Below are 111,619 nucleotides of genomic sequence, written 5' to 3'. Positions count from 1 at the left end.
CGAAAAACCGCCGCGATTTGTCCGCCTTCAGCGACCGGGCCAGCGACCAGATCGCGCGGTTGCGATCGTTGTAGAACTCGAAGCCTGCATGAGCGCGCAAAGCGGCGGCCGCTTCGGCGCTGACGTCGTAGACGACGAAATTTTCTGCCTGATTGTTCAGGTCATCCAGATAGCTGCGGTCGAAGACGTGATAGATGAAACCCGGCAAGCCCATGAATGCCTGTCTGCCGCTGGCCGCGGCGGCGGTAGCCAGACCGTCATGGGTAAAGCGGCCGGCCGAGGTGCCCAGCAAGATGCTGCGGCTGGAGCGCAATCGATGGAAGGTGCCGATGACGATTTCATCGACGCCGAACTCGGTATCGAAGCCCTGCATGCCATAGAGTTCGGCCTGGGTCGCATATTGGGCGATCTGCCGGCCAACACCGCATTCGCCGCGCACCTGGCCGGCGTAGAAGGCTTCAATCGCCCGAGAATTTCTGCCGCTTGGCCGATAGCCGCGTCCGAACAGCGCGATCGGCCGCCAGCCATCGCGCGCCGATCCGGTCGGTCCAAAGCCGATCCATCCCAGTTGCAGCGACGAGAAACGGAAGCCGCGGTTGGCCACCAATTGGTCGATCGCCCGCCGCGCCGACGTACCCAGGGCGAAGCTGTAGGCACATGAGGTGGCGGGGTGGCGCAGCAGTTGATCGAGCAGCCGACGGCGTTCGAGCGGTGTAACGTCAGGGGGAATGTCCGCGATCAGGTCGCCGGCGGCTTGCGCCTGGGCCAGATCGGCGCGATCGCAAGGCCGACCCGGATGAATCCTAATCGCTCCGCCGGCGGCGGGAGCGAATCGCCAGCCGAAGTCTTGCAGCAGGCGCTGCTTGCACTCCAGCGTAGCCACCGGGGCCGCCGCGTAGACGTTGTCGGCAAACAACAGCGCGGCCGCGATCACGGCGGCGAGATAAATGCCGATGCGCTGCGGGCGAATATGCTCCATCTGCGTGACGAGGCGAGAGACTGCTACGAAGCGTACGGGCGACCGGTGAAGGCGGCATCAAGCGGTGAAGCCCGCGCATGGCCAGATGCCGCCGATCGATTCGAATATCGCGATGATCGAGGTCGCGACGCCCTTCAGTCCGCGATGAGCGAGATCTCGTTCATCGGCGCCACGGGCCGCTGTCCTTGCCTCTGCTGCCGAGGCGCGGATCGCGCAAATCCACCATGGCGGGCGACATGCGGCCACAGGTCGGTTTTAGGTTCCCTGACGGCAAACGGCGGGTATCGACACAAGCGACGCCATGCGGACTCGACCACGGTCACCGCATCCGACCAATCCAATCTCGTGCCGCCGCGTGTACGCGCGTAACGCACCAGCAGTTCTTCCTGCAATTCCTGGAAATCACGGCCATTGCCGCGAACATAAGCGTCCAGGCCCAGTTTGATCGCCGGCTCGTAATCCGCGAAACGAAGGCCGGTGCCGCAGCCCAGGCGACGATAGTGCGCGCGCCAGAAGGCCAGCTCGGATTCCATATTGACGAATTGGGTCGTGGAACCCTGTTGGAGAGGGGTGATCATCGGGATTTCCTTAGGGTCGATATCGGAAAATCGGATCCGCTGCGACCGCAGGCCTCGGGCCTTGGGCGGAAATCAATCCGTCAGAGCCAATGCAGTCGAAAAACAGAGGCGAGGTGCTTCACGAATGCACGGCGACATTGCGTCGCGTAGCTACAGTGCGCCGCGGACTGTGACACAGCCGTGTACATGGCTCGCAGGCTCGATTGGAAACAGGTTGCGACCGATCCTGGCCGGACGTCTCCGTGCGATGCCGGGTAAGTCTGGATCACTCGCCCTGCATGCAGCTAGATAATCAGATAGGCACCGCCCAACAGGCACCCCGCGCCGAACATCAAGCTTCTGAGCCTGCGGTTCGACAATCGCGTACCGCTCCAAATCGATGCCGCGGCGCCTACGGCGCGCTGATGGGCGTAGGAATAGGCGCCGTGCAGAAGCAGGTATACCCCGGCCATGATCGTGAGCAAACCAAGATAGGTGGCCATGTACGTGCCTCCTTGAAACGAGCGATGCGAAAATCGATAGCGACGGCGCGGCCAGTCGGTGACGATGCTCAACTCGGCATTGTCCGTAGGCGTCGTAACGGTTAGTGGCGAATTCGGCGCGACTTGGCCCGGAAGGTCGCCGGCAGCACGGTCATTTCGTCATCGGAGCAAGGCTTCAGGGCGATTGCATCAGTCCGAAGCGATCGAAGTATTCCTCAGGCACGCTGGCATCTCCGCGGCCCGCGTACAGAAAGGACGTCACCAGATCGTCCGACTCGGATCGATCGATTCTGGCATCGGTAGCGCCCGGCACGCCGTTCATCGCCGTCACGACAAGCTCGGCCAGCGGCGTCGCATGAGCGGGGCTGCGTGGGTTGCGTTTCAGTTTAATGGTCTGGCGTTGCATGTCGCTTCTGCCTGCAGGGCCAGTCATCAGCCTGGACCTGGGTTTGCGAGGTCAGTGTGACGAGTTCGCCGCAAGCGCGTGCCGCGGTAAGTTGATCGTAAAAATGCAGCCCGATCCCGGCACGTCGCGGACGCTGAGGACACCGCCGTTGGCCTCGACGCTGCGCCTTGCGATCGACAACCCCAGTCCCAGTCCGCTGCGGTCCTCGGCGCCCTGAACGAACGGGCGGAACATGTCTTCGACGAATCCTGCCGGCAAACCCCCGCAATGATCCTGCACGTCGATCAGAATGCGATCGGCCAAGGCGTAGGCATTGAGGGTTACCTCGCTGCGCGGATGGGTGAACTTGAATGCGTTCTGCAACAGGTTGCCGGCGGCCGACAGCAACAGATCGCGATCCACGTCCACGGCCAGCAAAGGATCAACCTCCGACACGGTCAGTCTGCATTCGGACACCTGCGCTTCCAGCGACGCCGACAGCTTGAGTTCGGCGATGAAATCGGCCAACGAAAACAAATGGTGCTGCACAGGCAGCCCGGCGGTCATCCGGACCTCCGCCAGCGAGCGGTCGATCAAATTGCCCAATCCCAGCAGCGCGCGATCGAGTACTCCGCCGGTGGCGCCGGACAAACCGACATTGCCTTGCTTGATGATCGAAAGCGCCAAGGTGGCGGTGCAAAGTTGATTGCGCAGCTCATGAGCGAAAAAGCCCAGTCGTTCATTGAGGTGCATGGCCTGCTGGTCGGCGACGACGAAATCGCGCTGATAACCGAATTCGGTCACCGCGCTGGCGATCGCGTTGTCCAGACAACGGTTTAGCGTGCGGAATTCGTCCACCTCGATGGCCTGCCCGCGTTCGACGGCCAAATCTGAAATGGCCTGGCAAAGATCGCCATAGTCGTGCACGACCTGCTCCGCGGTGAATCCGTGATACTGCAACTCCCGGCCGTGTTGGCTCGCCGATTCGCCGATCTCGGAAAGATTCGGCCGGCCGCCGCCGGAGGGGCCGGAAACCTGTCGGCTTTGCATCGGCGAGGCCGTCGTCTCCACGATCAGCGTCTTGATCAGCTGGTCGAGGAAGGTACTGATCCCATGCGCCAATTCGTCTTCGGATGCCGCGGGCGTACCGCGCAGGGCGACCTTCTCACGGCAGCGTGCGATCAACTCGATGCGATTGGCGGTGAGGAATTGATGCATCATCCAACGACGATACGCTAAACCCAGCGACGCCCTGTGCCGTTGGTCGCCTCGCTGCGCGCTTGGTACAGGATCACAATTCGCTCACCGGCGGGCGTTTCGACGCTCGCCTAGTCGCCCAGAGTCAGGCTCAGCATGATCCTGCGCTCGGGCTCGTAAATCTGAATGCCGCTGGTGCCGGCGATCCAGGCGTAGCGGTCGGTCGCGTTGTTGATACGCAACCGCACGGCCGCGGGCGTGCCGGCCCAGTCGAAGCGGTAGCGCGCGCCCAGGTTGAGCACGGCATAGCCCGGCGTGTGGAAGCGATTGAGCGCATCGGCCGGACGCGGGCCGTAGTAGTTGGCGTCGGCGTCGATCGACAGCCCCGGCACGCTGGCGAGATGGTAGTTGAGGTTGAGCAGCGCCTGCCGCGCCGAGCGCCCGACTGGACGCTTGCCCATCGATCCGTCCGCGACCGGTTCGCCGCGCAGACGCAGTTGCATCTGGGTAATGCCGGCGACGATGCTCAGGCGTTCGCCGAGGTCGCCGGCCAGCGACAGTTCGACGCCGCGATGCGAAACATCGGTGAGGTAGCGATAGACCGCGTTGTCGTCGAACCCGGGCGAGGGCTTTTCGATTGCGAACGCCGTCGCCAGCAGCGCCAGATCCGGCCGCGCCTGCCATTTGACGCCCAGTTCGTGCTGGCGGGCGAGAATCGGCGGCAGCACTTCATAGGCATTGATCGCGTTCTCCGGCGCGCTCACGCCTTCTTCGATGCCGCGCGCGGTCGCGGCGAATATCGTCGTGCGCCGGCCGAGGGGAGCTACCAGCGCGGCGTTGTGCAACCACGCGGCCGAGGCGCGCGAGTGCCTGGGGCCCGTCAGCGGATGCGAGCGCTGTTCGATGTTGGCGCGACGCGCGCTGAGGTTGAGGGCGAAGCCGTCCTGATGCTGGTACTGCCATCCCAGGCCGAATTCGTACTGATCGATCGCGGCGGTGGAGTAGGGCGCGCCCTTCGCCGCGTCGGGGCCGTCGATACGCGTCGTGCCTTCCAGGATCGACGCCGGCCCGATCCGCACATGGTCCACGTGCGGATTGCGGTAATCGGATCGGCGCAGTCGCGCCAGCCCGGTGAGTTCGTGACGCTGGCACGCGCCGGTCCAGTCGTAACTGGCGACGGCTTCATGGCCCCAGGCTTCGATCCTGCGTCCGCGCGCGACCACGGTCGCCGCTTCGGCGCGGCCGTCGGTTTGCACGGCGTCGAACAGGTTGAAGTCCGAACGCGGGCGATTGACTCCGGAGTACAGGCTCGACCAGCGATAGTCCCAGGCGTTGTCGCGCGCGGTCGTGGCGGCGATCAAACCGTAGGTGCTGTTGCGGGTGTCGTAACGCGACCACGGCTGGCCGAGGTAACGCAGCCGCTCGGGCCTGGGCAACGGCTGCGTGCCGGCGGGGGTGAATCCCACATCGGCCTGGTACTGATGTTCGTAACGGGTCAGCACGCCGGTGATTTGCCAGCGCTCGCCCAGGCGCGCGCGCGGCACCAGGCCGATGCCGTAGTACTCGGCCTCGTTGCCGAAGATGTAGCGCGCGCTGTGCGAACCGATGAAGCCCGCGGCCAGCGACAGGTTTCCGTCGTTCGATCGGCGCGCGGCGTGAGCGCGCAGATACGGCCGCGGGTTGTTGTCGCTCAGGTGCTGGAAGCCGAGTTCGAGTTTGCTGCGTTCCCGGTCGCCGGCGATCAATCGGTAATCGACCAACCCGGACGGCGCGGGGAAATCCAGATCCAGGGCCTGCGAGCCGACGCGCACGCGCACGGCTTCGACCACCGCGTCGGAGGGATTTGCGGCGCGCACGAAGTAGGCGTCCTCAAGCCGGTAATTGCCCGATTCCTGCAGATTGAATCCGCGCACCAGCGATTCGGAATACAGGCCGATGCTTTCCTGGCCGATGCGATGGCCGAACGCGTCGCCGGCCTTGTGCGTGGGGTCTTCCTGCGCATGCGCGCCGCAGGCCAGGCCCAGCGAAGTCAGCAAGGTCGAACCGACCCGCGTGGGTGTGCTTCGATGCAACGGCGGTGTTGAGCGCATGGCCTGCGGCTTCAATGGGCAGGAGCCTATTGAAGCGACGCCGACGCGGTTGACATAGCGCGACGATCGGTGATGAGCTGTGCGTCATATGCACAGCTCGAAGCCGCTGCCGCCGCTGGAAGGCCTCAACGCCGTCATCGCCGCGGCCGCCACCGGCTCGTTCACCGCCGCCGCCGAGCGCCTGGGGCTGACCCACGGCGCGGTGAGCCGGCGCGTGCACGCGGTCGAGCACTGGCTGGGCACGGCGGTGTTCGAGCGCCACGGCCGCGGCGTCCGCGTGACCCCGGCCGGGCAGCGCTTCATCGCCCAGGTAGAGCAGGCGCTGAGCTCGATCAGCGAGTCCGCCGACCGCTGGCGTCCGCGTCGCGAGGTGCCGGTGATCCGGCTCAGCGTGGTGCCGTCGTTCGCGCGCCTGTGGTTGTTGCCGCGGATGCGCGCGCTGCAGGATTTTCCCGCGCGGCGGCGGGTCGAGTTGATCATCGAACATCGCCTGGCCGATCTGGCCGGCGGCGAAGTGGATCTGGCGGTGCGTTACGGCAAAGGCCAATGGCGTGATGTTTCCTCACAGCTGCTGTTCAAGGAGCAACTGATTCCGGTGGCCTCGCCGGAACTGGCCGGCGAATGGGGCGGCCACGCGACGGCGAGCCGTCTGGCCGATGCGCCGCTGTTGCACGATTCCGATACCAGCCAGTGGAAGGCGTGGTTGAAAAGCCAGGGTGCCGGTTTTCGCAGCAAGGCCGCGGATCGGCGTTTCGAGGATTACGACCTGGTGCTCGCGGCGGCGAAGGCGGGGCTCGGAATCGCGCTGCTGCGCACGCCGCTGGCGCAGGAGGCGATGGAATCCGCGGCGCTGGTGCGCGTATCGAAGGCGGCCATCGCCAATCCGTTCTCGCATTACCTGGTCATGCGCGCCGGCGAGGCGCGCGGCATGGTGCTGGAGGCCGCCGGCCGCCTGCTGGCGTTGTCGGCGCCGATGCGGCGTTGACTGCGCCGTTCGCCGCGGCAAACCTCAGCCCAGCAGATCGTTCGGCAGCCGCTTGAGCACGCGCCGGAACGGCGCCGGATCGCCCAGGCCGCGGGCGACGATCAGCGCGCCCTGGATGCGCACCACCGCGTCTTCGCCGCGTTGCTGCGCTTCGCGCTCGGATACGCCTTTTTCCTTCGCCAGCCGCGCGAATCCTTCGATCAGCTTGCGCAGCGATGCGCTGAGCCGGTCCTTGAACAGTACGCCAGCGTCGCCCACGACCAGATTGCCGTAGAAGCAGGCTTTCGCGCCGCCGTCGTAGAACTCGTCGAGCACGCCGATCACTTGCCGCAGCCGCTGCTCGGGCGGGCCGGAGGCGTGTATCGGCGCGAAGATCGCATCGCGCGCCCAATCATCGACGTGATCGAAGACGGCGCGCGCCATGTCTTCCTTCCCGCCGGGGAAGTAGTGGTAAAGGCTGGAGCGGCCCAGGCCGGTGGCGCTGGACAACTGGCCCAGGGAGGCGGCGTCGTAACCGTAGCGGCGGAAGGCGCCGAGCAGGCGGTCGACGACGGTTTCGCGCGTGAACTGAGGGGCGGGCATAGGAGGGCCTGTCTGTACCGTTCGGTTTAGTGGAGGCGGCCGGCGGGGTCGCCGGCGGAACAATGAAGTGTCGAATTTGGCTGCGATGCCATGGTTGACGGGAATCATACCTGAGTCTATTGTACCGATCGTTCGGTTCATAACTCACTCAAGGAGTCCCGCCATGTCCACCCCGTCCCCTGTGCTGCGTCCCGCCTCGCGCCTGCGCCGTGCCGCCGCGTCCGTACTCGTGATCGCTATCGCTCTGGCGCTGCCCGGCCTCGCCTCGGCGCAGCAAGCCGAAACCCCCGCGCCCGTCGCGCAGCAGGATCAGGCCAGCGTCGTCCACTATCGGAAAGCCGTAGTCGATGGCGTGGAGATCGCCTATCGCGAAGCCGGCCCGCGCGATGCGCCGGTGCTGCTGCTCCTGCACGGATTCCCGAGTTCGAGCCACATGTATCGCGACCTGATGCCGCGTCTGGCCGACCGCTATCGCGTCATCGCGCCGGACTATCCCGGCTTCGGCCAGAGCGCGGCGCCGCCGATGGATAAGTTCGAATACAGCTTCGACCACTACGCCACCTTGATGGACGGCTTCACCCGGCAACTGGGGCTCAAGCGCTATGCGCTGTACCTGATGGACTACGGCGCGCCGGTGGGCTTCCGTCTGGCCAGCGCGCATCCCGAGCGCGTGACCGCGCTGGTCATTCAGAACGGCAACGCCTACGAGGAAGGCATCGGCAAGTTCTGGGACCCGATCAAGGCCTATTGGAAGGACAACAACGTCGCCAATCGCGAGCTGCTGCTGAAGGCCGGCTTGTCGGCGGAGGCCACGCGCTGGCAGTACCTGGACGGCGTGCGCGATGAGAGTCTGGTCAGCCCGGATGCGTATGCGCTGGATCAGGCCTATCTGGAGCGCCCCGGCAACAAGGACATCCAGCTGGCGCTGTTCTTCGATTACCAGCACAACCTGAGCAAGTATCCGCAGTGGCATGCCTACTTTCGCAAGCACCGCCCGCCGACCCTGGTGATCTGGGGCAAGAACGACCAGATCTTCCTGGTCGCTGGCGCGGAGCCGTACCGTCGCGACAATCCCGATGCGCAGGTGCATCTGTTCGACACCGGCCATTTCGCGCTGGAAACGCACGCGCCGCAGATCGCCGGCCTGATCCGCGATTTCCTCAAGGACCGCTGATGCGTTGAAAGCGGCGGCATGCAAGCCGGGCAAGCCGCCGCGGAACGAGCCCGCATGGCCATCGCCATGCGGGCTCGCGTCAGTCCTCGGCCGCCGCGGCTTCGCGCCCCTGCTGGCGGATCAAGGCTTCTTCGCGCGCGTCGTTGATCGCGTGGCGCACGCTGTCGAGATCGACCACCGACTCATCGTGGACGAAGGTCCCGGTGAGTTCGCTGTCCGGATGCAGATCGCCGGCCTCGAACAAGGCCCACATTTCCTCCGCGTACCAGGTGTCGAGCAGTTCCGGCGCCCAGGCGCCCAGGCTGGCGGTGAGGTTGTTGACGTCGCGCAACAGCATCGTGCGCGCGGCGTTATTGCCGGCGGCGCTGACGACCTGCGGGAAGTCGATGATGACCGGGCCGTCGGGCGCGACCAGCACGTTGTATTCGGACAGATCGCCGTGGATCAGTCCGACGCACAGCATCTTCACCACCTGCCGCACCAGGAAGCGGTGAAAGCCGCGCGCCTGATCCGGCGCCAGTTCGACCTCGCCCAGGCGCGGCGCGGAATGGCCGTCGGCGTCGGTCACCAGCTCCATCACCAGCACGCCGTGGAAATAGCCGTAGGGCTCGGGCACGCGCACGCCGGCCTCGCGCAACTGGTACAGCGCATCCACCTCGGTGTTCTTCCAGGCGGTTTCCTGCTGCTTGCGCCCGTACTTGGTGGCCTTGCCGATCGCGCGCGCCTCGCGGCTGCCGCGCACCTTGCGCCCTTCCTGGTACTGCACACGCTGCTGGAAGCTGCGCTGGGCCATGTCCTTGTAGACCTTGGCGCAGCGCACCTCCTCGCCGCAGCGCACCACGTACACCGCCGCCTCTTTGCCGCTCTTGAGCGGGCGCATCACTTCATCGATGACGCCGTCGTCGATCAGCGCCTGCAAGCCTGTGGGAGTCTTCATCTAGTCCTAATGAATGAAATCGGTCCGGCGGCGGGGGATTTACCGCCGGGCACCCGCATATCTTTACACTTAGCGCCTTTCCCGCCGACTTTTTCCATGTCCGAGCCTCTCCGTCTAGATAAACGCGTCGCAGAACTGGCGGGCTGTTCGCGCGCGCAAGCCCAGCAATACATCGAGGGCGGCTGGGTCCGGGTGGACGGCGAGGTGGTGGAAGAGCCGCAGGCGCCAGTCTCCACCGAGCAGGTCGAACTGGACCCGCAGGCGCGGCTGGAGCCGGCCGAACCGGCCACCGTGCTGCTGCACAAGCCGGCCGGCGTGGATTTCATGGACATTCCCGGCCTGGTCGTGCCGGCTACCCGTGCCGAGGGCGATGTCTCCGGAGTGCGCCTGCTCAAGCGCCATTTCCACCGTTTGACCCCATTGATGCCGATCGACGCGGAGGCCTCCGGCCTGGTCGTGCTGAGCCAGGACGGCCGCATCTGGCGCCGCCTGACCGAGGATTACGCGCAGATCGAGCAGGAATTCGTGGTCGAGGTCAGCGGCGAACTGGGGCCGTACGGCCTCAAGCGGTTGGCCCACGGCCTGGAGTACCGCGGCCGCCCGCTGGCGCCGTGCAAGGTCAGCTGGCAGAACGAAACCCGCCTGCGTTTCGCGATCAAGAACCCACAGGGCGGGCAATTGCGGCATATGTGCGCCCAGGTCGGCCTGCAGGTGGTGTCGAGCAAGCGTCTGCGCATCGGCCGGATTTCGCTGAGCAAGATGCCGGTCGGGCAGTGGCGCTACCTGCCGGTCGGCGAACGGTTCTGATTCGCGCCGGCATCGCGGCTTTGCGGGGCCAGCGCCGTCAATCCGCCAGCAGCGACCAGTCCGCTGCGTTCAGGCCGAAGCGCAAGGGCTTTCCGCCCTTGCCCTCGCTGCTGTCCCACTGCCCGTCGCATTCCACCGCGCCGCTGTCGCGGTCGAGCTGACACGAATTCAGCGCAGTCATGCTCAGGCCAGCGGCGAATCGGCGAAATTCCTCCGCCTTTTTGCGGTCGGGGTTCTGCGCGGCCAGTGCGTTCAAATGCTCGCGTATCAGCTCCTGCGCCCGCGCCAATGTCGGCTGCGGCGCCGGGGTGTCGGCGTCCTGCACGATGCGCCAATCCTTGCCGTCGGCGCGGAAGCGATAGGCCTGATAGCCCTCGCGCATCGGCGCGTCGAGTTTGACGATGCAGGCGGTCTGCTCCGCATCGACCCGCTGGCAGCCTTGCACGGCGGCGATCTTCATCGAGTCGAGCATGCTGCGCATCAGCGGCGAGGTCGTGCCGGCCTGCTCGCGCGTTTGCGCATCCAGGGCGCGGCGGTAAGCCGCGTTCGCCTGCTCGGTGTCCGGCGCCGCGTCGGACGCGAGCGCATTGGCGGAGACAAACGACAACAGCAGCCACAAGGTGCGGCGTGTAAGCGCGATGGAAAGCATCCGTACCGACTCGGCGACGCGGGCGTGCGCCGCGGGGCCGCCATTCTACGCAGCCGCGCGGCCCGATCCGTGGCCTGCGCCGGTTGACGGCCGATTACGCACAGGTCGAACATGCGCCGGTGCCGGCTTCGCTTTGCGCGGTCAAACGGGAGATGGCTTCGATGGAGGTATTTATCGCTGGCGGTTCCGGCGCGATCGGACGCTGCCTGGTGCCGATGCTCGTGGCGCAAGGGCACCGCGTCACCGCCATGACGCGTTCGCCGGATAACGCATCGGCGTTGCGGGCGATGGGCGCCGATGCGGTGATCGCGGATGTGTTCGATGCGGCGAAGCTCATCGACGTGGTGACGCAGGTCAAGCCGCGGATCGTGATCCACCAGCTGACGGCCTTCGGCGAGACCCAGGCCGATCCGCTCGCGCAGACCATCCGCGTCCGCGGCGAAGGCACGCGCAATCTTGTCGAAGCCGCGCGCGCGGCCGGGGCGGCGCGTTTGATCACGCAAAGCATCTCTTTCGTCTGCTCGCCGCGCGGCACAGGCCTCAGCGACGAAAGTACGCCCTTGTACCTCGACGCGCCCGAGGCGGTCCTGCCGCTGGTGCAAGCCGTCGAACAGATGGAACGGCTGACGCTGAACACCGACGGCATCGAAGGCGTGGTGCTGCGTTACGGCTGGTTCTATGGGCCCGGCACCAATTACGATCCCGCCAACTCGATCCCGCGCTCGGTGCGAAAAGGCCGTGCGCCCATCGTCGGCGAGGGCGCCGGAACCTATTCGTTCATTCACCTGCGCGACGCCGCGCGGGCGACGATGCAAGCGCTGACCGGCGCTGCGCCCGGCATCTACAACATCGTGGACGACGAGCCGGCGCGCCTGAGCGAATGGCTGCCGGTCATGGCGGAGCTTCTGCAGGCGCCGCCACCGGCGCATCTGCCGGTAAGCGACGCTCGGCGCGCGCTCGGCGACATGCTGGTCTACATCATGAACGAGCAGCGCGGCGCGTCCAACGCGAAGGCCAGGCGCGAGCTGGGTTGGGAACCCGAGATCCGTTCGTGGCGCGAGGGATTTAAAGCGCTGTATTGCTCCGCATCGCCGTAACGAGGCGGCGATGGCAATGCGCGTCGTTCGGGCGCGCTGAATTGCCTGAATCGAAATTCGATTCTTTCCGCGTTCGCGGCATGCCCTGCGCGTTCGGGTTTTACGGTCGGCCGCGTCTGTACTCAAGAGCCATCGCAATCGCCGCGATCGCCGACACCGCGATCGCGCTGCTGCGTAGCTGAACGTTCGAAGACATGTTCATCTGCATGGTGCATTGCGGCTTGATCGAACCACGCGCGCTGGCGACCTTCGCCGCGTTACCGTCCGCGCCGATGCCGGCACGGCGTCCTGTCGATACCCCCAATCCGGGAGCACGAAATGTCCGAGACGAAACACACGAACCGCCGCCGCGCCGCCCTGATGGCTGCATCGCTGGCGATCGCGGGCGCGGCCGGTTCGGCGCAAGCCAGGCTGGCGCCGGGCGACGATCCGTTCTATCAGTACACCGGCGACACGCCGCTGGAGAACATCGCGCCCGGCACGGTGTTGAAGACGCGCACCGTTCCGTACCACGTGGTCGGTTTCGCGCTGCCGATCAAGACCACGCAGCTGTTGTATCGCTCGACCGGACAACTCGGGCAGCCGACCGTCAACGTCACCTCGGTGATCCAGCCGGTGTTCGCGCTCGGCCGGCAGAAACTGATTTCGTACCAATCCTTCTACGACTCGCTCAATCCCGACGACGAGCCGTCGTATGCGATCTCCGGCGGATTGACCCTGGGCGGGTTGATTCTGAATGTCGAGACGGCGCTGATCGCGCCGTTCCTGTCGCAGGGCTACAGCATCGTGATCTCCGACACCCAGGGCCAGCGCGCGAATTTCGCCGCCGGGCGCGAGTACGGCATGAACACGTTGGACTCGGTGCGCGCCACCTTCAATTCGCCCGCGGTAGGCCTGGCCGGCGACACCAAGGTCGCGCTGGTCGGTTACTCCGGCGGCGCGATCGCCACCGAGTGGGCGGCCGAGCTGGCGCCGTCCTACGCGCCCGACATCGACCGGCGCATCGTTGGCTCGTCGATGGGCGGGGTGCTGGTGCATCCGGCGCACAACCTGCATTACGTCGACGGCAGCGCAGTGTGGGCGGGGATCATGCCGATGGCCATCGTCGGCGTGTCGCGTTCGTTCCAGGTCGATCTCACGCCCTACCTCAACGACTACGGCAAACAGCTCAGCGAACGCTTGCAGAAGGCCTCGATCATCAACGTGCTGGCGCAATACCCGGGACTGACCTGGGCCTCGATCGCCAAGCCCGAATACGCCACGCCAGAGCGCATCCCGGTGTTCGTGGAACTGGCGAACGACTTGATCATGGGCACGGGCGGCACGCCGTCGGCGCCGTTGCTGATCCGCCAGGGCGCCGGCGGCGAACTCGAGGGAACCCTCGGCAACAAGCCGGGCATCGGCCGCGGCGACGGCGTCATGATCGCCGGCGACGTGCGCACGCTGGCTCGCGACTACTGTGCGCGCGGCGTCAAGGTGCAGTACGGCCAGAGCGAACTGCTGAGCCATGTCGGCGCCGCCGCGGCATGGATTCCCGAGACGCTGGTGTGGGTCAACGACCGTTTCGCCGGTCGCGCCGCGCCGCAGAACTGCGCGAACATCGCGCCGGGCAATCCGCTGGACCCGATTCCCGCGCCTTGAGGCGACCGGTTGCGATCGCGCTGGGTTCGCGGGAATCCAGCGTGATCGTCCTGCATCGGCGCGCCGCTAGTGGCCGCGTGAATCGCCGCGGCTGCGATCGACCGCGTCCGGCGCTGCGTCGTGCCCGGCGCAACTGTCCGGCCGCGTCGAACCTGCGGATATCTCGGCCCGCTGCGCGTCGTGGTGTTCCCGGACCAAACGGGCGATGCGTCCGCGCGCCGACGGATGCATGCCGTATTGCTCCGCGGCGATGGGGAACTGCTCGGCCAGCGCCTGCCGCACCTGACACGGCGTGATGCCGGCATCGCTGGCGATATCCTCCACGATGCGCCGATCGGACATCGACGACGGCGCGGCCTGCGCCGGCATTGCCAACAGCGTCGCGGCGAGCGCGAGTACGAATCTTCTGTGCATTGGACTGTCCCGGTAGGCGTAGCGAGTCGGGCGCGAATTCGAGGCGAGCGCATCCGCCCCGCATGCCGGCGGCGACAGCCGGCGACGATGCAGGTGGCGCAGCGCCCGTATGAGGTCGCGCTTGAAGAACTGCGTACACAACGGATACCGCCGGGCCGCGTGCGGCCGCAATGCGCACGCGACGAAGCCGGGGTGAGGGCGACGAAAGCGGGGTTCGTTGGTGCGAACGCAGGCGATCGTGTCGAACCAGGCGCTGTACTATCGGCGTCGTGGCGCGACAGGACATCGCAAGCCTCGGTGCTTGTCGGTCTTGCCGCGACGGCTGCGGCGGAAAACGCGAACGAGCGGCGGCGGGGCTTTCAAAGCCCCGTCATTCCCGCGTTCGCGGGAATGACGAGACAAACAAGACGCTCCGCACCCAAGCACAGGCTTCGAACAAGCTCTTATGAAATCGACTGTCCCGCGAAACCCCATGCGCCTGATCCTGCGCTCGCTGCTGGCGATGGTCGCGGCGGCGGCCGTGCTGGTGCTGGTCAATCTGGCCGGCGGCGAGGTGGCGCGTTGGCTGGGACTGGCGCCGGGAGGCAATGCGCGCCTGGGCTGGGATCTGGCCTGGACGATCGCCGGCGGTATCGCCGCGATCGCGACGGCGGCGCGTTGCGCTGCGGCGGCTGCGCGCGGGCATGCGCTGGCGTGCCTGGGGTTGGTAGCGCTCGTCACCGTCTACGCGGTGGTGCAGCTAGGCGGTGATTTCCCGCGCTGGTTCAATGCCGGCCTGGTGCTGGGCCTGCCGCTGCAAGGCTGGCTCGGCATGCGCTGGGGCGTGCGGCGGGCCAGCGCCTGACGATGCGCGCGACCGCGGAGGGCATTCGGCGCCCTCCACGGCGCTCAAACGAAGTTCGAAGCGCGATCTGCGCCGGGCTTACTCGGAATCTTCTTCCTCTTCCTCGTCGCCTTCTTCTTCATCCTCTTCGTCCTCGTCTTCTTCGTCCTCGTACTGCTCGCCCAGCGAGTACAGGATCCACGGCTGGCCGTCGGCGCGCGTACCGGTGGCGACCGCGATGATCACCCAGCTGTCTTCCAGGCGCTTGTTGACTTCCTGCACGTCGTCGGTTTGAAAAACCGCTCCAATCGTTTCCAGATCCACGGTGCTCGCTCCTTTGGGGTGGGGCGGAAGCATAGAGCAGGCCGATGTCGCCGGTAAGTACGTTGACAGGCGCGCCCAGGGCGCATCCATGTCCGCGCCGCGCGCCCGGGCGGCGCGCGCACGAAGGAAAAACCGGCCTGGAACCGTGACCGAAATCGCCAAGGAACACACTCGCCCAGCGAAATTTATCGAAACTGCATGAGCGGCCGCGGTTCCGAAAGTTGCTCGCAACTTGCGCCGCGGCGCGCGTGCACCATGGCCGCCGCGATTGTCGCGATGGGAGAACCGCTGTGAGAAGAATCATCGATGTATCGCTGCGCGAGTCAGGCCCGGGCATGCGCCCGCTGCTGACGCGCGCGGCCTTGTTGATGGGCGTGCTGGCGCTGGCCGGGTGCCCGAAGTGGGAGCTCGACTCCGCCGCGGTTCCGTCTTCGTCCGAGCGGGCCGCGTCCGCCTCGGCGCAGACCGCCGTCGCCACGCCCGCGGCCGCATCGGCGGGCGCTGTCGGCGCCGCGCCGGTCCAGGCCGGCACCGCGCGCGCCGTAGCGGTGGCCACCTGTTCGCAAGTGCAGCAATACGGCGTCACCTTCACCCTGGACCGCGCGTATCCCTGCGGCCAGTTCGCCAACGGCGACTATTGGGTCACCCCGGTCGATGGCAGCGCGGGCAAGGTCAAGGTGACCTCGATCAGCCCGGCCTTCGCCAGCGGCCACAACGGCTTCGAGGTCAATCCGTCCAGGATCGACCGCCACGGCTTCGACAAGGACGCCGGCGGTTACGACGCCGCGCGCGTGCCGGCGCTGCCGTATTCGGCCGCGCCCGATCAATCCATCGTCAAGGCGGTTTCGCTTGCCGGCAACGACAAGACCGCGCTGCAGACCGCGGTGGTGCTGACAGTGCTGGCCGCGGTTCCGCCCGGTGGCGGCCGCGATGTGTTCCGTCCGCCGTACTTCGGCCGCATCAAGCCGCTGTATCCGGTCAGCCGCCTGCGCATGGACCGGTTGCCGGCGTTGACCGGCCTGCCCGACATGCCCAGCCTGCGTTCGCTGTCCGATCGCTTCGCCCGCGTGCAGCTGGATCATCAGCTGGGCTGGCAGGCCGATCAGATCCATCCCACGCTCAACATGCCCGACTACGGGGCGGCGATCGCGATGGACACCTCGGTGGCCTCGCTGCGCCTGATGATCGACGGCGATCCGCTGGAACGCCGGCAGCTGGCGATCAATCTGGTCCAGTACGGCATCGACCTCGAAGCCGCCATGCAGGGCGGGTTGCACTTCAACGCCGACGGCGGTCATCGCCATGGCCGCAAGCTGGTGCTGGCGATGTCGGCGCTGCTGCTCGACGACGCGGCGCTGAGCAAGCGCGTGCGCGATTTCCAGGGCGGGACGTATCAGGAAGACGATCAGCTGTCGGTCGGCGCCGGTTCCGGCGTCGTGCTGTTCGGCAGCCCGTGTTCGGCGGAGGATTACTGGGAAAACCAGATCCACGGCACCAACTCGCGCGATTGCCGCGACCCCTACGGCTATATCGACGGCGGCCAGCAGCCGGGCGACTACTACCAGTTCTGCTGCACGGCCAAGGCCTACAAGGCCACCGCGCTGGCGCTGCGGCTGCTGCCGGCCTTGCGCTGCATCTGGACCGACGACCGCATCCTGCGCTACGCCGATCGCTGGGTGCAGCACGGCGTGTGGACCCAGCCCGATCCGTACCAGCCTGGCGGCAGCGGCGCGGCCGACAATAATCCGGCCGACGGAATCGGACGCTGGCCGGCCGCACACGGCACCGGTCGCGACGGCGGTTACTACGCCAACGACTTCGCCGACGCGATGTGGACCGCGTATCGACCCCAGGCCAGCGACACCTACACCTGTCCCTGATCGTTGCGCCAGCGTCGTCCCGGGCTCGCTGCATGAGTGCAGCGACGCCCGCCGAGCCGGCGCAGCGCCGGCCGTGTGTGCGGGCTTTGGCGGCTGGCCATCGCCCGTCTTGCAGCGCCGCCGCATCCGGCGGCGCTCGCCGGATGCGAGTGAGCGGGCCGGCCATCGTCGCCCCTTCGCTGCTCATCTCGCTCAAAGCCTTCGCCGGCGCGGATTCGCGTGTTTTTACCAGCACAGCGCCTCCGCCCCCGGAGCCGCCATCGCCCGCGCGCAGCGACAGCGAGCGCGCCGTCGCAGACGCGCCGATATGCAACCGGCGTGCAACACTTGTGACATACCGTGCCGCGACGCGGAAACGTCCGCCACGCTGCCATCGGCCCTGCGCGAGCCGAACGCATTGCACCTCAGCGCCAGCCAAGGATTTCCCACGATGTATCTGCATGAAGTACGCCTGCCGCCGCGCAGCCGCGTTGACGACTCCCGCCGGCTGCTGGCGCTTTCGCGCAGGAGCGTGCTGGCCCGGGCCTGCGCCGGCCTGTTGCTGGTCTGTGCCGCGACCGCCGCCTCGGCCCAGCAGGACGCCGCACCGGCTCCGGCCGCCGCCGCGCCGGCGGCGCACGAATCGGCGACTTCGCTCGACGCGGTTACCGTGACCGCCGAGCGCCGCGAGCAGAACCTGCAGGACGTGCCGGTCTCGGTCGGCGTAATGCAGGGCGATGCGATGCGCGCGCTGACCGCCGGCGGCGACGACACGCTGCTGGCCCTGTCCGGCCGCGTTCCCAGCCTGTACGCGGAAACCACCACCGGGCGCATCTTCCCGCGCTTCTACATCCGCGGCCTGGGCAATATCGATTTCTACCTCGGCGCCTCGCAGCCGGTGTCGATCATCCAGGACGATGTCGTGCTCGAACATGTCGTGCTGAAATCCAATCCGGTCTTCGACCTGGATCAGGTCGAAGTGCTGCGCGGCCCGCAGGGCTCGCTGTTCGGCCGCAACACCACCGCCGGCATCATCAAGTTCGACAGCATCAAGCCGAGCCAGGACTACAGCGGCCGCATGCAGGCCAGCTACGGCAGCTACAACACCGTGTCCTTCGACGGCGGCATCGGCGGCCCGATCAACGACATCCTGTCGTTCCGCGTGTCGGCGCTGTACCAGCACCGCGACGACTGGGTCGACAACACCTTCACCGGCGCCAGCGCCGACGGCACGGTCACGCCGAAGAAGGACGCGATGGGCGGCTTCGACGACCGCAATCTGCGCCTGCAACTGCTGCTGACGCCGAGCGAGAATTTCTCCGTCCTGGCCTCGGCGCACGCGCGCGACTACGCCGGCACCTCGACGCTGTTCCTGCGCAATGCCATCGTCAAGGGCTCGAATGAAGTCGATGTGCCGCGCGACAAGGTCGCTTTTGACGAAGCCGGCAACAACCCGCAGGCGTACAAGACCTACGGCGGCTCGATCAAGGCCACGTACAACTTCGGCGAAGCTTCGCTGACCTCGATCAGCGCCTACGAAACCACCTCCGGCTACAGCCGCGGCGACACCGACGGCGGCGCCGCGGCGAATTATCCGGTGCGCGGCGTGCCCAACGGCTTCGGCCAGTCGATGGGGCAAGTCCGCGATCTGGACCAGTTCACGCAGGAATTCCGCCTGGCCAGCGAAGGCGACGACGCCCTGCAATGGCAGGTCGGCGCGTTCTATTTCGACGGCCGCGACACCACCGATTTCTATCAGCGCGCCTGGTTCCTGCAGGGCGCGGCGCGCAATCCCAACAACTGGGTGCGTCTGCGCAACAGCAATACCTCGTGGGCCGCGTTCGGCCAGCTCAGCTACAAGGTCACCGATGCGCTGACCTTGACCGCCGGCCTGCGCGAGACCAAGGACAGCAAGCGCACGCGCCTGCTCAAGACCGCCGACACCGTGGCCGGCGTGTCTACCTACACCGGCCGCCGCGATGTGCGCATGTCCGACACCCAGCCCAGCTGGGACCTGAGCGCGATGTACGAAATCAACCCGAATCTCAGCGTCTACGCCAAGGTGGCGCGCGGCTTCCGCGGCCCGACCATCCAGGGCCGCTCGGCGGTGTTCAACGCCGATTTCACCACCGCCGATTCGGAAACCATCCTGTCGTGGGAGGCGGGCATCAAGAGCAGCCTGTTCGACAACCGCCTGCGCTTGAACGTCACCGGCTTCACCTACACCGTCGATGACATCCAGCTCAACGGCAACGACTCCAACGGCAACGGCGTGCTGTTCAACGCCGACAAGGCGCGCGCCTACGGCGTCGAGGCCGACCTGGACTGGCGCCCGATCCCGAACCTGTCGCTGACCGCCGGCGTGAGCCTGCTGCGCAGCAAGATCGAGGACGACCGCGTCTACGCCCAGGTATGCGCGCTCAACGGCACGGTGGTGTGCACCGTCAACGATCCGACCATCAAGGTCGGCGCGAACACCTTCGCGCAGATCAACGGCAACCCGCTGCCGAACGCGCCCAAGTACAGCGTCAACCTGGGCGCGCGCTACGACATCCCGGTCAGCGACAGCGGCGCCTTGTTCGTGTCCACCGACTGGAACAAGCAGGGCTACACGAGCTTCGTGCTGTACGACTCGACCGAATTCAACGCCAGCGGCAACTTCGAGGGCGGCCTGAAGGTGGGCTACACCGGCGGTTACGGCGCGTACGAAGTCGCCTTGTTCGCGCGCAACATCACCAACGAGAAGAACCTCAAGGGCGTGATCGAGAACTACATGGCCGCGGTCTACAACGAGCCGCGCGTGGTCGGCGTGTCGCTCAACCTCAACTGGCACTGATCCGGGCCGCGTAGGCCTCGCACGGGCAGCGCCGATGAAATCCTCATCGGCGTTGCCGCTTCAATCGCGCGGTTGCAGGAACCGCAGGATCCGCGCGTTGACCTCATCGGGCTGCGCCATCGCCGCGACGTGATCGGCATCGGCCACGACCGCCGTTTCCAGCGCGGGCATGCGCTTGCGTGCCAATCGCGCCATCGCCGCCGGTTCGTACAGCCGCTCCGCGTCGCCGATCAGCAACAAGGCCGGCGCGCGGATCGCGCGCAGTTCGCGCCGGCTCAGCACCGCCGGGTTGATGACGCCGACCGCGGAGAACGCCGGCATCATCGTCGTCGCCATCAGCGCGGCCCATAGCGTGTCGCGCGGCGGCCGCACGCCCAGGTCGGTCATGCCCGGCGCGCGCTTGCTGCCGCTCAGGCGGCGCCAGAGTTTGACCAGCGGCCGCTTGATCCGCGCCGAGTAAGTGAGCTTCCACAATTGCGAAGCGAAGCTGCCGACCGGGCTGATCATCACCACGCGCTCGACCCGCTGCGGCGTCAGCGAGGCTTGATTCAAGGCGAGGAAACCGCCGAACGAACAGCCGACGATCGATACGCGCGACAGGCCCAGGCCATCGAGCACTTCGCCGAGCCAGTCGGCGTACTCGCGGCGATCGCGCAAACGCCGATGCGACCAGCCCTTGCCCGGCTGCGCGATCACATCGATCGCGTAAGTGCGGTAGTGCGCGCTCAGCCCGGCGACATTGAGGCGCCAGGCGGTGGCGGTGCCGGCGAAACTGGGCAGCAACACCAGCGGCGGCGCGTCGACCGGGCCGCTGACGATGACGTGGGTCGATCCCCAACGGCTTGGGATATCGAGTTCTTCGCAGGCGATCGGCCAGTCGCGCACGGCCGCGTCGTAAGCGGCCAGATAGCGGTCGCGCGCAGCGTCGTTCTTGAACGTGGGCAAGGCGTCCGGCGGACGCGAGGGCGTGCTTTGAGCGGAGGTGTCGAAGTCGTTCATAGGTCGCCCGCGGGAGCTGAGAGAACGACGCAACTATATGAATTTCCTGGAATTATAAAAGTCTTGAAGGGAATTCCGCCGGCCCCATATCTATAACGAGAGAGGACGACTCGATTGCGGCGACGCAGCCGCCAGGGCTTCAGGTCGGCGACGGCACCGCGCCCAGCGGCGCGCGCTTGCTGCCCAGGCGCTGGACGATCCGCTTGCCCATGCGGATGCCGGGCTCCTCGACGTACAGATACGTCGCCAATGCGCTCAGGCACAGCACCAGGCCGCAGCCGATGTTGACGATCCAGAACGGTACCGTGCCGCTGAGCGCATACGCCTTGACGTCGGGGATCGCGAACACCGCCACCATCGCCAATCCCTGCGACAGGTAGATGCTGTAGCTCATATTGCTCAGCCGCCGCGCCGGCGCCAGCGACAGCACGCCGAACAGGCGATTGCCCGAGCACACGATGAAGAAGAACGCGCCGGTCAGCGGGCACAGCGCCAACAACTGCAGCATGCCGATGCTGCGCGTGCTCAGCATCGCCGCGAACACCAGCACGATGCACGCCAGCGCGACCGCGGCCCACTGCGGTTTGTGCAGCTGCAGCCTGGCGCCGAACCCAGCGTGCAGCAGCGAGGCGACGAACATGCCCGAAGCCAGCATCAGGATCAGTTCGGCCAATACCGCCAGCAGCAGGATCGGGCGCGGCTTGACTCCGGGTTCGAAGCCGCCGCCCCAGGTCGCGGCGAGGATGGTCAGCAGACACAGCACGACGACGCTGGCGGTGAACATCAGATGGCGACGGCGGCGCACGAAGAACGCCAGCAGCGGCAGCGAGAAATAGAACAGCCATTCGAAGAACAAGGTCCAGGTCACGCCGGCGAGAATCGTGCCGGTGCCGGTGTAACCGTTGATGGTCGGCGGCGGCGGAACGATGCCCAGCGCCAGCCACGCCAGCGCCGAGGCGATGGCCTGCAGCGGCGGCACCCGCCATTGAAATCCGGTGCGGTACGCGACCACGCCGATCATCACCAGCACCGCGACCACGTACATCGGCCCCAGGCGGAACACGCGGCCGATATACAGATCCTTCCAGCCCGGACGGCCGTCGGCCTTGAGCAGTTTGTTCCAGAACAGGAAGCCGGTGAGCATGAAGAACACGCAGACCGACACCACCCCGGCGGTGTTGTAGAACTGCGCCGAGGACGGCTTCCACACCCCGGTGAGCAGGTAGTCGTAGTGGACGATCACGTGCGTGGCGAACACGCTCATCGCCAGGAAGCCGCGCAGGCCGTCCAGGGTGTCGGTGCGCTTGTCCAGTTGCGGTCCGATCAGGTCCGCGCGCCGGAACAGCGGCAGCCAGGCGAAGGCGAAGGTCGCCAGCATCATGACGAAGTACGGCCAGACCTGATGGATATCGACCATACGGTTCACGAATTGCGAGAGGGGATTGGGCGAGACTAGCCGGGCCGCGCGCGGGCTTCTGGCGGCTGGATCACGCTTCGCCGCGCACCCGGCGGCGCCTGCGATTCGCGTCCGCGCGACTGTGATCGCCGACGCGCTCGGGCCCGCCGCGGCGCCGGCGTGAGGCGGGATTTCGCGCCGGCATGAGCCGTTCGCCGCGCCGATTACGAGCTATGGATCACACCACCCGCGACCGCGCCGGCGGCGGCGCGCGGCGGCGATGATGTCTGGCGGGCGCGCGGGCTGCGTGCGCGACACCTACCCGGTTGCGGTCTGCGCGAGCCGCAAGCGTTGTTACCCACGCGCAAGGATCGCAGCCGGCCCGATCCGCGGCGCGGACGGCGCCGCACCGGCGGTTGCGAACATCGTTTTTACAAGGAGATCCGAATGAACAGGTTGTGCTATCCCATCTTGGCGTCGTTGTTGCTGTTGAGCGGGCAGGCGATGGCGGGGAACGATTTTTGCGATAACGCGCTCGGGACCGACCCGGTTCCGCCCGATCCGAACGGCGGCGGCTGCGAAGTCAAACTGATGGCGCCGAGTCCGAGCGCGGGTGTGGACGGATGGGGAACCGATCCGCACCTGCTGCGGCTGCGCGACATGCCGTTCAATCAAAGTCTGTATGCGGCGCTCAGCAGCAGCGGCGTGGCCATCGCGACGCCGGAGCACCTGCAGATCGATTTCACCGTGCGTTCGGCGAGCCTGGGCAGTTCGTCGGTATCGGATACGGAAGCGGCGTTGGTGGAGTGGTCGTTCGAGTCGCAGGACAAGTCCAATGCCGGCCGCATGCTGGCGCTGTCGCTCAGGCGCGAAGGCCGCGACCTTGTGTTGAACATGGACTGGGTGATCCCGCCCGGTCGCGGCTGGTCGTCGTCGACCCAGCCCGGCATCGAACCGTTGCTGTTGGACAACCAGCGCATCAAGCTGGGGGAGATGCTCCCGGATTCGGCTCAGTTCGCCCGGTTGCCGTGGTTGTACCTCAAGCGCGACGGCCGCTCGGTGCTGGTGGGGCTGCGCGACTCCGACAAGCCCGTGGTGGCGCGGTTCGAATTGCCCGAAGGCCAGTGGCGGCCGATCCGCCTGCGCAACGGCCTCCTGCGCGATGCGCAAATGTTTGAGGGGATGAAAGTGCATCTGTCGTGGCCGCCGGAGTTCCGCGACGTCGATGTCGATGCCCGCTTCGACCCCGGCGAGGCGCCGGTCGATCCGCCCGAATCGCCGCAGCCCATGGCCGTTCAATAAGACGCGCCGCATCGACGCGGCGGATTCAACGCGCGGCGATGGATTTCAAGCGCGCCTGACAGCTTTCCACCCGGCGGCGCTTGGGATGGTCCGCGGCCTGTTCGGCGCGGACCGTCACCAGCGCCTGCGCCAACTCGGTTTTCTGCGCGGCGCTCAGCGGGGGCGCGGACAGGCAGACGGTTTCCGCCCGCGCCAGGGCCAGATTCAAGGTCTGCCCCGGCGTGCTTTCGAATACTTCGCGCGCCGGCGCCAGCGCCGCGCGCGCATCGGCGTCGCGATGCAGATCGTGCAGGGCCATCGCCCAACCCATGCGATAGAACGCCAGATTCAGATGCCGCGACGGCAAGACCGCCGCGCCGATCTCCACCGCCTTGCGCAGATGCGGCTCGGCACCGGCCGGATCGTTGAGATACAGGTGCCGCATCAGGCCGATATTGAATTGCGCCCCGGCCACGCGCGGATGCGCCGGGCCGTTGACCGCGCGCTTGATCTGCATCGATCGCTGTAAATAATCCACCGCCGCGGCGTAGTCGCCGCGGCCTTGTTCGATCGTGCCCAAGGCGTTGAAGGCGTCGGCAGTGTCGCCGTGATTCTCGCCGTGCAGTTTCAGGTCGATGCGCAGCGCTTCGCGCGCCAGCCGTTCGGCCTGTGCATAGTTGCCGGCGTCGCGGTGTTGCAGGGCTTGTCTGTAGATCGCCTTGGCGACGACCGGAGTGTCGGCGTGTTCGGCCGAGACCACGGGCAGCTGCGCCTCCAGTTGCGCGGCGCGCGCCTGTTGGCCGGCGGCGCGCAGCGCGCTGGTCCAGCCATGGCGGGCTTCGATGCTGCGCGGGTCGCTGCCGCCGTAGCGCTGCTGGTGCTCGCGATCCACCGATTCCCACAGTTTCAGCGAAGCCTCCAGACGGGCCTGCGACTGGTACAGCCCGGCGCGCTGGCGCTGGATCTGCAGGCTTTCGTCGATGGCGGCGGCGCCCGACGGCAAGCGTTGCTCGACTTGATCGAGAAACTGCTGCGCCTGCGCATACTCGGCCCGCGCCGCGGCGACGCGCGCGCGCTGCAGATAGGTCTGGCGCAGCGCCTTCGGATCGGTTTGCGGCAGTGCCTGGCGAAGTTTCAGCGCATCGCTCGAATGGCGTTCGGCGCCGTCGAAATCGTTCAGCGACAGATCGATGTCGGCGATGGCGAACGCCAGCGCGGCGCGGGTTTCCGGATCGTCGATGCGTTGCAGTCGCTTTGAGCCGCGCGCGAGCAGTTCGCGCGCGCCGGGATTCTTGCCGAGCGCTTGTTCCGGATCGTTGGCGCGGAACAGATCGACCATGAACTGCGTGACCTGCTCGGCCTGCACGCGCCGGGCTTCGGCGCGATCGCGCGCCAGCGCCAGTTGCCGCGACTGCAGCACGGTGTAGGTGAGAAAGCCGAAGGTGATCGCGCAAATGGCCGCGGCCAAACTCAGCGCGACCGTGTGGCGGCGGGCGAACTTGCCCAGGCGGTACAGGGTTTCGCCATGGCGCGCGGCGATCGGCCGAGATTCCAGCACCGCGCGCAGATCGGCGGCCAGCCGCTCCACGCTGGCGTAGCGCTGCGCCGGTTCCTTGCGCAGGCAGCGCGCCAGGATCGTGTCCAGGTCGCCCTGCAATTGCCGGCTCAGCGCCGCCGCGCTGCCGGCGTGGCGTTGACGGGCGATCCGCAGCGCGCGCTGCGGATCGTGTTTCTCCAGTTGCGCGACCGCGCGGCTGGGCAGGGCCGGCACCGTGTTGGCGATGGCGTGGGCCAGCAGAGCCGGATTGGATTCGGCCGTCGCCAGCGGCAGTTCGCCGGCGAACAATTGGTACATCAGCGTGCCCAGCGCGTAGATGTCGGTGGCGACGCCGGTGGCCGCGCCCAGCACCTGCTCGGGCGCGGCGCTGGCCGGCGAGAAGAACGACTGCGCATCGGCGGTGGCGGCCGCGTCGGTGGCGCCGCCGTCGCCGGCCAGGGTCTTGGCGATGCCGAAGTCGAGCAGCTTGGGCCGGCCCTGGCCATCGACCAGGACATTGCCTGCCTTGAGGTCGCGATGCAGCACCAGCCGCTGGTGCGCGTACTCCACCGCCGCCAGCACCTGCAGCATCAGCGCGATGCGCGCACGCAGCGACAGTTCGCGCGCATCGCAGTAGGCGAGGATCGGCTCGCCGTCGACGTACTCCATCGCGAAGTAAGGACGATCCGGGGCCAGATCGCCGGCGTCGACCAGACGCGCGATGTTGGGATGCTCCAGCGACGCCAGCAGTTGTCGTTCGCGGCGCAGACGTTGCCGCACCTGCGGCGCCAGCCGGTGAAACGCCGCGACTTTGAGCGCCACGCGTTGCTCGCCCTGATCGATCTCGCGCCGCGCCAGATACACCCGGCCCATGCCGCCGGCGCCGAGTTCGCGCTCGATCACGAACGGGCCGGCGCGGCTGCCCGGGCTCAGGCGCTCGGCGTCGTGCTCGATCCAGTCCTCGGCCGCGGCCGCGGCGGCCTCATGCCAGCGCTCGGGAGGAGCCGAATCGTCCGTCGATTCGTCCAGCGATTCGTGCGCGTGCAGCAGCCGTTGCACCGCGTCGTACAGCGCCGCCGGATCGGGCTGGGCGGCGCATTGCTCGCGCAGGAACGCTTCGCGCTGCGCCGCCGGCAGTTCCAGCGCGCGCGCGAACAAGTCCGCGGCTTGCGACCACACCGAAGTGGACGTCTGCATGGCGAAGGTTCCGGCTCAGGCGCCGGGCGGTGCGAGTTGGTCGTGCAGCCAGGCGCGGGCGAACTGCCAGTCGCGCTTGGCGGTGGGCAGCGACACGCCGATGGTCTGCGCGGTTTCCTCGATGGTCAGGCCGCCGAAGTAACGCAACTCCACGCCCCTGGCGGCGCGCGCGTTGATGCGTTCCAGGCGTTGCAGCAAGCGATCGAGATCGAGCGCGTCGGCCAGATCCGGCGTGGCCGCGGCGACGTCCTGCCCGGCCTGCAAGGTGACCTGCAACACGCCGCCGCCGCGCTTGAGCGCCGAGCGTTCGCGCAGATGATCCACCAGCAGGCGGCGGATGACGTGGGCGGCGATGGCGTAGAAATGCACGCGGTTCTGGAACGGCGCGTCGCGCTGTTCGACCAGCTTGAAATAGGCGTCGTTGGCGAGCTCGGTGGCCAGCAACGTGAGCTGGCCGCTGCGGGTCAGGCGCTGTTGCGCCAAGCGCCGCAGCACCGGGTAGATCTGTTCGAGCAACTGCGTCTCGGCGTTGGCATCGCCATTACGCCAACTCTCCAGAAGCCGAGTGATGTCTTGCGGAGCAGCGGCGGTCATCGGGAAGGCGCCGGAAGGGATGGCATCAGCATAACGCGTCAGTTTCGGGTGAGCTATTTGTCGATGTCCGCGTTGGGGAAGCGACAGCCAGACGGCTGCGATCTGATGGTCCGATCCGCCGCCGACGGCCGGGGCGGCGCCCGGCCGTCGACGCGCGGGCGATTACTGCTCCGTCGCCGACAGCATTTCTTTTTCGTAGCGCTGCAACAACCGCAGCAGCCGGTTCGCCGTCTCCACGATCTGTACGGCGGTGTAGGGCGCGGGCAACGCGGCGATCGGCGTCGGGAAGTGGCCGTCGGTGACCAGCAAGTTGGTCATCTCGCAGCCGTCGTGTTCCAGGTCGTACAACTCCCACTGGTCGGATTCGATGCCGCGCGGGTCCCAATAGCGCACCAATTTCCACTCGCCAGAACGCACGCAACGCACGTGGTTGGGCTGGCGCACCGGGCCGGGCGCGAGTTGCGGTACCGGACCGTTGTACGGCAGCCGGCTGCTGCCGTCTCGGACCACATCGACCATGTCCAGGAAGATCTTGAACTCGCGATCGGAATGCACTTGATGCGGATCGATGTCGGCGTGCAGGCGTTCGGTGATTTCATCGTCGGTCGCGAACAGGATGCCTTCGCGCACCTGGCCGTCGGCTTGTTTCGGTTCGGTCTGTTCGCCGCGGATCACCGCGCTCAGGTCCACGCCCGGGAACGGCGGCACCGGGCGGGTCTCGCGCAGCGTCTGCCGAATCTGTTCGCGCTGCGCGGCATCGATTCCGGCCAGACCGAGCAGGGTCGGTACGATGTCGATGTGGCTGGTCAGCGCATCGATCTGGCGCATGTCGGGCCGATCGTTGACCCGCGCCGACTGGATCACCACCGGCACGTGCACCGTTTCCTGATACGCGGTATGCCACTTCTCGATCATGTAGTTGTGCGCGCCGCCGTATTCGCCGTGATCGGCCATGAACACCACGAGGGTGTTTTCGCGCTGGCCCGATTCGTCCAGCGCGTCGAGCACTTGCCGGATGTGCCCATCCACCAGATGCTGCAGCCAGGCGTAGTACTGGATGAAACGCAGCACCGCTTCGTGCGGATCGCGGGTCAGCTGGAACGGAATGCCCGACAGCAAGGCGGCGTTGACCGCATCCAGCCCGGCCTGGGTCTGCGCCGACAGCCCGGTCTTGGCCGCGAGCGCCAGACCCATCTTGTATGCGTAATCGAACTGGCACGCGGGTTTGTTGCTGAGCGGATCGTCCATGCTCGGCGGCACGCGCGCGTTGTCCTGCGGAAATCCCAGCGGGTTGAGCGCCAGGCTCAGGCTGCCGGCGGTTGGCGGATTGCTGAAGCTGCCCTGCGCCGGCACCGGCAGCGGACCCAGCGGCGGCGCATCCGGATCGAGCCCGCGCGGCAGGCCGGGATAAGTCGCGATGTCGTGCGGATTGGCGAACGACGCCACCGCCAGCCACGGCTTGGCTTCGGTGCCGGGCGGTTGCGCCAGCGGCCGGCTTTGATCCTGCTGCGCCAGATGACGGTTGTACGGCAGGCCCAGGCCCTGTCCGCGCAGGAAGCCGCAGACCAGATCGCGGAAGCCGATGTCGCGATAGGCACCGAGGTTGTTGATGCTCGATCCGTGCGGCTCGGGCCACGACAACTCCCAATCGTCGAAGCCGTATTTCTGCAGCGAATGCGCCGGTGGATTGCTGACATGCCACTTGCCGAAGTAGTGCGTCTTGTACCCGGCGCCGCGGAACCAGTGGCCGAGCGTCGGGATGCCGTCTTCGGCCAGCCACGGAAACGCATCGGTGTCGCCGTTCTTGAACAAGCCGTCGGTCTGCGTCACGCCGGTGCGCGCGCCGTATTGCCCGGTCATCAGCGCGGCGCGGCTGGGAATGCAGGCCGAGGAGGCGATGGTGTGCTTGCGCAGCACCACCGAATGCTTGCGCAGCGACCACAGCCCGGGAAAGAAACGGCGATAGTCGTTGTCGGCCTCGGGCTCGCCCTGGAAACCGACGATGTCCTTGAGCTGCGGCGCGAAGCCGCCCTCGGCACCGTAGGCATAACGCGGGAAGCGCAGTTGATCGACGAGGATGACGAGGATGTTCGGCTTGGCGGAGGGACTGATCATGACGTTCCTAGGTTGGGACGCGACTACTGCGGACGCCGGAGCAACCCGGCCGGTCGATCGATAGGGGTGAAAACGAGGGCTGGCCGCGCGGACGGCCATGCTCGCTAGAACGGCGGAGCCGGCGGGCTGTGACGCCGGGCGGCGGTGCGTCGATTCGGAGCGGGGCCCGCGAATTCCGATGCGGGCAGTCACGCGGATTTCGACGCGATGATGGTCACCGTTCTGTCACCGGACTCACGACCGCGCCCCCGCCTTCGAGCGGCGCGGGCCGATCGGTTCGATCCAAGCTGAATCCGGGGTGAGAGACGCGAAAGCCACGGCGTTCGCCGAGACGCGTGTCGCGTCTGTCGCGAGGCGGGATGGATAAACTATCGCCACTTCCCCCGGAGTACTTCCAGCATGTGCGGAATCGTTGCAGCGATCGCGGATCGCGATGTGGTATCGGTCCTGATCGACGGACTAAAACGCTTGGAATATCGTGGCTACGATTCCTCTGGCATTGCCGTGTTCGACGGCGCCCAGCTGCGCCGCGTGCGCCGCACCGGCCGCGTCAGCGAAATGGAGAACGCCGCGCAGGCGGAAGGTTTCCAGGCCCAGATTGGCATCGGCCACACCCGCTGGGCCACCCACGGCGGCGTCACCGAGGCCAATGCCCACCCGCACATCAGCTTCGGCGAACTGGCGGTGGTGCATAACGGCATCATCGAAAACCACGACGAGCAGCGCGAGCGCCTGCGCGCGGCCGGTTACACCTTCGAATCGCAGACCGACACCGAGGTCATCGCGCACCTGGTGCATTTCCATCAGAAGCAGGGATTGGATCTGCTCGCCGCGGTGCAGGCGGCGGTCAGCGAACTGGTCGGTGCGTATGCGATCGCGGTGGTCAGCAAGAACGAACCCGGCCGTTTGATCGCCGCGCGCATGGGCTGCCCGCTGCTGATCGGCCTGGGCGAGGGCGAGAACTTCGTCGCCAGCGACGTGTCGGCGATTCTGCAAGCCACGCGCCGGGTGATCTTCCTGGAAGAAGGCGACACCGCCGAAGTCAGCCGCGCCCAGGTGCGCGTGTTCGACCAGACCGGCGCGGCGATCGAGCGCGAAGTGCATGTGTCCGACGTGTCGCTGGCCTCGCTGGAACTGGGCCCGTACCGCCACTTCATGCAGAAAGAAATCCACGAACAGCCGCGCGCCATCGCCGACACCATCGAAGCAGTGATGGACGACGGCGGGTTCTCGGCGGAACTGTTCGGCGCGCAGGCCGAATCGGTGTTCGCCGGTGTCGAGGGCGTGCAGATCCTGGCCTGCGGCACCAGTTACTACGCCGGCCTGACCGCGCGTTACTGGATCGAAGCCATCGCCGGCCTGCCGTGCCAGGTTGAGATCGCGAGCGAATACCGCTACCGCGCCGCGGTGGCGAATCCGAAGCAACTGATCGTGACGATTTCGCAGTCGGGCGAAACCCTGGATACGATGGAAGCGCTGAAGTACGCCAAGTCGCTGGGCCACGACAAGACGCTGTCGATCTGCAACGTGCCCGAGAGCGCGATCCCGCGCGCGAGCAAGCTGGTGTACTACACCCGCGCCGGCGCCGAGATCGGCGTGGCGTCGACCAAGGCGTTCACCACGCAGCTGGTCGCGTTGTTCACGCTGACCGCGACCCTGGCCAAGCTCGGCGGCAAGCTGAGCGCGGAGCAGGAAGCCGAGTTCGTCGATGCGCTGCGCCATCTGCCCGGCAGCGTGCAGCACGCGCTGAACCTGGAACCGCAGATCATCGGCTGGGCCGACCGCTTCGCACCCAAGCATCACGCCTTGTTCCTGGGTCGGGGCGTGCATTACCCGATCGCGCTGGAAGGCGCGCTCAAGCTCAAGGAAATCTCCTACATCCACGCCGAGGCGTATCCGGCGGGCGAGCTGAAGCACGGCCCGCTGGCGCTGGTGGACGCGGACATGCCGGTGGTGGTGATCGCACCGAAGGACAGCCTGCTGGAGAAGGTGAAATCCAACATCCAGGAAGTGCGCGCGCGCGGCGGCGAGATGTTCGTGTTCGCCGACCTGGACAGCCACTTCGGCGAATCCGAGGCGGTGCACGTGATCCGCACGCCGCGTCACGTCGGCGTGCTGTCGCCGGTGGTGCATGCGATTCCGGTGCAGTTGCTGGCGTATCACGCGGCGCTGGCGCGCGGGACCGATGTCGATAAGCCGCGCAACCTCGCCAAGGCGGTTACGGTCGAGTAAGCGCGGGCGGTCGGTTTCGCGAATCGCCATCGGCGCTCGCGAAACCTTTCGATAAGAAAACGGCGCCCTTCGGGGCGCCGTTTTCGTTACAGTTGTTTCGTCCGTCCGTCCGTCCGTCCGCGCGGCGGCTCAGACCACCATCGCCACCAACAGCCCCGCGTACTCGCGCAGCCCGCGCGCGCTGTAGCGCAAGGCGCGCATCGACGGTTGCCATGGCGTGGCCGCGCTCAGCAGTGGCGGCGCCTCGGCCGGCGCCAGCGGCAGCGCCGGCAGGCGTTGATGATTGAACCAGCGCAGCGCGCGCGGCATGTGCATCGCCGAGGTCACCAGGATCACCCGTTGCCAGCCGCGTTCGCGCGCGATGCGCGCGGCGTGTTCGGCGTTCTGCCGCGTGTCGCTGCTGCTGTCGTCCTGGATCATCGCCGACTCGGGCACGCCGAGTTTGGCCAATGCCTGGGCCATGATCCGCGCTTCGCTGATGCCGCGGCTGGTGCCGTTGGGGCCGCCGCTGAGCAGGATGGTCGGCGCGCGCTGGGCATGCCATGCGCGCGCGGCGGCGGCGACGCGGTTGTCGGCCAACTCCGGCGACTGCGCGTCGCCGCTGTCGAAACGGTCGAGGCGGCCGATATCGCCGCCGAGCACGACGATGGCGTCGGCCGCCGGCATGCCTTCGGCGGACTGGCCCAGATAAGCGCGTTGCAGCGAATCGCGCAGCGCATCGGCGGCGGCCGGCATCGACCACAGCAGCGACCACACCGCGCCGGCCAGGAACAACGAAAGACCGCTGCGGCGCCAGCGCGCCAGCCACGCCACCACCGCGAGTCCCGCCGCCAGCAGCGACAGATGCAGAGGTTCGATCAACCAGCCCAGCGCGGCGGCGACGGCGTCCATCGTTACGAGCCTTTCGAAGTCGGCAACATGCCGCGAGTATCGTCGTCGAGCAGGCGCAGCAGCGCGTCGCTCATCAATCCGGCCTGACGATCGCGCGAATACGCCGGCGCCGCGGCGATACTTGCCGCGCGCAGGCGCTGCAGGCGTTCGGGGTCGCCGGCCAACTGCGCGATCGCATCGGCCATGGCCTGCGCATTCTCCGGAGCGACGCACAAGCCGCAGCCGGTGCTTTCGACGATGCGCGTGGCTTCGCCGCGCGGCAGCGACATCAACGCCGGAATGCCCATGCCCATGCCTTCGAACAGCTTGGACGGAATCACGCCGCCGAACACCGGGTTGTCGCGCAGCGGAATCAGCGAGATGTCGCACAGCCCCCACAGCTTGGGCATCATTTCCTTGGGCTGACGCGGAATCATGCGTACGTTCGCCAGTTGTCGCTCGGCCACCAGTTGCTCGACCCGCGCGCGCTCGGCGCCGCTGCCGGCGAAGAAGAACACGATGCGCGGATCGTGGCGGAGTTTCTCCGCGGCATCGACCACCGTTTCCAGTCCGTGCGCCATGCCGTGGGTGCCCAGGTAGCCGACCACGAAGCGTCCGTCCAGATCGTACTGTTGCGCCATCGCCGTGTCGCGCGCGCACGGCACGTAGCGCTGCAGGTCCACTCCGTTGAGCACGACGTGGATCTTGCCGGCGTCGACGCCGCGATGGATCAGCTCCTCGCGGAACGACTGCGTGACCGGGATGATGGCATCCGCGCTGCGGTACAGGAACATCTCCAGCCGTTCCAGCACGCGGATCGCCAGGCTGCGTTTCATCGCGCCGACCGCGGTGATCGACGCCGGCCACAGGTCGCGCAGTTCGAACACGAACGGCCGGCGCTTGAGCCGCGCCAGCATCCAACCGCCCAGCGCGCAGAAGAATTGCGGCGAGGTCGCCACCACCACGTCGTGGCGGCGCTCGAACAGGCCGGCGACGGTGGAGGCGGCCATGAAGCTCAAGTAATCCAGGGTGCGCTTGATGAAGCCTTCGTTGGCGGTGATGTAGGTCTTGACCCGCACCACGCGGATGCCGTCGATGGTTTCCACGCTGCGCCAATCGTTGCGGTAACCGTCGAACAACTTGCCCTCGGGGAAGTTGGGCGCGCAGGTGATCACGGTCACCTCATGCCCGGCGCGCACCCAGCGCACCGCGTGCTCATAGGTGCGCGTGGCCGGTGCGTTGCCCTCGGGCGGGAAATTGTCCGATAGAAAAAGAATGCGCATGAGAGCTCAACAATCCCAGAGGAACAGGGCGACCGCGTTGCCGACGGCCGGGTCCAGCGTCGCCTCGATGACCCGGCAGGCGCGGCCGAGGCCGAATTCGGGGTGATACATGCTGGCCGCGGTGCGTTCGGTCGCCGGCTCAATGCGCCAGCGCAGGCCGAAGTTCGCATCCAGGTGCAGGGCGTGATCTTCGATGCGGATATCCGGATGCACGCGGTAGCGCGCGACGGCGCGATCGAAGGCGCCGTCGATGCGGTCCTCGATGCGCAGCGCGCCGGGTTGCAGCACCCAGCGGCGATGGTGCACCGGCCGGCCCTTCAGGCGCCGATAACCGTCGTGCGAGGCGGCGAGCCAGGCGCCTTCGCCGAAGTGGCCGTGTTCGACCGCCGATGCGCGAGCGCGGCGGGCGACGCGGAAGCTGCTCCACACTTCGGAGGAATTCTGCCCGTCGATCTCGATGGTGTTGTGCGCGGAGGTTCCGCGCTGCCATAGCCGTTCGGCGCCGATGTCGTAGCGCGAGGTGCCGGCGTTGACCAGCACCCGGCGTCCACGCAGCGACAGTTCGAAGCTCAAGGTATCGGCATGGGCGTGGCCAGGCAGATAGTCCGGGCCGATGTCGCCGACGTCGGCGATCACCACCGCGTCGCCGCATTGCAGACGCGCGTAGCCCGAATCCGGCAGCAGCTGCATGGCTTCGTCGGACGGTTCCGGCGCTTCGATGCCGAGCGCGAGCGCATAGGCGGACAGCTCGGCGAAGTTCGGCGCGATGCCGAGCGCGGCGTCGTTGAAGAAGGCGATGCCGCCGTCGGGATGGGTCATCACGCTGAGCCAGCGCAGCATCGCGCCGGCCTTGTCGCGCCACAGCGCCACGTCGGTGTGCGGCACCGCTTCGGGGAACAGGCGCGCGAGCTGGACCATGTCGAGCAGGTCTTCGAGCAGGATCGCGTGATACATCGGACTGCGTTCGAAGTGGCCGCCGTCGGCGAGGATCTGCTCGTCGATCTCGCGGCGCAGTCCGTTCAAGCCTTCGGTGCGCCAGCGCGCGGCTTCGGCGCCCTGGAAGAACGCGCCGGCGAACAGCAGCGCCTTGTAGTTGGCCCACAGATGATTGCCGAGCAGATGGCGTTCGAGTCGCCGGCGCAGGAAACGCACTTGGATCGCCAGACTGTTCAGCGCCGAACGCTCGCGGGCGGCATCGCCGAAGGCCTGCCCGGCGCAGCGCCATTTGATCCAGTTGACGATGCGCAGCGACAGGCAGTACGGCTCCCAGCCGTTGCCGCCGGCCGGCGGATTGTCGGCGATCCAGCGCGCGATCAACTCGCGATGCCAATGGCTGCGCGACGACGCGCCGTCGGCGTTGAGGTCGTCGAAGTAATGCAGGTTGTACAGCCACAGCTTGGGCAGCTTGGTGCTGTTCCAGTCGTTGCCGGCCAGCTCGCGTTCGTCGTTCAAGAAACGGAAGCGGTTCGCGCCCAGCATCGAGGGATTGCGCGCGCAGGCGGTCCAACGCGTGTCGGTGGCGGCCGGCGCGGGCGCCGGCGCGTGCTCGATGCGCGGCCGGTGCAGCCGGTGCCAGGCGCGGCCGTAGATCTGCACCGGGCGCAGATAACGCACGGTGTGCCACATGCGCGGCAATCGCGAGGCGATGCTCATGCGGCGCACCTGCAAGCGGGCGTGAAGGCGTTCATGCGCGTCAGACCGAGGCGTCCAGTTCGATGGTGACCCGCGCCACTTCGAAGATTTCCTCCGGCGGGATCGGCGGCGGCGACTTGCCTTGCACCGCCTGCATGAAGGCGGCGGCACAGGCGGCCTGGCCCTTGTCCTGGCTCCACAGATTCATTTTGCTGAAACCCGGCCAGCCGTAACCGCGCAGCTTGCGGAAGTTGTCCAGCGCCAGCACGCGGCCGGCGGTGAACACTTCCAGGCGTTCCTTCGGGAAGCTCTTATGGCCGTTGGCGAGGTAATGCACCGTGCCGAAGGAACCGTCGGCGAAGCTCAGGGTGAAGCTGACCCGGTCGCTGCGGATGCCGCTGGCATCGCCGACCGCGGTGAGCTGATGGCCGACGATCGGCGAGCCGGCGAGGAAGCGCAGCAGATCGACGAAGTGGCAGGCCTCGCCGATCAGGCGGCCGCCGCCGAGTTGCGGGTCCTGGGTCCAGTGATCGGCCGGAATCGCGCCGGCGTTGACCGTCATCACGAACGACTTGGGTTCGCGCACGCCGGCCAGCAGCTGGTGCATCTTCTTCACCTGCGGGGCGAAGCGGCGGTTGAAGCCGACCATCAGCACCGGCGGGGCGCCGTAGACCGATTGCTCGCCGTGCGCCTTCTCGATGGTCTGCAGTTCTTCCAGGGTCAGGCACAGCGGCTTTTCGACGAACACGTGCTTGCCGCGGCGCAAGGACTTGAAGGTCAGTTCGGCGTGGCTGCCGTGCTGGGTCGCGATCACCACCGAGCCGACGCTGGCGTCGCGCAGCAGCGCGTCGGTATCGGTGCTGGCGTTGCGGAAGCCGTACTTCTTCCCGAAGTGGACGCTACCGACGCCGTTGTTGGTCACCACGGTATGCAGCTTGGCGCCGGATTTGACGAAGGCCGGAATCAGCACGCGGCCGGCGTAGTTGCCGGCGCCGATGAAGGCCACACCGGCGCCGTCGGCATCGCCGGCGACTTCGCGCACCGCCGGCTTGGCCGGCAGCGGCACCTTGCGCCGGATCAGGTCGTCGGGCATTTCTTCGCCGCGGCGATAGTCGAGCATGATGCCCAGCGAGGGTTCGCCGCCGCCGAGCACGCTGTAAGCCTGTTCGGCGTCGGCGATGCCGTAGCGATGGCTGACCAATGCGCTGGCATCGACCGCGCGGCTGGCCATCATGTCCAGCACCGCTTCGAAGTTGCGTTGCTCGGTCCAGCGCACGAAGGCCACCGGATAATCGTTGCCGCGTTCCTCATAGGAGGCGTCGTAACGGCCCGGGCCGTACGAGCACGAGACCTGGAACGACAGTTCTTTCTCGTAGAAATCCGCGCGCGACAGCTCCAGGCCGGTGACGCCGACCAGGACGATGCGGCCGCGCTTGCGGCACATGTGCGCGGCCTGCGAGACCGGTTCGTTGCTCTTGGTCGAGGCGGTGATCAGCACCGCATCGACGCCGCGACCGCGCGAGAAGGTCTGCGCGGCGGCCAGCGGGTCTTCGCCCTTGGACAGGTCCACGGTCTGCGCGCCGTAGCTGCGCGCCAGCGCGAGTTTGGCCGGATCGAAATCGATGCCGAGCACGCGGCAGCCGTGCGCGCGCAGCAATTGCACGGTGATCAGGCCGATCAGGCCCAGGCCGGTGACCACCACGGTTTCGCCGAGGGTGGGCTGGACCAGGCGGATGCCTTGCAGCGCGATCGCGCTGAGCACGGTGAAGGCGGCCGACTCGTCGTCCACTTCGTCCGGAATCTTCGCGCACAGGTTGACCGGCACCGCGACCACTTCGGCGTGCTTGCCGTTGGAGGCGACGCGGTCGCCGAGTTCGAACCCGGTCACGCCCGGGCCGATGCCGATCACCGTGCCGACGTTGCAATAGCCCAGCGCCAGGGGTTGATCGAGCTTGCTGCGCACCGCGTCGAGCGTCGGCGCCAGGCCGTCGGTGCGGATCTTCTCCAGCACCATGCGCACCTTGTCCGGTTGCTGCCGCGCCTTCTGCAGCATGTTGGCCTTGCCGAATTCGACCAGCATGCGCTCGGTGCCGGCCGAAACCAGGGTGACGTGGCTGCGGATCAGCAGATGCCCGCGGCGCAGCGCGGGAGCGGGGACGTCGGCGACTTCAGTGCTGCCGTCGCGCAGGTTTTGCAGGACTTGTTGCATGGCGGTTCCGATGCGTTGAATGCGGGGGAGGGGAGCTCAGGCACGGAGCGCGGAGCGTGTTGCGATGGAATTGACAAGGTTCATGACGGCAGCTGCGCGCATTCGGCGACCACGCGCGCCATCGCCGTGTCCCAGGCTTCGTAGCGCAGTTGCCGCAGGCCGTCGCGGCGCTGGTCCAGCAGCGAGCGGTCGGCGTCGATGCGCAGCAGGTCTTGCGCCAGCCGCGCGCCGTTGCCGTACTCGACCAGGAAACAGGCCTGGGCCTGTTCGAACGGGGCGGAGGTGGACAGGCCGGGATTGGTGAAGAAGGGGATTTCCAGCGCCGCGCAGTCGAACCATTTGTTCGGCTCGGCCAGTCGGTTGATCTCCAGCGCCGGATCGTAGAAGGCCAGCACCACGTCCGCGCTGAGCAGCATCGCCAGCGCGTCTTCGTTGCTGACGATGCCGCGGTAGTTCGCGCCCATCTGCTGGGCCAGGCTCTGCGCGTCCTCGCCGAGCAGGCGCCCGGCGCCGACGAACTCGATGCGGCCGGCGGTGGCTTCCATCGCTTCGCGCATCATCCGCGCGCCGCGCTCGGGCGAGATCAGGCCGCTGACGAGCACCCGCAGGCGGCCGTCGCGATAAGGCCGCGCCGCCGCCATCTGCCGTGCGCGGGCGATCACGTCGCTGTGCGGGGTGTTGCGCACGATCCGCACGTTGTCGCCGTCGTTGCCGTCGGCGCGCGAGGCGCCCGGGACCACGTGCAGCGAGGCCTTGCGGCCGATGAAGCGCTCGATGGCTTCGATCGCGCGCTTGACCGGCGCCGGCCAGGCGTAGCTCTTGGACAGCTTGTCGCGATCCAGGAACACGAACCGGCAGCGCCGCAGCGAGGCGACGATGGCGCAGGGCAGCGCCGCGTCCAGGCGCGAGCAGAAGTACACGCCGGCGCGCGGCTGGAAGAACACGCGCACGGTCAGCCACGCCATCCACAGCGCGTAGCCCAGCGCGTTGACCGCGCCGCCGCCCCACGAGCCGAAGCTCAGCAGCACCTTGACCTTGGGCAGGTCGGCGTTTTGCTTGTCGCGGCTCCAGATCCAGAATTCGTACGGGATGCGCGCGCTGTCGAGCACCTTCGACAACTTGCTCAGGTACGGATTCTTCAGATAGGGATTGCCTTGTCCCAGGATGATCGCGTTCATGCCATGGCTCCGCGCATGCGGATGGGGCGGTTGCCGACCCAGGTGACGGCGTACAGCAACAGCAGGGTGATGAAATAACGGCTCCAGCCGCCGAGCAGTTCCATGTAGAGAAATCCGGAAGAGAACATGAAGATCGAGAAGCTGTAGATCACCACGCCGACCGGCGTGACCACGCGCCGGCGCGCATAGACCTTGCGAATGCCGGCCAGGCAGGCGCCGTTGACCGCGCCGAACGCGATCAGTCCCAACAGGCCGAAGTTCATGTAGCCCTCGGTCGGCAGGCCGGTGGTGTAGGAGGTGAGTTTTTCGCCTTCCAGGGTGTAGCTGCCCGGATAGATCATGTTGCGCAGCGCCGGGCCGCCGCCGAAGGGCTTGTCCGGCCACAGCGCGCGCGGGATCGGATTGACCGCGGCGGCGAACACGGTCTCGCCGTAGACGAAGTCCCAGCGCGAATCGTTCTGCGCAAGCCAGGTCAGGTTCTCGGCATTGCCGAAGGCGCCGTTGAGGCCGTACACCAGCAACTGCACTGGGCCTTCGCTGGTGAGGCTGGAACTGTCGGCGCTGTCGAGCGTGGTGCGCACCTTGGCCCAGGCCGACAGGCCCAGGGCGACGATCAGCAGCAGCGGCAGCAGCATCAGCGCGCGGCCGATTTCGCCGCGGTAGATCGATAGCGAAGCCAGCAGCAGGATCGCGATCAGGATGAAGACGAAGTTGCGGTTGCCCATCGCCACGAACGCCACCGCCACCACCAGCACCACGCCGCCGATCGGCAGCAATCGCCAGCGCGCCAGCGGCGGGCCGTCGGTGCGGCGCGAGGCGAGGTAGTTGGTGACCAGGATCGCGCAGTAGCAGATCGCCGCGAACGCAAGCACCACCGCCGGGCCCATGCCGCGGCGGATCATGATGCGGTCCTTCATGTAATCGGCCAGGTCGTAACTGGCCACCGTGCGCGCCAGGTAGATCACCGCGCACATCGCCGGAATCCCGACCAGCACCAGCACGCGGCGGCGCTCGCGCCGGGTCAGGCTGCGCACCTGCGGCAGCACCGGCCGGCTCAGGCCGCCGGCGAAGGCGTAGCCGCCGATGCCGGACAGGCAGAACACCAGCGAGAACATCAGCGCCGCCAGCTTGGCGTCGAAGGAGTAGTAGAACGGGTAGGTCTGGACCTGATGCAAGTCCTTCAGCCACGGAATGAAGCCGTAGATGAAGGCGACGGTGAGGATGAAGACCAGGATCGGATTGACGAACAAACGGTCGAGCCGGCCGCCGATGCGCGTGAACGCCAGCATCACCAGGCCGATGAAGAACACGAAGTAGAGGATCGCCATGCGTCGTCCTCCTAGCCCGCGCCGTCGATGTCGCGGCGGAAGATCTCGCGCGCCGGATTGCCGGCGTACACGGCGAAATCCGGCACATCCTCGGCCAGCACCGCGCCGGCGCCGACGATGGCGCCGCGGCCGATGCGCTTGACCCGCGGCAGCACGATCGCGCCGGCGCCGACCCAGGCGAAGTCCTCGATCCGCAGCGGCGAGAACTCGATCGGATTGAGATGCCAGTCGGCATGGCCGCGGCGCACGACGTGGTTGTGCGTGAAGATCTTCGCGCTTTCGGAAATGGCGACGTGATCGCCGACCTGCACTCCGCCGGAGTAATCGATGTAGGCATCGGCGCCCAGCTCCACCCCGCGGCCGAAGGCGATCGCGGCGTGCTCGCTGCGGTGCGCGGCGACCACCATCACCCGGTCCGACACGCTCATGCGTTCAGCGCGGAAATGCCAGCGGTACACGCGCGTGCGCAGCCCGCGCAGGCCGGGCAGGCCGAACGCGGACAAAGTGCGCGCGAACACGTAGCAGGTCTTGGACAGGGCGGACATGCCGGCGCCTCAGCCTTCGCGCAGCCGGTCGGGATACAGCTTGCCGACGTAGTCGCCGACCGAGCCGACCACCTGGCCGGGACTGCCGACGACGATGCTCAGCGGCGGAATCGTGCCGCGCACGACGCTGCCGGCGCCGATGATGCAGCCCGCGCCGATGTCGGCGCCGGGCATGATGATCGAACCGGTGCCGACGAAGCTGTAGCGGCCGATCGACACCGGCTTGACGCGGATTTCCGGCGGATCGAAAAACAGGCCGAGTTCCTTCGCGACGGTGTTGATCGCCGCGTCGTGGGTCAGGATGCGCACGTTGCTGGAAATCGTGCAGCCCTCGCCGAGGGTGATCAGCGAGTAGTCGGTGCCGTCGAACCAGATCTTGGCCGACAGATAGTTGGGCAGGCCGTCGATGCGCGCGCCCTCCGATTTCAGGTACCAGGTGTACAGACGCGTGACCAGACCCGGCTTGATCAGCCAGCCGATGCGGATCGCACCCAGGACCACGGTTTTCTTCAACAGACGGGCGACGCTCATGAATTGCTCCGGGCCAGCGCCTTCCAGCGCAGCTCGTTTCGGTTGAACAGGGCGAAAGTCAGCAGCTGCAGCAGCGAGGCGAGGAAGTACGCGAACGCCAGCCCCGTCGCGCCGCCGTGCATGTGCAGGGCGACCGCGGCGGTGGCGAGCAGGACCACGCAGAACACCGCGTTGCCGTAGAGCAGAATCGACGGGCGGCCGTCGGCGGTGGCCTTGCGCATCAGGATCGTGGTCGGCGCGGTCGCCACCACCGAAGCCAGCAGCCATTGCAGCGGTTCCACCGAGCCGGCGTAGGCCGGGGCCAGCGCGTGGATCAACGGCGGCGCCGCCAGCGCGGCCAGTAAGGCGATGGCGCCGGTGATCGCCAGCAGCAGCGCCATCGAATGACGCAGCACCGTCGACGCGCCGTGGCGATCGCCCTGGGCCAGGGCCGAGGACAGCATCGGCAGCGCCGCGTTGGCGACCACGCCGATGCCGAACAGCAGGATCGAGCGGGCCTGATTGCCGAGGGCGAAATGCCCCAGGTCGGTGGCGCCGTCGGCGGTGTGCGAGAGCATCACCATCACCAGCCACATCGCCGGCACGGTCAGCAGTCCGGCCAGCGACGAAGGCAGGCCCAGCCGCCACAGCACCGACCAGTCCGCGCGCGTGGTCGTGCGCAGCGACAACTTCAGGCCGTGTTCGCGGCGGTAGCGGCGCAGGCTGCGCTCCTGGCCGACGGCGATCACGATCTGCGAGGCGATGTAGCCGTACATCGCCCAATGCAGATCGCGCTGAAACGCCGCCAGCACCATGATCGCGAAGGCGATCGGCGCGCTGAGCAGATTGGCCCAGGCCTGTTCCTTGACCCGGCCCACGGCCAGGGCGACGCCGTTCTGGATCGCGGTGAGAAATCCCGCCAACACCAGCAGGCTGGAGCTGGCGTACACCGGCGTGAGCGCGGCGTCGTGTCCGACGTAGCGCGCCACCAGCGGCGACAGCGCCACGATCGCCACCGCGAACACCAGCGAGATCAACAACGCCGAACCGTACGACACCGACCACGCCACCCCCATGCGCTCGCGCGAGCCCTGCAGGGCTTCGGCGACGATCTTGGTCGCCATCTGCCCCAGGCTGAGCGCGCAGAACGTGGTGAACAACAGCGCCGTGGTCTGGATCAGGGTGAACTGGCCGAACGCCCGCGGCCCCAGCAAACCGGCGACCAGCAGCACGCCGGCGAAGATCGCCCCGCGCGAGGCCATGGCGCTCACGGCCGAAAGACTGGCGGTGGTGATCAGTCGCCGGATCATGATGCAAGCGTTCCGTCCGAGCCGAAGCGGCTCAGACCCAGATGCCCTTGGTATCGACCAGGCGCAGGTGCGTGGGCGCGGCCTGCTCCCGGAACGGCTTGTGATCGACCAGCAGCAGGCCGATGTCGGCCTGCGCGCTGGCGGTGGGGAAGTCCACCAGGATCAGGTTCGGCGACTTGAGCTTCTCCGGCAGCGCATCGATGTGCGGCTCGACCGCGAGCACCTTGCCCGGGTGGCGCGCGGCCAGTTCGATGGCGATATCGAGCGCGGGGCTTTCGCGCAGGTCGTCGATGTCGGGCTTGAACGACAGGCCGAACACGGCGATGGTCAGGTCCTTGTCCTGCTTGCCGTCGGCCTTGGCATCGGCGATGGCGGCATCGACCTTGTCCATCACCCAGCGCGGCTTGCTGTTGTTGACCTCGCGCGCGGTGCGGATCAGCCGCGCCTCTTCCGGCGCGCTGTCGACGATGAACCACGGGTCCACCGCGATGCAGTGGCCGCCGACGCCGGGGCCGGGCTGCAGGATGTTGACGCGCGGATGGCGGTTGGCCAGCTGCACCAGATCCCACACGTTGATGCCGAGCTTGTCGCAGATGATCGACAGCTCGTTGGCGAAGGCGATGTTGACGTCGCGGAACGCGTTCTCGGTCAGCTTGCACATCTCGGCGGTGCGCGCGTTGGTGACGATGCACTCGCCGCGCACGAAGCTCTTGTACAGCTCGCAGGCGCGCGCCGAGCAGCGCGGGGTCATGCCGCCGATGACGCGGTCGTTCTCGATCAGCTCGCGCATCACATGGCCCGGCAGCACGCGCTCGGGGCAGTGGGCGACGTTGACGTCGGCGTCTTCGCCGGCGTCCTGCGGAAAGCTCAGGTCCGAACGCGCTTCGGCCAGCCACTGCGCCAGCTGTTCGGTCGCGCCGACCGGCGAGGTGGATTCCAGCACTACCAGGTCGCCCTTGCGCAGCACCGGCGCCAGCGCCTTGGCCGCCGCTTCGATGTAGCGCAGGTCCGGCTCGTGGTCGTTCTTGAACGGCGTGGGCACCGCGATCAGATAGGCGTCGGCCGATTCGGGCTGGATCGAGGCGCGCAGGTATCCGCCCGAGACCGCCGCGCGTACCGCCACGTCGAGATCGGGCTCGACGATATGGATCTCGCCGCGGTTGATCGTATCGACGATATTCCGGTTCACGTCGATGCCGATGACCTGCTTGCGCACGGCGGCGAAAGCGGCGGCGGTGGGGAGGCCGATGTAACCCAGGCCGATGACCGAGACGGTGTCGAAACTCATAAAGACTCCAGTGATCCTCCGTGCGGGGAGGGTGTTGCGCTCAAGGGTGTGGGGTGAACGCGCTACGCCCGCACCCAAGGGCGCGGGCGTGGCGGCGACGCGAAAACTCAGGCGGCGAGCAGCGAGTCTTCGCGGTTGAAACTGGCCAGGGCTTCGACGATGCGCTGACAGGCCAAGCCGTCGCCGTAAGGGTTGTGGGCGAAACTCATCGCCTCGTACGCCGCGCGGTTGGTGAGCAGCTCGCTGATGCCGTCGGCGATCAACTGGCGATCGGTGCCGACCAGCTTCACCGTGCCGGCGGCGACCGCTTCGGGCCGCTCGGTGGTGTCGCGCATCACCAGCACCGGCTTGCCCAGCGACGGCGCTTCTTCCTGGATGCCGCCCGAATCGGTGAGGATGATGTAGGCCTTGTTCATCAGGTAGACGAAGGGCAGGTAATCCAGCGGCTCGATCAGATGGACGTTGGTGATGCCGGTGAGCAGGCGGTTGACCGGCTCGCGCACCTGCGGGTTGAGGTGCATCGGATAGACGATATCGACATCCGGATGGCGCAGCGCGGCGTCGCGCAAGGCGTGGCAGATGCGCTCGAAGCCGCCGCCGAAGCTTTCGCGGCGATGACCGGTGACCAGCACGATGCGCCGCTGCGGATCGAGGAAGCTGAATTGCGAGGCGACTTCGTTGCGCAGCGCCGGCGTGCGGTCGATGCGCACCAGCACTTCCTTGAGCGCGTCGATCACGGTGTTGCCGGTGACGGCGATGCGTTCGGTCGGAATGCCTTCGTCGAGCAGGTTCTGGCTCGACAGCGTGGTCGGCGCGAAATGCATCGCCGCCAGCGCGCCGGTGAGCTTGCGGTTGGCCTCTTCCGGCCACGGCGAGTATAGGTTGCCGGTGCGCAGGCCGGCTTCGACGTGCGCCACCGGAATCTGCTGGTAGTACGCGGCCAGCGTGGTCGCCATGGTGGTGGAGGTATCGCCGTGCACCAGCACCACGTCGGGCTTGAGCTCGGACAGCACCTGCTTCATGCCGGTCAGGATCGCGGTGGTGACGTCGGTCAGGTCCTGCTTGGGCTTCATGATGTTGAGATCGAAGTCCGGCTGCAGGTCGAACAGGTTCAGCACCTGGTCCAGCATCTGCCGGTGCTGGCCGGTCACGCACACGCGCGCATCGAAGCGCGGGTCTTGCGCCAGCATCTTCGCCAGCGGCGCCATCTTGATCGCCTCCGGACGGGTGCCGAACACGCACAGGGTCTTGATCACGCGCGATGGCTGCGACATGGCGGCGTTGGCCGGCGTGGCCAGCGGATGCGGGGCGAATTCGCCCGCGAGGTTGTTGCGCGCATAGGCGGTAGCCGGCGCCGGCGTGGTCTTCAGCGGCACCGAGCCTTCCGGCGCGAACGCCAGTTCCGGCGTGTCCGATCCGCCCGACATGCCGCGCAGGCGCTTGAGCTTGTCGCCGTGGGCCAGCGCCAGCGAATAGACGGCCATGGCGAAGAAGAACGCGAGCAGGCCGACCGCGACCGGCAGCTCGCGCAGCGAGTAACCCACCGCGGTGAGCGCGCAGGCGATGCCGACGATGGTCATCAGCGCGGCCTTGGGCGAGCGCTGGTGGTCGAGCAGGATGTAGTGCAGATGCTGGCGGTCGGGCTTGAACGGCGACAGGCCCTTGCTGACCCGGCGGTACATGACGGTGAGCGTCTCGAACACCGGCAGGGCGATGCACCACAGCGCCTCGGCCGCATCGATGCGGGTCGCGCCGCGCTGGCTCAGGTAGATCAGGCTCCACGCGGTCAAATAGCCGATCAGCATGCTGCCGGCGTCGCCCATGAAGATCTTGCGCTCGTTCATCCCGCCCAGGTTGACGAACAGGTACGGAACCAGCGCGACGAACAACAGCAGCATCAAGGGCAGCGCGCCCTTGGACAGCACGCCGCCGTTGTCGAACAGGAAGATCGCGCCGATGCCGACCATCGCCATGCTGCCGGCGAGGCCGTCGATGCCGTCGAGCATGTTGAAGGCGTTGATCAGGCCGACCACCGCGATCACCGTGACCGGAACGCCGATCCAGCCCAGGCGGATCGCGCCGGTGCCGAACAGATTGCCCAGGTCGTTGAGGTATACGCCGCTGCCGGAAATCATCAGGCCGACCGCGATGGTCTGGATCAGCAGCCGCGCGCGCACGCTGAGGTCTTTCGCGTCGTCGATCGCGCCGGTGACCACGATCAGGCTGGAGGTGGCGATCAGGCAGACCGCGAAGCGATCGGCCAGGCCCAGGTAGAGGGCGCCGGCGAGCAGGCCGAGAAAGAAGCTGATCCCGCCGATGACGGGAATGTGGCCCTTATGTTGTTTGCGGGCGTTCGGCCGGTCGATCAGACCGAGCTGCCCGGCGACCGGGTACATCGCGTACATCGCGATGCTGGTGACCACGAACGTCAGGGCGCACGCGATGACGAACTGTTCTTTCATCATGACCGTTGTATCCAAGGAAAGTCTTCGGTAGACCCATCCGACGACCGCCCCCTTCGGTCAATCCTGTTTTCTTGCTTCGTGATTCTTGCGCGCCGTTGTTGCGGTGTATCGGCGGCGCGCGATCACGTTGAATCGATAGATCTGCTTCGGTGTCGATGCACGATTCGTTGTTCGCCCGCGCCGGCCTGGACGCGTTTGCGTCCGGGCCAGCAGCGGGCGGAATCGTGCCACTGTTCAGTTGCTAAATACTGTGCGCTAGTAGTTCGTTTGTTTGTGCTCGTTACGGAAGCGTGCTGCTCGTTCACATGCGACACATATAAGAATTTCTTACGTCAAAATGATCATTGCGGTACATCGCATGGCAATGGCGACGGGCAACCCGGTTGCTTATGAATCACCCTTTCTCACTGCGTTTTTCCGGCATTTCGCGGAATTTCGCATCCGCAAAAAATGAGCGAAAACAAAACGGCGGGCAGGACGCGCAATAGTTGCGATTGAAATCGTAATAATTTTTCGCGGCCTCACTTCTCCGGCGTCGCCCGGTATTCATAACCGTATGCGTAGTTGGTGTCGTGACGGCGTTCGACGGCGTTGAATACCGCGCCCTTGAGATCGATGCCGTTCTGTTCGAAACGCTGAATCGCCATCGACAGCTCCTTGGGCGGATTCAGGCCGAAGCGCACCACCATGATGCTGGTGGCGGCATGGCGGCCGATGATCGCCGCATCGGTGACCGCGAGGATCGGCGGCGTATCGATGATGACCAGGTCGTACTGCTGCGAGGCCATCTTCAACAGCACGCCCAGGTTCGGGCGCATCAGCAGTTCGGACGGATTGGGCGGCGCTTCGCCGCGCGGAATGAAGTCCAGGCCGGGGATGGCGGTGGTGCGGGTGGCGGTCTTCACGTCGATGCGGCCGATCAGCAGATCCGACAGGCCGTCGTGCGGGTCCTGGCCCAGCACCTTGTGCAGCGTGCTGCGGCGCAGGTCGCCGTCGATCAGCAGCACGCGCTGTCCGCCCTGCGCGATCACCGCGGCCAGGTTGGTGGACACGAAGGTCTTGCCGGCGCCCGGGCTGGCGCCGCAAACCATCAGGATGTTGTTGTTCGCTTCCATGCGGGCGAAGTGCAGCGCGGTGCGCAGACTGCGCATGGCCTCGATCGCCAGATCGTTGGGCGCGTCGAGCGCGAGCAGATGCGGCTTGTCCAGGCGGGTGCCGTTGCTCTGCAGCTTGCGGCCGAGCTTGTGATGGTCGCGCTGGAAGTCGCTCATCGGAATCGAGGCGTAGATCGGCAGGCCGAGCTGCTCGATCTCCTTCACGTCTTCGACGCCGCGGCTGAGCATCTGGCGCAGGAACACCCAGGCCACCGCCAGGAAACCGGCGACGAAGGTGCCGATCATCACGATCAGCAGGCGCTTGGGCTTGACCGGCTGGCTGATGTCCACCACCGACTTGTCGACGACGCGGGCGTTGCCGACCGTGCCGGCGCGGGCGATATCCAGCTGCTGCGCCTGATTGAGCAGGTTGGTGTAGGTGAGCGTGCTGACCTGCACTTCGCGGGTCAGGCCCAGCAGTTCCTGCTGGGTCTGCGGCAGCACGCTGATGCGGTCGTTGATCTGCTGCTTGCGCGATTCCAGTTCGCCCAGCTGCGACATCAAGGCTTTGTAGGCCGGATGTTGCGGCGTGAAGCGGCGGCTGACCTCGGCCTGCTGCATCTTCAACTGCGAGATGCTGGTATCCAGCGCCACGACCTGGTCGAGCAGCGACTGCGCATCCAGGGTGATATCGACCGTATGCGCCTGCTCCTGGTACTTGGCCAGGGCCTGCTCGGCCTTTTCCAGGTCGCGCCGGGTCTTGGGCAACTGCCCGTTGACGAACTTCAGGCTGTTGGCGGCTTCGGCGGAATTGCGTTCGACGTTCTGCTTGGTGTACTGGCGGGTGATCGCATCGAGCGTCTGCGCGGCCAGGTCCGGATCGCCGAGCTGGTAGCTCAGCTGCAGGATGCCGGAGTCCTTCGCTTTTTCCGTGGCGATCAGGTTGTTCTGCAGCGCGGTGATGATCGCCAGGCGCGAGAGCTGAGTGATCTCGAAGCGCATCCCCGGGTTGGCGGCCATGTCCTTGACTTGCAGGCTCACGCCGCCGCCGGTGGCGGTTTCGCCGACCTTGCCGCTGAGCAGCTGGGTGTCGTCTTCGTCGTACAGGCGGTAGCTGCCGGCCTCGCCGACGACCAGGGTCAGCGGCTTGGCGACCAGTTCGTCGGTGACGGTGAGCTGCGCCACGTGCAGGCTTTCGCCGCCCCAGCCGTAGCTGTTGAGGCCGAGCCACGGCGAAGCCACGTCGCCCGGGCGGGTCGGCTGATAGCGGCGCGCCATCAGTTCGCCGATCAGCACGAAGCGGACCGGCTCGATCTGCACATCCAGCTTGAGATCCTGCACCGCCTTGCCGACCACCGAGCGCGAGGTCAGCAGCGCGATCTCGGTCACCGCCTGCGGCGCCGAATCGGTCAGCGCCTGGGTGACCGCGGTCAGGCCGGGCAGGGTCGGGGCATTGGACTCCACCTGCACCATCGCATTGGCCTGGTACACCGGCGAGGCGATCAGCGCATAAGCGACGGCGAGCACGAAACCGATCGAGGTGACGCTGACGATCAGCCATTTGTGATCGAGCAACGTCCCCAGCAGCGCGGCCAGGTCTATCTCATCGTTGCTTCTGTCCTGGTACGGACCGGGCGTCGTGGGGGCTGCCGACATGGGGGAAAGAACCTGAAAAAAAGGGAACGGGCCGCATCACAGATAGGCCCTCCAGCTGCTCACCCCCGAGCTGATCAGCTGATAGGCCTGTTCGAACGCGCTGCGCGATTGCCGGTATGGATCCGGAATGCTGGTGTTGTCCAGCCATTTGCCTAGTAGATAGGTCTTGCCTCGCGCGTGTGGGGAAATCCGGAGCACGGCATCGATCTGCCATGGCTCCATCGTCAGTATCAGATCGGCCGCATCGATCATCGTGCGGTCGATCTGTCTCGCGACATGGGATTGCCCACTCAATCCATGTCCTTCCAGCACAGCCTGTGCTGTAGCGTCGATCGGATGACCCGCCAAGGCGCCAAGACCGGCGGATTCTACGGTGACATCCCGACCTTGCAACTCATGGCGCAGCAACATTTCCGCGGTCGGACTGCGGCAGATGTTGCCTACGCAAACCATCAAAACTCGTTTGAACACACGCTCGATGCCTCAGGTTTTAAGCGACCGCGCATCATGAGACGCACGAAGCGTGGCTCGAACGCAACGGCCGCGAATGTAAGAGCTGCACCTTACAGGGTCAACATGAATAGAGAACGCATCCCTCAAGCCGTGACGCGCATCACTCGTTGACACATTGCACATTGCGGGCACGGCTGGACATATTCGTTAAAGATATGTTGTTCAACACATGCGGTTACCTAACGTGAGCTGTATCCAGAACGCATTCGATGACAGAAAACGTGATGAGGTTCCATGTGTGTGAACAAGAATGCGTTCGCGCTGGCTATACTTTTTGCACGGGGGCAGCACCAGTAACGACGTAATCTACTGAGGATTCATGCGCCAACCGTATCTTGTTCGTCCGGCGTCAGCGGTCGGCACTCATCCTTATTCAGCGGCGCGCAATGGCGAAGTCGTGCCGTGTCCGCATGCGTCCGGCATCGTCCCGCACAGGCGCCCGGCCTCATCCGCGTTCGCGATTTAGAGACGACACCATGAGCAAGTTTTCGCGCGCGCTGGCCGTCGCCGCCATCGTCGGACTCCCGGGCTGCATGTTGGCGCCGGGCCAATACATTTCGCCGAGTCAGTTCGTGCGCAGCGGCGTCGCCGACGACGGCCATATCAAGATGGTCTCGATCACCCCGGAATTTCTGTCTACCGAACATCGCAGCCAGATCGCGTTGCCGGCCGAACTGATGGCGTATCAGCCCGACTCCTACCGCATCGGCCGTGGCGACACGCTGTACATCACCATCTGGGATCACCCGGAGCTGACCTCGCCGGCCGGCACCCAGCAGCAGGCGGCCGCGAACGGGCGCATGGTGCGGCCGGACGGCACGCTGTTCTATCCGTATGTCGGCGTGGTGCGCGCGGAAGGCCTGACCATCGAAGAGCTGCGCACGCTGCTCACCGACAAGATTTCGCGCTTCGTCGAAAGCCCGCAGGTCGATCTGAGCATCATCGATTACGGCAGCCAGCGCGTGACCTTGCAGGGCGCGTTCGTCAAGACCGACCGCCAGTCGATCACCGCCACGCCCTTGACCCTGGCGCAGGCGATCGGCGCGGCGACGGTGGACCCGATCCGCGCGGACCTGTCCGGATTCGTGCTGACCCGCGGCGACAAGCAGTACCACCTGGATCTGGACGGGCTCAATCGCGGCGAGTCGGTGGCGAAGGATATTTACCTGAAGGCCGGCGATCATCTGTACATGCCGTACAACGATCGCAAGGAAGTCTATGTGGTCGGCGAAGTCATGCGCCCGCAGGCGCTGACCTTCAAGACCACCGACATGACCCTGACCCAGGCGCTGGGCCGCGCCGGCGGGCTCAATCCGCTGACCGCCAAGGGCGAAGCGGTCTACGTGATCCGCGGCGTGGAAGACATGCGCAAGGAACCGGCGATGATCTATCACCTCAACGCCAAGTCGCCGGCGTCCTACGCGCTGGCCAGCCAGTTCCCGGTACGCGCGGGCGATGTGGTGTTCGTGGGACCGGCCGGCGTGACCCGCTGGAATCGCTTCGTCAATCAGCTGCTGCCGTTCTCCAACATCATCAACAACGCGGCCAATACCGACAATCTGCTCGACAAGTGATGTCGCGGCGCGGGCGTCGCGGCGCAGCGGCGCTTGCGCGCTCGCGGCGTCGCTGGCTCACGCGGCCGGCGTCGCCGCGGGCAATGTACGCGGCGGCTTGAGCGCGAAAACGATCAGCGCGCCGCCGCACCAAGCCCCGCTCGCGGGAGAGGGGTTGGGGTGAGGGCCCGCCACCCTCAACGCGCCAGCCACCCTCCATCCACCGGCAACACCGCGCCGTTGACGTAATCCGACGCGCGGCTGGCAAGAAACACCGCCGCCCCGCCCAGGTCCGAAGGCTCGCCCCAGCGCCCGGCCGGAATGCGCGCCAGGATGTCGCGGTTGCGCGTTTCGTCCGCGCGCAGTTGCGCGGTGTTGTCCGTGCTCATGTAGCCCGGCGCGATCGCGTTGACGTTCACGCCCTTGCCGGCCCATTCGTTGGCCAGCAAACGGGTGATGCCGGCCAGGCCGGATTTGCTCGCGGTGTAGGACGGCACCCGGATGCCGCCCTGGAACGACAGCATCGAAGCGATGTTGACGATCTTGCCGCGCCCCTGCGCGAGCATGCGCCGGCCCGCGGCCTGGGCCAGGAAGAACGCGCTCTTGAGGTTGACGTTCATCACCGCGTCCCAATCCTCCTCGCTGAAGTCGATCGCGTCCGCGCGCCGGATCAGGCCGGCGTTGTTGACCAGGATGTCGATCGCGCCCAAGGCCTCGACCGTGCCGCCGACGATGCGCTCGATCGGCTCCAGGCTCGACAGGTCGGCCTGGATCGCATGCGCGCGCCGGCCCAGGCCGCGCACATGCTGCACGGTGTCGTGCGAAGCACCGCTGGCGAGGCAGGCGACGTCCGCGCCCGCTCGCGCCAGCGCCAGCGCGATGCCCTGGCCCAGGCCGCGATTGGCGCCGGTAACCAGCGCGACTTTGCCGCTCAGGCTGAAAGGATCGTCGTGGTTCACGCGCGCCTCCTCACTTGAGCTGGCAGATGTCGATCTGCTGCATGTCGGTGTAGTCGAGGTTCTCGCCGCCCATCGCCCAGATGAAGCAATAGTTCTTCGTGCCCGAGCCCATGTGGATCGACCACGGCGGCGACACCACGGCCTCGTCGTTGCGGATCACCAGGTGGCGCATGTCGGCCGGCTCGCCCATGAAATGCATGACCTGCTGATCGCCCAGGTCGAAGTAGAAATACACCTCCGAACGGCGGTCGTGCAGATGCGGCGGCATGGTGTTCCACACGCTGCCGGGCTTGAGCACGGTCAGGCCCAGCAGCAGCTGGCACGAGCGGCAGGTGGCCGGCACGATGTACTGGTAGATCGTGCGTTCGTTGGAGGTCTCCAGCGCGCCGCGCAGCAGCGGCACGGCCTGATCGATGGAGATGTGCACGGCCTCGTAGCGCGCATGCGCCGGGGTCGAGGCCAGATAGAACTTCGCCGGTTGCGCGGCGTCGTCGGAGGCGAACACGACCTCGGTGCTGCCCATCGGTACATACAAGCCGTCCTTGGGTTGCAGCGAATAGCTCTGGCCATCGACCACCACCGTGCCGGCGCCGGCGCCGACATTGACGATGCCCAACTCGCGCCGCTCCAGGAACGGCTTGCCCGCGGCCGAGGCCGGTTCGGTTTGCGCGGGAAGACTGATCGGTGCGGCGGTCGGCGCGGCGCCGCCGATGACGAAGCGTTCGTTGTGCGAGTAGTTCAGGCGCACTTCGCCGTCGGCGAACAGATCCGCGATCAGGTAGCGATCGCGCAATTGCTGGTTGCTGGCGCCGGCCATCATGTCCGGATGGGTCGCGTGATAGGTCTTTTGGAACATCGAGGAACTCCCGAGGTGGCGCTCGCACATGACGTGGGCGAGGGGTTTCGGGCGATTCTAGTCCCGAAAGGTAACCGGTGTCATTAGGGCGGACAGCGCCATCGCAGGACGGTCAGAAGACGGGGATTCGGCGGCTGAGCAACGCAAGAACGCGGCGGCCGCGCAGAGCCGTCGCGCCCCGGGGATCGAGGCGCGCGCTGGCTCAAATAGCGACTTCAGCGAGGCGTCAGTACGCCGGCGGCTGACAGGAATCGCGCACGACCAGATGCGGGCGCACGCTGGCCGAGGCCACCGAAGCGGCGCCGGGTTCGGACTGCAGCAGCATCGACGCGGCGATCCGGCCCATGTCGCGCACCGGCAGCCGCACTGAACTCAACGCCGGCCACAAGCGCGACGCCAGCGGGCTGTCGTCGAAACCGACCACCGACAACTGCTGCGGAATGCTGATGCCGGCGCGCAGCGCGACCTTGTACACGCCCGCGGCCATTTCGTCGTTGCCGGCGAAGATCGCGCTGGGCCGCTGGTTGCCCGAGAGCAGCCGTTCCGCCGCGGCCACGCCTGATTCGAAGGTGTAGCCGGCTTCGACGATGCGCGCGGCCGGCAGTTCGATCCCGCGCTTGCTCAACGCCTCGACGAAACCGGCGGTGCGTTCATGCGCCGAACGATAGCTGGACGGGCCGGTGATCAGGGCGATATCGCGATGGCCCAGCGATTGCAGGTAATCGGCCGCTTCCGCGGCGCCGTCGCGGTCGTGGGTGATGACCATGCGCGAGGCTTCGTCCAGCGACACCGAGGCGATGCGCGAATAGCGGCAGCCGATGTCGGCGAGCATGTCGGCCAGCGCCTGGTCTTCCGACACGCGCGGCACCAGCATCACCCCGTGCAGCTTCTGCTGCTGGACGAAGCGGTGCACGCCGTCGATATAGCCCGGGTTGCGGCTGTCGCAGGGGTGCACGACCAGCTCGAAACCCGAGTCGCGGATCGCGTCGAGCGCGCCGTACTGCATGTTGACGATGTACTGCGCGGTCGGGTTGTCGTAGACCATGCCGATCAGGAACGAACGCCGGAACGCCAGCCCGCGCGCGAACGGATCGGGCGTGTAGTTGAACTGGCGCATCACCGCTTCGACCCGCTCGCGGGTTTCCTGGTGCACCAGCGGCGAATGGTTGATGACCCGCGATACCGTCTTCTTGGACACTTCGGCCAGGCGCGCGATGTCGTTGATCGTCTTCGCCTTGTCCGGCGCCTGGCGCACCGGCGCCGCAGCCTTGGCCAGAGCCGGCGCCGGATGTTCAGTTTTCTTGCGCGGCATGGGCAGGCAGGCCAGAAGAGCGTTGCGGTGATTCTAGCCCGCCGGCTCGGCCACTTGCGCGGTCGTGGCCGCGCAAGCCGCGCCGGGCGCCGGATCGCGAACGAACCGGCGCCGGCGCCGCCGTCAGTGCTTGAGCAGCGACGGCAGCCACAGCGACAGTTGTGGAACGAACGTCACCACCAGCAGCACGCCCAGGGCCGACAGCCAGAACGGCCAGATCGTGCGCAGCGCCTCGCCGATGCTGATCTTGCCGATCGCGGTGCCGACGAACAGCACCGAGCCCAGCGGCGGCGAGATCAGGCTGATGCCGCCCTTCAGGATCAGGATGATGCCGAAATGCACCGGGTCCACGCCGATGGCCTTGGCCAGCGGCAGGAAGATCGGTGTGCAGATGATGATCATCGGCGCCAGATCCATGAACGTGCCCAGCACCAGCAGGATCAGGATCATCAGCAGCAACAGCAGGTTCTTGTCGGTGGTGATGCTGGTCAGCGCGTCCACCGCCGCGGTCGGCACCTGCAGATAGGCCAGCAGCCAGCCGAACGAGGCGGCCGAGGCGATCACGAACAAGATCATGCCGGTGGTGCGCGCCGCGCCGGTCACGGTTTCGAGGAAATCGCGCCAGCGCAGGTTGCGATAGACCAGCGCAGTGACCAGCAGCGCGTACACCACCGCGATCGCCGCGCTCTCCACCGCGGTGAAGATGCCGGCGCGGATGCCGATAAAGATCAGCGCCACCAGCATCAATCCGGGCAACGCGGCGACGAAGCGGCGCGCGACGATGCCCAGGCCCGGGAACGGCTCGACCACGTAACCGCGGCGGCGGGCGATGATCCAGGTCGTGGTCATCAGCGTGACCGTCATCAGCAGCGCCGGCACGATGCCGGCGGCGAACAGGTCGGAGATCGAAATGCTGCCGCCGGCTGAGGCCGAGTACAGGATCAGATTGTGCGAAGGCGGTACCAGCAGAGCGACCATGGCCGCGGTCATGGTGACGTTGACGGCGAAATCGCGGTCGAAGCCGCGCTTGACCATCTGCGGGATCATCGCCCCGCCGATGGCCGACACATCGGCGATGGCCGAGCCGGACACGCCGCCGAAGAACAGCGACGACAGCACGCTGACCTGGCCCAGGCCGCCGCGCAGATGCCCGACCAGCGATGAGGCCAGACCGATCAAGCGCTCGGAAATGCCGCCGCGCAGCATGATTTCGCCGGCGAAAATAAACAGCGGGATCGCGATCAGCGAAGCCGAGCCGGCGCCGGCGGCGATCTGCTGCACCACCACGATCGGCGGCAGGCCGATCCACAGCAAGGTCGCCAGCGCCGCCGAGCTGAGCGAGTAGGCCACCGGTACGCCGATCATCAGCAAGATCGCGAACACGCCGAACAGAATCGCGACTTCCATCATTCGCTCCGCATCGTCGAGGGGGCGGGCGCGAGCACCGCGGCCAGCCGTTTGAGCGCGAACAAGGCCATCAGCGCGCCGCCCATCGCCATCGGCGCGTACACCGCGCTTTGCGGCAGCGGCGCGCCGGCCATGGGGATGTCGATTCCGTCCAGCAGCAGTTCGCCGCCCCACCACGCCAGCGCCGCGCCGATCAGCGCGATCACGCTGTTGGACAGCGCCAGCATCGCCCGCCGCAGCAACGGCGGCGCGCAGTGCACCAGCACGAAGAAGCCGAAGTGCGCGCCGTGATGCACGCCGGCCGCGGCGCCGAAGCTCATCGCGGTATTGAGCAGGATCAACGCGACCGGCTCGGTCCAGCCCGGCGAATCGTTGAGAACGTAACGCGCGAACACCTGCAGCGCCTGCACCGCGACCATGCCGACCAGGGCCGTCCCGGCGATGGCGACCGCGCCGGTGGCGACGTGGTCCAGCAGGCCGAGGGCCGCCGGCGAGGCGGCGCGCTCATGCGTATCGAGAGTCTCTTCCACGATCGATGCCTCAAGCCAGGGAGCGGACATCGCGGTACAGCGCTTCCAGCGCCGGCACGCGGTGGTAGTCGGACAGCAGCGGCGCGACCGCGGCGCGGAACGCGGGCAGGTCGCATTCGTTCATGCGCACGCCGGCGGCGACCAGGGCCGCGCGTGCGCTGGTTTCCGATTCGTCCCAGCGCTGACGCATCACGGTCACCGACCTGCGCGCCAGGTCGAGCAGCAACTCGCGGTCGCCTGCGCGCAGGGAATCGAAACTGCGCCTGGACATCAGCAGCACGTCCGGCGCATAGGAGTGCGCGCTTTGCGACCAGTAATGCGCGGCCTCGAACTGGCGGCTGGAGTGGAAGCTGCGCAGATTGTTCTCGGCGCCGTCGATCAGATGCGTCTGCAGCGCGGAAAACACTTCGCCGTAGGCCAGCGGTGTGGGATTGCCGCCGAGCAGGCGGATCATGCGCATGAAGATGTCCGAGGACGGCACGCGGAACTTCAATCCGTGCATGTCGGCCGGGGTGCGGATCGGCTTGCGCGTGTTGTAGAAACAGCGCGCGCCGCAGTCGTAGATCGCCAGTCCGACCAGTTCGCGCGAAGCGAAGCCGCGCAGCACCTGCGCGCCGACGCCGCCGTCCAGCGCGCGGCGCAGATGCGCCACCGAGTCGAACACGTACGGCAGCGACAGCACCTGGGTCAGTGGAAATGCGTTGTTGAGCGCGCCGCTGTAGACGCGGGTGATGTCGATGGCGCCGAAGCGCGCCATGTCGATGGCTTCCGACTCGCGCCCCAGTTGCCCGGAGTGATACATGCGCAAGCCCAGGCGGCCGCCGGTGGCCTGCTGCAATTGCTGGCCGATCCATTCGATCGCCGCGACCGTCGGATAGTCCTTGACGTGGACATCGGTGGCGGTGAGCAGGCGGCGTCCGTCCTCGGCCCACAGCGCCGACGGCGCCGCGGCGGCGATGCCGGCGGCGCCCAGGCCGCGGAGAAATTCGCGGCGTGTGCTCATGCGATCGCCCCCGCGATGCCGCGGGCCGGCACCGTTTCGCAATGCAGACTGCCCCAACGGCCGAAGGAAATACGCGAACGCTGTCCAGCAAGGATGTCGTGGATGCCGGTCGCCGCGCCCGTGGTCACGTACATGCCGGCCTTGAGCGGATGGCCGCGCCGCGCGCAGCGCGTCAGCGCGAACGCCAGCGCCGCGAGCAGACCGCCGGGAATCGAGGCCGCGCCGCCGCGGCCGACGCTGCGTTCGTCGATGAAGGTCTCGCAGGTCAGCTCGTGGTCGGCCAGCGACTGCCAGGCGGCGATGCGCGGGCCGACGATCAGGCCGGCGTTGTTGCCGAAGTCCGACACCACCACCGGCGGGCCCAGCGCGTTGATCATCGGCATCGGGCTGCCGGCCAGTTCGATGCCGATCGACAACGCGGACACCAGCGCGGCGGCCTGGGCGTGGCTGAAATCCAGTTGCCCGGGCGGGGCGTCGTGGCCCAGCTCGAACACGAATTCGGCCTCGACCGCGGCGAAGCCGCGCTCGATCACCGCGAACCGGCCGGCCTGTCCGTCGGCGACGTGCTGCACCGCCTCGGCGAAGATCGGCCCGACCAGACGGTCTTCGCCCAGGCGCTGTTCCCAACTTTCCGGAATGCGCCCGACTTTCCAGCCGGCCACCTCGCTGCCCCACTGCGCGATCGCCCGGTCCTGGGCGCGATAGCCCTCGTCCAGGCTGCGCGGCAACGGGCCGGGATAGACCGGCAAGGCTTCGGCCGTCCGCCGCGCCAGGACCAGGCGCGCCGCTACGGCGGCCGGGTCGAAAGAGTCGTCGAACGGGTGTTTATCCATGCCGGGGCGGTCCTTCGGAACGCGATTTCTGATGGAACAAGTTGTATAGGAAACCGGTGTCATTGACAATAAACCGAGCAGGAGGAATTCCGCCGGCCCACGAACTTGTTCGAGGCGATGGCCTTAAGTAATTGATATTTAGGCAGTTTAATCGACCCGGTCGCGACGCCTCCGCGCCAAGCCGCACCGGCCAACTTGACCCCAGCCCGCTCCCAGCCCCAAGCCCCACCTGATACCGTGTCCCCGGGACATGACACCGAGAGTCACGCATCCCCGCCCAGCCCGCGCCGCAACGGCGCGCGACACTAACCCATTCCGAGAAAACCGCATGGCAGAACGAATCCTGTGTTTCGGCGAATTGCTGATCAGGCTGGCCGCGCCCGGCCGCGAGCGTCTGCTGCAATCGCCGCGGCTGGAGGTGTGCATCGGCGGGGCGGAAGCCAACGTCGCGGTGTCGCTGGCCGGTTTCGGCCATGAGGCGGCGATGCTCAGCGTGGTCGCCGATAACGCGCTCGGCCACGCGGCCATCGGCGAATTGCGCCGGCACGGCGTCGATACCCGTCTGGTCGATGTGGCGCCGGGCCGCATGGGCTTGTATTTCCTCGAAACCGGCGCGGTGCAGCGCCCGAGCAGCGTGCTCTACGACCGCGCCGATTCGGCGTTCGCGCGCGCCGGCGCCGACCGCTACGACTGGTCGAAGGCGTTGGCCGGCGCGAGCTGGCTGCATCTGTCCGGCGTGACGCCGGCGCTGGGCGTGGCCGGCGCGCAAGCCGCGCTGGCCGCTGCAACGGCGGCGCGCGCGTCCGGCGTGCGCGTGTGCTTCGACGGAAATTTCCGCGCCAAGCTGTGGCAGCAATGGGGCGGCGATCCGGGTTCGATCCTGCGCGAGTTGATGGCGCAGACGGATCTGATCTTCGCCGATCACCGCGACATCGCCGTGGCGCTGGGCGGCGAGATCTTTGCTGAGCCGTTCCACGCCAGCCTGAGTCAGGCCGCGACGCGCGCGTTTGACGCCTTCCCGCATCTGCAGCGGCTGGTGTGCACCCAGCGCGAACAGCGCGATGTCGATCATCACGTCCTGTCGGCGTGGTCGTTCCATCGCGACGGAACACGAGGCCACGCCGCGCCGCGCGAGTTGGCCGGCATCGTCGATCGCATCGGCGCGGGCGATGCGTTCGCGGCCGGATTCCTGCACGGCCTGTGCAGCGGCATGGACGATGCGCGCAGTCTCGATTTCGCCCTGGCCGCGGCCTGCCTGAAGCATTCGATACCCGGCGATTTCAATCCGGTGTCGGTCGAAGAGGTCGAGGCGTTGCTCGGCGGCGGCGGGTTTCACGTGCGCCGGTAAACATCGACGCCTAGTCCGCCGCCGGCGATTCGCAATGCCGCTTCAACGCGACCAAGGCGATTTCCCAGTAATAATTGATGTGCCCGTACACCGCGTAGCTGGTCAGATTGCTCAGCCTCAGCCGCAGATCCGTGCCCGCATCCGACGGCTGCAGTTCGAGGCGGATAACGACGTGATTGTGCGCAAGATCGGGCAAGACCCGGCGCGATAGCGAGCTCCAGTGGCTGTACTGAAGAACGCGTTCGGGTTCGAAGGCTTCGACTCTGCCGCTGTTCTGGAAGCGCAGCCGTCCATGCAGGATGCCGCGAATCAGGATCGGCGCGCCGACGATCCAGTCGGTGATCAACTCCAGCGGTTCGTCCGACATCCATGCCACCGCTTCGCTCGGGACGGTCAGCGCGCGCCAGACCTTCGACGGCGACGCGTCGATCCGGATGTGCTTGGTCACCTGATCGGGATACTGGCCTTGCGGGTCGAAGTCCATCGCGGGGCAGGCGGCTGAGGCCTTGAATGGCCGGATCGATATCCTGCCTCAACGCGCGGCGCGCGGCGCCGCCAATTCGTGTCGATTTGTAGTTCGTCCCGCAGCCGCGTCGCCGCCTCAGCGGTGGAGTTTCATCAAACGTCCGCTCAGCGCGGTGCGGCCTTCGACCGAGAAACGGCTTTCGGTGGACGTGAATCCCTTCGCCAGCATCGCGCCGGTCCAGGCGCCGCAGTTGCCGCGGCCTGGATCGGCGATAAGGATTTCCGCGTCGGTGCCTGCATAGAGCTGGATGACGTTGGACAGCAAGGTCGCGTGATTGCGCTCGTACAGAACGTCGCTGCCGACGATGAGGTCGAACTTGCCCAGCGTGAGGTCGATGTCGTCGCGCCAATCCAGATGGCAATAGGCGACCTCGCTCACGTGATTGAGGCCGCAGTTGTGATGCAGAAAGCGTTCGGCCAGCGGGTGCTGATCGGTGGCGGTGACGTCGGCGCCGCCGCGCCGCAGCACCAGGCTGCTCAACGCCAGGCCGCAACCGATTTCCAGAATGCGCAGGCCGCGCACGTCGCGCTTGGCGATTTCCTGCGCCAGGTGCACTCCGGCCGGCCACAACTGGCCGAAGATGCTCCACATCGCGGGCGGAACGCCGGCGCGTTCGGCTTCTTCGTCGGGATCGAAAAACTGTTGCCGATCCTTGAGTGCGCGGATGCGATAGTCGAACTCACCGATCCGAAGATCGATGACACGGGTGTGATATCGCAAAGAGCCTCGGGTGACGTGAGCCGTCGTGCAGGCAGCGACGCTGTTGCAGCGTCTTATGAATCGCGAGAAGCCGGGTCGCCTTTCCACCCTACGCCCTTTATACGGATTAAGCGAGACATTTCGTCGGCGCGGCCCCATTCAACTTCCGCAGGCTTATAAGCGCATACTGGCCCGACTGTAGTGTGGGAACCAAAATGGATAATCACGTTGAGTGGTTCCAGTTCACGCTGTCCAACGGACAAACGGTAGGGCCCGCGCCGCTACGACTGATCTGGATGGAAGCTTGCGGAACGACGAACGTCACGGTGCAGCGGATGCACCGATACTTGCTGGGAAAACGTACCGCGGTTTATTCGCTACGCGCTTCGCCGAGGCTTGGAAACATACCGGTCATCGAGGCGCGACTTCGCAGCCTGTTGCTCACCGCCCGACTCGACAGCGTGCTCACTTATGTCTCGCACTGAGGTCGTGATGCAGACCATGTTTGATATCGCGGTGGGTCGATGCGAATCGATCGAAAACAAGACGGTGACGATCAAGCTCGACAGCGCGATCGTCAGCCGCCTGGTGCCCGGCCATCCCTGGCGCACCTCCGGCACCAGCCGGCTGAAACTCGACATCGAGTTGTGCAGCCTGCGCAGTCCGCCGGTGGTGGGCGCGGAGACGTTCCTGCAACGCGAGGCGCTGCTGCGCAATCCGGCCGCCAGTCTGGATTTGCTCGGCGACGGCAACTACACCTCGGTGCGATTGAAATCGCTGGGCGCCAATACCGAGCCGGAAATGCTCAGCTCGTCGTCGAAGACGATCCTGGGCGATCGTCCGCGTTCGCGCTGGAGCAAGAACAGCTAGAGCGCGGGTTTCCGCGTCGCGCTTGCCGGCATTGACAGGAAAGCGCGAGTGCGTGCTATCGGGTTTTCTTGCGCGCCGCGGTTTTGCGCGCCGTCGCGGCCGACGGCTTGAGCGAGTCGCGAAACGCCGGCGCGTGTTCCAGCAGGTAATCCCATAAGCGATTGGCCACCGGCCCCTGCGCGCGATCGCGGCGGCGCGCGACGACCAGTTGCTCGCGGCGTCCGGGCAGATAACGCCCGACGATCGATTGCAGGCGCCCGTCGCGCAACTCGTCCTCGATCATGAATCCCGGCATGTGGCCCCAGCCCATGGCCTGCGCAATGATGTCCTTCTTCATCGCCTGATCGGCCACCGTGCACTGATGCGCGCCTTCGACGGTGAAGTAATCCTGCGGCGGCGAATGCCGCGCGCTGTCGCGCATGATGCATTGGGTGAGCCCGCGCATCTGCTCGGGACGGATCGCGCGGGTGACCGGAAACGGCAGGAATCCGGGCGCGACCACCGGTATCATCGCCACCTCGCACAGGTCGATCCATTCCAGGCGCGCGTCGCTCTTGTCGATGCGGTGCACGATCAGATCGGCCTCATCGTCGAACAAACGCTCCCACGGCCCGCTCACCGCCTCGAAATGCAGATGCAGCCGCGTGCCCGGGCATCGGCCGAAGAAGCGGCCGAGCAGGGCCAGCGCCTGCGTGCGCGGACACAGGTCGCCGATCACCACATGCAGTTCGCTTTCCTCGCCCATCGCCAGCTGCTCGGCGTGCGTGCGCAGTTCCTGCAATTCGCGCAGCAGCGATTGCGCGCGGCGATGCAGCGACAACCCGGCCGCGGTCGGTCGCACCCGGTAGCCGCTGCGATCGAGCAGGCTCAGGCCGAGCTGGCGTTCGAGTTTTGCGACCGCGGCGAACACCGCCGGATGCGAGCGATGCAGGGCGGCGGCCGCGGCCTGGAAGCCGCCGGCGCGGACCACGGCGTCGAAGCATTGCAGGTCGTGCAGGGTGAAAGCGCTCATGCGGCGGGCCTGTCGGGTTTAATTACAAAGACTGTGCGATCTTTGTAATATCAAGCCGGGCGGGCCGCAACTAGCCTTGTTTCCACGGCGCAGGCCGTCGCGGCATTCCGCCGGGCAGCGCGATCGACGCGCCGCCGCGGGGTCGCGAACGATTCCAGGGAAACAAGCCTCATGAACACCTTGTCTTACTTCCACACCGGCGATGGCGTGCGCGTCGCTTACCGCTTCGATGGCGACGCGGGCCGGCCGGTGCTGGTGCTGTCGAATTCCATCGGCACCGACCTGAGCATGTGGGACGCGCAGATCCCGGCGCTGACGCAGCACTTTCGCGTATTGCGCTACGACACCCGCGGCCACGGCGGCAGCGACGTGCCGGCGGGCGCGTACTCGCTCGATCGCCTGGGTCGCGACGTGATCGAGATGCTCGACGCCCTGCGGATCGAACGCGCGCATTTTCTCGGCCTGTCGCTCGGCGGCATGATCGGCCAATGGCTGGGCGTGCATGCGCCCGAGCGCATCGACCGGTTGATCCTGAGCAACACCTCGGCCTATCTCGGTCCGGCCGGGCAGTGGAGCGAGCGCATCGCTTCGGTATTGCAAGCGCCGGACATGGTCGATACCGCGCAGATGTTCCTCGGCAACTGGTTTCCCGCGCACATGCTTGAGCCCGAGGCCCCGGTGGTGAGCGCCTTTCGCGCGATGCTGCTGGCGACGCAGCCGCAAGGCCTGGCCGGCAACTACGCCGCGGTGCGCGACATGGACATGCGCCGCACCAATGCGCTGATTGTCGCGCCGACCCTGGTGATCGCCGGCGAGCACGACACGGTGACCGCCGCCAGCCACAGCGAAGCCATCGCCGCGACCATCGCCGGCGCGAAGCTGCTGACATGGCCGGCGGTGCATCTGACCAATATCGAATTCGGCGAGGCCTTCGACCGCGCCGTGGTCGATTTCCTGCTGGCGCGATAAGCGCGCGCCGCGCCGGGGCATGGCGGCAGTCGTCGCCAAGCGTGGACTGCATCACGAACCCGGCGGCGCGCACGGCCTTGCGCGCGTGCCGCCGGCTTGCATCGGCGCCGCCCTGCGGTATTGTCGGAATCCGTTTTCGCACAGCGCACGGGCGCCGACGCCATGACCGACCGTCAACGCCGTCAACCGGCCGAACTGGTGAGCCCGGTCGGCCTGCGCGCCGGCCTGACCCGGCATCAGCTCGATGCGCTGACGACGCTGGAGCAGTTCGGCTGGACCTTGAAGTTCGTGCGCCGGCCGCTGTTCCAGGACCCCATCGCGGTGCTGTTCCGCGCCAATAGCAAAAAGTTCGTGGTGTTGCGCACCGACGGCTCGATCGACGAGCATCCGGACTTCAAGCTCCGCGACTGAGCGCCGCGCCGCGGCATCGAAAGGCCCGGCGTGGCGGGATTCCGGTCGCGCGCATCGCGGTGGTAGCCTGCGCTTGTTCGGCGCCCGGGGAGCGTCCCGGCCCGCGCACACAAGGGTGACCCGCATCAAAGTTCTCATTCTCGGCAGCGGGGTCATCGGAACCACCGCCGCGTACTACCTCGCCCGGGCCGGCTTCGAGGTGGAAGTGATCGATCGCCAGCCCGCGCCGGCGATGGAGACCAGTTACGCCAACGCCGGCGAAGTTTCGCCGGGCTATTCCGCGCCGTGGGCGGGGCCGGGCGTGCCGTTGAAGGCGATCAAGTGGCTGTTGATGCGGCATCGGCCGCTGGTGATCCGGCCCGCGCTCGATCCGGCGCTGCTGCGCTGGTGCGCGGCGATGCTGCGCAACTGCACGCATGCGCGTTACCGCATCAACAAGGCGCGCATGGTGCGGCTGGCCGAATACAGCCGCGACTGCCTGCGCGAATTGCGCGAGGACACCGGCATCGCCTACGACGCGCGCCAGCAGGGCACCTTGCAGTTGTTCCGCACTCAGCGCCAACTCGACGGCACCGGCAAGGACATCGAGATCCTGCGCGAATCCGGCGTGGCCTTCGAGTTGCTCGATCGCGACGGCTATTTGCGCTACGAGCCGGCGCTGGAACTGGTCAAGGACAAATTCGTCGGCGCGTTGCGCCTGCCCGGGGACGAGACCGGCGATTGCTTCAAATTCACGCAGAATCTGGCCGCGATGGCGCAATCGCTCGGAGCGAGATTCCGTTTCGGCGTGGATATCCAGCGACTGGAAAGCGAAGGCGGCGAACTGCGCGGCGTGCACACCGATGCCGGCCCGTGCCGTGCCGATGCCTACGTGCTCGCGCTCGGCAGTTATTCGCCGCTGCTGCTGGCGCCGGTGGGCATCCGCATTCCGGTGTATCCGGTGAAAGGCTATTCGCTGACCTTGCCGATCAGTGACGAACGCTATGCGCCGCAGTCCACGATCATGGACGAGACCCACAAGGTCGCGGTCACCCGGCTGGGCGATCGCATCCGCGTCGGCGGCACCGCGGAGCTGGCCGGTTACGATCGGCGCCTGCATCAATCGCGCCGGCGCACCTTGAATCACGTGGTCGGCGATCTGTTTCCGCGCGGCGGCGATGCCGCGCAGGCCGAGTTCTGGACCGGGTTGCGGCCGATGACGCCCGACGGCACGCCGGTGATCGGCGCCACGCCGCTGCGCCGGCTGTTCCTCGCCACCGGTCACGGCACGCTGGGCTGGACCATGGCCGCCGGTACCGGCCGGGTGATCGCCGATCTGATCGCCGGCCGCCCCCCCGATATCAGTCTGGATGGCCTGGGCGTGGAGCGTTACCGCGACTGAGCCGAAGCCTCCGCGCGGGCCGGCGCAAGGGGCGCGGCGGCGGATTCATCTCTCGCAACGGAATCGAGTTCCCAATCCTGTGCGGAACTGCGCCCTAACTGTAAGATCACGCGGCTCGCGGCTGGGCTATGCTCGCGCTGGCTTCATCGAGTTGCTGAGGAAATGGATCGGTCCTGGCGTCTTATCTGGCAGACCCTGCTGACCCTGCTGGGTCTGACGGTGACGGCGCTCGCCTGCGCGCAGCCCTTTACCCTGGCGCGGCTGCAGCCGGCGACCGACCCGGCGCCCGCGCGCCTGCTCGCCGGCGACTACGCGCAGCGCTTCGTGCCGATACGCGGCGACCAGATTCACGTGATCGATCGACAGGCGCATTGGTGGCGGCTCACCGCCAATCAGGACGTCGCCGCCAACAACGCGCCGCAACTGGTGATGAGCCAGCCGTACCGCAAGGCGGTCAGTGTCTGGCGTCCGGGCGATGCCGAGCCGGTGCGCCGCTCGGTGCACGGCAAGGCCGCATCGTTCCAGCACTCCTCGCGCTTCCTGGTGTTTCCGCTCGACGGCGGCATGCGCAAGGGTGAAGTGCTGTACCTGCGCGTGGCAGGCACCGGGCTGACTACCTCGACGCTGCAGATCGAACCTCTGGACACCGTGCATCGCCAGGACATGAGCCACGTCGCCCTGCGCAGCGTGGTGCTGACGGCGCTGGGCGTGATCTCGGTGCTGGCGTTCGCGTTCTGGATCGGCCTGCGCGAACGCGGCTACGCCTTCTTGTGCCTGACCTTGCTGATGCAGACCTTCAATCTGGCGGTGGAGGGCGGCGAAGTGCGGATGATTTCCTGGTTCAGCGATCTGATGCCCGATCGCCGCACCAACGTCGTGCTCAACACCGCGGCGGTGTTGGCCAGCGTGCGCTTTTTGATGTTCTTCCTGGATCTCGGCGTAACCCAGCCGCGGATCGCGCGCGTGCTCAACGTATGCAGCTGGCTGCTGGGCATCCTGCTGGCGATCTCGATCTTCCGCACCTGGCGCATCAGCGCGAGCTTCGGCAACGTGGTGCTGCTGGTGGTGATCGGCGCGACCGTCTACGCCAGCGCGGTGGCGATCTCGCGGCGGCAGCGCGAAGCGTATTTCCTGATGCTGGCGTGGACGCCGCTGATGGCGGTGTTGATCGTGCTGGTCGGCAGTTATCAGCGCTGGTGGCCGATCTTTGCCTGGCTGGAATACGCCTATCCCATCGGCCTGGTGCTGGGCGGGCTGGGCCTGCTGATGGGATTGGCGGCGAAGCTGCAGCAACTGCGCCGCGATCACGACAACGCCAAGCACCGCGCCACCTACGACCGCCTGACCAGCGTGATGAACCGCGCCGCGATCGAGGAAGGCCTGCGCCAGGCGATCAGCGACGCGCATCTCAACAAGCGCCCGCTGACCGTGGTGTTTTTCGATATCGACCACTTCAAGCGCATCAACGACGAGCACGGCCACAGCGCCGGCGACGAAGCCTTGCGCACGGTCGCCGAGCGCACCCGCAACCGTCTGCGCGCGACCGATCTGTGCGGCCGCTACGGCGGCGACGAAATCCTGGTCGGCCTGCCCGGCGCGCGGCTGGAGCAAGGATTGGTGGTCGCCGAACATCTGCGCCGCACCATCAGCTCCAATCCGCCGACCGTGCACGGCCGCATGCTGCCCTTGAGCCTGAGCGTCGGCGTCGCCGAGCTGCGTCCGGGCGAGAGCTTCGACCAACTGCTCGAACGCGCCGACGCGGCGCTGTACGCGAGCAAGGCCGGTGGCCGCGATCGGGTGACGGTGCAGCGCGCGGCGGTGGGCGATGTGGTGATCTGAACGTCGAACCTCGATGGAGCCCCTCTCCCGCTCGCGGGAGAGGGAGAGTTCCGTTGCTCGCTCTGAGTGCGCGCATGGCAAGCCGCCGCGCTCAAACAAGCGCAGCGAGAATCGCGCCGCGCACGATCGTCAGCCCCGCATGGCTCTGGGCGCGGGTGGCGCCGGAGAAACCGAACACCAGTCCACGCTCGCCGGCCCCGTATTTGGACAGCGGATGCACGGCGATGCCTTCGCGCGCGCAAGCCTCGGCGACCGCGCGATCGTCCACCCTCGCCGCCAGTGCCGGCTTGAACCGCGCGGCCACGTGCATGCCGGCGATGGCCGGGCCGAAATCCAGCAGATCGGCCAAGGTTTGCGCCTCGTGCAGGAAAGCGAGGCGACGTTCGTCGTAGATCGCGCGGGTGGTGCGCAGATGCCGGCCCAGGTGGCCCTCGTGGATGAAGGCCGCCAGCGCGCCCTGCATCAGCAAGGCGGTATGGCCGTCGGCGGCGTGCTTGGCATCGACGAAGGCGGCGACCAGCGGCTCGGGCACGATCGCGTAGGCGATGCGAAGGCCCGGGAACAGGATCTTGTTGAAGCTGCCGATGTAGATCACCCGGCCGTGATCGTCCATGCCTTGCAGCGACGCGATCGGCCGGCCCTCGTAGCGGTAGTCGCCGTCGTAGTCGTCTTCCAGCACATAGCCGTCGTGTTGCCTCGCCCAGGCCAGCAGCGACTTGCGGCGCTGGATCGACATCTCCACGCCCAGCGGATACTGATGCGCGGGCGTGACATAGGCCACGCGCGCATCGCCGGCGAGGGCGAGCGCGGCGTCCACGTCGAGGCCGTCGGCGTCCACCGGTACCGCGACCACTTCCAGGCCGGCCGCGCGCAGGCAGTGCTGCACCGGTTGATAGCCGGGCGTTTCGCACCAGGCCTTGGCGCCGGGATCGGCCAGCACCTTGCCGGCCAGTTCCACCGCCTGCTGGGTGCTGGTGACCACGATCACCTGCCCGGGCGAGCAACGCACCGCGCGCATCGCCGAGGCGTGCGCGGCGATCGCGCCGCGCAGCGCCGGCAGGCCGTTGCTGGCGCCGTACTCCCAGTAGTCGCTGCCGGCCTTGCTGGCTTCGCGCTGCAGCAGGCGGTTCCAGACTTCGCGTGGGAACAGATCGATCGGCGGCAGCGACGGCGTGAACGGGATCGCCGAGGCGGCGAGATAGTGGCCCGGATAACTGCGCAACGCATCGGCGCGTTGCGACAGGCGCCGCGGCGCGGTTTCCACACGCGGCTTGGCCGCGCGCCTGGGCGCCAGCGGCGGTGCGTCGCGTTCGGGCAGCTGCGCGGCGACGAAACTGCCCGCGCCGCGCCGGCGCACGATGTAGCCGTCGGCGACCAGTTGATCCAGCGCCCAATCCACCGTGTTGCGCGCCACGCCCAGGTCTTTCGCCAAAGTGCGGCCCGACGGCAGGCGCGCGTTCGGCGCCAGCGCGCCGCTGACGATCGCGCTGCGGATGCGCTCGCAGATGCGCGCGTACGCGGGCTGACCGGCCTGCGCGTCCAGCCCGGTCACATCCACGGAGAACACCGATCCGGCATGTTTGGCCATGCCGCCATGCTACTAGGCCTTCACGCGGGTGTGCTCCATCCGCCAGTTGGTTTCCCAGTCCTTGCCGTCGAGCGAAAACGCCTGCTCCCAGCGCGCGTGATCGGCGTCCACCCGGGTCCAGCGGAAGCGGATCTTCACCGGCCGGCCGTCGTCGTGGTCGTCGCCGAAGAACTCGCCGCGATCGCCGTCGAAGCCGCCGGCCACCGGCGGAAACAACTCGCCGGTGGTGTTGTTGATCCAGTACAGATACCAGCGCCGTTCCTTGAGGTTGAACACGCGCACGGTCATGCCTTGCCAGCCCTTGGTCGGGAACACGCCTTCGTCGATGTTGACCATCCCGCCCATGCGGCTTTCGCAGCTCAGCGAGGCCGGGAACTCGTCCCATTCATCGCTGCCGACCCAGCGCCGCTTCAGGCGCCGGTTGCTGAAGGTCCAGCGGCCGACGAAGAAATCGAAATCGTGCACGTCGCCGGTCGGCAGCGCGATGTCGGTGCCGGACAGTTTCTTGACCCGGCCCGGGGCGGACGCGGCGGCGGCCAGCGGCGACAGGCCCAGCGCGGCGGCGCCGGCGACGGCATCGAACAGGAGGCGGCGGCGTGTGGCCGATACGGGACGGGACATGAGAGCGGCTCGATAGGGACCTGCGGCCACGATGCGAGGGGGCCGGTGGGCCTGGAAGAGCCATTAAATCGGCGCCGACAGGGCCAGTGCGGGGCGGTTTTGCCATGCCCATCGCGCATAATGTTCGCCACGGTGCTGCCGCCGGCGTGGGCATCTCGCCGATGCTCGCGCGCATGCCGGCCGGATGCCTCGCAGCGTCGCGGCGGCAAACCGGTCAGACTCACCACTTCCTTATTCAGCCCTGTCGCAATGACCTCGATTTCCCGTCTGGACCGCTTGATCGCGCAACTGCGCGTCCATCTGCAGAAGCAGGGGCGCGCACCCGCGTCGCAGCAGCAGCGCTCCAGCGGCGGCGGCGCCGGCGAGACCGCGCGCAATTCGCCGCTGCAGGCCGTGCAGGCGCTCAAGGCCGCGGGCGTTACCGACGAGAGGGTGCTGATCAATCGCCTGGTCGAAGGTCTGCTGGCGGAGGAATTCGGCGACGAACTGGCCAATTCGGCGGAGTTCCACCAGACCATCGGCGTGGTGGTGTCGGTGATGGCCGACGACGCGGAGACCTGGGCCTTGTGCCGGGCTTGCGTGGAAGAGGCTTGAGGGGATCGCTATCGGTACGCCGTCCACGACGGCGCATGTTGCGTTCCAAGACTCAGCCGCAGCGTCAACGAATCGTCGCCAGAGCGGCGGCTTGAGCGTTCGGGTCCTCCGAGGCTGCCGCGGAGACGGCGCTCGCTGATGAAGATGCGGCTTTTGCTGCCGACATTGTCAAAGCTGCAGATGCAGCCGAAGCAGCGGTCGCTTCCGCTGCTGTCGCCGGTGCGGACGAAGGCACCGACACCGGCGCCGCCGGTGTCGAAACCGGCGCGGCGATCGCCGCCGGTTTATTGCCGGCCGCCATCGCCGGCAGCAGACCCCAGCGCCGCATCACCTCTTGAATCCGGCGCATGTACGCCTCGCCCACTTCCGGTGTTTCGGAGTGATAGGCGGCGACGGCTTTCCAGGTCTGTCCGTAACGGTCTACTTTGCGCCGAAGCAGCCATGCGCCGACGTAGGCGTTCACGCACGGATCGAACAAGCGCTCCTGGTCGATGCCATGCCGCGACAGTTCGTTGTTGTGCACCGTGTTGATGCCCATCAGGCCGATGTCGGTGGTGCGGTTCTTGTTGTAGTTGACGGTCTGCGGCCGCATCCGCGACTCGTGATAGGCGATCGCGCGCAGCACCTGCGGATGCACGCGCTGGTAGTTGGCGGCATCGTCGATGCAATCGGCCGCGGCCGGCGCGATCGTCTGCGTGCCCAGCAACGCCGCCGCCAGCGCGATCAGCGCGGGCGCAGCTCGCCGCCGCGTGTGCGGCGCGGACGGCGATGGGATCGGCAACGACACCGCGCGCATCGCGAGCGGCTCAGTGATCGCGGCGGGCGAGGTAATCGCCCAGCAGCAGATGACTGCTCGGCGAGGGCTCGTCGCCATCGGCCGGGTTCGCTTCTGCGATCGCGATGCCGGCGGCGAGGGCGGAGTCGCCGGCCTGCGCATCGGCCGCGTCGGCGACGATTTCGTGCGACTTCTCGATCAGCGTGGCGATGAACGGCGACAGCTCGGGATGATCGCGATTGCCGTCCAGCCCGCGTTGCAGATACGCGCGCGCCTGCTCGGGCTGACCGGTGACCAGCTGAGTGAGGCCACGGGCGAAATCGCCCAGCGGCTGGCTCTCGTCGAGCTGGGTCAGCGGCTGCCAGACCGCCAGCGCCTGCGCCGCGCCTTTGTGGCACAGCTCCAGATAGCCGAGCATGAAACGCGCCGCGTGCAAGTCCGGCGCCATCACGATGGCCTGGCTCAGATCGGCGAACGCGCCGGGGTATTGGCCCAGGCTGGCGTAGACCGAGCCGCGCAGCAGCGCCAGGCGCGCATCGGCCGGGTGCCGGGCGATGGCCTGATCGAGCATCGCCAATGCTTCATCGTCGGAACGATGCATGGCCGCCTTGATCGCCTCGATGGTGGCGTCGTCGCAGGCAGTGGGGAAGCTGTCGTCTCTCATTTCTTGGTCCGCGAAGGTTGATGGGGTTGGATCTTCTCGCGCAGCAGGCCCAGCCCGGCGCGATGGATCTGCGAGATGCGGCCCTTGCTCAGGCCCAGAATGCCGGCGATCTGTTCGAACGGCAGCGAATGGAAATAGTGATAGCTGATGACCTTGGCCATGTCGGTCGGCAGCATGCCCACCGCCTGGCGCAGCGAGCGGCAGGTCTGATGCCAGGCGACCGCCTCGTAGCCGTCGTGGCGAATGGCTTCCTGACCGTTGGCGAACATGCCGGTGCCTTCGAGCATGTGGCCGATGGCCAGGCCGACGGCGAGTTCGGACAATGTCTGCGTCAGCTTGCGGCTGCGCGGGCTGCTGTTGTCCTTGAGCGAATTCAGGCGGTCGCGCTGCAGACGGCGCTTGAGCGAGATCTGCTCCTGCGTGTCGCTGAGCTGCTTGATGCCGTCGAGCACGCTGCCGGTGATGCGCGCGGTGCAGAAGGTCTTGAACGAATTGCCCAGCGAGTGATCGAACCGCGCCATCGCATCGAGCAGGCCGATGTAGGCCAATTGCTGGAAGTCGCGGAACTCCACGTCCTTGCTGTAGCGCCCGCCGTAGATGTTGGCCGCGATCGCCTGCGCGTACGGCAGGTAGTGCAGGAAGATGGCTTCGCGCGCCTGGCTGGAGTTTTCCTGCTGCATCGCCGCCCACAGCGCCGCGTCCGGAGCGGGCGCGGCCTGGGTTTCGTCCATGGCGATGGCGGCAGAAGAAATCATTTGAAGCTGAGAATCACGCCTTGCAGGATCAGGCTCCATCCGTCCACCAGCACGAACATCAGCACCTTGAGCGGCAAGGAGATCGTCGCCGGCGGAACCATCAGCATGCCCAGCGACAGCAACACGCTGGACACGACCAGGTCGATCAACAGGAACGGCAGCAGGATCACGAAGCCGATCTGGAAGGCCACGCGCAGTTCGTTGAGGATGAAGGCCGAGGTCAGCTGCAGCAGGCTGACCTGCTCGGGCGAATCGGGCAGCGGCTTGCCGGAGATTTCGTACATCACCTTGAGCTCGTCCTCGCGCACCTGCCGCAGCATGAACTCCTTGGCTGGGCCGGCGCCTTTCTCCAGCGCCACGTCCAGGCTCATCTGGCCGCTCATGAACGGTTGATAGGCCTGGGTGTTGATCTTCTCCAGGGTCGGCAACATCGTGAACACGGTCAGCAGCAGCCCCAGGCTGATCAGCACCGGTGTCGGCGGCGTCTCCGGCATGCCGAAGGCGTGGCGGATCATCGACAGCACGATGATGATGCGGATGAAGGCGGTCATCGAAATGACCAGCGCCGGCACGATGCTCAGCAAGGTGAGCACGGTGGCGATGCGCACGCTTTCGCTGGTGCCGCCCTTGAGCGCGGTGAGCACGCCGCCTTGCTGGGTGAACGGGTCTGGCGGCGGCGTGGCGGCCATGGCCGAGGCCGCGGCGAACACCGCCAGCAGCAGCGACAGCAGCAGCCATCGGCGATGGCGCAGCAGGAAGGACTTCATGACGCGCGGGCTCCAGCGTGGGGTTCGGCGGCGTTCGCGGCCGTGGCATCGGTGCCGGTATTGGTGTCGGCGGCATCGTCCTGCGGCGCGGGCTCGCTCGCGGCGTCGGCGTCGGCGCTGCGCAGGGCGGTAACGTGGATGGCGTTGTCGCGCGTGGTCAGCAGCAGACGCTCGCCCTTGTAGCCCAGCACGTGCACGGCGGTGCGCGGGTCGATCTGCAGGCTTTCCAGCAAGGACAGGTCGCGGGCGACGCGCGAGCTCAAGCCGCGAAAGCGCGAGCGCAGCAGGTAGATGGCGCCCACGCCCAGTCCCAGGCACAGGGCCAGCGACAGGACGACGCGGAAATAATCGATATGCATGTTCGGATCCCCGGGCGGTTCGCCGGACGGCGAACCGGCCCGATCAGGCGGCGCCCAGTTCCTTGACCCGCACGCCGAAGTGGTCGCCGACCGCGACGATTTCGCCGCGCGCGACGATGCGGTCGTTGAGCAGCACGTCCACGTCCTGCAGCAAGTGCTGATCCAGGGTCAGCAGCGAGCCGGCCTGCATCGCCATCAGTTCCTTGACCGTGATCCTGGCCGTGCCGAGGCGGATTTCGACCTTGACCGCGATTTCCGAAAGCATGTCCATCGGAATGCGCTGCGGGTTCTTTTCCGGCGCGCTGGCGGCCTGCTCCGGAAGATCGATTTGCATGATGTCGATTTTGCTGACGCCGAGCGAAGGGTTCATGGGAATCACTTTTGGGTAATGGAAGTAAGTACGATCGACAGGCGCTGCTGCGAGCGCCCCGGCCGACCGAGGGCGACGGTGCGCGGCGGCGCGTCGTCGGCGTGCAGGCGCACCTGGATTGCCTCGTGCAGCAATTGCGAGGTGGTGAGCACGTCGCCGACGGCCAGTTCGCTCAGTTGCAGCGCGCTGAGCTCGCAACTGCCGATCACCGCCGACAGCCGCAGTTCGCTGTCGCCGAGCGCGGCGCTGAGCGGGGCGGGCTTGTCGATGCGCGGCACTGCCGGTGCGCCCTTCATCGGCCGCGCCCAGGCCAGTTCGGCCGCGCAATACAGGTCCAGCAAGTGCGGATCGCGCGCGCTGCCGATGCGCAGACGCAGGCCGCCGCGCGGCAGGGCGAAGCCGCTGCCGGGCAGCGCGCGCTGCAGCGTCGGCGCATCAACGCCGCGCAGGAAATCGCCGCCCAGCCGCGCCAGCAGGCTTTCCATCAGCTCATGCTTGAACGGCGCGAGCAGCGCCTCGGGCACCTGCGCGTCGGCCTGCGCCGACAAGGCCATCGCCGCCAGCGCATAACGCTTCCACGCGCCGGCGTCGGTCTGCGCGGCGAGTCGATCGCCGGCCTGCCAGCGCGCGCCGGCGCCGTCGTCGAGCGCGTGCCCGGGCGCGAGCGTCTCCACCGCGGTCACGCCGAGCAGGCGTTGATCCAGCCATTCGTCCTGCCAACGCTGCAGCGCCGCCTCGGCCTCGGCGCGGGCCCAATCGCGATCGGCCTCGCCCAGCGGGCGCCAGCGTTGCGCGGATGCGGCCGCGGCCGCGCTCTGGTTCGCGCTCATCCTTGGCCGCTCTTCATCTGGAACAACTGCATGATCATTTCATTGGCGGTGCTGATGACCTGCGAGGAGGCCTGGAAGCCGCGCTGGATCAGGATCAGCCGGCCGAACTCGGTGGACAGATCGACGTTGGACGCTTCGGTCACGCCCGAGGCGAGTTCGCCCGCGCCCTGCTTGCTGCCGACATAGTTCGGCGGCGGCAGTTGCGAGGCGTCGAACAGGCCGTCGCCGAGCTGGATCAGCCGCTGCGGATCGGAGAAGTTCGCCATCGCCACCGTGCCCAGCTCGGTGGTCTGGCCGTTGGAGTAATTCACCACCAGCGCGCCGGTGTCGTTGACGTTGAGCGAGGCCATCGTGCCCATGCCGTAGCCGTCGGCCTTGGTCACGCGCACGTCGGAACTGTTCGAGTACTGGCTCAGGCTGGAGAAGTCGAGCTTGACCTTGCTGTCGCCGGCGCCGCTCTTGATGGTGATCTCCAACTGGTCCGCACCCGACTCGATGATGCTGGAAATGAAGCGGATTTGGCCCTGTCCGAGCGACTGGCCGTCCTTGGTCTCCAGCTTCACCTGCCACAAGGTCATGTTGCTGGGCAGGGTCGAAGCGGCGTTGCGGTCGCGGGTGAACTTGACCGTCGCCACGATCTTGGTGCCGGCCGCGTCGTACAGCTCGACGTTGGGAATCGAGTACACGTCGGTGTTCGGCGCGCCCGCGGCGGGCGCGGCGGCCATGATCAGGTTGCCGTTGAACTTGATGCTGGAGGTGGCCTTGGGCGGGCTCACGCGCTGCTTGTCGAGGCTGACCGGCACCAGGCTGCCGTCGGCGGCGAGGGTGGTGAGCTGCAGGTCGTTGTTCTTTTCGCGGATCGTACCGTCGTCCTTGATCACGAACTGGCCGGTGCGCGCGTAGCGCACGCCCTGTTCGCCGAGCAGGGCGAGAAAGCCCGGCCCCTCGATGCCCAGGTCGAGCTGGCCGTCGCTCTTGCGGATCTCGCCTTGCTTGAAGTTCAGCGAGGAATAGCTGTACTCCACGCCGCTGCCGGCGCTGGTGATGCGCGCCGAGTCCGGGCCTTCGCCGAAGAAGCGCTGGCCGTAGTACAGGTCGGAGAACCGCGGCGTCGTGGTCTTGAAGCCGGGCGTGTTGAGGTTGGCGACGTTGTTGCTGATGGTCTGCAAACCCTTGGAATGCGCGGTCAGACCGCTCATGCCGATGTAGATGCTGTCCAGCATGGCTCGCTCCTTTAGCGGACTTGCACGATCTGGGAAATGCTGGCGTTGGCGAGGAACTCGCCGCCGGCGGTGGTGATGGTCAACTCGGGCTGGCCGTTCTTGAACGAGACGTTCTTGACCACGCCGCTGATCAGGCCCTGGTCGCCCTGCACGTCGACGTTGCGGCCGAGCAGGCCCAGCGTCTGCGTCGCCGATTGCACGCCGAGCAGCTGATCCATCTTGTCGGTGAGCTGACGGCTTTGCTCCAGCGAGGTGAACTGCGCGAGCTGGGAGACGAACTCGAAGTTGTCCACCGGCTTGAGCGGATCCTGATAGGTCAGCTGGGTCAGGATGATCTGCAGCAGCGACTGCATGTCCAGGCCCAGCGAATCGATCCGCTGCGAAGTGCCGGCGCCCGAGCCGCCGTTGATGGGACTAATCGCCATGTCGTTCTCCCCCGTCGAAAGTGGTTGCGTGCGTTCCGTTGATGTAGAGCTGCGCGTTGCCGGCGCCGTGTTCGTGCAGCACGCGCGCGATCATGCGTTTGAGCAGGTCGGCGTCGAGCGGCCGGTCCTCGCGCACGCGCACCGCCACGCTGAGGCCGCCGGCGCCGTTGATCAGGCTCAGGCGCTCGGCCAGCGCCTCGTAATGCGTTTGCGGCAGTTGCGGTGCGGGCGTGGCGATGCGCGCGGCCGCGGCGGGCTCGCCGGCGGTGCTGGCGGCGCGGGCGCGCGGGGTTTGCATCGGCGCGAACGCGGCCAATGGTTCGCCCGACTTGGCGCGCTCGCTCGCGACCGGCGCGGTCAGCGGCGCCTGCGCGGCGACGATGTCGCGGATGTCGTAGCGTCTGGGTGCGGGCGTCTGGGTATCGACCGGCAGCGAGGGATCGCGCAGGTAGCTGGCCGGCATCAGCTTCGCTGGCGCGGCGACCGGGCCTGCGCCGCGCACCGGTACGCGCGGCGTCACCGGCGCGACCGGCGAAGCGCCGGCTTCGGCGCCCGCCCACATGTCGCTTTCCAGGCGCTGGATCATGTTCTGAAACTGCCCGCGCGCCTGGCCCTTGGCGGCGCCCGTGCCGGAAGGCGCGGGCGTGGCCGGCGGCGGCAGGATCGGTCCGCTTACTTTCATGCTTGCACTTCCATCGCGTTGTGCCGTTCCAGGATGGCGTTGCTGACTTTGTCGTCGTGCTTGCGCGCCACCGCCGTGCGCTCGCGATCGGCCAGTTCGTCGCCGCGTTCGGACAGGTTCTGGTGGCGGATCAGTTCGCGGCCGAATGCCTCGAGCGCTTCGCGCGCGTTGCACAAGGACTGCTGGGCGGCGTTGCAGCGCGATTGCGCGGCGTGCGCCATCGCCCGCCAGGCCGAAAGCGAATTCAGATCCAGGCCGATGCCGTCGCTCAACGAATGCCGCCAGCCGGCTTCGATCTCGTCGCGTTGCGCGCTGGCCGTATCGAGCGCGCGCTGCGCCGCATCGACATCGCGGCGCAGCATCGCCGCGCGCATCTGCGCGTTCTGCAGGCGCAGACGCAGCAACTGCGCGACTTCGTCGAGCTGGTGCAGGCGCTCGCGGCTCATGGCTTGGCTCCGCCGACCAGTTCGTGCAGGCGCGCAATGCTCTGCGCGCCGGTGTGGCCTTGTCCGCTTTCCTGACGCAGGAAGTCGATCAGCGCCGGACGCGTGCGCAGCGCGCGGTCCAGCTGCGCGTTGGAGCCGGCCGAGTACAGGCCCGATTCGACCAGCGTGCGCGAGGTCTCGTACAGCGACAGCTGGGCGATCGCGGTCTTGGCCGCGGCGCGGTGTTCGGCGCCGGTGACCTGACCGAAGACGCGGCTGATGCTGCGCGGCACGTCGATCGCCGGATAGTGGCCTTGTTCGGCCAGCGCGCGGGTCAGCACGATGTGGCCGTCGAGCAGCGCGCGCAGGGTTTCGGTCATCGGGTCGTCGATGTCGTCGGTCTCGGCCAGCACCGTCATCAGCGCGGTGATCGCGCCGCCGTGGCGCAACGCACCGCAGCGTTCGATCACCTTCGGCAGCGCAGAGAATACGCTCGGCGTGTAGGCGCGCAGGGTCGGCGGCTCGCCCGCGGCCAGGCCGATCTCGCGCAGCGCCAGGGCGTAGCGGGTGATCGAATCGAGCAGCAACAGTACGTGTTTGCCCTGGGCGCGGAAGTATTCCGCCAGCGACAGCGCGACCAGCACGCTGCGCGCGCGCAGGATCGCCGGCTGGTCGGAGGTAGCCACCACCATCACCGAGCGCTGCCGCGCCTGTTCGGTCAGTGCGTGCTGCCAGAAGTCGTCGGCCTCGCGGCCGCGTTCGCCGACCAGGCACAGCACGCAGACATCGGCCTGCACGTGACTGGCCAGATCGGCGAGCAAGGTGGTCTTGCCCACGCCGCTGCCGGCGAAGATGCCCACGCGCTGGCCGATGCCGAGGGTCAGCAGGGCGTCGATGGTGCGCAGGCCGGTTTCCAACGGCGCGCGCGGCGACAGGCGATCGAGCGCCGGCGTTTGCGCGCCGGCCAGCGGCCACGATTCCAGCGGGCCGTCGACGGCTGCGCCGCCGTCGAGCGGCACGCCCATCGGATCGACGATGCGGCCGAGATAATTCGGGCCGACCGGAAAGCTGGCGCCCACCCGCAATGCTTCGACCGTGTCGCCGATATGCGCGGCCGACACCGGCCCGTAAGGGGCCAGGGTGATGCGGCCGGTTTCGACCTTGGCCACTTCGGCCAGTAGGGTCGAAGGGCGATCGCCACCGTGCGCGTTGAGCCGGATGCGGCACAGCGAACCCAGCGGCACGCCGGGACCGTCGGCCTCGATGAAGGTCGGCATGATGCGCGTGACCGTGCCCAGGCGGGCGACGGTATCGACTTGGCGGATGGCGTCGATCAGCGCGTGCGCGGTCATGTCAGTCGCGTCCCTGCGCGGAATCGAAGGCGGCGTCCAGGCGCTGGCGCTGCGACGGCAGACTCAGGTCCAGACGGCCGAGCTTGAGCTTGATCACGCAGCTGCCGGCGGCGCGGCCGGTCTGCGCGCTGACCTGATAGGACGGCATCGCGCCTTGTTCGGCGAAGGCCGCGCGCAGCGCGGCGTCGTCCGGGAAATCGACGCTGGCCACTTCGATCGCCAGCACGCTGTCGTGAGCGAGCGAGCGCAGATGATGGGCGACCGTGCGCGCGATCAGCTCGGCGTAAAGCGCGGTGTCGCCGATAACCCGGCCGAGCGCGGCCTGGGCCAGATCGACCGACCACTGCTGCGCGGTTTCAATGAGCTCGCGCTGAAAACTTTCCTGCGCGTCGGCGATGCCGTGCGCCAGCGCTTCGAGCTGTTCGTCGTGGCGCTGCTGCGCCTGCGTCCTGCCGCTCTCCATGCCTTCCGCGTGGCCGCGTTCCTGCGCTTGCTTTTCGCGCGCGTCGGCCGACTTGGCCAGCGCGGCCAGGCGCGCGTTGGCGTCGGTCAGGGCTTTTTCCAACTCGGCGATGCGCAGCGCCTGGGTATCGACGAACGCCGCCGGCGCTTCGCCCGCGGTCGCGGCCTGCAGCGTCGAACGCCGCTCGCCGCTGACCAGGACGGTGCCGGCCTTGATCACGCTCATGCGCGCGGGCTCCGGCGCAGCAAGCCGGCCAGACCGCGACGCGGCACGACGGCCGGCGCGGGAGTTTCGACCACGCTGAGTTCGACCTCACGCGATGCGGCGACCGCCGCCGCGTGCAGGGCGCGCCGCGCCGCCGGCATCAGCGAAATATTGCACGCCGATGCGCGCAGCGGTTCGCGCGCGGCCTTGTCCGGCAGCGCCGCCAGCAGCGATTCGCGCGCGGCCGGCTCGAAGCTGGACAGCACGCTCGCGGCGACTGCTTCGGGCAGGCGGCCGAGGTAGACCGCCATGCCCGCCGGTACGCGCTCAAGCGGATCGTTCTGCGCCGCCGCCGGCGCCGCCGGCTGCAGGCCCGGCAGTTGCGTGCCCGGCAGCAGTTCGCTGGCTTGCGCCAGCATCGGCCGCAGTTGTTCCTGCTCGCGCGGATCGAGTTGCGACCAGATCGCCTCGATGTCTTCGATCGAGTACTGGCTCAGCTGGCTGATCGCGCGGCGCAACTCGCGCTCAGGCTTCGGACTTGGCATGCGCATTCCCCTGTGCTTCCAGCAGCAGCCTCAAGCGCGCGGCGAATTGCTGGCGCTCTTGCTGGGTGAGTGAACGCCGTTCGCGGCGGGCGTTGCCGCGCAGCGCGCGCAGGGCCAGCCAACCGATCAGCAGCAGCGCGGCGGCCACGGCGATCAGCACCGCGCTGCCCAGGTTGAAACCGGTCCAGCCCGCGTTGCTGGCGGCGGTCCGCGGACGCGACGGCGGCGCGGCGCGATCGGCGACGGCGGGCGAATCGCCGGCGAGCGAGCCGGCCGGCGGCAACGCCGCCGCGATCGGCAGCGCCGGATCGCGCACCACCGTGGAGATCACGTCGCCGCGCTTGCTGTCCAGGCCGATCGTGGCCGCGACCAGCGACTCGATCTTGGCCATCACCGCCGGCGGCTGCTCGCGGTCGAGCACGATGCCGACGCTGAGGCGGCGGACCGTGCCCGGTGCGGAGACGATCTGTTCGAGCACGCGGTTGGTCTTGACCGGTGCCGCCGCCGGCGCGCCGATGGCGATGCCCGGCAGTGGCGGCAAGGGATCGGACGCGGCCGGCGCGGCGTTGCCGCCGGCCACCGCGGGCAACGGCGGCAGCGCGCGCGATCCGGCTTCGGCGGCCGGCGCCGGCGCGGTGCCGGTTTCGCGCGTGGTCTGGATCTGGTCGAAGTTGATGTCGGCGTTGACGCTGACGTTGGCGCTGCCTTCGCGCAGCACGCGCGCGAGCTGTTCGGATATCTTCTTCTCGTAGCTGCGCTCGATCGACTGCTTGAGCGCGAACTTCGGGTCGGACACCTCGCCGGTTTCGTCCGCGGTGGCGGCGGCGCCGCGCTGGTCGAGCACGATCACGTCGGCCGGGGTCATGCCCGGCACCGAGGCGGCGACCAGCTTCTGGATGCCGCGGATGCTGTCTTCGCCGAGCGCGTCCTTGCCCTTGGGGAAGATCGTCACCGACGCCTTGGGCTTGACCTGCTCGCGGCGGAAGATCGACGACTCCGGCAAGGTCAGGTGCACCCGCGCCATGTCCACTTCTTCCAGCGACATCAGCGTGCGCGCGACTTCGCCCTGCAAGGCGCGCTGGTAGTTCACCTTCTGCGCGAATTCGGTCAGGCCCAGGTCGGAGTCCTTGAACAGCTCCAGCCCGACCACGTCCTGCAGGCGCAGATCGCCGCTGCCCAGCTTGATGCGCGCGGCCTTGGATTCGCCTTCCGGCACCAGGATGGCGTTGCTGGCTTCGTCGTAGCGGTAGGGAATCTTTTCCTTTTCCAGTTCCTTGACCACCGCCGCGGCATCCTGCGGCTTGAGGTCGCGGAACAGCACGATGTAATGCGGCCGCAGCAGCAGATAACCGCCGAGCAGCAGGGCGAAGAACAGCAGCGACAGCCCGATCGCGATGGCGATCTGGCGGCCGCGCGAATCGGCGCTGAGACGGGAGATCCAGCCCGAGGGTGCGGTTTCGGCGTTCATGTCAGAGCTGCATGCGCATCAGTTCTTGGTAACCCTCGACCAGCCGGTTGCGGACCTGGAGGGCGTAATGCAGGGACATGCGCGCTTCTTCCAGCGCGATCATGACCTGATGCGGCGGCGTGCGGCCATCGAGCGCGAAGCTTTCGACCGCTTTCTCGGCGGCCTGCACCGAGTTGTCGGCGTGCATCACGTTGGCCAGCAGCATCGAGCCGAAGCTCTGCGCGGGCGGGGCGGCGGTCGCGGGCGCCAGCGACGGCGCGACGGCGCCGGCCGATTGCGCCGACATCAATGCGGCGAGTGCGTCGATGCTCATGGGTTGTTGCCTCCGATATCCATCGCGCGCATGTACATCGAGCGCGCGGAGTTGTACATGACGACGTTGGCCTCGTAGACGCGCTGGGTCTGCACCATCAGCGCCATCTCGCCGGCATGATCGACGCCGGGGTAGGCGACGTTGCCGTCCTTGTCGGCCATGGGATTGGCCGGGTCGTGGACGATCCGGGGCGGCGCGGCGGTGGCCTGCACGCCGTAGCTGCGGGTGCCGCTCAGATCGCCCGGCGCGTGCAGCGAATAAGTCTGCGCCGACTGGCCCAGTACCTGCTGGAACGACGGCGCCGAACCCGGGCCGGAGATCAACCGCATCGGCTGGTAGTTCTCGCCGTTGGGACCGCGCACGGCGCCGGCGTTGGCCAGGTTCTGCGCGACCACTTCCATGCGCAGGCGTTCCACGTCCATGCCCGAGCGGGCGATGGCGAACAATGAGTCGCTCATGCTCAGCTCCCCCGGATCGCCAGCTGCTGCATCTGCAGGCTGCGGTTGAGCATGCCGATCAGCATGGCGTAGCGCGCGGAAGTTTCCGAGGCGATGGCGATTTCCTGATCGATCTTGACGCTGCGCTCGGACGGATCGGTCGCCGCGGCGATGCCGGGCTGCAGCGAGGACAACTCGGCCGCGCGCAGTTCCGGCGCCAGATCGGCGGTGGCCGCGGCCAGGCGTTGCAGTTCGCCCTCGAAGCTCACCCGCACCGGCACGAAGCCGGGCGAGGAGGCGTTGGCGACGTTGTGGGCGGTGGCGATTTCGCGCAGATGCAGGCCGTCCAGGGCCTTGCTTACGATCGCTTCGATGACCGGCGATGTCATGGTGCTTTCCCCTGAGTGCGGTGCGGCGGTTATTGGACGACCAGGTCGGCGTGCAACGCGCCGGCGGCCTTGATCGCTTGAAGAATGGAAATCACATCGCGGGTGTTGACCCGCGCCTTGGCCAGACTGGCGACCAGTTCGGCCACGGTGGTCTGCTTGTAGGACATGGCCACGTGCTGGTCGCCTTCCTCGACGCCCAGGCGGCTGTTGCCGACGATCAGGCTGCGCACCGAGTCGTCGGCGATGCCGATGAAGTTCGGCTGCGAAGCGGTGTACTCGGTGTCGATGGACACGCGCAGATCGCCGTGAGAGATGGTGATCGGCGAGATGCGGGTATCGCCGCCGGCGGCGATGGTGCCGGTGCGCTCGTTGATGATCACCCGCGAAGCCACGTCCGGAATCACCGACAGCCCTTCGATGAAGGCGACGAAGGCGTTGAGCCGGCCCGGGTTCTGCGGCGCGCGGATGCGCACGGTTTCCGGGTCCAGCGAGGTCGCCGCGCCCGAGCCCATCGATTCGTTGATACGCGCGGCGATGCGCTCGGAGGTGACCGCGTCGGCGTTCTTGAGGATGTAGTCCAGATGGCCGTTGTCGGCGACCAACTCGGCGCGCACCGGAACTTCCACGGTGCCGCCTTCGGATACAACGCCGACGGTGGGATGGTTCTTCTGGCGCAGATTGCCGTTGCCGTCGAAGCGGAAGCCGCCGACGGTGACCGGACCCTGGGCCAGTGCGTACACGCGCTTGTCCGGGCCGCGCAGCGGGCTCATGATCAAGGTGCCGCCGGCGATGCTGCGCGCATCGCCCGTGGAGGTCACGTTGACGTCGATCTTGTCGCCGACGTTGGCGGTGGCCGGCAGGGTCGCGGTGATCATCACCATCGCCACGTTGCGGCTCTGGATCTGTTCCACCGGCACCACCAGGTCGAACTGCGAGAGCAGGTTCTGCATGGCCTGGCGCGTGGCCTGGTTGCGCGGCGCGTCGCCGGAACCGGACAGGCCGGTGACGATGCCGTAACCGACCAGCATGTTGTCGCGGCGGCCGAGAAAACGGCCGAGGTCTTTGAGCCGCACCGAACCGGACGCGGTTTCGGCGGCGCGAGCGCTGTCGATCGCGCCGAAACACACGGCGGCGCCGACGCACAGGGCGAGTAAGCAACGCATGGACATCACCACAGCCCCAACCAGGCGAGAATTTTCGGAATCAGGCCGGGGCGCGTGCGATCGGTGATGTAGCCGTCCCCGGTGTAGTCGATCCTGGCGTCGGCGATGCGGCTCGACAGGATGGTGTTGTTCTGGGCGATATCGACCGGACGGATCTTGCCGCTGAGGCGGATCTGGGTCTTCTCGCCGTTGACGTTGATGCGCTGCTCGCCGGAGATCGCCAGATCGCCGTTCGGATAGGTGCCGGTGACGGTGGCGCTGATCTGCGCGAGCAGATTGCCGCTGCGCTGTATCTGGCCGCGGCCGCCGTAGTTGTCGCCCAGGCCGACGGTGAAGTCGGAACTGGTGTCGCCGAGCGTCTTGATGTTGCCGCCGATGCCGACGTTGGTCTTGGTGGTGGTGTCGGCGGTGTTGCGCGCGCTGGAGTTTTCGTAGACCAGGATGGTGATCAGATCGCCGACCCGCTGAGCCCGCCGATCGGAGGTCAAGGCCTGGAACGATTCTTCGCGATACAGATCGGCCGCGGCGGCGGGCGCGAGCGCGCTCAGCGCGGTCAGCCCGGCGAGCAGCAGGCCGGCCAGCGGCATGCGCGCGCGCGGCGGGCGGGTGGGGCGGATCATGGCGTTTCCCCTGCGAGGGATGAAGACGGAGTGGACGAAGACGGAGGCGGCGGCGAGACCGGCGCGGTAACGATGGCGCCGTCGCCCATCGCCACGCGCACCGGCGCGCCGGCCTTGGCGTCGCGCGCGGCGACGCCGTTGCGCGATATTGCGATGGGGCCGTCGCGGTAGATGAGCGCGAGTTTGTCGCCCTGGCGCACGTCGGCGAACAGGCTCTCCGCGACCGGCGCGATGGCATCGCCAGCGGCGAGATCGACCGGCGCGCGCACCAGGCCGGAATCGCGGTCGTAGTGCGCGCGTTGCACGAGCGTGTCGGCACCGCAGCGATCAAAGCGCACGTCGGCGGCGCGCAGTGCTTGCCCGCGCGCGACCGGACGCAGCACGCGCAGGCAGGCGCGCTCGGCGACGGCGGCGTGATCGTGGATTTCTTCAGGCGTGCTGTCGGCCGAGGCCGGGCCGGCGACCGCGCTGCTGACTTTCACCGCGGCCGAAGCGGCCAGCGGCGAAGCCAGCGCCATCAGCGCCGCGCACGCGAGCGCACGCAAGCGCATGCGAGCCGAAACCGGAGCGGGCGTCGAAGCGATCATGTTCAGCGCTTGAGTCCGTTGGCGATGCCCATCAGCTCATCGCCGATCTGCACCAGCCGGGCGTTGGAGGCGTAGGCGCGCTGATAGATCATCAGGCTGACCATTTCATCGGCGAGCTTGATGTTGGACGCTTCGCTGAAGCCCTGTACCAGTTGCCCGGCCTTGTCCTCGCCGGGCGTGGCGCGGGTCACCGACAGCTGATCGTCGGGCAACTGGTACAAGCCGTCGCCGAGCGATTCCATGCGCTGCAGATCGGCCGGGATCACCAGGTCGAGCTGGCCGATTTCCACCGGCGTGCGTTCGTTGCGAATGGTCGCCATGACCTGGCCGGTCTTGGAAATCTGCACGCCCTCGGCATCGGCCGGCACCGAGATCATCGCCGCCAGCGGCGTGCCGTTGGCGGCGGCCAGATAACCGTCGCTGCCGATGCGCAAAGTGCCGCCGCGCCACAGCGTGGTCTGGCCGTCGGCGGCGGCCAGTTCCAGGAAGCCTTCGCCCTGGATGGCGATGTCGAGCGTGTTGCCGGTCGGGCGCAGTTCGCCCTGGGTGAACACGTGCAGGGTCGGATTGGCCATCACGCCGGCGGCCACGCGCTGCGCCGCATCGCCAGGCACCGCACCGGCGCTCGACGGATCGTTGCTGAGCAATTCCGAGAACGACACCGTGCCGCGCTTGTAGGCGGCGGTGTTGATGTTGGCGACGTTGTTGGCGACGGTTTCCACCGCCTTGCCCTGCGCGTCCAGACCGGTCGCGCCGATATAGAAGATTCCGTTCATTGCTTACATGCCCCCCAGGCGTTGCAGTGCGGTGCCGACCATGTCGTCGTAGACATGGACGAGTTTTTGTCCGGACTCGATGCGCCGCATCGCTTCCATGATCTGGATCATGTCGTTGCCGACCGAAACGTTGGCCGCCTCGACATAGCCTTGCTGCACGCTGCTGGCCAGCGTGCCGGCGGCGCCGGGCAGGTTCTCGCTGCTGCGAGCATCGCTGGCGGCGGCGAAGTAATTGCTGCCGGCGCGGATGAGCTTGCTCAGGTCTTCGAACTCGACCAGGCGCACCGCGCTGACCGGATTGCCGGCATCGACCACGGTGCCGTCGCGCTCCAGCTTCCAGTTCTCGCCCGAGACGACCACGTCGCCGCCGCCGGCCGCTTGCAGGCGCCAGCCTTGCGCGGTGAGCAGACGGCCGTCGGCATCGCGGTGCAGCGAGGCGGTGCGCGCGTACACCGAGCCCTGATCGGTCGCCAGCTGCAGAAAGCCCGGCCCGGTGACGGTGAGGTCGTAGGGATTGCCGGTGTGCTGCAGCTTGCCGGCGGAGAAGTCCGTCGCCCGGCTCATCGCCTGGGCAGCGGCGGGCGTTTGCGTCGCCTGTTCCAGCAACTGCTGCGCCGCTTCCGCGCCGAGCACGCTCTGGAACGCGACCTGGCGCTTGTAGCCGGGCGTGGCGACGTTGGAGATGTTGTTGGCGGAGACCTCCACGCGCTGGGATTCGCGCGAGATCAACTGGGTCGCCACGAGCATCAGGTTATCCATGCATTGCGTCCTTTCAGGAAGTGGCGGCGAGGGGTTTGAAAATGTTGGCCGTGGCCGCGGTTTCGACCGCCGGCAGATCGGCGCTGACGGTGCCGAACGAAGTCAGGCTGATCGAGTGCGGGATTTCGTTCATCGACAGCACCGCCAGGCGCGGCGCGACGCGGCGCGTGAACAGGCGCAGCGCGCGGCGAATCTCCGGCCGGCACAGCAGCGCCGGCGACAGGTTCTTGCGCATCATCGATTCGTTGAGCTTGATCAGGCGGCCGAGGAAACTCTCGGCCATGCGCGGATCGAGCACGAAGCTGTTGCTGGCGTCCTGCGCTTCGAGCAGGTTCTGCAGCATGCGGTTCTCGACCGCCGGGTCCAGGGTCAGCACCGACAGCGCCTCCTTGTCGCCCTGGATGGCGCGGCAGATGCTGTGGCCGAGGCGGCGGCGGATCACTTCCACCAGCTTGGCCGGGTCTTTCTCGTGGCGGCCGCTGTCGGCCAGCACTTCCACGATCAGGTCGATGTTGCGGATCGACACGTTTTCTTCCAGCAAGCCCTGCAGCACGTGCTGCACGTCGCTGATCGCCAGCACGTTGGGAACCAGTTCCTCGACCAGTCCCGGCTGGCGCGTGCGCACGCCTTCGAGCAAGGTCATCACTTCCGAACGCAACAGCAGCATGGCGATGTTGGCCTTGACCACTTCGATCGCATGGGTGACCAGCACCGTCACCGAATCGACCGGCGTATAGCCCAGCTGCCGCGCCTGCGCGCTCAGTTCGTTGTCGATCCACACCGCCGGCAGGCCGAAGGCCGGGTCCTTGGTGGCGATGCCGGCGAGCTTGCCGGCCTTGTCCGAGGCGTGGATCGCCAGGGTCATGTCGGCGTGAATGGTGGCCTCGGCGAAGCGATCGCCGAACAGATAAATGCGGTAGTCGTTGGCGCCGGACATGGGCTCGTCGCGGAACACCACCGCCGGCACCATCACGCCCATGTCCTTGGAGTAATGCTTGCGGAACGAGGCGATGCGGTCGGTCAGCACGCTCTGCATCGGCAGCCACGCCGCCGCCAGCGCCGGGCCGAAGGCGATCTCGATCGGCGGCACCGCGCTCGCCGCGGCGGCGTCGGTCTTGTCTTGCGCTTCTTCGGCGGGTTCCTGCAATTCGCGTTTCTGCCGGCGGATGATCAGGAAGATCACCACCGCCAGCGCCGCCAGGATCAGCAGCGGCCACTTCGGCATGCCCGGCAGGGTCAGCAGGCCCATCAGCGCCAGCACCACCATCAGCTGGATCTTGGGAAAGCGCACCATCTGCCGCACGACTTCGGCGCTGAGCTCGTTGTCGGAGGCCGAGCGCGTCACGATGATGCCGGTGGCGACCGAGATGACCAGCGCCGGCACCTGGGTGACGATGCCGTCGCCGATGGTCAGCAGGGTGAAGGTGCGCAGCGCGTCGTGCCAGGCCATGTCCATCTGCGCCACGCCGACCGCCCAGCCGCCGAGGATGTCGATCAGCAGGATCACGATGCCGGCGATCGCGTCGCCCTTGACGAACTTGCTCGCGCCGTCCATCGAGCCGTAGAAGCCGGCTTCCTTTTCCAGTTCCTTGCGCCGGCGCTTGGCTTCTTCCTGATCGATCAGACCCATGTTGAGGTCGGCGTCGATGCTCATCTGCTGCCCGGGCATGGCGTCGAGCACGAAGCGCGCGGCCACTTCCGACACGCGCTGGGCGCCGGCGGTGACCACCACGTACTGCACGACGATCAGGATGAAGAACACGATCAGGCCGATGACGAAATTGCCCTGCACCACGAACTCGCCGATCGAGCGGATCACGTTGCCGGCCTCGGCGCCGGACATGATCAGGCGGGTCGCGGCGATGTTGAGCGCGAGCCGGAACAAGGTCGCGATCAGCAGCAATGAGGGGAAGGTCGAGAAGTCCACCGGCCGGGCGACGTAGAACGTCATCAGCAGGATCGACAGGGCGAAGGCGAAGTTGACCAGGATCAGCAGGTCCAGCAGCGCCGGCGGAATCGGGATGAACAGGATCAGCAGGATGCCGAGCACCGCGCCGACCAGGGCCAGGTCGGCGTGCTTGCCCAGGCGCGAGAACCAGCTCTTGGACACGATCGCGTTCATGCCGCCGCCTCCGCGCCGCGGCTGCGCAGGCGCAGGTAGATCGCGGCGATGTCGCGATACAGCGTCTCGGGCACTTCGCGTTCGATCGGCACTTTATGGAACAGCTGCCGCGCCAGCAGGCGCGATTCGATCACCGGCACGCCGTAGACGAAGGCCAGCTTGCGTAGGCGCAGGGCGAATTCGCCGGAACCTTTCGCCACGATGGTCGGAGCAAGCATCTTCTTGGGCTCGTATTTCAACGCGATCGCGTAATGCGTGGGATTGGTGACCAGGACGTCGGCGCCGCGAACGTTGCGCATGCTCTGCGCGCGCTGCAGCAGTTCGCGCTGCAGTTGCTTGCGCCGCTGCTTGATCCGCGGATCGCCTTCGCGCTGCTTGATTTCCTGTTTCTGCTCGTGCTTGCTCATGCGCATGCGCCGGGCGAACATGCGCCGCACCAGGATCTGGTCGATCGCGGCGAAGACCGCCGCGGCCAGCAGGAAGAACATCAGCAGCTTCATGCCCAGCGACGACAGCGACAGGGCGATGCCGGACGCGCCGCGGCCGGCGTGGGTGAGGCTGCGCGCGACCTGGTAGATCAGCAGCAGGCAGATGCCGCTGTAGACCGCCATCTTGAAACAGGCCTTGGCCGCCTCGATCAGGGTCTGCAGCGAGAACACCCGCTTGAGGCCCTGCATCGGATTGATCTTGGAAAAGTCCGGCTTCATCGCCGCCGGCGCGAACAGCACGCCGGTCTGGGCCAGCGTCGCCAGCAGCGCGCCGAGCAGGACCACGCCGATCAGCGGCGCGATCACGTCGACGGTTTCCACCACCAGCCGCTGCATCCACTGCATCAGCGCCTGGCCGCCGCCGTCGATCGCCGCCGATTCGCTCAACGCGCGTTCGCTCAAGGCGCCCAGGCGCGCGAACAGGACGTCGCCGCGCGCATAGATATAGCCGCCGGCGCAGGCCAGGCTGACCACCATGCCCAGTTCCTGGCTCTTGGCGATGATGCCTTTCTTGCGCGCCTGTTCGAGCTTGTACGGTGTCGCCTGCTCGGACTTGTTGAGATCGGTATCGCCGCTCATGGCGCGCTCCCGGAACTCACGCTCACCGAGGTCATGAAATCCAGCGAGTAACGGATCAGCCGCAGCGCCACCGGCGCCAGCAGCCCGGCCGACAGCGTCAGCATCACCAGGGTGGCGATGGTCTTGACCTGCAGGCCCAGCATCAGCGCGTTCATCTGCGGCAACGCGCGCGACAGCAGGGCGATGGTCAGATCGATCAGGAACAAGGTCACCGTCACCGCCGCGATCGCGCCGAAGCCGGTGCTGATCACCAGGCTCAGATAGCCGACCAGCGCCTGCGGGCTGCCGGCCAGCATCGGCAGGCCGATCGGCATGGCGTGGGCGCTGGCGGCGAGCACGCGCACCAGTTCCAGATGGCCGTTGTTGGCGAAGAAGATCACCGCCGCGGCCATGACGAAGATGGTGCCGAACAGCGGCGACTGCGCGCGCGTGCCCGGATCGATCACCATCGCCAGGCCGTAGCCGGCCTGCACGTCGAGCACGCGTCCGGCGAACGACAGCGCCGCGAACGCAAGTTGCAGCGCCAGCGCGAAGGTCAGCCCGATCAGCACTTCCGACAGGGCCGAAACCACGAATGCGCCTTCGGTGGCCGGCAATTTCATCGGCAGCACCGGCGCGAGCAGCGCCGACAGTGCCAGCACCAGGCACACGCGCACGCGCTGCGGCACCCGGATCAGCGAAAACGGCGGCGACAGCACGAAGACCGGTCCCAGGCGCAGGGACAGCAGCGCGATCGCGGCGACATAGGCGTTCATGCCATCACCCCAGGTTCGCGATGCTCTTGAACAATTCGGTCGCGAACCCGGTCAGCCGGCCGAGCATCCACGAGCCCAGCACGACGATGATCAACACCGCCATGCCGAGCTTGGGCACGTAGCTCAGGCTCATTTCCTGCAACTGGGTGACCACTTGCAGGATGCTGATCAACACGCCGATCACCAGCGTGGCGATCAGGATCGGCGAAGCGATCAGGAAGCTGTTCCAGAACAGCTGCTCCATGAGCTGCAGCGCTTGGTCGGCCGACATGGGTAGGGTCTCGGTGGCGCGGCGCGCGGGCTCAGCTGCGCACGCCGTGCGAGGCACGGCGGGCGATCAGCTGGGCGATGCTCGGGCCGTTTTCGCCGAGCGGGCGCTGCACCATGTCCTGGTACAAAGCAGCGCCTTGTTCGTTCTGGCCGGCCTTGGCCAACAGCAGGCTGCGGGCGTAGGTCGCCGACAGGCAGTTCGGGTCCAGGCGCAGCGCCGCTTCGGCGCGATGCCGGGCGTCGCCGTCGCGGCCTTCGTAAACGTCCACCACCGCCAGCGCGCCGGTGGCTTCCGCGAAGCCGCGGTCGGTCTGCAGGCTGCGTTCGAAACGCTCGCGCGCCTCGGGCAGCTTGCCGCCCATCAGATACGCCCAACCGGCCGAGAGCCAGGAGCCTGCGTGGCTGCGCAGCAGGGTGGCGGCGCGATCCAGGCGCGGCGCGGCGTTGGCGAAATCGTGCTGCGACAGATAGGCCAGACCCTGGCCCAACTGCGCGCGGCCGCTGGCCGGGTCGGTTTCCAGCGCTTGTTCGAAGCGTTGCTGGGCGCGACCGATGTCGTCGTCCTGCAGCGCGAGCAAGCCCTGCACGGTGAGGCCGCCGACCGAGTCGGGCGCGCGCGCGGCGTACTGCTGCGCGCGCTGGAATTGATCGGCGTCGAACAAGGCCGTCGCCAGCAGGCCGCAGATCTGTTCGCCGGCGAGCGGATGATCGGCGTGCTGCTCGCCCAGGGCGATGACCGCATCGAGGTCGCCCTGGTGATACAGGCACAGCATCTTCAGGCGGATCGACTCGGCGACTTCGGCCAGCACTTGTTCGCTCAGCAGCGGCAAGGCTTCGGCGTAGCGCTCCTGCATCGCGATGGCGTAGGCGAGGTTGAAGCGCAGGTGGACGTCGTCGTGTTCGGCCAGCAGGCCGGCGAACACGTGCTCGGCGGCGTCGAAGCGGCTTTGCGACATCGCCGACAGGCCGGCCAGATTGCGCAGCGCGGGCGTGAGTTCGGCCTGCTGCGCGTAGCGCGCCAGCAAGGCTTCGCAGTCGTCGAAGTGGTGGGCGTCGAACGCCGCCGATGCCGTGTCGGCGATCAGGCTGAGGTTGTCCGGGTCGGCCTGAAGAAACTGCTGCAGACGCTGATGCCGCGCCGCGAGGCTCGTGAAGTGACTGGCTGCGTTCATTGCTTAGTGCGTCCCTGTACTAAATTTCACAATCATGAACAAAAGGTTAAGGCGCAACGCCTTGACGCTATCGTAACTTTTTGGATCGAGAGAGTGTGATTAGCCTCAGACTTCCATTGGTCGTAGTTCTCAGTTGTTCCCGTTCTACATCAAGACCTTGCAGCGAAAATCCCCCATGGGCACAACTCGGTCGTTTATTCACCGTTCACTTAAGGCCTAAACCCGCTGCCTCGATTCGGGGAGAAGCTGGGAAAGAGCTATGTGCCGAATTTGCACAGAATCTATGCGGGCGATGGCGGCTGGCCGGCGATCTGGTACTTCGGAAAGCGAGGCCGACCGGTTCAATGCTCGTACTTGATCGCTCGATCCGATCGCACTGCGCTGGCCGCGCCGGATATCGCTCCTGGCGCAGGTCAGCCCTTGTGCCTGAGCCGCATGACAGCCGCCGCCGCGGTCACGCGCCGCCGCGCCGATGCCGGTCGCGCTGCATCTGCCGGTGATGCGATTCGGCGCAGGCCGGGCCGCAGTACAGGCGGGTGGGTTCGCCGTCGAACGGTTCCAGGCAGTGCTGATTGAGGCAGTAGCCGGCCGCCGCTGGCCGCGCGGTCGCTTCGGCCATCAGCTTGCGGGCCTGCAGGGATTGGGCGAGGTTGATTTCCTCGAAGTACTGGGCTTGGTCGATCAGATCGCTCATGGCGCGGGCCGCATCCTGGATGGTCGCATCGGTGAAGGTGGCGCCACGCCACCGCGTCGCGCCTGCCGTGAAGCAGGGGCACAGCGTTCCATCGCCTTGTCGCACAGGACGAAACTGATCGGCAGCACAACGCAAATCGCACCGGTGCTGAACCGCCCGCGCGATGTCGGCGTGCGTCGCAGGATCTGATCTGCGACTTGGTTACGCTGCACGTGTCGATCCTTGCCGGAGCGAGCGGAGGCCACGATGAGCTCGGACAGCACTTCCATCCAGAACGCGCAGCTGCGCCGCGCAATGCAGGCCTTGCACGCCGCGACCTGGTTCGCTCTGTGCGAAGGCGATCGCTACACCGCGCAGGGCCGCAAGGCCGTCGCCAATTCGTTCTACAACCTGCTGCCGATGCTGGCCGACGTGCGCAAGGCGATCGTCGCCGAGCCCGAAGCCGGGTCCGCGGACGAAACGGCGCAACCGCCGGCGGCGAATCCGCGCGCGGCGGGGATGCTGCATCTGGTGACGGCGCCGGCGGGCGAGACGCCGGCGCCGGAATAAGACGGCGTCAACGCCGGTAACGCAGCGCGTATGCGCGTCGGTGGGTCGCGCGGCATGTGTTCGCGTGTCGCGCATGCATGTGCGGCGTGTTCGTGCGTGCGTGAGTGCTGCGTCCGGTGCGTTGCCGATTTACTCCGCTGAACGCGCCTCGAATTGAATACGCATCGCCGGAGCGGATCAGGTGCGGTTTGCCGTCGTACCCAACATCGCCAGCGACAACGCGGCGGCAAGCGCGCGGGCGACGGCGCGACGAAATCCGGTTATGGCTGATCCCAGGCTGCGTTGAAGGCGCGCGCGGTCTGCGCGACTTGTTCCGGCGTGTGGCCAGGCTTGTACAAGGTGCCGCCGATGCCGAAGCCGTTCGCGCCGGCCTTGCGCCACGGCGCGAGATTGTCGCTGTGGATGCCGCCGACCGGCAGCACCGCGACATCCGCGGGCAATACCGCGCGCAAGGCGCCGAGCATGACCGGGCCGAGGGCGTCGGCCGGGAACAGCTTCAAGGCATCCGCGCCAGCCGCGAGCGCTTCCAGGCATTCGCTCGGCGTCGCCACGCCGGGCAGGGCGAGCAGCCCGGCGCGTTTGGCCTCGGCGATCAACGCCGGATCGGTGTGCGGGCAGACCATGAGCCGTGCGCCGAGGCGGGCGAGTTCGGCGACTTCCTCCGCGCGCCGCACGGTGCCGGCACCGAGCAGGATCGAATCGCCGAAGCGTTGTTGCAGGCGGGCGATGCTGTCGAACGCGTCGGGCGAATTCAGCGGTACCTCGATGATGCGCCAACCCGCGCTCCACAGCGCTTCGCCGACCGGCACCGCTTCATCGGGGGTGATGCCGCGCAGAATGGCGACGAACGGGGAACGGGCGAGCCATGCCTGCAGCACGGCGGGAGTAAGAGGAATCGTCATACGTATCCGGCTGCTTGAGCGATGCGCCACAGACCGCGGCAGAACGCGGTGTCGCCTTCGATGATGTAGTGGTCGATGCCGTAGCGACGCAGCGCCAGGGCATAGGTCGCGGCGAGCTGGGCGCCGCCGATGATCGCCACTTCGCCGCCGCCGTCGTCGGCCGCGGCGTTGGCGCCGATCACCTCATAGCCGACCAGCAGGCCGGAAAGAAACGCCGGCAGCTCCTCCACCGGAGCGGCGTCGCGCACATTGCGCGCCCGCACCCCGAACAACTGATGCAGCCAGTCCGGCCGCTCGCGCGCGGTGTCCAGTCCTTGCAGAAAACCGCGCTCGGACCAGGCGCCCGCCGGCAAGCCGCGGCCGATCAGACTGCGTTCCAGCAACAAGGAATAGAGCTCTCCGGTCGGATAGGTGGAAAACCCGACCACGGCGCCGCCGTCCAGGCGCAACCACTTGCTGTGCGTGCCCGGCGCGACCGCGCGCCGCGTGCCCGGCGGAACGCCCAGCACCTGCGTCTCTTCGCCGCGCATCACATCGTTGAAGCCGTCGCTGGGACCGCTGACGCCGGGCACGATCGCCGCGCGCCGGTCCTTGAAGCGCAGCGGCTGCAGCGCCGCGGCGAGCGTCGCCGCGTCCGCCGGCAGCGGCGCGTACGGCGCTTCCTGCCAGCCGCTGCGCGCGCCGACCATGCCGGCGAGCAGGATGGGCGCGTCGCCGTCGTCGAGATCGACGCTGAGCAGTTCGTCCAGCGCCGCCGCGAACTCCTCCGGCGCCGCCAGCGTGGCCATGCCGCGCGCGCTCTGGCGCGTGGCGATGATCCCGCCGAGCGTGTCGAAGGCATGCACGCGCAGATGCGTGGAGCCCCAGTCCACGCCGATCAGCGCGATCTTGCCGGCGCTGTGCGGCGCGTTGGTGTCAGTGGCCATGACGTTCTTCTTCGCGGCGCAGCGCGCGGCCGCGGCGTTCGCCGGTGGCCTGCGCATCGCGCAGCGCGCAGGCACCGGCGACCCAGACCGCGCGAATGCCGGCCGCGGCCTGCTTGGGTTCGGCGAAACTGGCGCGATCGGCGATGGTGGCCGGATCGAACAGCACCAGATCGGCGGCCAGCCCCACCGCGATGCGCCCGCGCCGCTTCAGCCCGAAGGTATCGGCCGACAGCGAGGTCATGCGCCGGATCGCTTCGGCCAGATGGAACAGGCCTTCGTCGCGGCAATAGTGGCCGAGCACGCGCGGGAACGCGCCCCACAGGCGCGGATGCGGATGCGCGTCGTGCGGCAGGCCGTCGGAGCCGATCATGGTGCGGTCGTGACTGAGCACGCGGCGTACATCGTCCTCGCGCATCTGGAAATACACCGCGCCGGCCGGATACAGGCGGCGCGCGGCTTCTTTCTGATCGACGTTCCAGTCGGCGGCGATGTCGCTCAGATCGCGCCCGGCGTGTTCCGGATGCGGGTGCGACCAACTCACCATGATCCGGATCACGCCATCGACGTAATCCGGATCGAGCACGGTGGAGCCGGCGGTGTAGGGATACGCGTCGAGCCCGACCCAATGCCGGCGCCGGCGCTGATCGATGCGCGCCAGCGTTTCGACCGTGCGGCCCCAGTTGGCCGGCCCGGCGCATTTGTGATGCGACAGGATCACCGGCGTGCGCGCGGCGACGCCGGCATCGATGGCTTCGTCCAGCGCGTCGAGCACGCCGTCGTATTCGTTGCGGATGTGCGAGGCATAGACGCCGCCATGGGCGCCGCTTTCGGCCGCCAGCGCGATCACTTCGCTGTTGGGCGCGGCCTGGCTGGGCTTGTAGAACAGGCCGCTGGAAAAACCGATCGCGCCGGCGCGCATGGCTTCGCGCAGGTGCGCGCGCATGCGCTCGATCTCGGCATCGTCGGCGCCGCGCTCCAGGTCGGCGACCTCCGCGATGCGCAGGGTCGAGTGGCCGACCATCGCCGCGACATTGACCGCCGGCCGCGCCGCATCGACCGCATCGAGGTAATCGGCGAAGCGTTCGAAGCGGAAATCCTGCCGGCGGCCGATCAGCGACAAGGGCGCCGGCGGATCGCGATCGGCGCGCCACGGCGCCAGGCTGATGCCGCAGTTGCCGGCGATCACCGTGGTCACGCCCTGACTGAGTTTGTTGAACACGCCCGGATCGTCGAGCACGGCGCGGTCGTCGTGGGTGTGCACGTCGATGAAGCCCGGCGCCAGCGCCAGGCCCTGCGCGTCTTCGAGCGCGCGGCCGCGCAGCGTGTGCGGCGCGCCGATCGCGGCGATGCGCTCGCCGTCGATAGCGACATCGGCGCGGTAGGCCGGGCCGCCGCTGCCGTCGAAGACCAGCGCGTCGGCGATGACCAGATCGTGTTGCGTGGTGTCGTCGGCGCTCATGCGCGCCTCGGCGATTGCATGCGTTCCAGCTCGGCTTTCGCGCGCCGGGCCTTTTCCAGCACTTCCGGTTCCTGCCGCAGCGCCACCGCGATCGCCAGCATGTCGATCACCGTCAGCTGCATCAGCCGCGACACGCCCGGCGAATACGGCGTGGCCGCGCTCGAGGGCGGCAACAGCAGCGGCACGTCCGCGTCCCAGCCCAAAGGGGTGCCCATGTGGGTCAGCGCGATCACCCGCGCGCCGCGTTCCTTGGCGATGCGCACGCTGTCGTTGATCTCCGGGCTGCGTCCGGACAGCGAGATCGCCAGCAGCACGTCGCGGGTGTCGAGCATGCCCGCGGCCAGCCGCTGCAGGTGGCCGTCGCTGTGCGCGCTGGCGGCGATGTCCAGGCGCAGGAAGCGCAGGAACGCGTCCTGCGCGACCACGCCGGAGCCCGAGCCCACGCCGATGCAGCAGACCCTTCGCGCGCCGGCGATCAAGGCCGCGGCGGCGTCGAGCGCGGCCGGGTCGATGCGTTCGCGCACGTCCTGCAGGGCCACGCTGATGCTGTCGCAGACCTTGTGCACCAAGGTCGCCGCGTCGTCGTCCTTGTCGATGGTGACGGCCTGGTACGGCACGCCCGCGGCCAGGCTGTGCGCCAGCTGCACCTTGAACTGGCGCAGGCTTTCGCAGCCGACCGCGCGGCAGAAGCGGGTCACGCTGGGCTCGGACACGCCGGCGCGCGCGGCCAGTTCGCTGATGCTGGCGTGGATGGAGAAATCCAGGTCGGCCAGCACCACTTCGCCGACCTTGCGCTCGGCCGGGCGCAGCTGATCGAGCGCGCCGCGGATCACCGGAATCAGGTTGTCGGACACGTCGTACCTCAGAAGAAAGTGTTGATCGCGCCGGTGACGCGGTAGTGGTCGTCGGTCAACAGCATCAGTGGCCACTTGTCGAAGGTGGTGCACGGATGCGAGATGCCGGTGGCGACCAGATCGCCGACCCGCAGCGGATGCTCGGGCGGCAGTTCCAGGTAGGCGTGTTGATCGTTCATCTTGACGATGCGGGTGTCGCGCATCGGCCGCGGCGCGGTTTCGCCCGGACGGTGCCAGCTCAGCGGCCGCGGCAGGTCGATGTCGTAGGAGGCATCGCGCTTGCCCAGGGTCAGCAGCGCCAGCCCCGGTTCCGGGCGCGACTGCACCATCGCCCACACTTCCAGCGCCGGCTGCAGGCCGTGGCGGAACGAGGCGTCGTGGCGCGTGCGCATCTCCTGTTGCAGGCCGTGATAGAAGCCGTGGTCGGAGGTCAGATAGCAGCCCGAGCGCAGCACCCGGCGCAGCGGCCGCGAGGTGTCGCCCAGGCCGGCGAAGGCGCGGGCGACGAAGTCGAAATAGGCCGAGCCGCCGGCGCTGAGCAGGATTTCCTCGCCGTCGAACAGGCCTTGCGCGTCGCAGCGCCGGGTCAGTTCGACCATCTGGGCCAGCAAGTCCTCCACGCGGCGCAGATCGTCGGCGCGATCGGCGCCGACCCACAGGCCTTCGTAGCCTTCGATGCCGGCCAGCGACAGATGCGAGGCGGCATGGATCTCGCGCGCCAGTTCCAGCGCGGCATCGGCGCCGCGCACGCCGCTGCGGCCGCCTTGCGCGCCCAGTTCGACCAACACCGGCAGGCGCCGTTGCGGCGCCATCTGCTGCATGACCTGATTCAATCGCGCCGCGCCGGCGCTGGAATCGACCAGCACCCAGGCGTGGAAATCCGCTTCCTCGCGCAACAGCGCGGCCAGGCTTTCGATATCGGCCATCGCCACCGGCTGATTGGCCAGTAGCACCCGCTTCACGCCGAAGCGGTGCGCGACGCGCAATTGCGGGACCGTCGCCAGGGTGATCGCCCAGGCGCCGGCATCGAGCTGAGCCTGGAACAGTTGCGGGCTCATCGTGGTCTTGCCGTGCGGCGCCAGCAGCGCATCGGCGCGTTCGACGAACTCGCGCATCCAGGCGATGTTGTGATCCAGGGTGGATTGGCGCAGCACCGCGACCGGATACGACAAGCGTCCGTCGAGCACGTTGAGGCCGAGCGCGGCGATTTCGTTCTGGCGCAGCGGCTGCTGCAGCGCCAGGCCCTTGGTGCCGGGGTGAATCAGCTGTCGCTCGAGGCCGCGCAGCGCGTCGTTCATCAAAACTGCTCCAAGGTCAATTCCGCCGCCATCACCCGGTTGCCGGCCATCAGGCCGCCGTCCACCGGCAGCACCGCGCCGCTGATCATGCGCGCCTGATCCGATGCGAGGAACCACGCCGCGTCGGCGATGTCCTGCGGGGTGGCGAAATCGCCGAGCGGATACCACTTCTTCAAGTCTTCGAACACTTGCGGGTTCTTGTCCGCGCGCGCCTGCCAGGCCTGGGTCTTCACCGTGCCCGGGCAGATCACGTTGGCGCGCAGGCCCAGCCGGCCGTATTCGATCGCGATGGCCTTGGCGTAGCTGATCAACGCCGCCTTGGCCGCGCTGTAAGCCGGATGGCCAAGCGCGGCCAGGCCGTTGACCGAACCGATGAAGACGACGTTGCCGCGAGTGGCCTTGAGGCCGTCGAGCGCGGCCTCGACCGTGCAGTAGCCGGCGTGCAGGTTGACGTCGATGTCGCGTTGCCACGCGCCCGGCGCGGTGCCGGCCAGGCTCAGGCTCTCGGCGCTGCCGGCGTTGGCGACGACCGCGCCGATCGGCCCGTGCGCGGCGATGGCCGGCGCCAGCGCCGCGCGCAAGGCCTCCAGGTCCGACAGCTCGCTGGCCGCGGTCAGCACTTGCCCGGGTTCGAACTGCGCGGCCAGCGCCTGCAGCGCCTGCGCGTCGCGATCGTGGGCGAGCACGCGATCGCCGCCGGCGATGAAGCGCGCCAGCAGCCCGCGGCCGATTCCGCCCGCGGCGCCGGTAATCAGGGTCAATCGGCTTTGGCTCATGATCAGGTCATTCCTTCATCGGTTCGGCTGCAGGATGCGTGCGAGCGCTTGCAGGCGGTCGTTACGCAGCAGTCCGTAGTTGTAGAACGAAATATCGCCGATGCCGGCGGCTTTGACAGCGGCCAGCGCGGCGCCGAGTTCGGCGCCGTCGCCCAGATCGGGCGGGCCCGGACGCAGGATCGCACGCAGCCGTGTCGCATCGCCGACGCGTTGCGCGGTATCGAACACATCCGCCGCCACGCGCGCGGCGCTGGGCTCGTAGAACGGCACTTCGATGCCGTCGCAGGCGCGCGCCAGCGCGGCCAGATGGCTGCCTTCGAGCCAGGTGTTGGCGGTCGGTCGCTGCACGGTCGGGATCACCCAGACCTCGCGATCGCGCGGCACGGTGTCGCGGATCGCCGCGACCAGCTCGGCGACGCGTTTCTGCCGCAGCTTCAGGTACGCGGCCAATTGCGCCATTTCCAGCAGATCGGCCAGCAACCACGCCGCGGCCTGATCCGGCGCCGCATCGACCGGCGCGGCCAGATAGGCATCGACGCGCGCGCGCACTTGCGCCGCCAGCGCATCGGCGTCGAGATCGGCCTGCGCGGCCAGATGCCGGCAATGCGAGCAGAAGCACAGGCCCAGCAGGGTTTCCAGCCACAGATTGCCGCGCACCTGGGCGAACTCGTGGTGATAGCCGTGCGCGTACGGCAGCCAGTTCGGCGTTTCCAGCACCAGCCCGCGCACCGGTTGGCGGGCGACATCGGCGCACAGCGCCTGCGCATAGGCGAACACCGCCGGCGACGACGGGCACAGGCTGTAGAGATAGGCATCGCCCCAGGCGTTGCGCGCGACGTGCAGCGGATGGCGCTCGCCCAGGCGGCTGTTGTGCAGCAGCACGGTCCAGGCGCGTACCTGCAGGCGGCCGTCTTCGGCCAGGTCGGCGGCGACGTGGCGCAGGGCCGGATCGGAATGCGCGCTCGGCGCGATCTCGCCATAGCCGCGCAGGTCGGGTTCGAAATAGACCACGCCGTCTTCCGGAAACACCACGCGTTGGCCGCGATGGTGCGGGCTGATGAATTTGCCCGCGTGGTAGGCCAGGGCCAGGGTCACCGAGTTCAGGCCCAGCTCGACCGCCTGGGCGGCGAACTCGCGCGCGCTGCGCGAGGCCACGTCCCAGGGGTAGGCGTAGATCGAGCGCACGGGGGCGGAACGGCCTGCGGTCATCCGAAATCCTTGTAATTTTCAAACACGTCGAGGCGGGGCTCGGCGGTAAAGCTAACAAACGGCCTTATAGACCGCCATTGTGCACTGCAAAATGCATCGGCCAGCCATGTAAGATAATTTCACGGCGCTGGCGGCCTGTCACCTCCGGCGCTCCGGGGGCGGAGTCGGGCCGATTCGGGCCCGCCCGCGACCCGGCCGATCCGGCCCGGCGGCAAGCGCCGCCGGGATCGGGCGTAATGGCGACCGGCCCTTCACTTACGAGAACCTCAATGAGCGATCACGACACCATCATTCGATACGGCCTGGAACCCAGCGGCGCCGGCGGGCAGCAACTGCCGTTCTCGCCGGCGGTGCGCGCCGGCGACTTCGTGTACATCTCCGGCCAGGTGGCGATGAACGAGCGCGGCGAGATCGAACAAGGCGGCATCGAAGCGCAGACCCGGCGCACGATGGAGAACGTCAAGAAAGTGCTGGGCCTGGCCGGCTGCGGCCTGAGCGACGTGGTCAAGATCACCGTCTGGCTCGACGACACGCGCGACTTCTGGACCTTCAACCGCGTCTACCGCGAGTACTTCGGCGAACAGCCGCCGGCGCGCTCGTGCGTGCGCTCGCAGATGATGGTCGATTGCAAGATCGAGATCGAAGCCATCGCATACAAACCCTTGCCGCGCTGAGCGCCGCCGCGCCCGCCGCGCCCGCCGCGCCGCGCGCGGGCTCGCCCCCAATTCACGCATCCGATCGAGGCACCTGCATGAACCGACGCGATTTTCTCGCCACCTCCGCCACCGCGAGCACGCTGCTGGCCAGCAGCGCGTTCACTCCGGCGTTCGCGCGCAAACGCGGTTCCAAGCTGCGCCTGGGCCTGATCGGCGTGGGCATGCGCGGGCAGGTGCACCTGACCGAACTGCTGCGCCGCGACGATGTGGAAGTGACCGCGCTGTGCGATGTCGAGCCGATCATGCTCGAGCGCTCGCTGGCGCTGATCGCCAAGGCCGGAAAATCCAAGCCCGCGGTCTACGGCGCCGACCGCGACAACGAGGCCTATCGCAAGATGCTGGCCAAGGGCGGCCTGGACGCGGTGATCATCGCCACTCCGTGGGAATTCCACGCCGAACAGGCGATCGCGGCGATGCAGGCGCGCATCGCGGTCGGCTGCGAAGTGGTCGCCGGCCTGAGCCTGGAGGATCATTGGCAGGTGCTGCGCGTCCAGCAAAGCACCGGCACGCCGTACATGCTGCTGGAGAACGTGTGCTATCGCCGCGACGTGCTGGCCGCGCTCAACATGGTGCGCCAGGGCCTGTTCGGCGAGATCGTGCACCTGCAAGGCGGCTATCAGCACGATCTGCGCGCAGTGAAGTTCAACAGCGGCAATCCCGACCAGCCCTACGGCGGCGGCGTGGAATTCGGCCCGAAGGCGTGGTCGGAAGCGCGCTGGCGCACCGAGCATTCGATCAAGCGCGACGCCGACCTGTATCCCAGCCACGGCGTCGGCCCGTGCGCGATGGCGATCGACATCCACCGCGGCAACCGCTTCACTCACCTGAGCGCGTTCGCCAGCAAGCCGCGCGGCCTGCACGACTACATCGTCAAGAAGGCCGGGCCGGATCATCCCAACGCGAAGGTGAAGTTCAAGCTCGGCGATCTGGTCACCACCCAGATCCTGTGCGAGAACGGCGAAACCATCGTCCTGCAGCACGACACCTCGCTGCCGCGCCCGTACTCGCTGGGCTTCCGCGTGCAGGGCACCGACGGGTTGTGGATGGACCTCAACGACTCGATCCACATCGAAGGCAAGAGCCAGCCGCACAAGTGGGACAAGGCCGACGACTGGTTTTCCAAGTACGACCATCCGCTGTGGCAGCGCTTCGCCGCCGCCGCCGCCGATGCCGGTCACGGCGGCATGGATTTCTTCGTCATCAATGCTTTCGTCGAAGCGCTCAAGGCCGACGCGCCGATGCCGATCGACATCTTCGACGCGATCGCCTGGAGCGCGATCACGCCGCTGTCGGAGCAGTCCATCGCCGAGCACAAGACCCTGGAGTTCCCGGATTTCACCGGCGGCAAGTGGAAGGACCGCAAGCCGATCTTCGCCTTGAACGACCGCTACTGACCCAGCGCCGCCTTTGGGGGAGGGCGGCGGTTGTGGAAGGCGCGGTTTCTATGGGAGCAGCGTTTTTTTGTGGGAGGGGGCGGCTTTTGTGGGAGGGGCTTCAGCCCCGACGCTTTCCGCTCCGCCGCCGCGAACCGACCAAAGAGCGCCGGGCCTGAAAGCCCTCCCACAACTCAAGCAAGCCGCAGTTTGTTTCGAAATGCCCGCCCAGCGGGCCCGGGGGTAAGGTGGAATTGAGCATGCATCGTCCGCGACTGTCGATCGCGATCCTGGCTGCCCTGTTGGCGTCGGCGTTGCCGGCGTCGGCCGAGCCGGTCGGCAACCTGCGCGCGGTCCGCGCCGATGCCGGCGCGACTTCCAGCTGGGAGCTGAGCACCGACACCGGCAGCGTGCTGCGTATCGATGTGCTCGCCGACGACATCGTGCGCGTGCAGGCCGGACGCCGCGGCAAGCTCGCGCCCGCCGGCGACAAGGCCGCGCCGATCGTGCTGCCGCAGCCGGCGAGCAAGGTCGCCGCCACCCTGGAAGAAGACGACGCCGAAGTGCGCGTGCGCACCGCCGCGCTCGTACTGCATGTGCAACGGCAACCGCTGAAACTGCGCTTGGAGCGGATCGACGGCGAGCGCCGCACGCCTTTGTGGCAGGAACTGCAACCGCTGGACCTGGACGCCGCGCAAAGCGTGCAGGTGCTGTCCTCGCAGGCGGATGAGGCGTTCTACGGCGGCGGCCAGCAGAACGGCCGCTATCAGTTCAAGGGTCGCGAGCTGGAGGTGTCCTACTCCGGCGGCTGGGAAGAGGGCGACCGTCCCAGCCCGGCGCCGATGCTGCTGAGCTCGCGCGGCTGGGGCATGTTGCGCAACACCTGGAGCGACGGCAATTATGATTTGCGCCAGCCCGATCAATCCACATTGCTGCATCGCGAAGACCGCTTCGACGCGTATTACTTCGTCGGCGAACTGCCGCGCCTGCTCGAGCGCTACACGCAACTGACCGGCCGCCCCGGCCTGTTGCCGCGCTGGGCGCTGTCCTACGGCGACGCGGATTGCTACAACGACGGCGACAACGGCAAGAAGCCCGGCACCGTGCCCGAAGGCTGGCACGACGGCCCCACCGGCACCACGCCGGACGTGGTCGACAGCGTGGCGCGGCAGTATCGCGAACACGACATGCCCGGCGGCTGGATCCTGCCCAACGACGGCTACGGCTGCGGTTACAAGCAATTGCCCGAGACGGTGAAGGGCCTGGCGAAATACGGCTTCCGCACCGGTCTGTGGACCGAGAACGGCGTCGACAAGATCGCATGGGAAGTCGGCACCGCCGGCAGCCGGGTGCAGAAGCTCGACGTGGCCTGGACCGGCAAGGGCTATCAGTTCGCGATGGACGCGAATCAATCCGCGTTCAACGGCATCCTGCACAACTCCGATTCGCGCCCGTTCCTGTGGACGGTGATGGGCTGGGCCGGCATCCAGCGCTATGCGGTGGCCTGGACCGGCGACCAGAGCGCGAGTTGGGATTACATCCGCTGGCACGTGCCGACGTTGATCGGCTCGGGCCTGTCGGGCATGGCCTATGCCACCGGCGATGTCGATGCGATCTTTGGCGGCAGCGCCGAAACCTACACCCGCGATCTGCAGTGGAAAGCCTTCACCCCGGTGCTGATGGGCATGTCGGGCTGGTCGTCGAATGCGCGCAAGCATCCATGGTGGTTCGACGAGCCCTACCGCAGCATCAATCGCGACTATCTGAAATTGAAGATGCGGCTGACGCCGTACATGTACGGCCTGGCGTTCGATGCCGCGCAGACCGGCGCGCCGCCGGTGCGCGGGCTGATGTGGGATTACCCGCAAGACCCGCACGCGCGGGACGAGGCCTACAAGTACCAGTTCCTGCTCGGCCGCGACCTGCTGGTGGCGCCGGTGTACCGCAGCCAGGCCGCGAGCCGCGGCTGGCGGCGCGGCATCCATCTGCCGGCCGGGCGCTGGATCGATTACTGGGACGGCCGCAGCGTGCAGGCCGGCGCCGCCGGCCGCGAACTCGACCGCCAGGTCGATCTGGCCTCGCTGCCGCTGTTCGTGCGCGCCGGCGCGATCGTGCCGATGCATCCGTCGATGCTGTTCGACGGCGAAAAGCCGCTCGACGAAATCACCTTCGATCTCTATCCGCAGGGCGATTCGCAGTACACGCTGTACGAAGACGACGGCAACACGCGCCGTTACGAGCAGGGCGAGTCGAGCACGCAGCAGGTGCGGATGAGCGCGCCGGGGCAGGGCAGCGGCCCGATGTCGGTGCAGATCGATGCGGTGAAGGGCCAATACCAGGACCAGTTGCCGCAGCGCCGCTACGCCTTGCGCGTGCTCAGCCGGCAGGCGCCGCGCGCGGTTTCGCTCGACGGCCGCGCGCTGCCGAAGCGGGCCGATGCCGCCGCGCTGCAGGCGGCGAGCGAAGGCTGGTATTTCGATCCGGCCGATCGCAAGGGCAGCGTGCACGTGCGCACCGCCGCCATCGACATCCGCAAGCCGCTGCAGTTGACGCTCGACATCGCGGTCGCCAAGGCCGACGCCGACGACGCCTATCCGGCCGCGCCGGCGCTGGGCCGCGCGCTGCCGGCCGACAGTCTGCTGGTGGTCAACCGTCCGGCCGAAGAGCCCGGCCATGCCTTGGAAAAAGCGTTCGACGACGACGCGAACACATGGTTCCGCAGCGTGCGCAATCAAGCCGTGCGCACCGGTGCGCACGAATGGACGGTCGGCTTCGGCGAGCGCAAGTTGATCGACGGCATCGAGCTGGCGCCGCGCAACGACAAGAACTGGAAGCACGGCCAGGTCCGCGACTACGAGGTCTACCTGGGCGACAGCAACGGCGAATGGGGCGAGCCGATCGCGCGCGGCCAGTTGCAGCTCAAGCAGGAGATGCAGCGCATCGACTTCCCCGCCCGCGCCGGCCGTTTGCTGCGTTTCCGCGTGCTCAGCGTGCAGAACCCCGAAAGCGATGGCGCGTCCGCCACCGATCCGATGGTCACCGCCGTGCAAGCCGGCGCGGCGCGCGCGGTCGATGCGCTGCAACCGCGCGACGTCGGCCCGATCGCGCTGTCGAGTTTCCACATCCTCGAACATCAAGAACCGGAGCGGCCGGCACAGCAACGCTATCTCTCCGAGCTGCCGTTGCCGGCCGCGCTGGCCGCTCAAGTGCGCGCCGATCATGCCTTCCGCGGCGAACAAGCGCTGCGCATGAACGGCCTGGTGTTCCGCCGCGGCCTGGGTGTCGGCGCGAGCAGCCGCATCGATCTGCGCCTGCAAGGCCAGTGGCGATTGCTGCGCGCCGACCTCGGCATCGACGACGCCTGCCGCGCCGCCGGCGGTCTGCAGTTCCAGGTCTGGAGCGCAAGCCGCCTGCTTTACGACAGCGGTCTGGTGAAGGCGCCCGGCGTGGTCAAGCCGGAGCTGGACATCCGCGGTCTGTCGTCCCTGAGCCTGCGCACGCTGGGCGCGCAGGGCAGTCAACCCGCCCAGGTCTGCGCGAACTGGGCCAACGCCGTACTGATCGGCCAGGAGGGCGATACCGCCAGCATCCTCGCGCCATGACCCCACTCAACCTGTAACACCGCTCCTCCCCCCGCCCACACCGACTGCGGCCTTCCGGCCGCGGCCCGGGATCGCTGTTGCCTTTCGTCCGCCATCCGCGCTGCAGTCCTGCCAGGAGAGTTCCGATGTTGCCCGCAAGCCGCCGTCCGCGCCGTCACCGCGCAAACCGCATTCCCGTCACCCCGCTGTCGTTGGCCCTGGCGGCCGCGCTGCTGGGCCATGTTTCCGTCGCGGCCGCACAGGATGGCGCCGAAAGCACCGACAGCAAGGAAAAAACCACCGAGCTGTCCCGCATCGAAGTCACCGGTTCCAACATCCGCCGCACCGATGTGGAAACCGCTTCGCCGGTGCAGGTCATCAGCAAGCAGGACATCGAGAACATGGGCGCGCGCACCTTGCTGCAGGTGCTCGACAACCTGCCGGCCGCGCGTCCGGCGCAGCAGGATTCGCGCTCGCTGTTCACCGGGTCCGACGGCGCCTCGCAGGCCAATCTGCGCGGCCTCGGCGCGCAGGGCACGCTGGTGTTGTTGAACGGCCGTCGCCTGTCGTACTACGGCGCGCCGGCCGGGTTCCAGACCCAGTTCGTCAACATCGACGCCATTCCCGCCGCGGCGATCGAGCGCATGGAAGTGCTGACCGACGGCGCTTCGGCCGTGTACGGCACCGACGCGGTGGCCGGCGTGATCAACGTCATCACCAAGCGCAACTACCAGGGCGCGGAAGTCAGCATCACCACCGACAAGTCCTCGCGCATCGATTCCTACGGCGAGCACCAGGCCAGCATCACCGCCGGCTTCGGCGATCTGGACGAGGACCGTTACAACGTCTACGCCTCGGTCAACCTGTACCGGCGCGATGCGATCCCGTTGAGCGATTTCTACGACAAGCGTCCGAACCAGTACTACGTCAACAACCCGAACTACCTCAAAAACCTGCGCCTGGGCACCGGCAGCAAGCCGGGCGTGTTCAATCCCGGCAGCTACTTCGCCTTCGACCCGGCCACCGGCGCGCGCCGGCAGGAAGCCGCTCCGGGCTGCAACAACGTGCTCACCGGCGAAGCCGCCGGCCCGCGTTGCATCTGGCAGACCTGGATGAACAACGAGATCGACGCCGGCGCGCAGACCGAGCGCATGACCGGCTACGTCAACGCGCATTTCCTGATCGGCGAAAACACGGAAGCCTTCGCCGAGCTGACCTACACCGACATCGACCTGCGCGCCAACGGCGGCACGCCGCGCGCGTTCGGCAGCACCACCGGCAACCCGACCAGCTGGTTCTCGCGCAACACCGGCGCCACGGTCAACCAGTTCCGGTATCCGTTCCTGGGTCCGAACAACGAATACAACCACGCCAGTCCCGAGCTCAAGGCGATGATGGGCGGCGTGGTCGGCCTGAACTACCTGTTGCAGGACGCCGGCGACGACTACTTCGGCCAGCGCAACACCGACCAGAGCTATCGCGCGCTGGGCGGCCTGCGCGGCAGCATCGGCGACTGGAACTGGGAGACCGCGTTCGCCACCGCCGGCACGCACTCGGTCACCTACCAGACCATCAACGTCAATCTGGAAGGCTTCCGCAAGGCCTTCGGCCCGTTCACCGTCGATCCGGGCACCGGCCGGGTGATCATCTCCGATCATCCGGCGTACAAGTTCGGCGAGATCAGCGAAGCCAACGGCGCCTTGTTGCGCGCGGCCTATCCGACCTTCGACATTCAGTCGTGGACCCGCCTGCATACCCTGGACGGCAAGATCGAAGGCCCGCTGTTCAACCTGCCGGCCGGCGAAGTGCGCGCCGCGTTCGGCTTCAACATCAGCCGCGAAACCTTCTACACCCCCGGCAACGAAGACGCCGCCAACGGCCTGATCACCCAGCAGGGCGGTTCGTGGTTCGACGGCAAGCGCAACACCTACGCGCTGTTCTCCGAAGCGGTCGCGCCGCTGACCGACAAGCTGGAACTCGACGCCGCGCTGCGCGTGGACAAGTACCCGAACTTCAGCGCCAATGTCGCGCCGAAAATCGGCCTGAAGTATCAAGTGCTGCCGCAGCTGCTGTTGCGCGGTACGTACTCGGAAGGCTTCCGCGCCCCCAGCCTGGCCGAGGCCGGCACCGGCGGCGTGTTCGCCCAGCTCGGCGGCTATCGCGACGAAGTCCGCTGCGCCGAGACCAACGCCGTCGCCAACCTGCTGCGTCAATCGCGCCGCAGCGGCGACGTGGACCTGGGCAATTCGCTGCTCAACGCCGACTGCAGCCGCACCGTGGCGCGCATGACCCAGCCCAACCAGGACCTCAAGCCGGAGAAGGCGAAGATCGCCACCCTGGGCTTCGTGTTCGAACCGCTGGACTGGCTGTCGGTGTCGGCCGATTACTGGTTCATCTATCGCCGCAACGAAATCGCCGCGCCGGATTTCAGCAAGCAAGAAGACATCCAGTCCTCGACCCGCTCGCCGATCACCGATTCCGACCGCGCCGCGCTGGCCGCGCTGGCGGCGATGTGCGCCGATCCCGCCAGCGGCGTGGCCTGCCCGGGCACGTTGCCGGGCTACAGCGTCGGCAACGTGGCCAGCGTCGTCGGCCAGTACAAGAACAAGGGCCGCACCCTGGTCGATGGCTTCGACATCGATGCGCGCAGCCACTTCTCGCTGGGCGAGTGGGGCAACTTGAACATCGGACTGGCCGCCACCATCGCGCGTCGCAACCAGGCCTATCTGGACGACGAAAACGGCTGGTACTACGGCAACACCGTGGGTTACTACGGCAACCCGCGCCTGCGCGCCACGATCAACGCCGACTGGAACTACCGCCAGGTGACCTCCAGCTTCTTCGTCAACTACGTCGGCAACACCAAGTGGGCGTACGAGCGCATCGACGAAGAGGACAACAACCCGCAAACCTGCACGGCCGGTTACCTGGCGCTGCCCAAGGCCCAGTGCGACGGCGTGCCGTCGTGGTGGACGGCCAACCTGAGCGTGACCTGGCGTCCGACCGACAAGCTCAACGTCGGTATCACCGTCAAGAACCTGTTCGACCGCATGCCGTTCTACGATCCGAACAGCTTCCTCGGCGACTCCAGCGACTACGCCAGCATCTTCGGGCGCAGCTACAGCTTCACGGTCGGGTACAAGTTCTGAGGGTTCGATCGCGCCGGCACGGTTGCCGGCGCGATCTCGCTGGTTTCCCTTGCGCGATGGGCAGGGCTGCTCGTTCCTGCCGCATCGCGGGCCGATGCGTAGCCGATCCAATCGATGCGCCGGCTCTTCTCCAGGTCGGCGACGCCCTTGCGCATGGCATGGCCGCGCGCATCGAGCCCGATCGGATTCCTCCCGCAACGCTGCGCCGAGCGCTACCGGCGCGCCGCGGGCCGGTTACGCCGGAATCGCGAACAGGGCGGCGAGGCCCGTTCGTCGGTAACCGGCAAAACGAGATTGACAGGTTTGGCCGCCGCGAATAACCTTTAATTACATTTTAAAGGGTTATGACCATGCGGCCCTGGTCCCTGCGGATGTTGCTGATCGCCTGGCTGCTGCCGGCCCTGGGCGCATGCGCGCAAGCATCGGGCCCGAATTTTGGAATCGCGATGTCCCGCTCTGCCACGTCGTCGTCCCCGGACCGCGCCGCCATCGCGGTCATCGATGCGCCCAGCAACCTGGGTCTGCGTCCACCGCGGCCGGGCGTGGAGCCGGGCGTGCGCCGCATGCCCGATGCGCTGCGCGCGGCCGGCCTGGTGCAGCGCCTGCGCGCGCGCGACGCGGGCCGCGTCGAAGCGCCGGCGTACTCGCCCGAACCCGATCACATCATCGGCTTCCGTAACGGCGCGGCCTTGCGCGATTACAGCCAGTCGCTGGCCGATCGGCTGTCGCCGCTGCTCGACGGCGAGGAGTTCGTGCTGGTGATCGGCGGCGATTGCAGCGTGTTGCTCGGCAGCGGGCTGGCGCTCAGGCAGCGCGGCCGTTATGGGCTGGCCTTCGTCGATGCGCATGACGATTTTTCCTATGCCCGCGATCGCAAACGCTACCAGGGCTACTTCACCGCCGCCGGGCTCGATCTGGGCCTGGCGACCGGGCACGGCCCGCCGGCGTTGACGGATCTGCGCGGCCAATCGCCGTATTTCCAGGCGCGCGATGTGGTTCATCTGGGGCTGGTGCTGGAGGAGGGCGATAAGAGCGATTACGAGTTCGAATCGTTCGAGCGCTCGGGCATCCACAGCATCGACGCCCACGCGATCCGCCGCGATGGCGCCGCCGTCGCCGGCCGCGCCGCGCGTTCGCGCCTGGAGGCGATGCCGACGCAGGGATTCTGGATTCACGTCGATGCCGACGTGCTGGCCGAGCGGGTGATGCCGGCGGTGGATTCGCCGAATCCCGGCGGCCTGGATTTCGAACAGTTGCGCGCCTTGCTCGCGCAATTGCTGGCCAGCCCGCAGGCGGTCGGCATGGAGTTGACGATCTTCGATCCGGACCTCGACCCGGATGGACGCCTGGCGAAGCAACTGGCCGAGACGGTGGCGGGCGCGTTCGAAGACAGCGGGCGCTGGCCGTCGTCCGCCGTGGCATCGGCGCGCTGAGGCCAGTATGCAGCGACGCGATTTTCTCGCAGGCGGAACCGCGGCGATGCTGTCGGTGGCGGGGCGTGCGACGGGTGCCGCCGAACTTGCGCCGGCCGGGACCGAGGCGGCGATTGCGCATCCGATCAACGCCGGCTCGCGTTTGTTGTTCATCAGCGGACAGGTGCCGGCCGATGCCGAAGGCAACACGCCAGCACGCTTTTCCGGGCAATGCCGGCTGGCGTGGCGGAATCTCGAAGCGCAACTGGCCGCTGCCGATATGCAACTGCGGCATTTGGTGAAGGTCACGGTGTTTCTTGCTCGATCCGGTGATCGACGGCGTGAACGCGAATTGCGGCACGAACGTCTGGCCGGCGTGGCGCGGCCATCGGTCAGCGTGGTGGTGACCGGGATTTACGATGAGGCTTGGCGGATTGAAATTGAGGCCATTGCGCTGGCTGGGTAAAGCAAATCCCCCGTTCCCCCCCCCTTTTCAAAGGGGGGAACGGCAACAGCAACAGCGATGGCCGCCGCCAGCAAACGAAGGCGCTGAAACTTCGCCCCCTTTGAAAAAGGGGGCTGGCGCCTGCGTAACCCAGTTCAGACGAATCCGGCTGCGCCGGGGGATTTGCTCTGCCCAATCATCAGCGCATCTTCAATCGTCAGCGCCAAAATCCCGATGCGAAGCCCGATAGTCGCGCGGCGCCATCCCCACGGTCGCCTTGAACTGCCGCGCGAACGCGCTCTGATCCGAAAACCCGCAAGCCAATCCGACCTGCGCGATGCTGGCCTCGCCGCGCAGCTCGCGCATCGCCGCTTCGATCCGCATCTTGGTGATCGCCTGCTGCGGCGTAAGCTGAAACACCTTCTGGAAATGCCGCTCCAGTTGCGCGACGGACAATTTCGCCACCTGCGCCAGCGCGGTCACCCGCAGCGGTCCGGCGTAGTGCTGCTGCATGTGCTCGGTGACGCGGCGCAGCCGTTCGTAGGTGGGATCGCGGCCGTCGGGCGAGCCCAGGTCGCGCGACAGCCCGACCAATCCACCGACACCGCCGGCCAGCGGCAGCGGCCGCTTGCCGGTCAGGCACCAGCCCGGTTGCCGGTTCGGGTACAGATGCACTTCGAGCTGGTTCTCGATGATCTCGCCGGCCAGCACGCGCCGGTCCTGGATCGCGTAACGCCCGCCCAGCCGCGCCGGAAACACTTCGGTCACCGCACGTCCGATCACGTCCTCGCGGCGCTTGAGCCCCAGCCGCCGCACCAGGGTGAGGTTGGCGTGGGTGTAGCGGCCGGCGCCGTCCTTGACGAAGAACACCACGTCGGGCAACGCGTCGCACAGCGTCTGCATGAGCTCGGCGTCGATCGCCACCGCGGCGGTGGGCGGGCTGGAAAGGGCAGTGGGCATGCGCGGCTCGCGGCCGGTTCGGAACCGGCGGGATAGGGTCGCCCCGATTATGCCGAATTCCGCATCCGATGCCGGCAAGGACCGCTAGACCCGGACGGCCCGGGCCGCGAGCATGTCGGCATGCACAGCCTAGACATCATCGACTCGCACACCGGCGGCGAACCAACCCGCGTGGTGGTCTCCGGATTCCCCGATCT

105 protein-coding genes (2 of these 105 running past the window's edge) are annotated in these 111,619 nt (G+C 67.3%); 27 read left to right on the top strand and 78 right to left on the bottom strand.

Annotation, left to right across the window (positions count from 1 at the left end):
* The 6 genes from LG3211_RS21205 to LG3211_RS21185 all read right to left on the bottom strand — a co-directional run.
* Positions 1–979: the 5' portion of a hypothetical protein gene (locus tag LG3211_RS21205; protein ID WP_187313066.1), read on the bottom strand. 434 nt of this gene lie to the left of the window's left edge; the window shows 979 of its 1,413 coding nt (coding positions 1–979); it begins with the start codon at positions 977–979; the stop codon falls past the left edge of the window.
* A gap of 134 nt (positions 980–1,113) precedes the next feature.
* Complete coding sequence (locus LG3211_RS21200) at positions 1,114–1,557, bottom strand: hypothetical protein (protein WP_057944559.1); 444 nt, start codon at positions 1,555–1,557, stop codon at positions 1,114–1,116.
* A gap of 284 nt (positions 1,558–1,841) precedes the next feature.
* A complete protein-coding gene (locus tag LG3211_RS21195) occupies positions 1,842–2,111 on the bottom strand; it encodes a hypothetical protein (RefSeq protein WP_148649057.1) in 270 nt (89 codons plus the stop codon).
* Between the two features lie 103 nt (positions 2,112–2,214).
* Positions 2,215–2,445 carry a hypothetical protein gene (locus LG3211_RS25995; RefSeq protein WP_148649056.1) on the bottom strand — a complete coding sequence of 77 codons (231 nt, stop codon included), beginning with the start codon at positions 2,443–2,445 and terminating at the stop codon, positions 2,215–2,217.
* Between the two features lie 51 nt (positions 2,446–2,496).
* Complete coding sequence (locus LG3211_RS21190) at positions 2,497–3,645, bottom strand: sensor histidine kinase (RefSeq protein WP_187313065.1); 1,149 nt, start codon at positions 3,643–3,645, stop codon at positions 2,497–2,499.
* Positions 3,646–3,752: 107 nt separating this feature from the next.
* Complete coding sequence (locus LG3211_RS21185; protein WP_148649055.1) at positions 3,753–5,711, bottom strand: TonB-dependent siderophore receptor; 1,959 nt, start codon at positions 5,709–5,711, stop codon at positions 3,753–3,755.
* An 88-nt stretch (positions 5,712–5,799) separates the two neighbouring features.
* Between LG3211_RS21185 and LG3211_RS21180 the strand changes: the two genes are divergently transcribed.
* Positions 5,800–6,696 (top strand): LysR substrate-binding domain-containing protein, encoded by an 897-nt coding sequence (locus tag LG3211_RS21180; protein WP_057944556.1) that lies wholly within the window; start codon positions 5,800–5,802, stop codon positions 6,694–6,696.
* Between the two features lie 24 nt (positions 6,697–6,720).
* On the opposite strand, the gene LG3211_RS21175 is transcribed toward LG3211_RS21180, so the two are convergent.
* Positions 6,721–7,278 (bottom strand): TetR/AcrR family transcriptional regulator, encoded by a 558-nt coding sequence (locus LG3211_RS21175; protein ID WP_057944555.1) that lies wholly within the window; start codon positions 7,276–7,278, stop codon positions 6,721–6,723.
* A gap of 163 nt (positions 7,279–7,441) precedes the next feature.
* Here LG3211_RS21175 and LG3211_RS21170 point away from each other — a divergent pair, with 163 nt between their 5' ends.
* Positions 7,442–8,452 carry an alpha/beta fold hydrolase gene (locus LG3211_RS21170; RefSeq protein WP_148649054.1) on the top strand — a complete coding sequence of 337 codons (1,011 nt, stop codon included), beginning with the start codon at positions 7,442–7,444 and terminating at the stop codon, positions 8,450–8,452.
* 79 nt (positions 8,453–8,531) lie between these two features.
* On the opposite strand, the gene LG3211_RS21165 is transcribed toward LG3211_RS21170, so the two are convergent.
* A complete protein-coding gene (locus LG3211_RS21165) occupies positions 8,532–9,389 on the bottom strand; it encodes a PA4780 family RIO1-like protein kinase (protein ID WP_057944554.1) in 858 nt (285 codons plus the stop codon).
* 96 nt (positions 9,390–9,485) lie between these two features.
* Here LG3211_RS21165 and LG3211_RS21160 point away from each other — a divergent pair, with 96 nt between their 5' ends.
* A complete protein-coding gene (locus LG3211_RS21160; RefSeq protein WP_057944553.1) occupies positions 9,486–10,196 on the top strand; it encodes an rRNA pseudouridine synthase in 711 nt (236 codons plus the stop codon).
* Positions 10,197–10,233: 37 nt separating this feature from the next.
* Here the strand turns inward: LG3211_RS21160 and LG3211_RS21155 are convergent, their stop codons facing one another.
* Positions 10,234–10,845, bottom strand: a complete 612-nt coding sequence (locus LG3211_RS21155) for a hypothetical protein (protein WP_148649053.1) — start codon at positions 10,843–10,845, stop codon at positions 10,234–10,236.
* Positions 10,846–11,006: 161 nt separating this feature from the next.
* On the opposite strand from LG3211_RS21155, the gene LG3211_RS21150 reads away from it, so the two are divergent.
* Both LG3211_RS21150 and LG3211_RS21145 read left to right on the top strand, forming a co-directional pair.
* A complete protein-coding gene (locus LG3211_RS21150; RefSeq protein ID WP_187313064.1) occupies positions 11,007–11,942 on the top strand; it encodes an NAD-dependent epimerase/dehydratase family protein in 936 nt (311 codons plus the stop codon).
* Positions 11,943–12,260: 318 nt separating this feature from the next.
* A complete protein-coding gene (locus LG3211_RS21145; RefSeq protein WP_057944550.1) occupies positions 12,261–13,583 on the top strand; it encodes a lipase family protein in 1,323 nt (440 codons plus the stop codon).
* A 66-nt stretch (positions 13,584–13,649) separates the two neighbouring features.
* Here the strand turns inward: LG3211_RS21145 and LG3211_RS25990 are convergent, their stop codons facing one another.
* Positions 13,650–14,138, bottom strand: a complete 489-nt coding sequence (locus LG3211_RS25990) for a hypothetical protein (RefSeq protein ID WP_148649051.1) — start codon at positions 14,136–14,138, stop codon at positions 13,650–13,652.
* Positions 14,139–14,469: 331 nt separating this feature from the next.
* Here LG3211_RS25990 and LG3211_RS21135 point away from each other — a divergent pair, with 331 nt between their 5' ends.
* The gene (locus LG3211_RS21135; protein WP_057944548.1) at positions 14,470–14,841 is read left to right on the top strand and encodes a hypothetical protein; all 372 of its coding nucleotides are present in this window, start codon (positions 14,470–14,472) and stop codon (positions 14,839–14,841) included.
* Between the two features lie 78 nt (positions 14,842–14,919).
* Here LG3211_RS21135 and LG3211_RS21130 read toward each other — a convergent pair whose 3' ends face one another.
* On the bottom strand, positions 14,920–15,144 hold the full coding sequence (locus LG3211_RS21130; RefSeq protein ID WP_057944547.1) for a hypothetical protein: 225 nt from the start codon (positions 15,142–15,144) through the stop codon (positions 14,920–14,922).
* A gap of 290 nt (positions 15,145–15,434) precedes the next feature.
* Between LG3211_RS21130 and LG3211_RS21125 the strand changes: the two genes are divergently transcribed.
* Positions 15,435–17,024: a hypothetical protein gene (locus LG3211_RS21125; protein ID WP_148649050.1), complete on the top strand. Its 1,590-nt coding sequence runs from the start codon at positions 15,435–15,437 to the stop codon at positions 17,022–17,024.
* Between the two features lie 430 nt (positions 17,025–17,454).
* Positions 17,455–19,839 (top strand): TonB-dependent receptor, encoded by a 2,385-nt coding sequence (locus tag LG3211_RS21120; protein ID WP_057944545.1) that lies wholly within the window; start codon positions 17,455–17,457, stop codon positions 19,837–19,839.
* 60 nt (positions 19,840–19,899) lie between these two features.
* Here LG3211_RS21120 and LG3211_RS21115 read toward each other — a convergent pair whose 3' ends face one another.
* Complete coding sequence (locus LG3211_RS21115; RefSeq protein ID WP_057944544.1) at positions 19,900–20,838, bottom strand: alpha/beta fold hydrolase; 939 nt, start codon at positions 20,836–20,838, stop codon at positions 19,900–19,902.
* A gap of 139 nt (positions 20,839–20,977) precedes the next feature.
* Positions 20,978–22,255 carry an acyltransferase family protein gene (locus LG3211_RS21110; RefSeq protein ID WP_057944543.1) on the bottom strand — a complete coding sequence of 426 codons (1,278 nt, stop codon included), beginning with the start codon at positions 22,253–22,255 and terminating at the stop codon, positions 20,978–20,980.
* Between the two features lie 426 nt (positions 22,256–22,681).
* Here LG3211_RS21110 and LG3211_RS21105 point away from each other — a divergent pair, with 426 nt between their 5' ends.
* On the top strand, positions 22,682–23,536 hold the full coding sequence (locus tag LG3211_RS21105; protein WP_057944542.1) for a hypothetical protein: 855 nt from the start codon (positions 22,682–22,684) through the stop codon (positions 23,534–23,536).
* Between the two features lie 25 nt (positions 23,537–23,561).
* Here the strand turns inward: LG3211_RS21105 and LG3211_RS21100 are convergent, their stop codons facing one another.
* The 3 genes from LG3211_RS21100 to LG3211_RS21090 all read right to left on the bottom strand — a co-directional run bounded on the left by LG3211_RS21100 (position 23,562) and on the right by LG3211_RS21090 (position 28,958).
* On the bottom strand, positions 23,562–26,249 hold the full coding sequence (locus LG3211_RS21100) for a serine/threonine-protein kinase (protein WP_057944541.1): 2,688 nt from the start codon (positions 26,247–26,249) through the stop codon (positions 23,562–23,564).
* A gap of 15 nt (positions 26,250–26,264) precedes the next feature.
* On the bottom strand, positions 26,265–26,843 hold the full coding sequence (locus LG3211_RS21095) for an ECF-type sigma factor (protein WP_057944540.1): 579 nt from the start codon (positions 26,841–26,843) through the stop codon (positions 26,265–26,267).
* Between the two features lie 162 nt (positions 26,844–27,005).
* Positions 27,006–28,958 (bottom strand): sulfatase-like hydrolase/transferase, encoded by a 1,953-nt coding sequence (locus LG3211_RS21090; RefSeq protein WP_222837537.1) that lies wholly within the window; start codon positions 28,956–28,958, stop codon positions 27,006–27,008.
* 399 nt (positions 28,959–29,357) lie between these two features.
* On the opposite strand from LG3211_RS21090, the gene glmS reads away from it, so the two are divergent.
* Positions 29,358–31,190: a glutamine--fructose-6-phosphate transaminase (isomerizing) gene (glmS, locus tag LG3211_RS21085; RefSeq protein ID WP_057944539.1), complete on the top strand. Its 1,833-nt coding sequence runs from the start codon at positions 29,358–29,360 to the stop codon at positions 31,188–31,190.
* A gap of 129 nt (positions 31,191–31,319) precedes the next feature.
* On the opposite strand, the gene LG3211_RS21080 is transcribed toward glmS, so the two are convergent.
* The 13 genes from LG3211_RS21080 to LG3211_RS21020 form a co-directional block, all read right to left on the bottom strand.
* Positions 31,320–32,081: a YdcF family protein gene (locus LG3211_RS21080; RefSeq protein WP_057944538.1), complete on the bottom strand. Its 762-nt coding sequence runs from the start codon at positions 32,079–32,081 to the stop codon at positions 31,320–31,322.
* A gap of 2 nt (positions 32,082–32,083) precedes the next feature.
* Complete coding sequence (locus LG3211_RS21075) at positions 32,084–33,343, bottom strand: glycosyltransferase family 4 protein (RefSeq protein ID WP_057944537.1); 1,260 nt, start codon at positions 33,341–33,343, stop codon at positions 32,084–32,086.
* 6 nt (positions 33,344–33,349) lie between these two features.
* The gene (locus LG3211_RS21070) at positions 33,350–34,996 is read right to left on the bottom strand and encodes a heparinase II/III family protein (RefSeq protein WP_057945659.1); all 1,647 of its coding nucleotides are present in this window, start codon (positions 34,994–34,996) and stop codon (positions 33,350–33,352) included.
* 40 nt (positions 34,997–35,036) lie between these two features.
* The gene (locus LG3211_RS21065) at positions 35,037–37,184 is read right to left on the bottom strand and encodes a bi-domain-containing oxidoreductase (protein ID WP_057944536.1); all 2,148 of its coding nucleotides are present in this window, start codon (positions 37,182–37,184) and stop codon (positions 35,037–35,039) included.
* Between the two features lie 80 nt (positions 37,185–37,264).
* Complete coding sequence (locus tag LG3211_RS21060; protein ID WP_057944535.1) at positions 37,265–38,362, bottom strand: glycosyltransferase family protein; 1,098 nt, start codon at positions 38,360–38,362, stop codon at positions 37,265–37,267.
* Positions 38,359–39,690 carry an oligosaccharide repeat unit polymerase gene (locus tag LG3211_RS21055; RefSeq protein ID WP_057944534.1) on the bottom strand — a complete coding sequence of 444 codons (1,332 nt, stop codon included), beginning with the start codon at positions 39,688–39,690 and terminating at the stop codon, positions 38,359–38,361. Before LG3211_RS21055 ends, LG3211_RS21060 begins: the two co-directional genes overlap by 4 nt.
* An 11-nt stretch (positions 39,691–39,701) precedes the next feature.
* Positions 39,702–40,235: an acyltransferase gene (locus tag LG3211_RS21050; RefSeq protein WP_057944533.1), complete on the bottom strand. Its 534-nt coding sequence runs from the start codon at positions 40,233–40,235 to the stop codon at positions 39,702–39,704.
* Between the two features lie 9 nt (positions 40,236–40,244).
* Positions 40,245–40,766, bottom strand: coding sequence for an acyltransferase (locus tag LG3211_RS21045; RefSeq protein WP_057944532.1), 522 nt, complete (start codon positions 40,764–40,766; stop codon positions 40,245–40,247).
* On the bottom strand, positions 40,763–42,055 hold the full coding sequence (locus LG3211_RS21040; RefSeq protein WP_057944531.1) for an oligosaccharide flippase family protein: 1,293 nt from the start codon (positions 42,053–42,055) through the stop codon (positions 40,763–40,765). The genes LG3211_RS21045 and LG3211_RS21040 overlap by 4 nt, the downstream gene beginning before the upstream one ends.
* Positions 42,056–42,086: 31 nt before the next feature.
* Positions 42,087–43,343, bottom strand: coding sequence for a UDP-N-acetyl-D-mannosamine dehydrogenase (gene wecC, locus LG3211_RS21035; protein ID WP_057944530.1), 1,257 nt, complete (start codon positions 43,341–43,343; stop codon positions 42,087–42,089).
* Between the two features lie 107 nt (positions 43,344–43,450).
* Complete coding sequence (gene wecB, locus LG3211_RS27305; RefSeq protein WP_083512721.1) at positions 43,451–45,808, bottom strand: non-hydrolyzing UDP-N-acetylglucosamine 2-epimerase; 2,358 nt, start codon at positions 45,806–45,808, stop codon at positions 43,451–43,453.
* A 521-nt stretch (positions 45,809–46,329) separates the two neighbouring features.
* Positions 46,330–48,558, bottom strand: a complete 2,229-nt coding sequence (locus LG3211_RS21025; protein ID WP_057944529.1) for a polysaccharide biosynthesis tyrosine autokinase — start codon at positions 48,556–48,558, stop codon at positions 46,330–46,332.
* A 36-nt stretch (positions 48,559–48,594) separates the two neighbouring features.
* Positions 48,595–48,969, bottom strand: coding sequence for a low molecular weight protein-tyrosine-phosphatase (locus tag LG3211_RS21020; protein ID WP_235113548.1), 375 nt, complete (start codon positions 48,967–48,969; stop codon positions 48,595–48,597).
* Between the two features lie 578 nt (positions 48,970–49,547).
* Between LG3211_RS21020 and LG3211_RS21015 the strand changes: the two genes are divergently transcribed.
* Positions 49,548–50,645 (top strand): polysaccharide biosynthesis/export family protein, encoded by a 1,098-nt coding sequence (locus LG3211_RS21015; protein WP_057944527.1) that lies wholly within the window; start codon positions 49,548–49,550, stop codon positions 50,643–50,645.
* A 176-nt stretch (positions 50,646–50,821) separates the two neighbouring features.
* Here LG3211_RS21015 and kduD read toward each other — a convergent pair whose 3' ends face one another.
* The 7 genes from kduD to LG3211_RS20980 form a co-directional block, all read right to left on the bottom strand.
* On the bottom strand, positions 50,822–51,583 hold the full coding sequence (kduD, locus tag LG3211_RS21010; RefSeq protein WP_057944526.1) for a 2-dehydro-3-deoxy-D-gluconate 5-dehydrogenase KduD: 762 nt from the start codon (positions 51,581–51,583) through the stop codon (positions 50,822–50,824).
* Between the two features lie 10 nt (positions 51,584–51,593).
* Complete coding sequence (kduI, locus tag LG3211_RS21005; protein ID WP_057945657.1) at positions 51,594–52,439, bottom strand: 5-dehydro-4-deoxy-D-glucuronate isomerase; 846 nt, start codon at positions 52,437–52,439, stop codon at positions 51,594–51,596.
* A 226-nt stretch (positions 52,440–52,665) separates the two neighbouring features.
* Positions 52,666–53,751 (bottom strand): LacI family DNA-binding transcriptional regulator, encoded by a 1,086-nt coding sequence (locus LG3211_RS21000; RefSeq protein ID WP_083512720.1) that lies wholly within the window; start codon positions 53,749–53,751, stop codon positions 52,666–52,668.
* Between the two features lie 123 nt (positions 53,752–53,874).
* Positions 53,875–55,158 carry a TRAP transporter large permease gene (locus LG3211_RS20995; RefSeq protein ID WP_057944525.1) on the bottom strand — a complete coding sequence of 428 codons (1,284 nt, stop codon included), beginning with the start codon at positions 55,156–55,158 and terminating at the stop codon, positions 53,875–53,877.
* Complete coding sequence (locus LG3211_RS20990) at positions 55,158–55,718, bottom strand: TRAP transporter small permease (RefSeq protein WP_083512719.1); 561 nt, start codon at positions 55,716–55,718, stop codon at positions 55,158–55,160. The genes LG3211_RS20995 and LG3211_RS20990 overlap by 1 nt, the downstream gene beginning before the upstream one ends.
* Positions 55,699–56,691, bottom strand: a complete 993-nt coding sequence (locus tag LG3211_RS20985; RefSeq protein WP_057944524.1) for a TRAP transporter substrate-binding protein — start codon at positions 56,689–56,691, stop codon at positions 55,699–55,701. The genes LG3211_RS20990 and LG3211_RS20985 overlap by 20 nt, the downstream gene beginning before the upstream one ends.
* Complete coding sequence (locus LG3211_RS20980; protein WP_057944523.1) at positions 56,688–57,524, bottom strand: 2-keto-4-pentenoate hydratase; 837 nt, start codon at positions 57,522–57,524, stop codon at positions 56,688–56,690. The genes LG3211_RS20985 and LG3211_RS20980 overlap by 4 nt, the downstream gene beginning before the upstream one ends.
* 328 nt (positions 57,525–57,852) lie before the next feature.
* Here LG3211_RS20980 and LG3211_RS20975 point away from each other — a divergent pair, with 328 nt between their 5' ends.
* Positions 57,853–58,872 (top strand): sugar kinase, encoded by a 1,020-nt coding sequence (locus LG3211_RS20975; protein WP_057944522.1) that lies wholly within the window; start codon positions 57,853–57,855, stop codon positions 58,870–58,872.
* 10 nt (positions 58,873–58,882) lie between these two features.
* On the opposite strand, the gene LG3211_RS20970 is transcribed toward LG3211_RS20975, so the two are convergent.
* Positions 58,883–59,356: an SRPBCC family protein gene (locus LG3211_RS20970; RefSeq protein ID WP_057944521.1), complete on the bottom strand. Its 474-nt coding sequence runs from the start codon at positions 59,354–59,356 to the stop codon at positions 58,883–58,885.
* 117 nt (positions 59,357–59,473) lie between these two features.
* Positions 59,474–60,118 carry a class I SAM-dependent methyltransferase gene (locus LG3211_RS20965; protein ID WP_057944520.1) on the bottom strand — a complete coding sequence of 215 codons (645 nt, stop codon included), beginning with the start codon at positions 60,116–60,118 and terminating at the stop codon, positions 59,474–59,476.
* A 194-nt stretch (positions 60,119–60,312) separates the two neighbouring features.
* Here LG3211_RS20965 and LG3211_RS25985 point away from each other — a divergent pair, with 194 nt between their 5' ends.
* Both LG3211_RS25985 and LG3211_RS20960 read left to right on the top strand, forming a co-directional pair.
* Positions 60,313–60,582, top strand: a complete 270-nt coding sequence (locus LG3211_RS25985; RefSeq protein ID WP_148649049.1) for a hypothetical protein — start codon at positions 60,313–60,315, stop codon at positions 60,580–60,582.
* Between the two features lie 7 nt (positions 60,583–60,589).
* Positions 60,590–60,967, top strand: coding sequence for a hypothetical protein (locus LG3211_RS20960; protein ID WP_148649048.1), 378 nt, complete (start codon positions 60,590–60,592; stop codon positions 60,965–60,967).
* A gap of 55 nt (positions 60,968–61,022) precedes the next feature.
* On the opposite strand, the gene LG3211_RS20955 is transcribed toward LG3211_RS20960, so the two are convergent.
* On the bottom strand, positions 61,023–61,979 hold the full coding sequence (locus tag LG3211_RS20955; RefSeq protein WP_057944518.1) for a LysR family transcriptional regulator: 957 nt from the start codon (positions 61,977–61,979) through the stop codon (positions 61,023–61,025).
* A 171-nt stretch (positions 61,980–62,150) separates the two neighbouring features.
* On the opposite strand from LG3211_RS20955, the gene pcaD reads away from it, so the two are divergent.
* The 4 genes from pcaD to LG3211_RS20935 all read left to right on the top strand — a co-directional run bounded on the left by pcaD (position 62,151) and on the right by LG3211_RS20935 (position 66,579).
* The gene (gene pcaD / locus LG3211_RS20950) at positions 62,151–62,948 is read left to right on the top strand and encodes a 3-oxoadipate enol-lactonase (protein ID WP_057944517.1); all 798 of its coding nucleotides are present in this window, start codon (positions 62,151–62,153) and stop codon (positions 62,946–62,948) included.
* A 162-nt stretch (positions 62,949–63,110) separates the two neighbouring features.
* Positions 63,111–63,359, top strand: coding sequence for a hypothetical protein (locus LG3211_RS20945; protein WP_057945654.1), 249 nt, complete (start codon positions 63,111–63,113; stop codon positions 63,357–63,359).
* 124 nt (positions 63,360–63,483) lie between these two features.
* Entirely contained in the window at positions 63,484–64,740 is a 1,257-nt protein-coding gene (locus LG3211_RS20940) for a D-amino acid dehydrogenase (protein WP_057945653.1), read from the top strand.
* A gap of 162 nt (positions 64,741–64,902) precedes the next feature.
* On the top strand, positions 64,903–66,579 hold the full coding sequence (locus tag LG3211_RS20935; protein ID WP_057944516.1) for a sensor domain-containing diguanylate cyclase: 1,677 nt from the start codon (positions 64,903–64,905) through the stop codon (positions 66,577–66,579).
* 91 nt (positions 66,580–66,670) lie between these two features.
* Here the strand turns inward: LG3211_RS20935 and pdxR are convergent, their stop codons facing one another.
* Positions 66,671–68,167 (bottom strand): MocR-like pyridoxine biosynthesis transcription factor PdxR, encoded by a 1,497-nt coding sequence (gene pdxR, locus LG3211_RS20930; protein WP_057944515.1) that lies wholly within the window; start codon positions 68,165–68,167, stop codon positions 66,671–66,673.
* Between the two features lie 12 nt (positions 68,168–68,179).
* Positions 68,180–68,788, bottom strand: coding sequence for a hypothetical protein (locus tag LG3211_RS20925; protein WP_222837536.1), 609 nt, complete (start codon positions 68,786–68,788; stop codon positions 68,180–68,182).
* Between the two features lie 249 nt (positions 68,789–69,037).
* Here LG3211_RS20925 and LG3211_RS20920 point away from each other — a divergent pair, with 249 nt between their 5' ends.
* The gene (locus tag LG3211_RS20920) at positions 69,038–69,382 is read left to right on the top strand and encodes a hypothetical protein (RefSeq protein ID WP_057944514.1); all 345 of its coding nucleotides are present in this window, start codon (positions 69,038–69,040) and stop codon (positions 69,380–69,382) included.
* 64 nt (positions 69,383–69,446) lie between these two features.
* Here LG3211_RS20920 and LG3211_RS25050 read toward each other — a convergent pair whose 3' ends face one another.
* The 29 genes from LG3211_RS25050 to LG3211_RS20775 all read right to left on the bottom strand — a co-directional run bounded on the left by LG3211_RS25050 (position 69,447) and on the right by LG3211_RS20775 (position 91,813).
* On the bottom strand, positions 69,447–70,178 hold the full coding sequence (locus LG3211_RS25050) for a lytic transglycosylase domain-containing protein (protein WP_083512717.1): 732 nt from the start codon (positions 70,176–70,178) through the stop codon (positions 69,447–69,449).
* Between the two features lie 10 nt (positions 70,179–70,188).
* Positions 70,189–70,821 (bottom strand): tetratricopeptide repeat protein, encoded by a 633-nt coding sequence (locus LG3211_RS20910; RefSeq protein WP_057944513.1) that lies wholly within the window; start codon positions 70,819–70,821, stop codon positions 70,189–70,191.
* Entirely contained in the window at positions 70,818–71,576 is a 759-nt protein-coding gene (locus LG3211_RS20905; RefSeq protein WP_222837535.1) for a sigma-70 family RNA polymerase sigma factor, read from the bottom strand. The genes LG3211_RS20910 and LG3211_RS20905 overlap by 4 nt, the downstream gene beginning before the upstream one ends.
* On the bottom strand, positions 71,573–72,343 hold the full coding sequence (gene fliP / locus LG3211_RS20900) for a flagellar type III secretion system pore protein FliP (RefSeq protein WP_222837534.1): 771 nt from the start codon (positions 72,341–72,343) through the stop codon (positions 71,573–71,575). Before fliP ends, LG3211_RS20905 begins: the two co-directional genes overlap by 4 nt.
* Positions 72,340–72,702: a flagellar biosynthetic protein FliO gene (locus tag LG3211_RS20895; protein ID WP_057944512.1), complete on the bottom strand. Its 363-nt coding sequence runs from the start codon at positions 72,700–72,702 to the stop codon at positions 72,340–72,342. The genes fliP and LG3211_RS20895 overlap by 4 nt, the downstream gene beginning before the upstream one ends.
* Before the next feature lie 43 nt (positions 72,703–72,745).
* Positions 72,746–73,072, bottom strand: a complete 327-nt coding sequence (locus LG3211_RS20890) for a FliM/FliN family flagellar motor switch protein (RefSeq protein WP_057944511.1) — start codon at positions 73,070–73,072, stop codon at positions 72,746–72,748.
* A gap of 5 nt (positions 73,073–73,077) precedes the next feature.
* The gene (locus LG3211_RS20885) at positions 73,078–73,902 is read right to left on the bottom strand and encodes a FliM/FliN family flagellar motor C-terminal domain-containing protein (protein WP_057944510.1); all 825 of its coding nucleotides are present in this window, start codon (positions 73,900–73,902) and stop codon (positions 73,078–73,080) included.
* Positions 73,899–75,125, bottom strand: a complete 1,227-nt coding sequence (locus LG3211_RS20880; protein WP_057944509.1) for a flagellar hook-basal body complex protein — start codon at positions 75,123–75,125, stop codon at positions 73,899–73,901. The genes LG3211_RS20885 and LG3211_RS20880 overlap by 4 nt, the downstream gene beginning before the upstream one ends.
* An 11-nt stretch (positions 75,126–75,136) precedes the next feature.
* Positions 75,137–75,550 (bottom strand): flagellar hook assembly protein FlgD, encoded by a 414-nt coding sequence (locus LG3211_RS20875; RefSeq protein WP_057944508.1) that lies wholly within the window; start codon positions 75,548–75,550, stop codon positions 75,137–75,139.
* Positions 75,540–76,232, bottom strand: a complete 693-nt coding sequence (locus LG3211_RS20870) for a hypothetical protein (protein WP_057944507.1) — start codon at positions 76,230–76,232, stop codon at positions 75,540–75,542. The genes LG3211_RS20875 and LG3211_RS20870 overlap by 11 nt, the downstream gene beginning before the upstream one ends.
* A complete protein-coding gene (locus LG3211_RS20865) occupies positions 76,229–76,678 on the bottom strand; it encodes a hypothetical protein (RefSeq protein ID WP_057944506.1) in 450 nt (149 codons plus the stop codon). Before LG3211_RS20865 ends, LG3211_RS20870 begins: the two co-directional genes overlap by 4 nt.
* A complete protein-coding gene (locus LG3211_RS20860; protein ID WP_057944505.1) occupies positions 76,675–78,009 on the bottom strand; it encodes a FliI/YscN family ATPase in 1,335 nt (444 codons plus the stop codon). Before LG3211_RS20860 ends, LG3211_RS20865 begins: the two co-directional genes overlap by 4 nt.
* A gap of 1 nt (position 78,010) precedes the next feature.
* Positions 78,011–78,697 carry a FliH/SctL family protein gene (locus tag LG3211_RS20855; protein ID WP_057944504.1) on the bottom strand — a complete coding sequence of 229 codons (687 nt, stop codon included), beginning with the start codon at positions 78,695–78,697 and terminating at the stop codon, positions 78,011–78,013.
* Positions 78,694–79,221, bottom strand: a complete 528-nt coding sequence (locus tag LG3211_RS20850; protein WP_148649047.1) for a hypothetical protein — start codon at positions 79,219–79,221, stop codon at positions 78,694–78,696. Before LG3211_RS20850 ends, LG3211_RS20855 begins: the two co-directional genes overlap by 4 nt.
* Positions 79,202–80,689: a flagellar basal-body MS-ring/collar protein FliF gene (gene fliF / locus LG3211_RS20845; protein WP_057944502.1), complete on the bottom strand. Its 1,488-nt coding sequence runs from the start codon at positions 80,687–80,689 to the stop codon at positions 79,202–79,204. Before fliF ends, LG3211_RS20850 begins: the two co-directional genes overlap by 20 nt.
* Position 80,690: 1 nt before the next feature.
* Positions 80,691–81,002 (bottom strand): flagellar hook-basal body complex protein FliE, encoded by a 312-nt coding sequence (fliE, locus tag LG3211_RS20840; RefSeq protein ID WP_222837533.1) that lies wholly within the window; start codon positions 81,000–81,002, stop codon positions 80,691–80,693.
* Positions 80,999–81,460, bottom strand: a complete 462-nt coding sequence (flgC, locus tag LG3211_RS20835) for a flagellar basal body rod protein FlgC (RefSeq protein ID WP_057944501.1) — start codon at positions 81,458–81,460, stop codon at positions 80,999–81,001. The genes fliE and flgC overlap by 4 nt, the downstream gene beginning before the upstream one ends.
* A gap of 2 nt (positions 81,461–81,462) precedes the next feature.
* The gene (locus LG3211_RS20830) at positions 81,463–81,828 is read right to left on the bottom strand and encodes a flagellar basal body rod protein FlgB (RefSeq protein WP_057944500.1); all 366 of its coding nucleotides are present in this window, start codon (positions 81,826–81,828) and stop codon (positions 81,463–81,465) included.
* Between the two features lie 29 nt (positions 81,829–81,857).
* Positions 81,858–82,991, bottom strand: coding sequence for a flagellar basal body P-ring protein FlgI (gene flgI, locus LG3211_RS20825; protein ID WP_222837532.1), 1,134 nt, complete (start codon positions 82,989–82,991; stop codon positions 81,858–81,860).
* 5 nt (positions 82,992–82,996) lie between these two features.
* A complete protein-coding gene (locus tag LG3211_RS20820) occupies positions 82,997–83,611 on the bottom strand; it encodes a flagellar basal body L-ring protein FlgH (RefSeq protein WP_057944498.1) in 615 nt (204 codons plus the stop codon).
* Positions 83,608–84,162, bottom strand: coding sequence for a flagella basal body P-ring formation protein FlgA (locus tag LG3211_RS20815; RefSeq protein ID WP_057944497.1), 555 nt, complete (start codon positions 84,160–84,162; stop codon positions 83,608–83,610). The genes LG3211_RS20820 and LG3211_RS20815 overlap by 4 nt, the downstream gene beginning before the upstream one ends.
* A gap of 38 nt (positions 84,163–84,200) precedes the next feature.
* Positions 84,201–84,974 (bottom strand): flagellar hook-basal body protein, encoded by a 774-nt coding sequence (locus LG3211_RS20810; RefSeq protein WP_057944496.1) that lies wholly within the window; start codon positions 84,972–84,974, stop codon positions 84,201–84,203.
* A gap of 3 nt (positions 84,975–84,977) precedes the next feature.
* Positions 84,978–85,733, bottom strand: a complete 756-nt coding sequence (locus LG3211_RS20805; RefSeq protein WP_057944495.1) for a flagellar hook-basal body protein — start codon at positions 85,731–85,733, stop codon at positions 84,978–84,980.
* Between the two features lie 13 nt (positions 85,734–85,746).
* Complete coding sequence (locus LG3211_RS20800; protein WP_057944494.1) at positions 85,747–87,855, bottom strand: flagellar biosynthesis protein FlhA; 2,109 nt, start codon at positions 87,853–87,855, stop codon at positions 85,747–85,749.
* Positions 87,852–88,922: an EscU/YscU/HrcU family type III secretion system export apparatus switch protein gene (locus tag LG3211_RS25045; RefSeq protein ID WP_083512715.1), complete on the bottom strand. Its 1,071-nt coding sequence runs from the start codon at positions 88,920–88,922 to the stop codon at positions 87,852–87,854. The genes LG3211_RS20800 and LG3211_RS25045 overlap by 4 nt, the downstream gene beginning before the upstream one ends.
* On the bottom strand, positions 88,919–89,677 hold the full coding sequence (locus tag LG3211_RS20790) for a flagellar biosynthetic protein FliR (protein WP_057944493.1): 759 nt from the start codon (positions 89,675–89,677) through the stop codon (positions 88,919–88,921). The genes LG3211_RS25045 and LG3211_RS20790 overlap by 4 nt, the downstream gene beginning before the upstream one ends.
* A 4-nt stretch (positions 89,678–89,681) precedes the next feature.
* Positions 89,682–89,948 (bottom strand): flagellar biosynthetic protein FliQ, encoded by a 267-nt coding sequence (locus LG3211_RS20785; protein WP_057944492.1) that lies wholly within the window; start codon positions 89,946–89,948, stop codon positions 89,682–89,684.
* A 31-nt stretch (positions 89,949–89,979) separates the two neighbouring features.
* Positions 89,980–91,119 carry a tetratricopeptide repeat protein gene (locus LG3211_RS20780; protein WP_057944491.1) on the bottom strand — a complete coding sequence of 380 codons (1,140 nt, stop codon included), beginning with the start codon at positions 91,117–91,119 and terminating at the stop codon, positions 89,980–89,982.
* A gap of 454 nt (positions 91,120–91,573) precedes the next feature.
* The gene (locus LG3211_RS20775) at positions 91,574–91,813 is read right to left on the bottom strand and encodes a hypothetical protein (protein ID WP_057944490.1); all 240 of its coding nucleotides are present in this window, start codon (positions 91,811–91,813) and stop codon (positions 91,574–91,576) included.
* Positions 91,814–92,059: 246 nt separating this feature from the next.
* On the opposite strand from LG3211_RS20775, the gene LG3211_RS20770 reads away from it, so the two are divergent.
* Positions 92,060–92,362: a hypothetical protein gene (locus tag LG3211_RS20770; protein ID WP_057944489.1), complete on the top strand. Its 303-nt coding sequence runs from the start codon at positions 92,060–92,062 to the stop codon at positions 92,360–92,362.
* A gap of 260 nt (positions 92,363–92,622) precedes the next feature.
* On the opposite strand, the gene LG3211_RS20765 is transcribed toward LG3211_RS20770, so the two are convergent.
* Genes LG3211_RS20765 through LG3211_RS20735 form a run of 7 tightly spaced genes read right to left on the bottom strand, consistent with a single transcriptional unit; the run spans position 92,623 to position 99,786 of the window.
* Positions 92,623–93,264, bottom strand: a complete 642-nt coding sequence (locus tag LG3211_RS20765; protein WP_057944488.1) for a 2-dehydro-3-deoxy-6-phosphogalactonate aldolase — start codon at positions 93,262–93,264, stop codon at positions 92,623–92,625.
* Positions 93,261–94,190 carry a 2-dehydro-3-deoxygalactonokinase gene (locus tag LG3211_RS20760; RefSeq protein ID WP_187313062.1) on the bottom strand — a complete coding sequence of 310 codons (930 nt, stop codon included), beginning with the start codon at positions 94,188–94,190 and terminating at the stop codon, positions 93,261–93,263. The genes LG3211_RS20765 and LG3211_RS20760 overlap by 4 nt, the downstream gene beginning before the upstream one ends.
* The gene (locus LG3211_RS20755) at positions 94,180–95,649 is read right to left on the bottom strand and encodes an N-acyl-D-amino-acid deacylase family protein (protein ID WP_057944486.1); all 1,470 of its coding nucleotides are present in this window, start codon (positions 95,647–95,649) and stop codon (positions 94,180–94,182) included. Before LG3211_RS20755 ends, LG3211_RS20760 begins: the two co-directional genes overlap by 11 nt.
* The gene (locus tag LG3211_RS20750; protein ID WP_057944485.1) at positions 95,646–96,503 is read right to left on the bottom strand and encodes a MurR/RpiR family transcriptional regulator; all 858 of its coding nucleotides are present in this window, start codon (positions 96,501–96,503) and stop codon (positions 95,646–95,648) included. Before LG3211_RS20750 ends, LG3211_RS20755 begins: the two co-directional genes overlap by 4 nt.
* Before the next feature lie 8 nt (positions 96,504–96,511).
* A complete protein-coding gene (locus LG3211_RS20745) occupies positions 96,512–97,801 on the bottom strand; it encodes an amino acid deaminase (RefSeq protein WP_057944484.1) in 1,290 nt (429 codons plus the stop codon).
* A complete protein-coding gene (locus LG3211_RS20740) occupies positions 97,801–98,577 on the bottom strand; it encodes an SDR family oxidoreductase (protein ID WP_057944483.1) in 777 nt (258 codons plus the stop codon). The genes LG3211_RS20745 and LG3211_RS20740 overlap by 1 nt, the downstream gene beginning before the upstream one ends.
* 15 nt (positions 98,578–98,592) lie before the next feature.
* Positions 98,593–99,786, bottom strand: a complete 1,194-nt coding sequence (locus LG3211_RS20735) for a hypothetical protein (protein ID WP_057944482.1) — start codon at positions 99,784–99,786, stop codon at positions 98,593–98,595.
* Between the two features lie 269 nt (positions 99,787–100,055).
* On the opposite strand from LG3211_RS20735, the gene LG3211_RS20730 reads away from it, so the two are divergent.
* The 6 genes from LG3211_RS20730 to LG3211_RS20705 all read left to right on the top strand — a co-directional run bounded on the left by LG3211_RS20730 (position 100,056) and on the right by LG3211_RS20705 (position 110,483).
* The gene (locus tag LG3211_RS20730) at positions 100,056–100,460 is read left to right on the top strand and encodes a RidA family protein (RefSeq protein WP_057944481.1); all 405 of its coding nucleotides are present in this window, start codon (positions 100,056–100,058) and stop codon (positions 100,458–100,460) included.
* Positions 100,461–100,537: 77 nt separating this feature from the next.
* Positions 100,538–101,896, top strand: a complete 1,359-nt coding sequence (locus LG3211_RS20725; protein WP_057944480.1) for a Gfo/Idh/MocA family protein — start codon at positions 100,538–100,540, stop codon at positions 101,894–101,896.
* A 239-nt stretch (positions 101,897–102,135) separates the two neighbouring features.
* Positions 102,136–105,477 (top strand): TIM-barrel domain-containing protein, encoded by a 3,342-nt coding sequence (locus LG3211_RS20720; protein ID WP_148649046.1) that lies wholly within the window; start codon positions 102,136–102,138, stop codon positions 105,475–105,477.
* 125 nt (positions 105,478–105,602) lie between these two features.
* Positions 105,603–108,605 (top strand): TonB-dependent receptor domain-containing protein, encoded by a 3,003-nt coding sequence (locus LG3211_RS20715; RefSeq protein ID WP_057944478.1) that lies wholly within the window; start codon positions 105,603–105,605, stop codon positions 108,603–108,605.
* A 446-nt stretch (positions 108,606–109,051) separates the two neighbouring features.
* On the top strand, positions 109,052–110,038 hold the full coding sequence (locus tag LG3211_RS20710) for an arginase family protein (protein WP_057945647.1): 987 nt from the start codon (positions 109,052–109,054) through the stop codon (positions 110,036–110,038).
* A gap of 7 nt (positions 110,039–110,045) precedes the next feature.
* On the top strand, positions 110,046–110,483 hold the full coding sequence (locus tag LG3211_RS20705) for a RidA family protein (protein WP_187313061.1): 438 nt from the start codon (positions 110,046–110,048) through the stop codon (positions 110,481–110,483).
* 189 nt (positions 110,484–110,672) lie between these two features.
* Here the strand turns inward: LG3211_RS20705 and LG3211_RS20700 are convergent, their stop codons facing one another.
* Positions 110,673–111,365: an AraC family transcriptional regulator gene (locus tag LG3211_RS20700; RefSeq protein WP_083512936.1), complete on the bottom strand. Its 693-nt coding sequence runs from the start codon at positions 111,363–111,365 to the stop codon at positions 110,673–110,675.
* Between the two features lie 177 nt (positions 111,366–111,542).
* Here LG3211_RS20700 and LG3211_RS20695 point away from each other — a divergent pair, with 177 nt between their 5' ends.
* Positions 111,543–111,619 carry the beginning of a 4-hydroxyproline epimerase gene (locus tag LG3211_RS20695; RefSeq protein WP_057944476.1) on the top strand. 862 nt of this gene lie beyond the right edge of the window, so only the first 77 of its 939 coding nucleotides appear in the window; the start codon lies at positions 111,543–111,545; its stop codon lies off the right edge, out of view.

It is taken from the genome of Lysobacter gummosus (assembly GCF_001442805.1).
GTDB lineage: Bacteria > Pseudomonadota > Gammaproteobacteria > Xanthomonadales > Xanthomonadaceae > Lysobacter > Lysobacter gummosus.
This window is presented reverse-complemented; position numbering and strand designations above follow the sequence as displayed.

Excerpts from the sequence above, each read along its gene's own strand:
- LG3211_RS21200 (WP_057944559.1), bottom strand. The coding sequence starts at position 1,557 with ATGATCACCCCTCTCCAACAGGGTTCCACGACCCAATTCGTCAATATG.
- LG3211_RS25995 (WP_148649056.1), bottom strand. The coding sequence starts at position 2,445 with ATGCAACGCCAGACCATTAAACTGAAACGCAACCCACGCAGCCCCGCT.
- LG3211_RS21190 (WP_187313065.1), bottom strand. The coding sequence starts at position 3,645 with ATGATGCATCAATTCCTCACCGCCAATCGCATCGAGTTGATCGCACGC.
- LG3211_RS21185 (WP_148649055.1), bottom strand. The coding sequence starts at position 5,711 with ATGCGCTCAACACCGCCGTTGCATCGAAGCACACCCACGCGGGTCGGT.
- LG3211_RS21180 (WP_057944556.1), top strand. The coding sequence starts at position 5,800 with ATGCACAGCTCGAAGCCGCTGCCGCCGCTGGAAGGCCTCAACGCCGTC.
- LG3211_RS21175 (WP_057944555.1), bottom strand. The coding sequence starts at position 7,278 with ATGCCCGCCCCTCAGTTCACGCGCGAAACCGTCGTCGACCGCCTGCTC.
- LG3211_RS21170 (WP_148649054.1), top strand. The coding sequence starts at position 7,442 with ATGTCCACCCCGTCCCCTGTGCTGCGTCCCGCCTCGCGCCTGCGCCGT.
- LG3211_RS21165 (WP_057944554.1), bottom strand. The coding sequence starts at position 9,389 with ATGAAGACTCCCACAGGCTTGCAGGCGCTGATCGACGACGGCGTCATC.
- LG3211_RS21160 (WP_057944553.1), top strand. The coding sequence starts at position 9,486 with ATGTCCGAGCCTCTCCGTCTAGATAAACGCGTCGCAGAACTGGCGGGC.
- LG3211_RS21155 (WP_148649053.1), bottom strand. The coding sequence starts at position 10,845 with ATGCTTTCCATCGCGCTTACACGCCGCACCTTGTGGCTGCTGTTGTCG.
- LG3211_RS21150 (WP_187313064.1), top strand. The coding sequence starts at position 11,007 with ATGGAGGTATTTATCGCTGGCGGTTCCGGCGCGATCGGACGCTGCCTG.
- LG3211_RS21145 (WP_057944550.1), top strand. The coding sequence starts at position 12,261 with ATGTCCGAGACGAAACACACGAACCGCCGCCGCGCCGCCCTGATGGCT.
- LG3211_RS21135 (WP_057944548.1), top strand. The coding sequence starts at position 14,470 with ATGCGCCTGATCCTGCGCTCGCTGCTGGCGATGGTCGCGGCGGCGGCC.
- LG3211_RS21120 (WP_057944545.1), top strand. The coding sequence starts at position 17,455 with ATGTATCTGCATGAAGTACGCCTGCCGCCGCGCAGCCGCGTTGACGAC.
- LG3211_RS21115 (WP_057944544.1), bottom strand. The coding sequence starts at position 20,838 with ATGAACGACTTCGACACCTCCGCTCAAAGCACGCCCTCGCGTCCGCCG.
- LG3211_RS21110 (WP_057944543.1), bottom strand. The coding sequence starts at position 22,255 with ATGGTCGATATCCATCAGGTCTGGCCGTACTTCGTCATGATGCTGGCG.
- LG3211_RS21105 (WP_057944542.1), top strand. The coding sequence starts at position 22,682 with ATGAACAGGTTGTGCTATCCCATCTTGGCGTCGTTGTTGCTGTTGAGC.
- LG3211_RS21100 (WP_057944541.1), bottom strand. The coding sequence starts at position 26,249 with ATGCAGACGTCCACTTCGGTGTGGTCGCAAGCCGCGGACTTGTTCGCG.
- LG3211_RS21095 (WP_057944540.1), bottom strand. The coding sequence starts at position 26,843 with ATGACCGCCGCTGCTCCGCAAGACATCACTCGGCTTCTGGAGAGTTGG.
- LG3211_RS21090 (WP_222837537.1), bottom strand. The coding sequence starts at position 28,958 with ATGATCAGTCCCTCCGCCAAGCCGAACATCCTCGTCATCCTCGTCGAT.
- glmS (WP_057944539.1), top strand. The coding sequence starts at position 29,358 with ATGTGCGGAATCGTTGCAGCGATCGCGGATCGCGATGTGGTATCGGTC.
- LG3211_RS21080 (WP_057944538.1), bottom strand. The coding sequence starts at position 32,081 with ATGGACGCCGTCGCCGCCGCGCTGGGCTGGTTGATCGAACCTCTGCAT.
- LG3211_RS21075 (WP_057944537.1), bottom strand. The coding sequence starts at position 33,343 with ATGCGCATTCTTTTTCTATCGGACAATTTCCCGCCCGAGGGCAACGCA.
- LG3211_RS21070 (WP_057945659.1), bottom strand. The coding sequence starts at position 34,996 with ATGAGCATCGCCTCGCGATTGCCGCGCATGTGGCACACCGTGCGTTAT.
- LG3211_RS21065 (WP_057944536.1), bottom strand. The coding sequence starts at position 37,184 with ATGCAACAAGTCCTGCAAAACCTGCGCGACGGCAGCACTGAAGTCGCC.
- LG3211_RS21060 (WP_057944535.1), bottom strand. The coding sequence starts at position 38,362 with ATGAACGCGATCATCCTGGGACAAGGCAATCCCTATCTGAAGAATCCG.
- LG3211_RS21055 (WP_057944534.1), bottom strand. The coding sequence starts at position 39,690 with ATGGCGATCCTCTACTTCGTGTTCTTCATCGGCCTGGTGATGCTGGCG.
- LG3211_RS21050 (WP_057944533.1), bottom strand. The coding sequence starts at position 40,235 with ATGTCCGCCCTGTCCAAGACCTGCTACGTGTTCGCGCGCACTTTGTCC.
- LG3211_RS21045 (WP_057944532.1), bottom strand. The coding sequence starts at position 40,766 with ATGAGCGTCGCCCGTCTGTTGAAGAAAACCGTGGTCCTGGGTGCGATC.
- LG3211_RS21040 (WP_057944531.1), bottom strand. The coding sequence starts at position 42,055 with ATGATCCGGCGACTGATCACCACCGCCAGTCTTTCGGCCGTGAGCGCC.
- wecC (WP_057944530.1), bottom strand. The coding sequence starts at position 43,343 with ATGAGTTTCGACACCGTCTCGGTCATCGGCCTGGGTTACATCGGCCTC.
- wecB (WP_083512721.1), bottom strand. The coding sequence starts at position 45,808 with ATGATGAAAGAACAGTTCGTCATCGCGTGCGCCCTGACGTTCGTGGTC.
- LG3211_RS21025 (WP_057944529.1), bottom strand. The coding sequence starts at position 48,558 with ATGTCGGCAGCCCCCACGACGCCCGGTCCGTACCAGGACAGAAGCAAC.
- LG3211_RS21020 (WP_235113548.1), bottom strand. The coding sequence starts at position 48,969 with ATGTTGCTGCGCCATGAGTTGCAAGGTCGGGATGTCACCGTAGAATCC.
- LG3211_RS21015 (WP_057944527.1), top strand. The coding sequence starts at position 49,548 with ATGAGCAAGTTTTCGCGCGCGCTGGCCGTCGCCGCCATCGTCGGACTC.
- kduI (WP_057945657.1), bottom strand. The coding sequence starts at position 52,439 with ATGTTCCAAAAGACCTATCACGCGACCCATCCGGACATGATGGCCGGC.
- LG3211_RS21000 (WP_083512720.1), bottom strand. The coding sequence starts at position 53,751 with ATGCCGCGCAAGAAAACTGAACATCCGGCGCCGGCTCTGGCCAAGGCT.
- LG3211_RS20995 (WP_057944525.1), bottom strand. The coding sequence starts at position 55,158 with ATGGAAGTCGCGATTCTGTTCGGCGTGTTCGCGATCTTGCTGATGATC.
- LG3211_RS20990 (WP_083512719.1), bottom strand. The coding sequence starts at position 55,718 with ATGTCCGCTCCCTGGCTTGAGGCATCGATCGTGGAAGAGACTCTCGAT.
- LG3211_RS20985 (WP_057944524.1), bottom strand. The coding sequence starts at position 56,691 with ATGAGCACACGCCGCGAATTTCTCCGCGGCCTGGGCGCCGCCGGCATC.
- LG3211_RS20980 (WP_057944523.1), bottom strand. The coding sequence starts at position 57,524 with ATGGATAAACACCCGTTCGACGACTCTTTCGACCCGGCCGCCGTAGCG.
- LG3211_RS20975 (WP_057944522.1), top strand. The coding sequence starts at position 57,853 with ATGGCAGAACGAATCCTGTGTTTCGGCGAATTGCTGATCAGGCTGGCC.
- LG3211_RS20970 (WP_057944521.1), bottom strand. The coding sequence starts at position 59,356 with ATGGACTTCGACCCGCAAGGCCAGTATCCCGATCAGGTGACCAAGCAC.
- LG3211_RS25985 (WP_148649049.1), top strand. The coding sequence starts at position 60,313 with ATGGATAATCACGTTGAGTGGTTCCAGTTCACGCTGTCCAACGGACAA.
- LG3211_RS20960 (WP_148649048.1), top strand. The coding sequence starts at position 60,590 with ATGCAGACCATGTTTGATATCGCGGTGGGTCGATGCGAATCGATCGAA.
- LG3211_RS20955 (WP_057944518.1), bottom strand. The coding sequence starts at position 61,979 with ATGAGCGCTTTCACCCTGCACGACCTGCAATGCTTCGACGCCGTGGTC.
- pcaD (WP_057944517.1), top strand. The coding sequence starts at position 62,151 with ATGAACACCTTGTCTTACTTCCACACCGGCGATGGCGTGCGCGTCGCT.
- LG3211_RS20945 (WP_057945654.1), top strand. The coding sequence starts at position 63,111 with ATGACCGACCGTCAACGCCGTCAACCGGCCGAACTGGTGAGCCCGGTC.
- LG3211_RS20935 (WP_057944516.1), top strand. The coding sequence starts at position 64,903 with ATGGATCGGTCCTGGCGTCTTATCTGGCAGACCCTGCTGACCCTGCTG.
- pdxR (WP_057944515.1), bottom strand. The coding sequence starts at position 68,167 with ATGGCCAAACATGCCGGATCGGTGTTCTCCGTGGATGTGACCGGGCTG.
- LG3211_RS20925 (WP_222837536.1), bottom strand. The coding sequence starts at position 68,788 with ATGTCCCGTCCCGTATCGGCCACACGCCGCCGCCTCCTGTTCGATGCC.
- LG3211_RS20920 (WP_057944514.1), top strand. The coding sequence starts at position 69,038 with ATGACCTCGATTTCCCGTCTGGACCGCTTGATCGCGCAACTGCGCGTC.
- LG3211_RS25050 (WP_083512717.1), bottom strand. The coding sequence starts at position 70,178 with ATGCGCGCGGTGTCGTTGCCGATCCCATCGCCGTCCGCGCCGCACACG.
- LG3211_RS20910 (WP_057944513.1), bottom strand. The coding sequence starts at position 70,821 with ATGAGAGACGACAGCTTCCCCACTGCCTGCGACGACGCCACCATCGAG.
- LG3211_RS20905 (WP_222837535.1), bottom strand. The coding sequence starts at position 71,576 with ATGATTTCTTCTGCCGCCATCGCCATGGACGAAACCCAGGCCGCGCCC.
- fliP (WP_222837534.1), bottom strand. The coding sequence starts at position 72,343 with ATGAAGTCCTTCCTGCTGCGCCATCGCCGATGGCTGCTGCTGTCGCTG.
- LG3211_RS20895 (WP_057944512.1), bottom strand. The coding sequence starts at position 72,702 with ATGCATATCGATTATTTCCGCGTCGTCCTGTCGCTGGCCCTGTGCCTG.
- LG3211_RS20890 (WP_057944511.1), bottom strand. The coding sequence starts at position 73,072 with ATGAACCCTTCGCTCGGCGTCAGCAAAATCGACATCATGCAAATCGAT.
- LG3211_RS20885 (WP_057944510.1), bottom strand. The coding sequence starts at position 73,902 with ATGAGCGCGAACCAGAGCGCGGCCGCGGCCGCATCCGCGCAACGCTGG.
- LG3211_RS20880 (WP_057944509.1), bottom strand. The coding sequence starts at position 75,125 with ATGCTGGACAGCATCTACATCGGCATGAGCGGTCTGACCGCGCATTCC.
- LG3211_RS20875 (WP_057944508.1), bottom strand. The coding sequence starts at position 75,550 with ATGGCGATTAGTCCCATCAACGGCGGCTCGGGCGCCGGCACTTCGCAG.
- LG3211_RS20870 (WP_057944507.1), bottom strand. The coding sequence starts at position 76,232 with ATGAAAGTAAGCGGACCGATCCTGCCGCCGCCGGCCACGCCCGCGCCT.
- LG3211_RS20865 (WP_057944506.1), bottom strand. The coding sequence starts at position 76,678 with ATGAGCCGCGAGCGCCTGCACCAGCTCGACGAAGTCGCGCAGTTGCTG.
- LG3211_RS20860 (WP_057944505.1), bottom strand. The coding sequence starts at position 78,009 with ATGACCGCGCACGCGCTGATCGACGCCATCCGCCAAGTCGATACCGTC.
- LG3211_RS20855 (WP_057944504.1), bottom strand. The coding sequence starts at position 78,697 with ATGAGCGTGATCAAGGCCGGCACCGTCCTGGTCAGCGGCGAGCGGCGT.
- LG3211_RS20850 (WP_148649047.1), bottom strand. The coding sequence starts at position 79,221 with ATGCCAAGTCCGAAGCCTGAGCGCGAGTTGCGCCGCGCGATCAGCCAG.
- fliF (WP_057944502.1), bottom strand. The coding sequence starts at position 80,689 with ATGAACGCCGAAACCGCACCCTCGGGCTGGATCTCCCGTCTCAGCGCC.
- fliE (WP_222837533.1), bottom strand. The coding sequence starts at position 81,002 with ATGAGCATCGACGCACTCGCCGCATTGATGTCGGCGCAATCGGCCGGC.
- flgC (WP_057944501.1), bottom strand. The coding sequence starts at position 81,460 with ATGAGCGACTCATTGTTCGCCATCGCCCGCTCGGGCATGGACGTGGAA.
- LG3211_RS20830 (WP_057944500.1), bottom strand. The coding sequence starts at position 81,828 with ATGACATCGCCGGTCATCGAAGCGATCGTAAGCAAGGCCCTGGACGGC.
- flgI (WP_222837532.1), bottom strand. The coding sequence starts at position 82,991 with ATGCGTTGCTTACTCGCCCTGTGCGTCGGCGCCGCCGTGTGTTTCGGC.
- LG3211_RS20820 (WP_057944498.1), bottom strand. The coding sequence starts at position 83,611 with ATGATCCGCCCCACCCGCCCGCCGCGCGCGCGCATGCCGCTGGCCGGC.
- LG3211_RS20815 (WP_057944497.1), bottom strand. The coding sequence starts at position 84,162 with ATGCGCTTGCGTGCGCTCGCGTGCGCGGCGCTGATGGCGCTGGCTTCG.
- LG3211_RS20810 (WP_057944496.1), bottom strand. The coding sequence starts at position 84,974 with ATGAACGGAATCTTCTATATCGGCGCGACCGGTCTGGACGCGCAGGGC.
- LG3211_RS20805 (WP_057944495.1), bottom strand. The coding sequence starts at position 85,733 with ATGGATAACCTGATGCTCGTGGCGACCCAGTTGATCTCGCGCGAATCC.
- LG3211_RS20800 (WP_057944494.1), bottom strand. The coding sequence starts at position 87,855 with ATGAACGCGATCGTGTCCAAGAGCTGGTTCTCGCGCCTGGGCAAGCAC.
- LG3211_RS25045 (WP_083512715.1), bottom strand. The coding sequence starts at position 88,922 with ATGAGCGGCGATACCGATCTCAACAAGTCCGAGCAGGCGACACCGTAC.
- LG3211_RS20790 (WP_057944493.1), bottom strand. The coding sequence starts at position 89,677 with ATGAACGCCTATGTCGCCGCGATCGCGCTGCTGTCCCTGCGCCTGGGA.
- LG3211_RS20785 (WP_057944492.1), bottom strand. The coding sequence starts at position 89,948 with ATGTCGGCCGACCAAGCGCTGCAGCTCATGGAGCAGCTGTTCTGGAAC.
- LG3211_RS20780 (WP_057944491.1), bottom strand. The coding sequence starts at position 91,119 with ATGAACGCAGCCAGTCACTTCACGAGCCTCGCGGCGCGGCATCAGCGT.
- LG3211_RS20775 (WP_057944490.1), bottom strand. The coding sequence starts at position 91,813 with ATGAGCGATCTGATCGACCAAGCCCAGTACTTCGAGGAAATCAACCTC.
- LG3211_RS20770 (WP_057944489.1), top strand. The coding sequence starts at position 92,060 with ATGAGCTCGGACAGCACTTCCATCCAGAACGCGCAGCTGCGCCGCGCA.
- LG3211_RS20765 (WP_057944488.1), bottom strand. The coding sequence starts at position 93,264 with ATGACGATTCCTCTTACTCCCGCCGTGCTGCAGGCATGGCTCGCCCGT.
- LG3211_RS20760 (WP_187313062.1), bottom strand. The coding sequence starts at position 94,190 with ATGGCCACTGACACCAACGCGCCGCACAGCGCCGGCAAGATCGCGCTG.
- LG3211_RS20755 (WP_057944486.1), bottom strand. The coding sequence starts at position 95,649 with ATGAGCGCCGACGACACCACGCAACACGATCTGGTCATCGCCGACGCG.
- LG3211_RS20745 (WP_057944484.1), bottom strand. The coding sequence starts at position 97,801 with ATGAACGACGCGCTGCGCGGCCTCGAGCGACAGCTGATTCACCCCGGC.
- LG3211_RS20740 (WP_057944483.1), bottom strand. The coding sequence starts at position 98,577 with ATGAGCCAAAGCCGATTGACCCTGATTACCGGCGCCGCGGGCGGAATC.
- LG3211_RS20735 (WP_057944482.1), bottom strand. The coding sequence starts at position 99,786 with ATGACCGCAGGCCGTTCCGCCCCCGTGCGCTCGATCTACGCCTACCCC.
- LG3211_RS20730 (WP_057944481.1), top strand. The coding sequence starts at position 100,056 with ATGAGCGATCACGACACCATCATTCGATACGGCCTGGAACCCAGCGGC.
- LG3211_RS20725 (WP_057944480.1), top strand. The coding sequence starts at position 100,538 with ATGAACCGACGCGATTTTCTCGCCACCTCCGCCACCGCGAGCACGCTG.
- LG3211_RS20720 (WP_148649046.1), top strand. The coding sequence starts at position 102,136 with ATGCATCGTCCGCGACTGTCGATCGCGATCCTGGCTGCCCTGTTGGCG.
- LG3211_RS20715 (WP_057944478.1), top strand. The coding sequence starts at position 105,603 with ATGTTGCCCGCAAGCCGCCGTCCGCGCCGTCACCGCGCAAACCGCATT.
- LG3211_RS20710 (WP_057945647.1), top strand. The coding sequence starts at position 109,052 with ATGTCCCGCTCTGCCACGTCGTCGTCCCCGGACCGCGCCGCCATCGCG.
- LG3211_RS20705 (WP_187313061.1), top strand. The coding sequence starts at position 110,046 with ATGCAGCGACGCGATTTTCTCGCAGGCGGAACCGCGGCGATGCTGTCG.
- LG3211_RS20700 (WP_083512936.1), bottom strand. The coding sequence starts at position 111,365 with ATGCAGACGCTGTGCGACGCGTTGCCCGACGTGGTGTTCTTCGTCAAG.